The 114,461-nt window shown below is 70.6% G+C and carries 97 protein-coding genes (1 of these 97 running past the window's edge); 41 read left to right on the top strand and 56 right to left on the bottom strand.

Features of this window, described 5'->3' with window-relative positions:
• Positions 1-455: the 5' portion of a DUF1579 domain-containing protein gene (locus tag VGC13_RS05860; RefSeq protein ID WP_331124285.1), read on the bottom strand. 31 nt of this gene lie to the left of the window's left edge; only the first 455 of its 486 coding nucleotides appear in the window; its start codon is at positions 453-455; its stop codon lies beyond the left edge, outside the window.
• Positions 456-717: 262 nt separating this feature from the next.
• On the opposite strand from VGC13_RS05860, the gene VGC13_RS05855 reads away from it, so the two are divergent.
• Positions 718-981, top strand: coding sequence for a hypothetical protein (locus tag VGC13_RS05855; protein WP_331124284.1), 264 nt, complete (start codon positions 718-720; stop codon positions 979-981).
• Between the two features lie 803 nt (positions 982-1,784).
• Here VGC13_RS05855 and VGC13_RS05850 read toward each other — a convergent pair.
• The 3 genes from VGC13_RS05850 to VGC13_RS05840 form a co-directional block, all read right to left on the bottom strand.
• Positions 1,785-2,915: a cellulase family glycosylhydrolase gene (locus tag VGC13_RS05850; RefSeq protein WP_331124283.1), complete on the bottom strand. Its 1,131-nt coding sequence runs from the start codon at positions 2,913-2,915 to the stop codon at positions 1,785-1,787.
• Between the two features lie 74 nt (positions 2,916-2,989).
• On the bottom strand, positions 2,990-3,769 hold the full coding sequence (locus tag VGC13_RS05845) for a hypothetical protein (RefSeq protein WP_331124282.1): 780 nt from the start codon (positions 3,767-3,769) through the stop codon (positions 2,990-2,992).
• On the bottom strand, positions 3,766-5,136 hold the full coding sequence (locus VGC13_RS05840) for an Eco57I restriction-modification methylase domain-containing protein (RefSeq protein ID WP_331124281.1): 1,371 nt from the start codon (positions 5,134-5,136) through the stop codon (positions 3,766-3,768). The genes VGC13_RS05845 and VGC13_RS05840 overlap by 4 nt, the downstream gene beginning before the upstream one ends.
• A gap of 413 nt (positions 5,137-5,549) precedes the next feature.
• On the opposite strand from VGC13_RS05840, the gene VGC13_RS05835 reads away from it, so the two are divergent.
• The gene (locus tag VGC13_RS05835) at positions 5,550-6,416 is read left to right on the top strand and encodes an alpha/beta hydrolase (RefSeq protein ID WP_331124280.1); all 867 of its coding nucleotides are present in this window, start codon (positions 5,550-5,552) and stop codon (positions 6,414-6,416) included.
• A 90-nt stretch (positions 6,417-6,506) separates the two neighbouring features.
• Here the strand turns inward: VGC13_RS05835 and VGC13_RS05830 are convergent, their stop codons facing one another.
• From VGC13_RS05830 to VGC13_RS05810, 5 genes are all read right to left on the bottom strand, one after another.
• Positions 6,507-6,770, bottom strand: a complete 264-nt coding sequence (locus VGC13_RS05830) for a hypothetical protein (RefSeq protein ID WP_331124279.1) — start codon at positions 6,768-6,770, stop codon at positions 6,507-6,509.
• A 93-nt stretch (positions 6,771-6,863) separates the two neighbouring features.
• Positions 6,864-8,138, bottom strand: a complete 1,275-nt coding sequence (locus VGC13_RS05825) for an RNA polymerase sigma factor (RefSeq protein WP_331124278.1) — start codon at positions 8,136-8,138, stop codon at positions 6,864-6,866.
• Positions 8,139-8,163: 25 nt separating this feature from the next.
• A complete protein-coding gene (locus VGC13_RS05820) occupies positions 8,164-8,559 on the bottom strand; it encodes a YciI family protein (protein ID WP_331124277.1) in 396 nt (131 codons plus the stop codon).
• A 98-nt stretch (positions 8,560-8,657) separates the two neighbouring features.
• Positions 8,658-9,173 carry a hypothetical protein gene (locus tag VGC13_RS05815; RefSeq protein WP_331124276.1) on the bottom strand — a complete coding sequence of 172 codons (516 nt, stop codon included), beginning with the start codon at positions 9,171-9,173 and terminating at the stop codon, positions 8,658-8,660.
• A complete protein-coding gene (locus VGC13_RS05810; RefSeq protein WP_331124275.1) occupies positions 9,170-9,613 on the bottom strand; it encodes a hypothetical protein in 444 nt (147 codons plus the stop codon). Before VGC13_RS05810 ends, VGC13_RS05815 begins: the two co-directional genes overlap by 4 nt.
• A 369-nt stretch (positions 9,614-9,982) precedes the next feature.
• On the opposite strand from VGC13_RS05810, the gene VGC13_RS05805 reads away from it, so the two are divergent.
• Complete coding sequence (locus VGC13_RS05805; RefSeq protein WP_331124274.1) at positions 9,983-13,072, top strand: CHAT domain-containing protein; 3,090 nt, start codon at positions 9,983-9,985, stop codon at positions 13,070-13,072.
• Between the two features lie 106 nt (positions 13,073-13,178).
• Here the strand turns inward: VGC13_RS05805 and VGC13_RS05800 are convergent, their stop codons facing one another.
• Positions 13,179-14,177: a hypothetical protein gene (locus VGC13_RS05800; RefSeq protein ID WP_331124273.1), complete on the bottom strand. Its 999-nt coding sequence runs from the start codon at positions 14,175-14,177 to the stop codon at positions 13,179-13,181.
• Between the two features lie 73 nt (positions 14,178-14,250).
• On the bottom strand, positions 14,251-15,036 hold the full coding sequence (locus VGC13_RS05795; protein WP_331124272.1) for a sigma-70 family RNA polymerase sigma factor: 786 nt from the start codon (positions 15,034-15,036) through the stop codon (positions 14,251-14,253).
• A 242-nt stretch (positions 15,037-15,278) separates the two neighbouring features.
• On the opposite strand from VGC13_RS05795, the gene VGC13_RS05790 reads away from it, so the two are divergent.
• From VGC13_RS05790 to VGC13_RS05780, 3 genes are all read left to right on the top strand, one after another.
• Entirely contained in the window at positions 15,279-16,109 is an 831-nt protein-coding gene (locus tag VGC13_RS05790) for a hypothetical protein (RefSeq protein ID WP_331124271.1), read from the top strand.
• Between the two features lie 63 nt (positions 16,110-16,172).
• Positions 16,173-17,120, top strand: a complete 948-nt coding sequence (locus VGC13_RS05785) for a caspase family protein (protein ID WP_331124270.1) — start codon at positions 16,173-16,175, stop codon at positions 17,118-17,120.
• A 34-nt stretch (positions 17,121-17,154) separates the two neighbouring features.
• The gene (locus VGC13_RS05780) at positions 17,155-17,766 is read left to right on the top strand and encodes a hypothetical protein (RefSeq protein ID WP_331124269.1); all 612 of its coding nucleotides are present in this window, start codon (positions 17,155-17,157) and stop codon (positions 17,764-17,766) included.
• A gap of 274 nt (positions 17,767-18,040) precedes the next feature.
• On the opposite strand, the gene VGC13_RS05775 is transcribed toward VGC13_RS05780, so the two are convergent.
• Entirely contained in the window at positions 18,041-18,649 is a 609-nt protein-coding gene (locus VGC13_RS05775; protein ID WP_331124268.1) for a dihydrofolate reductase family protein, read from the bottom strand.
• Between the two features lie 155 nt (positions 18,650-18,804).
• Between VGC13_RS05775 and VGC13_RS05770 the strand changes: the two genes are divergently transcribed.
• On the top strand, positions 18,805-19,347 hold the full coding sequence (locus VGC13_RS05770; RefSeq protein ID WP_331124267.1) for a GNAT family N-acetyltransferase: 543 nt from the start codon (positions 18,805-18,807) through the stop codon (positions 19,345-19,347).
• A 361-nt stretch (positions 19,348-19,708) separates the two neighbouring features.
• Here VGC13_RS05770 and VGC13_RS05765 read toward each other — a convergent pair whose 3' ends face one another.
• A complete protein-coding gene (locus VGC13_RS05765; RefSeq protein ID WP_331124266.1) occupies positions 19,709-21,643 on the bottom strand; it encodes an ABC-F family ATP-binding cassette domain-containing protein in 1,935 nt (644 codons plus the stop codon).
• 465 nt (positions 21,644-22,108) lie between these two features.
• Here VGC13_RS05765 and VGC13_RS05760 point away from each other — a divergent pair, with 465 nt between their 5' ends.
• The 7 genes from VGC13_RS05760 (at position 22,109) to VGC13_RS05730 (ending at position 30,009) form a co-directional block, all read left to right on the top strand.
• Positions 22,109-22,837, top strand: coding sequence for a carboxypeptidase-like regulatory domain-containing protein (locus VGC13_RS05760; protein ID WP_331124265.1), 729 nt, complete (start codon positions 22,109-22,111; stop codon positions 22,835-22,837).
• A gap of 865 nt (positions 22,838-23,702) precedes the next feature.
• Positions 23,703-23,990: a hypothetical protein gene (locus tag VGC13_RS05755; RefSeq protein ID WP_331124264.1), complete on the top strand. Its 288-nt coding sequence runs from the start codon at positions 23,703-23,705 to the stop codon at positions 23,988-23,990.
• A 252-nt stretch (positions 23,991-24,242) separates the two neighbouring features.
• Positions 24,243-25,304 carry a ligase-associated DNA damage response exonuclease gene (locus VGC13_RS05750; RefSeq protein WP_331124263.1) on the top strand — a complete coding sequence of 354 codons (1,062 nt, stop codon included), beginning with the start codon at positions 24,243-24,245 and terminating at the stop codon, positions 25,302-25,304.
• Positions 25,305-26,315: 1,011 nt separating this feature from the next.
• Entirely contained in the window at positions 26,316-26,462 is a 147-nt protein-coding gene (locus VGC13_RS05745; RefSeq protein WP_331124262.1) for a hypothetical protein, read from the top strand.
• A gap of 105 nt (positions 26,463-26,567) precedes the next feature.
• Positions 26,568-28,163 (top strand): ATP-dependent DNA ligase, encoded by a 1,596-nt coding sequence (locus VGC13_RS05740; RefSeq protein ID WP_331124261.1) that lies wholly within the window; start codon positions 26,568-26,570, stop codon positions 28,161-28,163.
• Between the two features lie 154 nt (positions 28,164-28,317).
• Entirely contained in the window at positions 28,318-28,653 is a 336-nt protein-coding gene (locus VGC13_RS05735) for a hypothetical protein (protein WP_331124260.1), read from the top strand.
• A 153-nt stretch (positions 28,654-28,806) separates the two neighbouring features.
• Positions 28,807-30,009: a hypothetical protein gene (locus VGC13_RS05730; RefSeq protein ID WP_331124259.1), complete on the top strand. Its 1,203-nt coding sequence runs from the start codon at positions 28,807-28,809 to the stop codon at positions 30,007-30,009.
• A gap of 147 nt (positions 30,010-30,156) precedes the next feature.
• On the opposite strand, the gene VGC13_RS05725 is transcribed toward VGC13_RS05730, so the two are convergent.
• A complete protein-coding gene (locus tag VGC13_RS05725) occupies positions 30,157-30,363 on the bottom strand; it encodes a hypothetical protein (protein WP_331124258.1) in 207 nt (68 codons plus the stop codon).
• Positions 30,364-30,584: 221 nt separating this feature from the next.
• Positions 30,585-31,577, bottom strand: coding sequence for a ribosome small subunit-dependent GTPase A (gene rsgA, locus VGC13_RS05720; protein ID WP_331124257.1), 993 nt, complete (start codon positions 31,575-31,577; stop codon positions 30,585-30,587).
• An 833-nt stretch (positions 31,578-32,410) separates the two neighbouring features.
• Here rsgA and VGC13_RS05715 point away from each other — a divergent pair.
• Positions 32,411-33,169 carry a class I SAM-dependent methyltransferase gene (locus VGC13_RS05715; RefSeq protein ID WP_331124256.1) on the top strand — a complete coding sequence of 253 codons (759 nt, stop codon included), beginning with the start codon at positions 32,411-32,413 and terminating at the stop codon, positions 33,167-33,169.
• A gap of 52 nt (positions 33,170-33,221) precedes the next feature.
• Here the strand turns inward: VGC13_RS05715 and VGC13_RS05710 are convergent, their stop codons facing one another.
• The 4 genes from VGC13_RS05710 to VGC13_RS05695 all read right to left on the bottom strand — a co-directional run bounded on the left by VGC13_RS05710 (position 33,222) and on the right by VGC13_RS05695 (position 39,999).
• The gene (locus tag VGC13_RS05710) at positions 33,222-34,442 is read right to left on the bottom strand and encodes a CHASE2 domain-containing protein (RefSeq protein ID WP_331124255.1); all 1,221 of its coding nucleotides are present in this window, start codon (positions 34,440-34,442) and stop codon (positions 33,222-33,224) included.
• Positions 34,439-35,308: a hypothetical protein gene (locus VGC13_RS05705; RefSeq protein ID WP_331124254.1), complete on the bottom strand. Its 870-nt coding sequence runs from the start codon at positions 35,306-35,308 to the stop codon at positions 34,439-34,441. Before VGC13_RS05705 ends, VGC13_RS05710 begins: the two co-directional genes overlap by 4 nt.
• A gap of 26 nt (positions 35,309-35,334) precedes the next feature.
• A complete protein-coding gene (locus tag VGC13_RS05700) occupies positions 35,335-38,745 on the bottom strand; it encodes a CHAT domain-containing tetratricopeptide repeat protein (RefSeq protein WP_331124253.1) in 3,411 nt (1,136 codons plus the stop codon).
• A 189-nt stretch (positions 38,746-38,934) separates the two neighbouring features.
• Complete coding sequence (locus VGC13_RS05695) at positions 38,935-39,999, bottom strand: hypothetical protein (RefSeq protein ID WP_331124252.1); 1,065 nt, start codon at positions 39,997-39,999, stop codon at positions 38,935-38,937.
• 142 nt (positions 40,000-40,141) lie between these two features.
• Between VGC13_RS05695 and VGC13_RS05690 the strand changes: the two genes are divergently transcribed.
• The 3 genes from VGC13_RS05690 to VGC13_RS05680 all read left to right on the top strand — a co-directional run bounded on the left by VGC13_RS05690 (position 40,142) and on the right by VGC13_RS05680 (position 43,626).
• Entirely contained in the window at positions 40,142-41,110 is a 969-nt protein-coding gene (locus VGC13_RS05690; RefSeq protein ID WP_331124251.1) for a DUF1028 domain-containing protein, read from the top strand.
• A gap of 121 nt (positions 41,111-41,231) precedes the next feature.
• The gene (locus VGC13_RS05685) at positions 41,232-41,597 is read left to right on the top strand and encodes a YciI family protein (protein WP_331124250.1); all 366 of its coding nucleotides are present in this window, start codon (positions 41,232-41,234) and stop codon (positions 41,595-41,597) included.
• A 274-nt stretch (positions 41,598-41,871) separates the two neighbouring features.
• Positions 41,872-43,626 (top strand): dynamin family protein, encoded by a 1,755-nt coding sequence (locus tag VGC13_RS05680; RefSeq protein ID WP_331124249.1) that lies wholly within the window; start codon positions 41,872-41,874, stop codon positions 43,624-43,626.
• A 365-nt stretch (positions 43,627-43,991) separates the two neighbouring features.
• Here the strand turns inward: VGC13_RS05680 and VGC13_RS05675 are convergent, their stop codons facing one another.
• Entirely contained in the window at positions 43,992-44,498 is a 507-nt protein-coding gene (locus VGC13_RS05675; RefSeq protein WP_331124248.1) for a hypothetical protein, read from the bottom strand.
• 264 nt (positions 44,499-44,762) lie between these two features.
• Here VGC13_RS05675 and VGC13_RS05670 point away from each other — a divergent pair, with 264 nt between their 5' ends.
• A complete protein-coding gene (locus VGC13_RS05670; protein WP_331124247.1) occupies positions 44,763-45,638 on the top strand; it encodes a manganese catalase family protein in 876 nt (291 codons plus the stop codon).
• Between the two features lie 447 nt (positions 45,639-46,085).
• On the opposite strand, the gene VGC13_RS05665 is transcribed toward VGC13_RS05670, so the two are convergent.
• The 8 genes from VGC13_RS05665 to mqnB all read right to left on the bottom strand — a co-directional run bounded on the left by VGC13_RS05665 (position 46,086) and on the right by mqnB (position 54,411).
• On the bottom strand, positions 46,086-46,967 hold the full coding sequence (locus VGC13_RS05665) for a fructosamine kinase family protein (RefSeq protein ID WP_331124246.1): 882 nt from the start codon (positions 46,965-46,967) through the stop codon (positions 46,086-46,088).
• Positions 46,964-47,458: a low molecular weight protein-tyrosine-phosphatase gene (locus VGC13_RS05660; RefSeq protein ID WP_331124245.1), complete on the bottom strand. Its 495-nt coding sequence runs from the start codon at positions 47,456-47,458 to the stop codon at positions 46,964-46,966. Before VGC13_RS05660 ends, VGC13_RS05665 begins: the two co-directional genes overlap by 4 nt.
• A 96-nt stretch (positions 47,459-47,554) precedes the next feature.
• Positions 47,555-48,085, bottom strand: a complete 531-nt coding sequence (locus VGC13_RS05655; protein ID WP_331124244.1) for a DinB family protein — start codon at positions 48,083-48,085, stop codon at positions 47,555-47,557.
• A gap of 419 nt (positions 48,086-48,504) precedes the next feature.
• Positions 48,505-48,981: a DinB family protein gene (locus tag VGC13_RS05650; RefSeq protein WP_331124243.1), complete on the bottom strand. Its 477-nt coding sequence runs from the start codon at positions 48,979-48,981 to the stop codon at positions 48,505-48,507.
• Between the two features lie 319 nt (positions 48,982-49,300).
• On the bottom strand, positions 49,301-50,254 hold the full coding sequence (locus tag VGC13_RS05645) for a DUF4350 domain-containing protein (protein ID WP_331124242.1): 954 nt from the start codon (positions 50,252-50,254) through the stop codon (positions 49,301-49,303).
• A gap of 507 nt (positions 50,255-50,761) precedes the next feature.
• Positions 50,762-51,688, bottom strand: coding sequence for a hypothetical protein (locus VGC13_RS05640; protein WP_331124241.1), 927 nt, complete (start codon positions 51,686-51,688; stop codon positions 50,762-50,764).
• Between the two features lie 491 nt (positions 51,689-52,179).
• Positions 52,180-53,043, bottom strand: coding sequence for a 1,4-dihydroxy-6-naphthoate synthase (locus VGC13_RS05635; protein ID WP_331124240.1), 864 nt, complete (start codon positions 53,041-53,043; stop codon positions 52,180-52,182).
• Positions 53,044-53,667: 624 nt separating this feature from the next.
• Entirely contained in the window at positions 53,668-54,411 is a 744-nt protein-coding gene (gene mqnB, locus VGC13_RS05630; RefSeq protein ID WP_331124239.1) for a futalosine hydrolase, read from the bottom strand.
• A gap of 114 nt (positions 54,412-54,525) precedes the next feature.
• Here mqnB and VGC13_RS05625 point away from each other — a divergent pair, with 114 nt between their 5' ends.
• Positions 54,526-55,221 (top strand): hypothetical protein, encoded by a 696-nt coding sequence (locus VGC13_RS05625; protein WP_331124238.1) that lies wholly within the window; start codon positions 54,526-54,528, stop codon positions 55,219-55,221.
• Between the two features lie 668 nt (positions 55,222-55,889).
• Here the strand turns inward: VGC13_RS05625 and VGC13_RS05620 are convergent.
• Entirely contained in the window at positions 55,890-56,819 is a 930-nt protein-coding gene (locus tag VGC13_RS05620; protein WP_331124237.1) for a lytic transglycosylase domain-containing protein, read from the bottom strand.
• A gap of 217 nt (positions 56,820-57,036) precedes the next feature.
• On the opposite strand from VGC13_RS05620, the gene VGC13_RS05615 reads away from it, so the two are divergent.
• The 5 genes from VGC13_RS05615 (at position 57,037) to VGC13_RS05595 (ending at position 62,474) form a co-directional block, all read left to right on the top strand.
• Complete coding sequence (locus VGC13_RS05615) at positions 57,037-57,561, top strand: hypothetical protein (protein ID WP_331124236.1); 525 nt, start codon at positions 57,037-57,039, stop codon at positions 57,559-57,561.
• Positions 57,562-58,129: 568 nt separating this feature from the next.
• Entirely contained in the window at positions 58,130-59,095 is a 966-nt protein-coding gene (locus VGC13_RS05610; protein WP_331124235.1) for a hypothetical protein, read from the top strand.
• Positions 59,096-59,299: 204 nt separating this feature from the next.
• Complete coding sequence (locus VGC13_RS05605) at positions 59,300-60,136, top strand: hypothetical protein (RefSeq protein ID WP_331124234.1); 837 nt, start codon at positions 59,300-59,302, stop codon at positions 60,134-60,136.
• An 854-nt stretch (positions 60,137-60,990) separates the two neighbouring features.
• Entirely contained in the window at positions 60,991-62,112 is a 1,122-nt protein-coding gene (locus VGC13_RS05600) for an SPFH domain-containing protein (protein ID WP_331124233.1), read from the top strand.
• Between the two features lie 2 nt (positions 62,113-62,114).
• Complete coding sequence (locus VGC13_RS05595) at positions 62,115-62,474, top strand: hypothetical protein (protein WP_331124232.1); 360 nt, start codon at positions 62,115-62,117, stop codon at positions 62,472-62,474.
• A gap of 331 nt (positions 62,475-62,805) precedes the next feature.
• Here VGC13_RS05595 and VGC13_RS05590 read toward each other — a convergent pair whose 3' ends face one another.
• On the bottom strand, positions 62,806-63,078 hold the full coding sequence (locus VGC13_RS05590) for a hypothetical protein (RefSeq protein ID WP_331124231.1): 273 nt from the start codon (positions 63,076-63,078) through the stop codon (positions 62,806-62,808).
• Positions 63,079-63,162: 84 nt separating this feature from the next.
• Between VGC13_RS05590 and VGC13_RS05585 the strand changes: the two genes are divergently transcribed.
• On the top strand, positions 63,163-63,609 hold the full coding sequence (locus tag VGC13_RS05585; RefSeq protein ID WP_331124230.1) for a GNAT family N-acetyltransferase: 447 nt from the start codon (positions 63,163-63,165) through the stop codon (positions 63,607-63,609).
• A 14-nt stretch (positions 63,610-63,623) separates the two neighbouring features.
• Here the strand turns inward: VGC13_RS05585 and VGC13_RS05580 are convergent, their stop codons facing one another.
• From VGC13_RS05580 to VGC13_RS05550, 7 genes are all read right to left on the bottom strand, one after another.
• Positions 63,624-63,809 (bottom strand): hypothetical protein, encoded by a 186-nt coding sequence (locus VGC13_RS05580; protein WP_331124229.1) that lies wholly within the window; start codon positions 63,807-63,809, stop codon positions 63,624-63,626.
• Between the two features lie 265 nt (positions 63,810-64,074).
• Positions 64,075-65,109: an FAD binding domain-containing protein gene (locus VGC13_RS05575; RefSeq protein WP_331124228.1), complete on the bottom strand. Its 1,035-nt coding sequence runs from the start codon at positions 65,107-65,109 to the stop codon at positions 64,075-64,077.
• A gap of 180 nt (positions 65,110-65,289) precedes the next feature.
• Positions 65,290-65,514 (bottom strand): type II toxin-antitoxin system HicA family toxin, encoded by a 225-nt coding sequence (locus VGC13_RS05570; RefSeq protein ID WP_331124227.1) that lies wholly within the window; start codon positions 65,512-65,514, stop codon positions 65,290-65,292.
• Positions 65,507-65,734, bottom strand: coding sequence for a type II toxin-antitoxin system HicB family antitoxin (locus VGC13_RS05565; protein ID WP_349264187.1), 228 nt, complete (start codon positions 65,732-65,734; stop codon positions 65,507-65,509). Before VGC13_RS05565 ends, VGC13_RS05570 begins: the two co-directional genes overlap by 8 nt.
• Positions 65,735-65,924: 190 nt before the next feature.
• Positions 65,925-67,364 carry a PAS domain-containing sensor histidine kinase gene (locus VGC13_RS05560; protein ID WP_331124225.1) on the bottom strand — a complete coding sequence of 480 codons (1,440 nt, stop codon included), beginning with the start codon at positions 67,362-67,364 and terminating at the stop codon, positions 65,925-65,927.
• Between the two features lie 151 nt (positions 67,365-67,515).
• The gene (locus VGC13_RS05555) at positions 67,516-69,084 is read right to left on the bottom strand and encodes a M28 family peptidase (protein ID WP_331124224.1); all 1,569 of its coding nucleotides are present in this window, start codon (positions 69,082-69,084) and stop codon (positions 67,516-67,518) included.
• Entirely contained in the window at positions 69,085-69,891 is an 807-nt protein-coding gene (locus VGC13_RS05550) for an MBL fold metallo-hydrolase (protein ID WP_331124223.1), read from the bottom strand.
• A 674-nt stretch (positions 69,892-70,565) separates the two neighbouring features.
• On the opposite strand from VGC13_RS05550, the gene VGC13_RS05545 reads away from it, so the two are divergent.
• From VGC13_RS05545 to VGC13_RS05535, 3 genes are all read left to right on the top strand, one after another.
• Positions 70,566-72,788: a hypothetical protein gene (locus tag VGC13_RS05545; RefSeq protein ID WP_331124222.1), complete on the top strand. Its 2,223-nt coding sequence runs from the start codon at positions 70,566-70,568 to the stop codon at positions 72,786-72,788.
• 91 nt (positions 72,789-72,879) lie between these two features.
• Positions 72,880-73,287: a cupin domain-containing protein gene (locus tag VGC13_RS05540; protein WP_331124221.1), complete on the top strand. Its 408-nt coding sequence runs from the start codon at positions 72,880-72,882 to the stop codon at positions 73,285-73,287.
• A 297-nt stretch (positions 73,288-73,584) separates the two neighbouring features.
• Positions 73,585-74,688, top strand: a complete 1,104-nt coding sequence (locus VGC13_RS05535) for a hypothetical protein (protein ID WP_331124220.1) — start codon at positions 73,585-73,587, stop codon at positions 74,686-74,688.
• Positions 74,689-74,876: 188 nt separating this feature from the next.
• Here the strand turns inward: VGC13_RS05535 and VGC13_RS05530 are convergent, their stop codons facing one another.
• Positions 74,877-76,520 (bottom strand): IS1634 family transposase, encoded by a 1,644-nt coding sequence (locus VGC13_RS05530; protein WP_331124300.1) that lies wholly within the window; start codon positions 76,518-76,520, stop codon positions 74,877-74,879.
• A gap of 540 nt (positions 76,521-77,060) precedes the next feature.
• Between VGC13_RS05530 and VGC13_RS05525 the strand changes: the two genes are divergently transcribed.
• Positions 77,061-77,948, top strand: coding sequence for a DUF72 domain-containing protein (locus VGC13_RS05525; RefSeq protein WP_331124219.1), 888 nt, complete (start codon positions 77,061-77,063; stop codon positions 77,946-77,948).
• Positions 77,949-78,210: 262 nt separating this feature from the next.
• On the opposite strand, the gene VGC13_RS05520 is transcribed toward VGC13_RS05525, so the two are convergent.
• Positions 78,211-78,774 carry a hypothetical protein gene (locus VGC13_RS05520; protein WP_331124218.1) on the bottom strand — a complete coding sequence of 188 codons (564 nt, stop codon included), beginning with the start codon at positions 78,772-78,774 and terminating at the stop codon, positions 78,211-78,213.
• A 41-nt stretch (positions 78,775-78,815) separates the two neighbouring features.
• Positions 78,816-79,994 (bottom strand): GAF domain-containing sensor histidine kinase, encoded by a 1,179-nt coding sequence (locus tag VGC13_RS05515; RefSeq protein WP_331124217.1) that lies wholly within the window; start codon positions 79,992-79,994, stop codon positions 78,816-78,818.
• 114 nt (positions 79,995-80,108) lie between these two features.
• Between VGC13_RS05515 and VGC13_RS05510 the strand changes: the two genes are divergently transcribed.
• Entirely contained in the window at positions 80,109-81,290 is a 1,182-nt protein-coding gene (locus VGC13_RS05510) for a class I SAM-dependent rRNA methyltransferase (protein ID WP_349264186.1), read from the top strand.
• Between the two features lie 236 nt (positions 81,291-81,526).
• On the opposite strand, the gene VGC13_RS05505 is transcribed toward VGC13_RS05510, so the two are convergent.
• Positions 81,527-82,297 carry a hypothetical protein gene (locus VGC13_RS05505; protein ID WP_331124215.1) on the bottom strand — a complete coding sequence of 257 codons (771 nt, stop codon included), beginning with the start codon at positions 82,295-82,297 and terminating at the stop codon, positions 81,527-81,529.
• 404 nt (positions 82,298-82,701) lie between these two features.
• Positions 82,702-83,256: a hypothetical protein gene (locus tag VGC13_RS05500; RefSeq protein WP_331124214.1), complete on the bottom strand. Its 555-nt coding sequence runs from the start codon at positions 83,254-83,256 to the stop codon at positions 82,702-82,704.
• 426 nt (positions 83,257-83,682) lie between these two features.
• On the opposite strand from VGC13_RS05500, the gene VGC13_RS05495 reads away from it, so the two are divergent.
• The 3 genes from VGC13_RS05495 (at position 83,683) to VGC13_RS05485 (ending at position 86,094) form a co-directional block, all read left to right on the top strand.
• Positions 83,683-84,099 carry a response regulator gene (locus VGC13_RS05495; RefSeq protein WP_331124213.1) on the top strand — a complete coding sequence of 139 codons (417 nt, stop codon included), beginning with the start codon at positions 83,683-83,685 and terminating at the stop codon, positions 84,097-84,099.
• 2 nt (positions 84,100-84,101) lie between these two features.
• Positions 84,102-85,667, top strand: coding sequence for an ATP-binding protein (locus VGC13_RS05490; protein WP_331124212.1), 1,566 nt, complete (start codon positions 84,102-84,104; stop codon positions 85,665-85,667).
• Positions 85,668-85,791: 124 nt separating this feature from the next.
• Entirely contained in the window at positions 85,792-86,094 is a 303-nt protein-coding gene (locus VGC13_RS05485) for a hypothetical protein (RefSeq protein ID WP_331124211.1), read from the top strand.
• Positions 86,095-86,339: 245 nt separating this feature from the next.
• On the opposite strand, the gene VGC13_RS05480 is transcribed toward VGC13_RS05485, so the two are convergent.
• Complete coding sequence (locus VGC13_RS05480; RefSeq protein ID WP_331124210.1) at positions 86,340-87,653, bottom strand: DUF1343 domain-containing protein; 1,314 nt, start codon at positions 87,651-87,653, stop codon at positions 86,340-86,342.
• Between the two features lie 188 nt (positions 87,654-87,841).
• On the opposite strand from VGC13_RS05480, the gene VGC13_RS05475 reads away from it, so the two are divergent.
• Positions 87,842-88,735, top strand: a complete 894-nt coding sequence (locus VGC13_RS05475) for a PIG-L deacetylase family protein (protein ID WP_331124209.1) — start codon at positions 87,842-87,844, stop codon at positions 88,733-88,735.
• Between the two features lie 193 nt (positions 88,736-88,928).
• Here the strand turns inward: VGC13_RS05475 and VGC13_RS05470 are convergent, their stop codons facing one another.
• The 3 genes from VGC13_RS05470 to VGC13_RS05460 form a co-directional block, all read right to left on the bottom strand.
• Entirely contained in the window at positions 88,929-90,401 is a 1,473-nt protein-coding gene (locus VGC13_RS05470; RefSeq protein ID WP_331124208.1) for a sigma 54-interacting transcriptional regulator, read from the bottom strand.
• 87 nt (positions 90,402-90,488) lie between these two features.
• A complete protein-coding gene (locus VGC13_RS05465) occupies positions 90,489-91,499 on the bottom strand; it encodes a WG repeat-containing protein (RefSeq protein WP_331124207.1) in 1,011 nt (336 codons plus the stop codon).
• Positions 91,500-91,567: 68 nt separating this feature from the next.
• Positions 91,568-92,479, bottom strand: coding sequence for an NUDIX hydrolase (locus tag VGC13_RS05460; protein ID WP_331124206.1), 912 nt, complete (start codon positions 92,477-92,479; stop codon positions 91,568-91,570).
• Between the two features lie 208 nt (positions 92,480-92,687).
• On the opposite strand from VGC13_RS05460, the gene VGC13_RS05455 reads away from it, so the two are divergent.
• Complete coding sequence (locus tag VGC13_RS05455) at positions 92,688-92,924, top strand: hypothetical protein (protein WP_331124205.1); 237 nt, start codon at positions 92,688-92,690, stop codon at positions 92,922-92,924.
• Between the two features lie 98 nt (positions 92,925-93,022).
• On the opposite strand, the gene VGC13_RS05450 is transcribed toward VGC13_RS05455, so the two are convergent.
• Together VGC13_RS05450 and VGC13_RS05445 are read right to left on the bottom strand one after the other, a co-directional pair.
• Complete coding sequence (locus VGC13_RS05450; RefSeq protein ID WP_331124204.1) at positions 93,023-93,652, bottom strand: hypothetical protein; 630 nt, start codon at positions 93,650-93,652, stop codon at positions 93,023-93,025.
• Between the two features lie 80 nt (positions 93,653-93,732).
• The gene (locus tag VGC13_RS05445) at positions 93,733-95,226 is read right to left on the bottom strand and encodes an Ig-like domain-containing protein (RefSeq protein WP_331124203.1); all 1,494 of its coding nucleotides are present in this window, start codon (positions 95,224-95,226) and stop codon (positions 93,733-93,735) included.
• 1,088 nt (positions 95,227-96,314) lie between these two features.
• Here VGC13_RS05445 and lon point away from each other — a divergent pair.
• From lon to VGC13_RS05420, 5 genes are all read left to right on the top strand, one after another.
• Positions 96,315-98,900 (top strand): endopeptidase La, encoded by a 2,586-nt coding sequence (gene lon / locus VGC13_RS05440; protein ID WP_331124202.1) that lies wholly within the window; start codon positions 96,315-96,317, stop codon positions 98,898-98,900.
• A gap of 658 nt (positions 98,901-99,558) precedes the next feature.
• The gene (locus VGC13_RS05435) at positions 99,559-100,758 is read left to right on the top strand and encodes a serine hydrolase domain-containing protein (protein WP_331124201.1); all 1,200 of its coding nucleotides are present in this window, start codon (positions 99,559-99,561) and stop codon (positions 100,756-100,758) included.
• A 146-nt stretch (positions 100,759-100,904) separates the two neighbouring features.
• Complete coding sequence (locus VGC13_RS05430; RefSeq protein ID WP_331124200.1) at positions 100,905-101,090, top strand: hypothetical protein; 186 nt, start codon at positions 100,905-100,907, stop codon at positions 101,088-101,090.
• A gap of 1,012 nt (positions 101,091-102,102) precedes the next feature.
• Positions 102,103-103,752: an N-acetylmuramoyl-L-alanine amidase gene (locus tag VGC13_RS05425; RefSeq protein WP_331124199.1), complete on the top strand. Its 1,650-nt coding sequence runs from the start codon at positions 102,103-102,105 to the stop codon at positions 103,750-103,752.
• Entirely contained in the window at positions 103,752-104,732 is a 981-nt protein-coding gene (locus VGC13_RS05420; RefSeq protein WP_331124198.1) for an NAD(P)H-quinone oxidoreductase, read from the top strand. The genes VGC13_RS05425 and VGC13_RS05420 overlap by 1 nt, the downstream gene beginning before the upstream one ends.
• Positions 104,733-104,860: 128 nt before the next feature.
• On the opposite strand, the gene VGC13_RS05415 is transcribed toward VGC13_RS05420, so the two are convergent.
• From VGC13_RS05415 to VGC13_RS05380, 8 genes are all read right to left on the bottom strand, one after another.
• A complete protein-coding gene (locus VGC13_RS05415; RefSeq protein WP_331124197.1) occupies positions 104,861-105,328 on the bottom strand; it encodes a GNAT family N-acetyltransferase in 468 nt (155 codons plus the stop codon).
• Positions 105,329-105,420: 92 nt separating this feature from the next.
• Positions 105,421-106,602: an acetoin utilization protein AcuC gene (locus VGC13_RS05410; RefSeq protein ID WP_331124196.1), complete on the bottom strand. Its 1,182-nt coding sequence runs from the start codon at positions 106,600-106,602 to the stop codon at positions 105,421-105,423.
• The gene (locus tag VGC13_RS05405) at positions 106,599-107,270 is read right to left on the bottom strand and encodes a CBS and ACT domain-containing protein (protein WP_331124195.1); all 672 of its coding nucleotides are present in this window, start codon (positions 107,268-107,270) and stop codon (positions 106,599-106,601) included. Before VGC13_RS05405 ends, VGC13_RS05410 begins: the two co-directional genes overlap by 4 nt.
• 79 nt (positions 107,271-107,349) lie before the next feature.
• Positions 107,350-107,823 carry a DUF3293 domain-containing protein gene (locus tag VGC13_RS05400; protein WP_331124194.1) on the bottom strand — a complete coding sequence of 158 codons (474 nt, stop codon included), beginning with the start codon at positions 107,821-107,823 and terminating at the stop codon, positions 107,350-107,352.
• A gap of 10 nt (positions 107,824-107,833) precedes the next feature.
• Positions 107,834-108,280: a hypothetical protein gene (locus VGC13_RS05395; protein WP_331124193.1), complete on the bottom strand. Its 447-nt coding sequence runs from the start codon at positions 108,278-108,280 to the stop codon at positions 107,834-107,836.
• Positions 108,281-108,794: 514 nt separating this feature from the next.
• Positions 108,795-111,677, bottom strand: coding sequence for an insulinase family protein (locus VGC13_RS05390; protein WP_331124192.1), 2,883 nt, complete (start codon positions 111,675-111,677; stop codon positions 108,795-108,797).
• Between the two features lie 513 nt (positions 111,678-112,190).
• On the bottom strand, positions 112,191-113,585 hold the full coding sequence (locus tag VGC13_RS05385; RefSeq protein WP_331124191.1) for a CHAD domain-containing protein: 1,395 nt from the start codon (positions 113,583-113,585) through the stop codon (positions 112,191-112,193).
• Positions 113,582-114,094: a SixA phosphatase family protein gene (locus VGC13_RS05380; RefSeq protein ID WP_331124190.1), complete on the bottom strand. Its 513-nt coding sequence runs from the start codon at positions 114,092-114,094 to the stop codon at positions 113,582-113,584. The genes VGC13_RS05385 and VGC13_RS05380 overlap by 4 nt, the downstream gene beginning before the upstream one ends.
• Between the last annotated feature and the right edge of the window lie 367 nt (positions 114,095-114,461).

Genomic DNA, 114,461 nt, shown 5'->3' with positions numbered 1-114,461 from the left:
AACTGGCGCCACTGGCCGTCGCCGGCCTGAAAGCGGGAGGTCTGCACGCGGTGGTCGTCGGACAGGAACTCCAGGGTGTCGCGGTACTTCGCCGTCTTTCCCTCTTCGGTGTAGCTGGGCCCCTCGGTGTCCAGCGTCAGCACCCGGCCGGCGGCGTCGAGCCGGCCTTCGTAGATCCACAGGTTCGTCATCATCGAGCCGACGAAGGTGCCCACGAAGCGCTGCCTGCCGGGATCGTAGCCCAGCGTCATGACGGACGTGGCGGAGCCGCCTTCGGGCATGCCGCCGCGCGATTCCATCATCATCCACACGCCCTCCAGCGAGCGCACGCTCTCCGTTCCGGAGTCGGTGACGGGCGGCTGGCCGGGCTCGGCTGCCTGGGCCTCCATCTCCCACGTCCACTCGCCCTCCAGCCGCCCCAGCCAGCGGTGCTGATCGGTCTTCAGGTCTGCCATGGTGCCGTCTCCTCGCGAGGGTGAATGCCGCCCATCTACAGGAAGTAAAATCGCGGCGCTCGGGTTCCCGGCGGATACCGAGTGCTGGAGCAAAGCTGGCTTGAAGCGAGCCTTTTGTGCCCTGTCGAGATAGAGCAGCACATCGGGAACCGCCAATAGGTGCGGCGGGTACCGCCAGGGGAGCGCGCAGAAGTACAACGGGATGCGCACGGCGAGCCCGCCGCGCCATCCGCCTCATCTTACCCTTTGTGGGGACACCGCCATGAAACGGCTTTCGCTCACCGTCGAAGACCTGCAGGTCGAATCGTTCTCGACCGCGTCCGCACCCGCGCCCCGGGGCACCGTGGTCGGGCACCAGGTCAACACCTACAACGGCCCCACCTGCATCAGCACCTGTTTTCAGCGGGTCTGCGGCTGCACCTATGGCGAGGACGACGACCACGGCACCTGCAACTACTCGTGCCACCCCAACACCAACTGCGGCGTGGAGTGCCCCACGGGCCCCACGTATCCGGGCTGCGCCTGACCGCTTGCCGCACCGTACCACCTTCTGCGCCCTCCGCCGCCGCGGCCCTCGTGCCGCGGCGGCGTTCTGCTTGCCCGTCTCCCATCCAAACCACGATGTCATCCTGAGGCCCGGCCGCTCCGGACCGTCCTCTCGCACCGCAGGTTGCAGGGCCGAAGGATCTACTCTCCGCCACCTCGAACGTGGTCGCGGCAGCCCCGCGCCGGACGCGCGGCCACGACGGCGCCGGACAGGGCGTGTGGCGGACGCGCGCGGGCGCCGGCTTGGCGGGCTTTGTCTGACTGCAGTGCCGTCCGCGGCACCCGTGCAGGCTGCCGCGTCCGGCCTCCAGGCGGCCGAGAGCAGATTCCTCGGCCCTGCAACCATCGGGGCACTCCTCGACTGCAGCGTGGCCGGGCCTCGGAATGACAGGCTGTGGCGCGTTCAATCAACAAACCACGGTGTCATCCTGAGGCCCGGCCGCTCCGCACCGTCCTCTCGCACCACGGGTTGCAGGGCCGAAGGATCTGCGGTCGGATCGGTCGTGGCCAGATGCGGCAGCCCGCGCAGGAACTGCGGCCACGATGGCGCCGGACAGGGCGTGTGGCGGACGCGCGCGGGCGCCGGCCTTTACGGGCTTTGTCTGGCTGCAGTGCCGTCTGCGGCTGTGGTGCGGGCTGCCGCGTCCGGCCTCCAGGCGGCCGAGAGTAGATTCCTCGGCCCTGCGACCACCGGGGGCATTCCTCGACTGCGGCGTGGCCGGGCCTCGGAATGACAGACTGTGGCGGGACGGCTATACATCCCACGGCTACGCCGCCACGGGCTTAGCGCCCGGCCGTCAGCGCGCGGATCAGCTCCACCTCCGCCTGCCGGTACGGGGTGCCGTCGGTGCGGAAGATGTCGTGGAACCAGACGGGCGGCTCGGCGGAGTACTCGTTCTCCCACGAATCCCACGGGTAGATGGTCTGCGACTTTCCCGAGACGAAGCCCCAGTTGTACGCGTCCACCCGCTGCTCCTTGAAGTACGGCAGAATGCTTTCGAAGGTGCTGCCCCGCGGCCGCGCCATGTACTCCGTGCAGATGACGGGGCGCCCGTAGCGCTGCAGCGACGACACCAGCCGTTGCATGTTCTGCAGCGGGTCGTAGCTGTGAAAGCTGATGACGTCGGAGTTTTCGAGCATGAAGGTAGTGATGGGCGCGGTCTGGCTGGGGTCCAGCCAGTCGCCCTTCCACGGCGCGGCCGTCAGCGGCTGGCTGGGGTTCATCTCCCGCGCCCAGCCGAACGTCCGCCGCAGCAGCGCGTGCGCCATCTGCCCCTTGTTCGCCGGCTCGAACGCGCCGTACGAGCCGCCGTTCACGTTGTCCGGCTCGTTGAACAGGTCCCACGCGATCACCCGCCGGTCATTGGCGAAGCGCCCCACCACGCCCTTCACGTACGCCTCCATCTCGCCGTGGCGCGTGCTGTCGCGCAGGATCTCCGCCCCCGGCGACTGCACCCAGCCGGAGTTGTGCAGCCCCGGCACCGGCTGCCGCTGCCGCCCCGCGCGCGGAAACGGGTCCCACACGGCGTCGAACAGCACCAGCATGGGGCGGATGCCGTGCCGGTCGGCGATGGCCAGGAACTCGTCCACGCGGTTCAAAAAGCCCTGCGGGTCCTGGCGCCAGGCCAGGTCGTGCAGGAACACGCGCATGGTGTTCATCCCCAGCCCCCGCGCCCACCCCAGCTCCTGGTCGATGCGCCGCGGATCCCACGTTTCCGCCTGCCACATCTCCAGCTGGTTGATGGCGGAGGCGGGCGCGTAGTTGGCCCCCACCAGCCACCCCGTCTCGCGCTCCCACGCCTGCGCCCGCTCGGCGGACCAGCGCCCCGGAAGCTGCTGCGCGCCGCCCGTGGCGACGGTGAAGAAGACCGCGAGCAGGACCAGCACGCCGCGGAGAAATCGTGGCTGCTTCATGGAATCAGGTTTGATGAGGGTACATTGGCGGGGCCGCCGCCCGTGCGACAACAATAGTCGCGGGCTTGTCGAGCCTACATATGCCAGCGCGCAGTATACGCTGAACACATCTGCTTTAGCAGACGGTCATATTCCGCGTCTACGTCGATCCCAACCGAATTCGGCCTCGGCAGCATGGGTGGGTTCACATTGTCTATCGATACAGGTACCAGCAGAACAAAATCGTATCCTTCGATGTGCGTGAGTCCTGGCGGTCGGGTAGGAAGGGACCGTAGCAGCTGAATCGTCCGAATTGGGTCGTTCGAGGTGTTCCTGCTTACGGCCCAGCCAAAGTCCTCCCACAGTTTCGCATCGCCGGAGGATAACCGGGGCAGCACAGATGTTCGGAACTCGCGTTCGCGGTCCCGATAGAACTTGCGCACCTGATCAGGCACGTTGAGCACCTTTTCCGCGAGTCCGACGAGTACGGTCGCAATCAACAGTGCTTCCGGGCGCGCAGCGTGGACCGCGCCGAGTACCTTCTTCAAATCATCGAATCGGTTGGTGCGATTACGGTGAGCGGTGATGACGGATTTGTTTTCGACAGCGATCCTGAGCTTGTGAATGTCAGGGTTTCCGTCAGGATCTGGTTCGCCGATGAATAGATCTACCTTTCGGAGTCTGTCGCCGGGGGCGGATACGTTGTTCCAGACCCGGACCACACCACCGTCTATGTCCTGGCGAAGTGGTGCGCAATACGTGAGCAGGTCATTGATGAGACCCGTGCTGACGGTATCCGAGTGGGTCTCCAGGCGGTGGTTGTGGTACCCGGCCCCGGCGATCTCGGCGATAGCGGTGTCGAAGGGTGTAGTCACGCCGCCCATCTGGTAGTCGTCAAAGGGGAGGCGCCCAATTCGATTGCCAGATCTGCTGGCAGGGGGAGCTGCTTGAGCGTATGGCTTTGCAGGCGGAGAAAGCCGTTCGCTGCACGCTGGCAATGCGCGCGAAGCCAGGTGGCGGCGGCGGGTGAGTTCAAGTAGTCGGCGAGAGCATTGATCTGGGCTGGCTCCTGTGGGACAATGTAATACACGGAGTGCCGTGGTATTACCGCGCCACTCCGATCGGCAACGAAGAACGGCTCGGCACAGATGTCCTTGCAAAGCAGCTTGGGACGAAGGAGATCAGCAAGAGGCGGAGTTTCGTGAAATGCATACCATGGCTTCTTTCGTACGCAGGTCCGTGAAAGAAGCTTCTTACGGCGCCAAGGGCATCCGAGATACTGCCCCAGCGCCTCCAGATCGGATTCTGGAATGAGGTCTCCCTCGCGCGTATAGGGGAGCAGCATAACGTTCTTTCGTAGCGAGATTTCCCCTCCGGAGAGATCGCGGCCCGCGATGGTTGGGTATGCAAAACAGCGTAGGTGCGAATCAAGATCCGCAGCGGGTACCACGAAGACGCCGTCCGCGCCGGTCGCGACACCGCAGCTGATTCGCATGGCGACATCCGACAACGTGTGGCTGGAACCTTGAGTCGCAAACCCCTGAACAGAAGGCAGCCATGACCTTGACCCGCGCAAGGTCGCCAGAGTCGTCTCTCCCTGGCGCGTGATCACTCGAGTCGTCTGCCTGCCCTCCATCCGGGACAGTGTTGTAATTATCGGATAGGTAACGAGTTTTTCAAACGTGGATTCGCTAAGAAAGTGCAATTCTTCAACGCGCATTTCGGAGAGTAGCGACCGCAGTGGTGCCGCACTCTGGACGTAAAGGAACTTCTCGGGCGTAATGAACACCATCCGGCCCAACGGGCCTAGAACGCGAAGAGATTGTTCGAAGAAGAGTGAAGAAAGGTCAAATCGCCCCTGCGCCGTATGAAAGGCGGTCCGGTATTGGCTTCGTTCGGCTTCACTCAACCCCGCAAGCCCGACATACGGTGGGTTCCCGATGATGTAGTCGTACTGGCCCACCATCGATGTGAGGAAATCACGCTCCTGGATTTCGATCGCGGGAACTGCGGCGTATCGCGTGCGAAGGTATGCAGCGTGTCGCGGATCAGATTCCACCGCGGTGATCCGTGGAAGGCTAAGCCCCCGGGCGACACACCAGCGGGTGATTCCATCGATGAACGCGCCGCGACCACTGCCCGGGTCGAGGATCCGCGCTTCTGGAGCAGGCGGTCCATCGGCGAACAGTTTCGCGACCATAAGGTCAACGACCCACGCGGGTGTTGCTACGTATCCCTTCACCGGTCAGCAGTAAGAAGGTGAGTCGCCTGGCTTCCAGGCATCGTCTACACTAGCGAGCCCGTGACGGGATTATCATTCCGCTTGGCCATTTAAGCAAGATTCGCGCGATACGCGTATCGAAGATTGACGTTGCGCGACGGATGTAGCCTTTCGCTCCAGCCGCTGCTTTCAGATGCTTCTGCACCTGCCCAGCAGCAAGCGGCCGCACACCAGCAGGAGAGGTCACGTGATCGGGCGCCCTCCCGCGCCCAATGCGGCGGAATGCCGGAGCCTGGTGCCGCCGCACCCTCCCGCGCGCGGATGCACAACGATGCTTCCGCCCCGCCCGCCGCAGCCGTAAGATGGATTTCAGCGGCGACCCCCATCCCGGGCGTCCCGCGCGTCTTCCATCCTTCTCCCGATCCGCCCCGCGCATGCGCATCCTGACCCTCGCCGCCGCGCTCGTGCTCTGCGCCGCCCGCCTGCCGGCGCAGCAGGTCTCGCCCGCCATCTACACCGATCCGCCGCGCGACACGGCGCACCCGGCGCGGATGCAGGTGCTGCACATTCCGTCCGGGGCGGTGCGGATCAACGGGGTGGCGTACCTGGCGGCGGGCGCGGGGGCGCATCCCACGCTGGTGCTGGCGCACGGGCTGCCGGGGAACGAAAAGAACCTGGACCTGGCCCAGGCGGTGCGGCGCGCGGGGTGGAACGCCGTCACCTTCAACTACCGCGGCTCGTGGGGAAGCCCCGGCGCGTTCCGCTTCGGGCAGAACCTGGAAGACGCGGCGGCGGTGCTGGCGTTCTTGCGCGACACCGCCAACGCGCGGGCGCTGGGCATCGACACGGCGCGGCTGGTGCTGGGGGGCCACAGCATGGGTGGATGGGTGACGGCGCACACCGCGGCGCGCGACCCCGGCCTGCGCGGCGCCATCCTGATCTCCGCCGCCGACATGGGGCTGGCGGGGAGCGGTCCCCGCGAGCGGGCGGTCGCGCTGGCCGCCGGCAACATGGAGTCGCTGGCGGGCGTGACGCCGGAGCAGATGGCGGACGAGCTGGTGGCCAACGCGGCGGGGTGGCGCTTCGACGCCGCGGCGCCGGGGCTGGCGGCCACCCCGCTGCTGGTGCTGACCTCCAACGACGGCCTGGCGCCCCATTCGGAGAGCCTGGTGCGCCTGGTGCGCGCGCGCGGCAATCAGCAGGTGACGGTGGTGCACGCCGATACGGACCACGGCTGGTCCGACCGCCGCATCGCGCTGCAGGACGCGGTGATCGGCTGGCTGCAGTCGCTCGCGCCGTAGCCTCGCCCTCGTCCATCCTGCCGGGGCCGGGGTGGAGGCGGCGGGCTGGACGGTCGGAGCGCCGGTCCCACGGTCCACTCCACCGGATGGTCAGATCAGCCAGACCTCCGTGCCGATGGGAATGTCCGTCTTCCGCAGCTCGGCGCCGACAAGGACCGCGCTTCCGGGGCCGCGGCCTCCGATCTCGATCCCGCGAACCGTCGTCGCGACCTGGGATCCGTCGGGCCGCTTCAACAGGAGACCGTCTCCAACCCGTACGCGGAAATCGGAACCGCGCGGCAGGCCTGGGAGGATGACGCACCCCCGTACGGCGATCTGAACAACGTCCTCGACAACGCAGATCAGCGTTTGCATGCTCGCCGGTTCCATGCGAATGGGTCCACGGGATGGCGCATCCTTCGTCCGGTGACCTGGAACACATCATCGGCGAAGCGCCCTCTCATATCATCAACGGCGCCCGGCGGCGAGGCGCGCGGCCTTGAGGGTCAGGTAGTCGCGCTCGGGGATGCTGGCGGTGCGCTGGGCGGCGGCGCGGTAGTGGGCGATGGCGCGCTCGGCGTCGCCCAGGCGCTCGTGCAGGTGCCCGCGGACGGCGTCCAGGCGGTAGTGACCCGGCAGCCGCGCGTCCAGCGGCTTCAGCAGCTCCAGTCCCGCCTCCGGTCCCTGCACCATCGCGGCGGCGATGGCGCGGTTCAGCGACACCATGGGGTTGTCCGACATCCGCTCCAGCACGCCGTACAGGGCCAGGATCTGCGGCCAGTCGGTGTCTTCGGCGCGCGGGGCCTCGTCGTGCAGGGCGGCGACGGCGGCCTGCAGCTGGTACGCGCCCACCGCGCCCCGCGAGAACGCCTCCGAAACCAGCGCCACGCCCTCGGCGATCAGCCGCGGATCCCACAGCGCGCGGTCCTGCTCGTCCAGCGGAATCAGCTCGTCGTGCGGGCCGGTGCGGGCGGCGCGGCGCGCGTCGGTCAGCAGCATCAGCGCCAGCAGCCCCGCCACCTCGCCATCCTCCGGAAGCAGGTCGTGAAGGGTGCGCGCCAGGCGGATGGCCTCGTTGCTGAGGTCGGTGCGCTGCAGCCGCGGGCCGCTGCTGCTGGCGTATCCCTCGTTGAAGACCAGGTAGAGCACGTGCAGCACGGCCCCCAGCCGCGCCGCGCGCTCCACCCCGTCTGGCATGCGGAAAGGGATCTTCGATGACTTGATGCTGGCCTTGGCGCGGCTGATCCGCTGCGCCATGGTGGCCTCGGGAACCAGGAAGGCGCTGGCGATCTCGGCCGTGGTCAGGCCGCCCACGGCGCGCAGCGTAAGCGCGATGGCGGAGGGCGGCGTGAGCGCCGGATGGCAGCACATGAACAGCAGCATCAGCGTATCGTCGCCCTGAACGCCGACCTCCACGTCCGGCGGCGGCACGAACGCCCAGTCGGCCCACACCTGCGTGGCCACCGCGTCCTCGCGGCGGCGGCGGGCCATCTCGCTGCGCAGGTGGTCGGTCATGCGCCGCAGCGCCACGTGGTACAGCCAGCCGCGCGGGTTCGTGGGGATTCCCTGCGCGGGCCACTGCAGGGCCGCCGCGACCAGCGCCTCCTGCACCGCGTCCTCGGCCGCGTCGAAGTCGCCGTGCCTGCGCGCCACCGCGCCCAGCACCTGCGGAGCAAGCTCGCGCAGCAGGTGCCCGACGGCGGATTCGGTGGACTGCGCCGTCACGGGTCCCGGCAATGGCATCAGGGGTTCACGGCTCCGGGGCGGCTTACGAGTCCTTGGGCGGCCCGCTCATCACCTGGCGCACCTCGATGGGCATGTTCAGCGGCACGCCGCCGGGGCCGGGCGCGGCGGACGCCTTGGCCGCCAGCTGGTACGCGCGCTCCGGCGAGTCTACCTCCACGATCCAGAAGCCGGCCAGGAACTCCTTGGCCTCGGCAAAGGGCCCGTCCGTCACCGGCGCGCCGTCCTTGCCGGCGCGCACCAGCCTGGCCTCGCCCGGCGCGGCCAGCCCCTGCGCGTCCACCCACTCGCCCGCGGTCATCAGCTCCTTGTTGAACTGGTGCATGAACCCGATGTGGGCCTGGAAGTCTTGCGGGGACCACTCGTTGACCTTGTAGTCTCCCGTGCCGCGCGGCGCGTGCATCATCATCATGAACTTCATGGCTCGTTCTCCTGTGCGGGTTGGCGGTCGGCGTTGCGCAGAGCAGCCGCGATCGGCGCTTGCATGGAGTAGTCGGAGCCGCCGGCGGGTTCTCTACATCAACCGGGATCGACCGGGCTCGCGGGCGCCGCCGGTCCCCGGGCGGTTGCATCGGCGGGCGCCGCGAGGAGACCCCGGCACTCTTCCAGGATCTGGACGGCGATGTGCGGGCGCTCGTGCGGAACATCGACCCACTCGTCGAGGGCCGCCACGAACCAGCCGAGATCCGGCGGCCAGGCGCAGGCCGCGCACAACGCGGACAGGGCGACGGCGGCATCGTGCGGCGAGATCGCTCCCGAGAGGGCGCGGGCCGCGGTCGCACGGGCGGCAACGCGGCATGCCACGTCCGGCTCCAGGGCGGGGGCGCCAAGATCGCGGAGCACCCTTGCCAGCACCGGCTCGGCATCGTCGCGCGTGGGCCGGGCGAGCCCCGCCAGTTCCCGGAGCGCCTGCGAGTCGGCCCCACTGATCAGAAGCTCCGCCGCGACCTCCGGCAGGTCCTCGGGATTGAGCTGGCCCGTTTGCCACAACGCCCGCAGCGCCGTCGGGCCCATGTCGATGGTGAACGGCTTCATGGCGCCGCGCGCGCGGGAACCCAGCGGTTGTCGATACGGAACGCGTCCACGCGCGGGCGGACGGCGCCGGGCGCGGGCACGCGCCACCACGCCATCAGGTACACGCCGTTGGCCACCGGGACTTCGCGCACGTCATCGCCCAGGACAGCCCGCACGCGGACCGCGCCTTCAGGAGTCTTGCCCCAGACGGTGGCGGTGCCCAGGCCGTGCTCCGCGTCGGTGCGCGTCCAGCCGGGCGCGGTGCCGCCGGTGCCTTCTACCCAGCCGCCGTCCTGGCGGGCCGCGGTGGCGCCGTACAGGCCGGGTCTGCCGTCCGGCGTGGTATCCACCAGCACGTACGCGTCGTCTCCCTCTCGCGCCGAGGCCAGGACGCGGCAGGGGATGCCCGGAAACCAGTCCAGGATCGCTTCCTCAGGGGTCCGGAAGGTGGGCAGTCGCATAGGGGCGGATGGGAGGCCGGGTGCGGCGGCGGATTGCCGGAACGCGCATCGCCAATCGGGCGAGATTTCGCCGAACGCGCAAGGCGGGGACCGGTGAGGGCGGCTGCGTTCCGCAGACGGCGCAGGGTCCGCCTCCTTACCGTGGCAAGCCCGTACGCGTTGCGCCATCCTGCGTTAAAATGAGGCACAGTGTGCCCCGTATAGCCCGCTGTACTTGTGTTTACGCCCTCGGTAGCCCACACTTCTGGACAACCAGATACTGGCGCAGCCGGCACGCTGCGGTTTACGGCGTGGGCATGATCTGCCCGTCTCCGCGCCCCGCCCGTTGCTTCCCACCTCGTCTCGCGTATCCCCTCGCCGCCGTTCACATTGACTTCCATCCAGCATGGTGCGCCCGGTGGGCGGACGAGGCGCAGTATCGTTCTCGCGATCCTGGCGGCGGTGGTGCTGCTGGGCGCGGTAGTGGCCGGCCTGTCGTGGGCCGGCAGCCGCCGCGGGCTGGTGAGCCAGCTGGCGCGCGCCACCCTGGAGCGCGAGTTCGCGCCGCGCATGTCCATCCCGACCCGCTACCACACCTGCACCGCCCACACGACCAGCCAGGACACCGTGCCGCGCGAGGAGTGCGGCGAGGCCGACGAAGGGCGGCTGGTGCCGCGCAAATTTATCGCGGCGGGCGAAAGCGCCCATCCCGACTCGCTGCACGGCTCGGCGCTCGCGGGCCTGATCTGGTGGGACCGGGAAGATGCGTCCCTCGACGCGGCCATCGAGCACCTGAACACCGCGCTGCGGCTTTCCCCCAACTCCGTTCCCCTGCGGGTGGACCTGTCCGCCGCACACCTGGTGCGGGCGGAGCGCACCCAGAACTCGCGCGACCTGCTCGCGGGCGTCGAGTTCGCGTACCAGGCGTTGTCGCTCGAATCGCGAAATGAGCCCGCCCGCTTCAACGCCGCCTTGGGACTGCAGCTGTTTGGGTTGGATGTGCAGGCCGGGCTGGAGTGGGACGCATTCCTTGCTGTCGATTCGAAATCGCGGTGGGCGAGCGAGGCACGCGAACGGAAAGCGAAGTTGATCGTTCCGACGCCGGTCGCGCCCCCCTCTCTGGGTGCCTCTCCCGCGGAGGTGGATTCGTTCGCGCGGCAGCATCCGCAGCAAGCGCGGGAGCATGGGTTCGATCGCATCCTGGGCGAGTGGGGCACCGCCGTGGAGAAAGGCCACCGCGCCCGTGCCGACTCGCTGTTGAACTTGGCTGAAGGGCTTGGGCGGGGGCTGGAGCGTCGGCCGGGAGGGGATCTTTCGCTGATCGATGCCGTGGGCGCCATCCGCAAGGCGAGCCGGGACGCCGCGGCCACGCTGGTGCTCGCGCGGGCGCATCAGGCGTACGCGGAGGGACAGTTCCATCTGGTTCGCTATGCCGACGGACGCAGGGCAATGGACGCCTTCAGACGAGTGGTCGAGGCGCGCCCGCCATCACCAGTGCTGGTGCAGTGGGCCATGATCTTCAACGCGGGCGCGTTGCTCTACCGCAATAGCAGGGACGAAGCCCGAGTGCGCCTTATGGCTGAAGTGCCGCACGTAGACAGCGTCCGCTACCCCGCTCTGGCGGGTCGTGCGCGGGCTATGTTGGGAACCGCACTGGCACGCCCCGGTGCTTTCAATGACGGACGAGCGATATTGCGGGAGGCGGTGCTATATCTGGAGCGTGCAGGTGAAGACGAGTACGCGATGGCTGCCTTGTCCACGTATGCGGAACTGTCTTACGAACTTGGCGACACGCTCAGCGCGTATGGTACCATGCACCACATGTTACGTACGCATCGTGGATCGTCTCGTCCACACAGGTTCTTCGTGGCGTTGGGGAGGGTCGCCGAGCGGGACGGATTTATGCTCACCGCATGGGCTATCCACAACGAGGATCTCGCTGTCGCCCCGCGTCCGCGCAGACCGTTTGACGTACAGGAAGCATACCAGGCACGTGCGGATGTGCGGTCTGTCGTGGGCGACACCCTCGGCGCCCAAACCGATTTGGCTTCTGCCGCCGCATGGCTCGACCGCATTCCACATGACCATGAGCGGAAGGACTGGCCCGAGGCAATGATCCGGATGGCTCGCCGTGAACCGGTTACGGCTGAGCAGATGGACTCGACGGTGGAGGCCTTTGCGGACAACGTGCCGTTGCGGGTGCCCGCGCTGATTTGGCGCGCGGAGCAGATGCTCGAGGACAGCAACTCGGTAAGCGCCAGCAAGGATCTACAGGAGGTCACGCAGATCGCGCAGGGGCTGACGCGGCAGCAGCGAAACCTGGTGTTTCGCGGGGCCATGATGGAGCAGGCCAGGAGCAGCTTCGACCGGCTCGTGATGCTGTATCTGCGCAGGGGCCAATTGCACGATGCATTGCGCACGCTGGAGGCGGGGCGCATGTCCTTTGCGCCGCGCCGGGAAAGCAGGCTTCGGCCCGATGAGGGCCGGCTGGCCGCACCCCCCGGACAGGTGGCGGTGGAGTACGCGCTCATCGGCGACACGCTCCTCAGCTGGACCATCGGTGACTCCATCCGCCTGTGGGTCCAACCGCTGGACCGCGACACGTTCCAGCTGACGGTGGAGCGGGCGAACGCGGCGCTGGAGTTGTCACGCGCCCCCACGCAGGCGCTGCGGCGTCTGTACGATTGGCTGATCCGGCCCATCCGGCCACACCTGGGTTCGCCGGAAACGCAGTTGGTGATCATGGCGGACGGCGAGGTCGCGGGCGTTCCGTTTCCCGCGCTGATGGATGGGGATCGGTACCTGATCCAGGACTACCCGCTGCGGTTTGCCGCCACGCTGGAGGATGCCGCCCGCGCCGCGCCGCGCCGCACCGGCCCGGTGCTGCTGGTAGGCGATCCCAGGTTCGATACCGGCCAGTACCCCACGCTGGATCCGCTGCCGTGGGCCAGCGAGGAGGTCGCGTCGCTCGCCTCCCGCTACCGCAATGTCGTTCGGCTGCAGGAATCCGCCGCCACCCGTGACGCGTTCGTGGCGCAGATGCAGAGGGCAAGCATGATCCACTACGCGGGACACGCCGTTTTCGACGACGCGCGGCCGGAGCGCTCGTACCTGCTGCTGGCCGGCGACGGCGACAGCGGCCGGCTTACGGCGGACGCCGTCAGCACCATGCGGCTGCGGGGCTCGCCCCTGGTGGTGCTTTCCGCCTGCAGCACGCTGCGGTCGCACACGGGCCGGTCGGGCGGGTTCGCGGGGCTTTCGGGAGCGCTGCTGGCGGCGGGGGGCAGTGGGGTGGTGGGGAGCCTGTGGGAGGTGAGCGACAAGCTCACGCAGCCGCTGATGGAGTCGTTCCACCGCCATCTGGATTCACTCGCGCCCGCCCGCGCATTGCGGAATGCGCAGCTGGACATGCTCCGTTCCACGAATCCGGATGAGGCATCTCCCGCCGCATGGGCCGGGTTCCGCTACACCGGCAGCTGACCATCCTGCCACGCGGAAAAAGGAGAGAGGACGCGGAGGCGTGCAGGCCGCTCCGTGTCCTCTCCTGTGCTACGTGCCGGTTGCCGTGCGATTCGTCGACCGCGCGTCAGTTCGTGAGCTCCCGCAGCAGCGGGGTAAGGTCCTGTTCCAACGAGTCCCACCGCGGAGGGCCGCCGGCGGGGAGGGCTTCACGGACGCTCTTCACTGCCGCGCGTGCAGCGGCGTCGTCGCCGGCCACGCGCTCCGCGCGCCCCAGCATGCCGTCCGTCGCGGGGTCCCGGAAGAACGCCTCGTCACGCGTGTCGCGCCGGCGCGCGGCCAGGCGTGCCGCCTCGATCCACGCGCCCAGTTCTAGCGGCCTGCGCTCCAACTGGGTGGCCAGCAGCCGGTCCGTCGCCTCGTCCACCAGCGCGAGCAGCGAGTCCGTGGGCGCGCCGGGGTTGGCGGCGATGCGCTCCAGGGGAGCGGCGGCGCTCGCGCCGGGATCGGCGCGCCTGCTCAACACCTTTGCCAACTCCCGCGTCCGCGCCGTGTCGCCCGCGCGCGCCGCTACGGAAATGTCCACCAGCATCGCGCCTGCGTACACCGCCAGCGCATCGTCCGTCGTGCTCCCCGCGGGACCGCGTCCGCCCGATTGCGTGGGAGATACCCATCCCTTCGGCAGCGAATCAACCCCCAAAGCAAGCTGCCGCGGCTCGTGCCCCGGCGACCCGCGCCGCGGCAGCGCCAGCGTCGAGATCACCACCACGCCCACGACGGAGGCCGCCAACGCCAGCCACCGGACCGGCAGCCGCGGGCCGCGCGCTGGCGGGCGCAAGGGGATGACGCCTTCCTGCTCACTGAGGGCGGCGATCGCCATGTCCGGGACAGGATTTTCCTGATCGTGTTTGTCGTCCGGAAGAGAAATGACGGGCGTCTCGCCGGTCCGGTCCGCACGGGCGTCTTGGTCTTCCAGCGCCTGGAGCACGGCGGCGGTGTCGGTGAACACCTCGTAGTCGTCGTCGGACGCGGCGAGGCGCGCCAGCATCTCATCGCGCTGGCGCCCGGTCACCTGGCCTTCGATGAGCGCGGAAATGCGCTCGTCGTCTTCTCTGGGCTCCTTCACCGGGACCTTCCTGCCGTGGTCGCACCCCATTCGCAATGGACGGACGCGCACGGAAAAAGTCTCAAAGCGCGCGTCACGGAACCTCCCGCTCGCCAACCACGCCCTGCACGTCTTCGCCCTGCACCCCGTCCTGCTCCAGGTACCCGCGCAGCTTCAGGCGCAGCCGCTCCACCTTGCGGTACAGCGGCTTCTGCTCCAGGTGCAGCGTGCGGGCAACCTCGGCCAGCGTGCGCCCGTCGCCAAAGTGCATCCGCACGATCATCTGATCCTCGGGCTCCAGGTGCTCCAGCGCGCGGCGCAGCGCGCCCATCACCCTGTCCTGAAGGGCCGCGGTCTCGGCGCCCGCCACGCGGTCGTCGGCGCGCTGGGTTGCGTCGGCGGCGTCCACCATCACCTCCGGCGACACCTCCCTGGGGCGCAGCGGCTCGCGCCGGGGAAGCTTTTCCAGCAGGCGAGCCAGCTCCCCGTTGGACAGGGTGGTTTGGCCGCTGGTGCGCAGCTTTTCGCCCGCCTGGTCCAGCCGGTAGCCGTCGCGGTACACCAGCGTCTCCAGCTCGCCCGCCGGCGGGCCCAGCCGCTCCGCCGCGGCCGAGCGGCGCCACCGCCCCCGGCGCTCGCGCCAGTAGTCGTGAAACTGCCGCACCACCACCGTGGCCAGGTACGTCTTCAGGCCGCTCTCCGCGCGGAACTTCCGGATGATGGCATACTCGTCCTCCATCAGCTTCATGCGGATGAACGAGGCGAAGTCTTCGGCCTCGGCGCCCCACACGCCGTACTTGCTGCAGGTCATCGCGGAGACCCTGTCAATCCAGCCGAGATGCTCCAGGAACAGGATCTCGGAGTTCTGCGGGTCGGGCATCCGGAAGCCGGGACAAAGGGGTCACACCGAAAACGGATGAAACATCTTCAAAGTATCCGCTTCGCGCGCGCGTAACAACATGACTCCGTTCAAGATCGCGGGCGGGCGGCGGCACCGGGTGAGAAAACCGGCCCCCGCGCCCGACAGATGGTCCGCACGTCGCACCACGCCGGGCCCGCCACTGCAGGGGCGTGCTCCGGAAACGGCAAGCATCCACATTTCATTACCCACGGGAGCCCATCATGGCGTTCACCCTCCGCATCACCTTCTCGGGACTGTGCCTGTTCGTTCCCGAAGCCGCCAACGGCGGCGCCACCGGCCGCATGCACGTGCTCTTGCCCGGGATGTTCGGGCACCATCACGGCGGGGCGCACCGGCACGTCGCCGCCCTCGGGTATGACACGGGATCGCTGGTCCAGGGCGGGCCCGCACTCGGGGTGACCGCGCTGGCCAAGCTGACCGGCCACGCGCTTACGTTCGGGGGCGGAGACACCGCCGCCCTGGAGCTGTGCGGCCACATCCCCGACCTCAAGGAGATCACCGGCCGCCCCGTGGACCCCGATCACCTGGGCGCCGACGTCGGAAAGAAGCTCACCTCGCGGGTCACCATGGCGGCCGGGGGGATCACCCGCGTGGCGCCGGGGGTGTGCTGGGAGTGGAAGCCCGGCGAGTTCCGGCCCATCGCCCACCGGGTGGAGTGGGAGATTCCGGAGATGGAGGGAGACCGGCTTTCGGTGGTGGCCACGCCGCTGGACGGGGGTGGGGCTTCCAAGGCGCTGGGAACGCTGTTTCCCACCAACGGGCGGCTGGACCTGGACGTGTACCACGAAACCGCCGAGAACCTGCCGCCGGACCCGCTCCCCGCCGCGCACCAGCCCGGGCTGATGCTGGGCGAGCACCCCCCGCACTTTGCCGCCTTCTACGGCCTGTTCGGCGGGCCCGTGCCCATGGTGATCCCGCGCTACTGGGGCAAGCTGGCCGACTGCCCGCCCATCACCAACGGCTGCGCGGAGCTGCCGCCCGACATGGGCCTTACCGCCTTCGCCTGCCTGGTCGGCGGCGTGAGCCTCTGATTCCGTCCCCGCCCCGGCGCCACGCGCCGGGGCGAACGTTCCCCCACAGCCTGGAGCCTGTCCATGCCTCGTGCCGTCTCCATCCACATCGGGGTCAACCAGCCCAGTGAGCGCTCTCCCGGCCGAGAGCTCGGGCAGAGCGAGACGACCGCCTGGAGAATGGCGGGGCTCGCCGGCCAGGCCGGATACCATTCCATCCAGGTGTTGCGCGGCCCGGCGGCCACCCGAAACGCGGTGAACGGCGCCCTGGCCGGCGCCGCGGGAATTCTGGAGGCCGGCGACACCCTGCTCGTCACGTTCTCCGGCCACGGCGACCACGCGCCGAACCTGGCCGGGGAGGAGCGCAACGACGAAGACGAGTTCTGGTGCCTGTTCGACGGCCGCCTGCTGGACGACCAGCTTGCCGGCTACTGGCGGCTGTTCCAGCCCGGCGTGCGCATCGTGGTGGTTTCGGAAAGCTGCCACAGCGGCGGAATGGAGCGCACGGGGGGAAAACCGCATGCCTGGGCAAGCCATGGCGCCGCGGCCTGGGCGCCCCCGCCCGACGCGGGACGCCGGCGCATGCGCGACGGGGGTGCCAGCTGGCGCGGCCCCGAGCCGGTGGATGCGGCCGTCTCCAGCGCTACCGCGTCCTGCATCGCCCAGCCGCCGCGTGACCGGTACGAGATCCGGGCGAGCGTGCTCATGCTCACCGCCTCGCACGAGGACCAGAAGGCGCAGGACGGGCTGTTCACCAGGCACCTGCTCGCCGTGTGGAGCGACGGCGGCTTCGATGGCAGCTACTGCGGCCTGTATCACGATGTGCGTCAGCGGGTGATGAACGAAAAGTCCGACCAGGAGCCGCAGATCCTGATCCTGGGCGCCGCCGATCCCAGCTTTGCGCTGGAGCCCGCGTTCCGCGTGGAGGAGGATCGCTCGCCGCTCGCAGCCAAGCTGTATCGGGATGGGGAGCAGACTGCGCCCCGCGTAGAGCACGATCGCGAGCCGCACTCCACCGTACGCTACCGCTGAGCCAGTCGGCCACACGGAAAGAAGAAGCCGCTCGATGCGCAACGGGATCACGGTGCTGTTCCTCCACGCGGATCCCTCCCGGACGTCGGCCCGGAGGGAGCTGGAGGACGAGATGCGCGCCATCGGGCACGCCATCCACCCGGATGCGCGGAATGCGGTGGCGCTCGTCGCGGACTTCGCCGCGCGGGCGCGCGACCTTCGCTCCGCGCTTCTGCGGCACCAGCCCCAGGTCGTGCACTTTGCCGGGTACGGCGAAAGCCCGTTCGTCATCTCGCTGGACGACGAGCGCGGCCAGCCCCAGGCGCCGGGCAGGGAGGCGCTGCGCGAGCTGTTCGGCGTCGCCCGGAATTCCGTGCGGGTGGTGGTGCTGAATGGGCGCGACCCGCTCCCCGCCGTCGAGGCGCTCAGCGAGGTGGTGGACTACGCCGTGGGGATGGACAGCCCGGCCGGCGCCGGGCCGGCCCTCGTCTTCGCGGGAGCCTTCTACACCGCGCTGGCCCGGGGCCGCACCGTGCTCACCGCGTTCGAGCGCGGCCTGGGGCAGCTGGAGATGGCGGGAATCCCCCACGCCGAGACGCCCGTGCGGCGCATTCGCCGCGGCGTGAACCTGGACGCCACCCTCCTGCCGCCGCCGGACTCCCTCTGAACCAGAAGAACGAAAGAACGCGGAGGAGCAGGAACCCTGTCGTGCGGGCTCCCGTCTCATCCTCTCATGCCAGATCCTGATAAAGAAAAGAATGATCGTACAGAGGAACAGAGTCAGACAGAGAGCGAGCTGAATCCTGGTTCCCCTGTCTGACTCTGTTCCTCTGTACCCATCAAGGTGTTGTTCCTGGATTCGGTATCACGCGCTTGCGGCAGGAACTCGGAAACCCGGACACACTCTCAAGAAGTCGGGATGATGATCATCCGCCCGTGCTTCACGCCCCCTGCGCCTCGCCGGCCGGGACGTAGGTGACGATGATGGCGCCCGTGGCCGTTACCTGGCTGTCGGCCAGGCGCAGCGTGTGGAGGGCGCCGTCGTCGCGGAACAGGCGCTTGCCGCCGCCCACGACCACCGGGTCGATGATCAGCCGCAGCTCGTCCACCAGGCCGTGCTCCAGCAGCGTCTGCGCCAGCTTCATGCTGCCGATCACCAGCAGGTCGCCGCCCTCTTCCGCTTTCAGGGCCGCGACGGCCCCGGCGGCGTCGCCGCGCAGCAGCGTGGAGTTCTGCCACGCCAGCGGCTCGGCGAGCGTGGTGGACGCCACGTACTTGGGCCGCGTGTTCAGCGGCTGCGCGAGCACCTGCTCCTCGGCCGACGCGTTGGGCCAGTGCGCGGCGAAGTTCTCGTACGTGCGGCGCCCGAACAGGTACGCGCTCGCCCCCGCGACGGTCTCCGCCACCCGCCGCTGAAAGGCCGGGTCGCCCGCGTGGCGCAGGTGCCATCCGCCGTGCCGAAAGCCGCCGTCCGCGTCTTCGCCGGGGCTGATGGGGGCCTGCACCACGCCGTCCAGCGTCATCCACTCGCTCACGATCACCTTGCGCATCTTCTCCGTCTCCTCGTTCAGATGGGCCACCGCATCCGCGCCGGCGTCGGCCGGCGCCTGCAGGGAGTAGTCGGAGCGGGCGGCGCGATTTCTACGTCCCCACGCGGAGCCGTCTCGAGGTGGCGAGCGGCGGAGCGCCGCTGTAGCATACGCGCATGTCAAACGCCATCGCGACCATCGCCCCCGTTCTCGAAACCGAGCGGCTCGTCCTGCGCGGCCACACGCGGGCGGACTTCGAAGAGTGCGCCGCCCTCTGGGGCGACGCGCAGGTCACGCGGCACATCGGCGGGCGGCCGTTCACAAAAGAAGAGGTGTGGGCGCGGGTGCTGCGCTATGCCGGGCTGTGGGCGCTGGTGGGATACGGCTACTGGGCCGTGCGCGAGCGGGCGTCCGGGCGCTTCGTGGGCGACGTGGGCCTGGCCGACTTCCACCGCGAGGTTACCCCGTCGCTGGAGGGGATGCCGGAGGCTGGGTGGGTGCTGGCCCCGTGGGCGCACGGCCGCGGCTTTGCCACCGAGGCCGTCCGCGCGGTGCTGGCGTGGGGCGATGCGCACCTCGCCGCGCCGCGCACCGTGTGCCTGATCGCCCCCGGGAACGCCGCCTCCCTCCGCGTCGCCGAAAAGTGCGGCTTCCGCGAGCGAGCGAGCGGCACCTACAAGGGCGAGGACACCCTCATCCTCCATCGTCCCCGCCCCTGAAACGGATGGGCCTCACACAGCGTCAGCAGAGTCAACAGAGGTCAGTCTCTGTTAACTCTGCTGACTCTGTGTGAGGCCTTGTCTTTTCTGCCTCAGAGGGTGTTGCTAAACCTCAAATCCATAATGAAGCGGTGACTTCCTGAGGGAGCGCACCACGCGTAACCAGAAGTCACACAACAGATTGCGCGCGACCGAAGGACCTCGTCCCGGTGGCGCAGGGGCCAGATCTGGGCACGAAACCAGCCCCGTCGTTCTGCTGGCGAGATCCTTCGGTCGGCGCCAGACTCCATCATGCGAGCAGAGCCTGGAGCGGCGCCTCCCTCAGGAAGTCAATCGCGGTGAGCGGCCTGGCGATACCGCCTCAGGCCGACTCCGCCACCGCCTCCAGCTCCGCCCAGCGCGCGTACAGCGCCTCCACCGCCTCGCCGGCCTCGCGGAACTCCGCCGTCACCCGCGCCACCTCGTCCTGCGGCTGCGCGTAGAGCGCCGGGTCCGCCAGGCGCGCCTCCAGCGCCTCCTTGCGCGCCTCGGCCTGCATGATGGCCGCCTCCATCCCCGCCAGCTCCTTCTGTTCCTTCCAGCTCAGCTTGCGTCCCCCGCCGTCCTTCTTCGCCGTGCTGGCGGCGGACGAGGCGCCGGACGGCTTGCGGTCGCGCGCCTCCGAGGCCGCGGCGGCGGCGTCCGCCTCCTTCTGCTCTTTCAGGCGGCGATAGAGATCGTAGTTGCCGGCGTGGCGGTGCAGCACGCCGTTCCCCTCGAAGACGATCAGCCCCGTGGCCACTTTGTCCAGAAAGAAGCGGTCGTGCGTCACCATCAGCACGCACCCGTTCCACTCCGCCAGCACCGACTCCAGCACCTGCAGCGTGATCAGGTCCAGGTCGTTGGTGGGCTCGTCCAGAATCAGCAGGTTGGCGTCCTGAAGGAACAGGCGCGCCAGCAGCAGCCGGTTGCGCTCGCCGCCGCTCAGCGACCGCACCACCTGGCGCTGCTTCTCGGGCGGAAACAGGAAGGTCTCCAGGTAGCTGCGCAGGTGCGTCCGCTCGCCGCCCACCATCACCCAGTCGCTCTCCGCCGCGGCCTGAAAGATGGTGTGCTCGGGGTTCAGGTCCTCGCGGTTCTGGTCGAAGTAGGCGATGCGCGTGTTCTTGCCCGTCTCCACCTCGCCCGCGTCGGGCGCCTCCTGCCCCAGGATCACCCGCAGCAGCGTGGTCTTGCCCGCCCCGTTGGGCCCGATGATGCCAATGCGCTCGCCCGCCTGCAGCATGGTGCTGAAGTCGCGGATGAGGGTCCGCTCGCCAAAGCGCTTGGCCACGTGGTGCAGGTTCAGCACGGTGCGTCCCAGCCGCGGCGCGTCGGCCGCGGTGATCTCCACCGCCGTGCGGTTGGGAAGGCGCTTTTCCTGCTGCTCCTTCTCCAGCCCGCCCAGCCGCCCGATCCGCGCCTTCTGCTTCCCCGTGCGCGCGGAAGGCTGCCGGCGCACCCACGCCAGCTCCTGCGCGATCAGCTTCTGGCGCTTGGCCCCTTCCACCGACGCGCGCTCCAGCCGCTCGGCCTTGGCCTCCAAGTACTCCGTGTACCCGCCGGCGTAGGGCACGAGTTCGCCGCTGGAGACCTCCAGCATGCGCGTGACCACGCGGTCCAAAAAGTAGCGGTCGTGGGTGATGAGCATCACCGCGCCGGGATACGACTGCAGGTGCTCCTCGAGCCACGCCACCGTGTCGGCGTCCAGGTGGTTGGTGGGCTCGTCCAGAAGCAGCAGCTCAGGCTCCTGCAGCAGCACGCGCGCCATCGCCACCCGCTTCTTCTCACCGCCCGAAAGCCCCTGCACCGGCCGCTCCCAGTGGTCCACCCCCAGCCGGGTGAGGATGGATTCCATCCGGTGCTCGTAGTCCCACCCGCCCAGCGCGTCGATGCGCGCGGCCGCCCGCTCCTGCCGCGCCAGCAGCCGGTCCGTCTCGCCCTCGCCCGCCGCCAGCTTCTCCGCCACGTCGTGGTACTCGCCGATGGCCTCCAGCAGCTCGGGCTTGCCCCCGGCCACGGCGCTCAGGATGGTGGCGCCGGGGTCGAACTCCGGCTCCTGGGCCAGGTATCCCACGCGGATGTTGCGCTGGAAGGCCAGCGTGCCCCCCTCGTGCCCCTCGAGCCCGGCCACGATGCGGAACAGGGTGGACTTGCCGGAGCCGTTGACGCCGATGAAGCCCGTCTTTTCCCCTTCGTCCACGGCGAACGACACCCCGTCGAAGACGACGCGGGTGCCGTAGCTCTTCTTCAGGTCCTGCACGTTCAGAACGTTCATCAATCCGATCCGCTTGTGATTCTTCCATTTGCGCGCGCAACGATAACCGGCGCGCGCCCCGGGCGGCAACCCGCCCCTTCAAGGAGCGGGAGCATCCGTAGCCCGCCGCGGGCTCCTCGTCCGTCCACCTGCTTGTCGTACCCCGGTTCCGGGAGATGTGTATGCGACGGATCGGCTCTGTGCTGCTTCCCCTGGTGCACGATGACCAGCGCGGCGACGAGCCCGGCCGCAACGTGGCCACCCGGCAGGTCACCGTCACGCGGGGCTGGTTCCGCCTCCGCGCCCGGGGACACCCGCGTCCCCGAGCGCGGACAGTCGCACGTGCCCTTCCGGCGCGGGCGGATGCGCGTAAATGAAGATCGCATCGCGCGATGCGGTGCGGCGTCCACAAAGGCGCCACAATTGCCCCCCATGGACGTCCGCAGCCACGTTTCACCGTGCGGACCCTCCAGCCCCGCCCCATCCATGCGCCCGCTTCGCCTTCTTGCCGCCCCCCTCCTCCTCGCGCTCGCCGCCGCCGTTCCCGCGCACGCCCAGGTGCTGCACGGCCGCGTGGCCGATGCCGCGGACGGCAGCCCCGTCGCCGCCGCGCAGATCCTGGCGCTGGACGGCGCGGGCGCCACGGCGGCCAGCGGGGTGAGCGGGGCGGATGGCCGCTACGAGCTGGCGCTTCCCTCCGCCGGCGCCTTTCGCCTGCAGGTGAGCCGCATCGGCTTTCGCACCGGCATCTCGCCGACGGTGCAGGTAGGCGAGGGGGAGCGGATGGAGGTGGACCTGAGCCTGCGGCCGGAGGTGGTGCAGTTGGAGGCGGTGCAGGCGCAGTCGCGGGTCACGCCCAACTTCCACGATCGGCGCGCGCGGGGATTCTACGAGCGGATGGACCGCGGGCGCGGAAAGTACTACACCCCCGAGCAGATCTTTCGCCTGAACCGCTCTCGCACCTCGGACCTGATCACCACGTACGCGGGGATCAGCATGTACAACCGCCGGGTGTGGATGGGCGGCGACCGCCGCGGGTGCAGCCCCTTCATCTACATCGACGGCCACCGCGCGCCACCGCTCCCCCTGGATGACCTGATTGCCCCCTCCGCCATCTGGGGAATCGAGATCTACCGGCACGCGTGGGAGATCCCCAACGAGCTTCCCCGCGACGGCAACTGTGGCGTGGTGATGATCTGGACCCACACGTCCTGAGCCTGAGAGGGTGATGCTGAACCTGGCCCCGTGATCGACTCCCTGAGCCTGAAACGGTGTTGCTAAACCTTGCCCGTGAGTGACTTCCTGAGAGGGTGTTGCCAAACCTCGCCCTGCGATTGACTTCCTGAGGGAGGCGCTGCTACGCAGCCTGCGGGTACGATGGACTTTGGCGCCGACCGAAGGATCTCGCCGGCAGAACCGAGGGGCCGGCTGCCGCGCCCGGAGGACAGTCCTTCGCGAAGGCGGACGAGATCCTTCGGTCGCGCGCAGGCGGTTGTGTGGCTTCTGGTTACACGTGGTGCGCTCCCTCAGGAAGTCATCGCTTCTTTGTGAATTTGGGGTTTGGCAACACCCTCTCAGGAAGTCATGGCTTCTTTGTGAGTTTGGGGGTTTGGCAACACCCTCTGAGAGAGGCGCGGCGCGGAACTGTCCACTACGCCACACCCGGCGCGCCGACCGAAGGACCTCGCTGGCACAACCGAGGGGCTGGTCCCGCGGCATGGAGCCGGCCCCGCTTCGCCGGAGGGTAGGTCCTTCGGTCGCGCGCAGGCGGTTGTGTGGAATCGGGTTACACGTGGTGCGCTCCCTCAGGAAGTCATCGCTTCTTTGTGAGTTTGGGGTTAGCAACCCCCTCTGAGGCCAGATACTGCACTCCCATACGGCGACGCCCGTCATCATCCCGCTATTCCCTATTCCCTGTTCCCTATTCCCTTCCTGCTGTCCCCTGTCCCCTGTCCCCTCCATGGAACCAACCCGCCGCCGCAGCGTACCGGGCAGGGCACGCGGCACGGGCAATGCGCTGGCAGGCATACGCCCGCGCCGCTTCACTTTCCGGTACGACCTCGCAGTCCTGTGGTACCCAATGCTGTTCACGTGGCTGGCGTTCTTCTTTCTGGCGTTCATCGGCAAGCTGCTGCTGGCGGCGGCCATGTGCTACCTGATCTTTCCCGCCGAGCGCACCTGTGACGGCTGCGACGCCGACACGCTTCCCGTGCGCATGGGCACCGGGGGGCGGTGGATGTCGAAGCTGATGCTGGGCACCCTGCAGAAGCGCTGGTGCCCCCGCTGCGGCTGGGAGGGGATCACCCGCACCGGCCGGATGGCGGATGCGCACGCGCCGGTGCCGGGCATCGAGTCCGCCGCGCGCTGATCCCGGCGGACGGACGATGGACGGGGGCGGCGGATCCAACACCGGGTCCGCCGCCCCCGTCGCTTTTCGCCAAAGATTTCTCACCCAGAGGCCGCAGAGACCCCAGAGGGATGGGTTCCTCTGTGGCCTCTGCGCCCTCTGGGTGATCCAATCTTTTGCGGATTCGTGTCACGGCGCCGAAGCCGGCGGCACGAACCCTGAACGCTGCAGCACGGACCGTCGCCATCGCTCGCCCCCCATCCCGATCGCCAGATGCTGCTGCGCACCACGGACCGCGGGCTGTACTGCGAGGCGGGGGACTTCTACATCGACCCGTGGCAGCCGGTGGACCGCGCCGTCATCACACACGCGCACGGCGACCACGCGCGCTGGGGGAGCCGCACGTACCTGGGCTCGGTGGAAGGCGCGCGGGTGATGCGCACCCGGCTGGGGGCGGACGCGCGCATCCGCTCGGTGGAGTTCGGGGAGGCGGTGGAGGTGAACGGCGTGCGCGTGTCGCTGCACCCGGCGGGGCACATCCTGGGAAGCGCGCAGGTGCGGGTGGAGCACCGCGGCGAGGTGTGGGTGGTCTCGGGCGATTACAAGACCAAGGCGGACCCCACCTGCACCCCGTTCCACCCCGTGCGCTGCCACACCTTCGTCACCGAGTCCACCTTTGGCCTTCCCATCTACCGCTGGCGGCCGGACCGCGAGGTGTTCGACGGCATCAACGCCTGGTGGCGGCGCAACGCGGCAGAAGGGCGCGCGTCGATGCTGTTTGGTTACGCGCTAGGCAAGGCGCAGCGGCTGCTGGCGGGGATCGACGCCTCCATCGGCCCCGTCTACACGCACGGCGCGGTGGAGCGGCTTACGGCGGACTACCGCGAGACGGGCGTTGCCCTGCCGCCCACGCACAACCCCATGCAGGCGCCGCGCGGGCACGACTGGGGGGGCGCGATGGTTGTCGCGCCGCCCTCCGCGCACGGGACGCCCTGGATGCGGCGCTTCGGCAACGCGTCCACGGCGTTCGCCAGCGGGTGGATGCGGGTGCGCGGCCACCGCCGGCGCCGCTCCGTGGACCGCGGCTTCGTGCTGAGCGACCACGTGGACTGGCCCTCGCTGCTCTCGGCCATCGACGCCACGGGCGCGGAGTGCGTGTGGGTGACGCACGGCTACCGCGAGCCCGTGGTGCGCTGGCTGCGCGAGCACGGCCTGCAGGCCCAGTCCGTCGCCAGCCGCTGGGAGGGGGAGAGCGACGAAGGAGACGTCGTCGTCGCGGAGGAGGGCACGCCGGCGGAAGCTTCGGACAGCACCGAATCCGCCACAGACGTTTGAAAGTAGACGCACTTGACATCTGACGAATGGTGGCCTAGCATTCAGGAGCATTCACGCGCGCCAGGCGAGGAGGAACGCATGCGCTCACCAACCAAGCGGCTCCGGATGCCGGCTATCCAGGCGATCGGCCTTCGAAGGCAGGTCCGCCCCAGGCCCTCGCCCGACCTCCGTGTGTTCCGCGAGATGAGCAAGATCTCTCGCAGGATTACCGGGGAAGAGATCGACGAGCTGATCAGGCCCGTATAACGGCGGCGCCACCTGGAGGATGAAAGGCCGGACCGAAACGTCCGGCCTTTCGCCGTTTTGCAGTCTGTCGGTGTTGGGCGATCACCTTTCGAAACGGGGAGGAAGTCAAGCATGCGTGCAGATCGATTCCGGCGTCCAGAGGGGCATCCTTCGTCCGACGGGTACCGTCCCGGGCACGTGATCTGGTTCGTGCCTGGAGGCACGTGGCTGAACGCGGACAAGACGCGGCCGTTCGCACTGGCGACCTCGTGTATACCCGGTGGGCGGGGGACGCTCGTGTATGGCAGCACTCAATCCGCGGAGTTGAAGTCGGGAGCAGTTTGCATCGAGGTCGCCCCGCGGCAGAGCGGCGTGAACCGCAACGGACTGTGGAGGTCCACATATTTCTATCCAGGGGTGCTGGTCCGGACTGCTCATGCGGCGCTGCCTGGATCGGCAGGCCAGTTGGGCAAATCTCTGGATGAGCTTCGGAGGGCGCTTCGGGTTGCGCTCGGCATTGGGCAGGGCTCATGCGCGAGTTCGACTGCTCCTGTTCGATCGCGCCGCGGGCGAATCGTGGAACTGAATCCTGGCCTTGCCGAGGATCTGCGCACGAAGTTCGGCGTTCTGCTTACGGAGCACGGATATTCCCGGGCGAAACACTACCACGTTCTCCTGCCCATCCATTCAGGCGAAGACAAGCAAACGGATGACCGTGTTCTGCAGATCCGGTCAAAGCCGTGGATTGCCGTGTTCTCTCCATCGGCTCATGTCGCCCTCGTTCCGGTGAGCACAACCCAATCCGTCTGGTACACCGACGATATCGCGCGGGAGACGGAGTACGTGCTGGACGACGAGTCGCTGCGCCAGATCGATGCGCGGCTGTGCGAGTACTTCTCGCTTCCGCCGCTCGACGCGGAGCGGCCGCGGTAGAAAATATCTGGGGATGGCCGATTATCTGCTGTTATGCGTCCGCACACGACCTCCCGGACGCTGGCTGTCCCCTGTAACCTGTCCTCTGTACCCTGTCCCCTCTCCGTGAAGCGCTTCGCAGAGCTGTACGCAGAGCTGGACGAGACCACGAAGACCGGCGAGAAGGTGGATGCGCTGGCCGCGTACTTCTCGGCCGCGCCGCCGGAGGACGCGGCGTGGGCGGTGCACTTTCTGAGCGGCCGGCGGCCCAAGCGGCTGATCGCGGCGCGCAAGCTGGCGGCGTGGGCCATGGAGGCGGCCGACGTCCCCGAGTGGCTGTTCGACGAGTGCTACGACTCCGTGGGCGACCTGGCCGAGACCATCTCGCTGCTGCTCCCGGACTCCGGCGCCAGCAGCGACCTGCCCCTGCGGCACTGGGTGGAGGAGCGCCTGCTTCCCCTGCGCGGCGAGGACGAGGCCGCGCAGCGGGGGGAGGTGCAGCGCGCGTGGTCGGAGCTGGACGGCCCGCAGGCGTACGTGTGGAACAAGCTGATCACCGGCAGCTTTCGAGTGGGCGTGTCGCAGAGCCTGGTGGTGCGCGCCCTGTCGCGCGTCTCGGGCGTGGACGAGTCGGCGGTGGCGCACCGGCTGATGGGCGCGTGGGACCCCACGCCGCGGTTCTACCTGCGCCTGCTGGCCGCCGACACCAGCGACGCGGACCTCAGCCGGCCCTATCCCTTCTTCCTGGCGTACGCGCTGGAAGGCGAGCTGGAGTCGCTGGGCGACGCGCGCGAGTGGCAGGCGGAGTGGAAGTGGGACGGCATCCGCTCGCAGGTCATCCGCCGCCGCGGCGCCACCTTCATCTGGTCGCGCGGCGAGGAGCTGATCACCGAGCGCTTTCCGGAGCTGGCGCACGCGGCCGCGCTGCTGCCGGACGGCACCGTGCTGGACGGCGAGATCATGCCCTGGCGCGACGGGCCCCTGCCGTTCGCCCAGCTGCAGCGGCGCATCGGGCGCAAGACCCTGGGGCCCAAGATCCTGGCCGAGGTGCCCGTGGCGCTGCTCGCGTACGACCTGCTGGAAACGGACGGGGTGGACGTGCGCGAGCAGCCGTTCGCGTGGCGCCGTGCGCGGCTGGAGGAACTGGTGCGCGCCACGCCCTCCGCGGGGCGCATTCTCCTCTCCCCCGCCGTGCACGCGGAGGACTGGGACGGCGTGCTGCAGGCCCACCGCGACGCCCGCGCCCGCGCCGCTGAGGGATTGATGCTCAAGCGGCTGGACGCGCCCTACGGGGTGGGGCGGCGCAAGGGCGGGTGGTGGAAGTGGAAGGTGGAGCCGTTCACGCTGGACGCGGTGCTGATCTACGCCCAGCGCGGGCACGGCCGGCGCGCGTCGCTGTACACCGACTACACCTTCGGCGTGTGGAAGGACGGCGAGCTGGTGCCCTTCGCCAAGGCGTACAGCGGGCTGACGGACGCCGAGATCCGCAAGGTGGATGCGTTCGTCCGCCGCAACACGCTGCAGCGCTTTGGGCCGGTGCGCACGGTAAAGCCGGAGCTGGTGTTCGAATTGGCGTTCGAGGGCATCCAGCGCTCGCCGCGCCACAAGAGCGGGGTGGCGGTGCGCTTTCCCCGCATGCTGCGCTGGCGCACGGACAAGAAGCCCGAGGACGCCGATTCGCTGGAGACGATCGTGGGAATGCTGGAGGCGGAGGGACGGTAGCGCGGCGGGTTATTGACCATTTGGTCGAAATGAGATTTGCGGGGTACAGAGGTGCGGATCGGTGCTCCGCGCGCCCTTTCACCGCGCAGCGCACTCCGCGCTGCCAAGGCAGATGCGGAGGCGCCGTCTTGCGCCTCCAACTCAGGAGGCGCCCATGACGCCGAACGAAACGCACGACGAAAAGATGACCCGCATCAGCGCAGAGCTCAGCAAGGCGCTGCGCCGGCAGGCCATGGGCACGTGGCGGCGGGTCCGGACCCGCAATCGCGGCGAAGTGGCGCGGCACGCGTGGCAGTTCCGTCCCACGGAAGAGGGCACCTCGCGCTTTCTGCGGATTACGCACGAGGCCATGGACCAGGGCGACGACCCGGTTCCGCAGCTGCTGAGCAACCTGAGCGCCGGCCGCTGGCTGGCCCGCCTGGACGACGGCCCGGAGACCTCGCTGGTGCTGGGCGCCGACGGCCGCCTGGAGCGGTTCTCCCGCAAGTAGCCTTCGTCCGTCCGCGGTCCAGGCCCCGTCCGGCGCATTTGCGCCGGACGGGGCTCTTTGCATCCACCCGATGTCCGTTCCCAGACCTTGCAGACCCCCATCCACTGAAATACCGTAGGAGCCTCCGCATCGCCCCTTCTTTCCCGCACGCCCATGAAAACCATCCGCCTGCTCCCCGCCATGCTGCTGATTGCGCTTGCCGCGTGCGGCGGCGGCGACGGGGCCGATGCAGCCGCGACCGTCCGCGACAGCGCGGGGATCCGGATCGTGGAGAACCGCGGCGGGCGCTGGGAAGAGGGCAAGGGATGGGGGCTCTCCGCCGAGCCGGCGCTGCAGATTGGCGTGGCGGAGGGCGATCCGCTCTACCAGATGGACCGCGTGCGCGCGGCGCTGCGGATGGGCGACGGGCGCATCGTGGTGGCCAACGGGGGCGGCCACCAGGTTCGCTGGTACGACGCCGGCGGGCGGCACGTGGCCAGCGCCGGCCGGCAGGGCGCCGGGCCGGGGGAGTTCCAAGCCCTCTTTGCGCTGCGGCGTCTGCCGGGCGACACAGTGCTGGCGTACGACCTCCAGGCGTTCCGTCTCTCCTGGTTCGATGGGGGCGGCCGGTTCGTGCGCGCGGCGCCGCTGGCGCCGGTGGGGGTGGTGCCGCCGCGCTTCGTGGACCGGTTCGCGGACGGATCGCTGCTCCTCTCCGTTTCGCAGCGCAGCTTTGCCGCCGAGCCCACCACCGGCATCAGCCGCGACACGCTGCTGTGGCTGCGCGCGGATCCGCGGGGCGTGCCGGTGGATTCGCTTCCGCCGACACCGGCCGGCGAGGCGTTCTTCGACGTGCAGAGGTCGGGCGGACGGGTGCAGTCGTTCTCCATCCTCACCCTGCCGTTCATGCGCGACGTGCATTCCGCCGCGGCGGGCGACCGCTACTGGCAGGGGACGACGGACACGTACCAGATCGTGCTGCGGCGCGCGGACGGCACCCCGGAGCGCATCGTGCGGCGGGCGGTGGAGCCGGTGCCCGTGCGCGGCGCGTACCTCGACAGCCTGCGCCGCGTGCGCACCGCGGAGTACGGCGCCGAGTCCGGCAGGGAGCTGGACCGCATCGACGTCCCCGAGCGGCTGCCCGCCTTCGAGCGGCTGCTGGTGGATGACGGCGGAAACCTGTGGGTGCAGCGCACGGCGTGGCCCGGCGCCGTGCAGACGGAGTGGGACGTGTTCGATGCGGAGGGAGCGATGCTGGGCACGGTGCGCATGCCCGCCGGGTTCCGCGCCACCCACGTCGGCGCCGACTTCGTCCTGGGCGTGTGGACGGACGAGGACGACGTGGAGTACGTGCGGATGTACGGACTGGCGAAGTAGGGTGGCCCTCCGCGGCTGCGCACCGCCGGATCCTGGAGAACAATCGGTCTCTTGCCACACGGAGGGCACGAAGGACACGGAGGATCAGATCTCCAGGCCTCCGTGCCCTCCGTGTGAGGCAGGCAGATTCTGCCTACGTCAAAGTGTTCAGCCGATGGCGCATTCGCACTCACCACCCAGGCACGCCCCGGTCGGCGCCCCGGCCGCGATGCAGGCCGCCTTGCACCTGGACGTAATGCAGGCCTGCACGCTCGCCTCGGCGGGCGTGGCAAAGGCTTCACTCACACCGAAGCCGAACGCCGCCACCAGCGCGATTCCGAACACCCGCCGGCCGATCTTGCCAATCTGAAGCATGGGATTCCCCTGGTGAGTGGAATGGGCATGGCCGGAGAAGCTCACAAATCGGCGACATCACGGCCTTGGTGAAATTAGGCTCGTTATGTGAGTGATTGCAAGTGGGGACCAGCGCCCTCCCGTTCGCCGGAACCGCGGATGGCGGAGTCTGCTGAGGACGCGTCCCGCATCTTTCGTCGCCTCTGCAGACCCCGCGCAACACGAGCCGTGCGGGCCCGTTCTCAGGCTCCGCGCCTGCCCTTGTAGTACGCGCGCTGGGCGCGGTGGATGGTCCTGACCCGCGCGCGTTCAGCCGCGGCCGCGGCTTCGTCCTGGCGCAGCTCCAGCCAGTCCAGCTCACGCCGCAGCCGCCGCCAGCTTTCCAGCCGATCGGAATCCAGGGCGCCGGATTCCGCCGCCGCGCGGACGGCGCACCCGGGCTCCGCGCCGTGCGCGCAGTCGCCGAAGCGGCAGCGCGCAGCCAGCGCCTCCACGTCGGCAAAGGCGGTTTCCAGCCCCGCGTCCGCCGTCCACAGCTGCAGTTCGCGCATTCCCGGTGTGTCGATGAGCAGCGCCCCGCTCGCCAGCCGCACCAGCTGGCGGTGCGTGGTGGTGTGGCGCCCCTTGCCGTCCTCCCGCACCGCGCCGGTCCGCAGCGCCTCCGCGCCCAGCAGCAGGTTGGTGAGCGTGGACTTGCCGGCGCCGGACGAGCCCAGGAGCACCGCCGTCCGCCCCGGCTTCAGCCACCGCGCGAGATCATCCACCCCCATCCCCGTCACGGCGGATACGGCGGCCACGTCCACCCCCGGCGCCACCGCGCGGACGCCGCGGAGGGCCGCATCCACGTCATCCGCCAGGTCCGCCTTGGTGAGCACCACCACGGGGACGGCCCCGCTCTCCCACGCCAGCGCCAGGTAGCGCTCGATGCGGCGCGCGTTCACGTCGCCGGGGAGCGCGGCGGCGATCAGGGCGGTGTCGACGTTGGCCGCCAGCACCTGCGCCTCCGTCGTATCGCCCGCGGCCTTGCGGCGAAACAGGCCGCGGCGCGGGAGGACGGCGTGGATGGCCGCCGTGCCGCGTCCCTCATCCACCGCCACCCAGTCGCCGGTGGCGGGCAGTTCTTCGCGGGAGCGGGCCTGGTGGCGCAGGCGGCCGGCGAGCACGGCGGCGCGCTCCCCATCCGCCCCCCACACCACGTAGCGGTCGCGGTGCTCGGCCACCACGCGCGCGGGCACGGCCCCCTGCGCGCGCAACGCACTGAAATCACGCGCATACGCCGCATCCCAGCCAAGTTGGGAGAGGTGCGCGAAAACGCCGTCGAGGGACGGCGAAACGTCGTTTGTCACTGGAGTGGATCTCCTGGTCCGCGGGCGCGGCGGATGGACGACCGCGCGGCCCGCATGGGCACGATTCAGCCGCCGGCGGTGTCCGGACGGCGTGGGTGACCACGCCAGGACCGCGGCCGCGATGCCCTGAGGAGGGGGATGACCAGGATGTGCCGGGCGGTGTGCCCGGGTGCAGCGGCTCCGTTCTCCTCAGCGCGCGCGGTGCGCGGCCTGGCGGATTTCGGAGATGGCGGCGGTACGCAGAGGCGCCTCGAACAGGGAGTGCGAACGTGCGAGAGTGCCAACGTGCGTGCTCTCGACCCGGAAAGTGTAGCGCGGATGTGGCGGGGGATCAAGGTTGCCTGATGCGGCGCGGCGGGTAGCTTTGAGATGACGGATCGGAATCCGCAAAAGAATGGGCCTCACACGGAGTCAACGGAGTCAGCGGAGTTTTCTCGTGCCGTTTCCTCTGCGCGCACTGTCCGAAACGCTGATCCGTGGTGAGCGGAGGCATGGCGCGCACGTCGACGAGGCACGAGCCGGCGTGGGATGTCGGGAACGGGAAGCAGATGGAATGCGGCAAGGGGCCATCCGCGTTTTTTAGGGGAGGATGCGGATCTCCCGATGATCTCTGCGGCGCACGAGAGCAAGTCGTCCACACCACCTGATGCGCGATCTTTGGAACCATCCGCTACACCACCGCCGCGGACCCATTCCAGTTTTCCGATCACCAAACCGTGACTATGCCTGAGGATTTTTACGATGCGCTCGCGCCCTTCTACCACTTGGTCTATCCGGACTGGGAGGCGAGCATGGCGCGGCAGGCGGCGGCGCTGGACGCGGTGATCCGCGCGGAACTGGGGGAGGGCGAGGGGCGGACGGTGCTGGACGTGGCGTGCGGCATCGGCACGCAGGCGCTGGGGATGGCGGCGCGGGGGTACGGGGTTTCGGCGTCGGACCTTTCCGCGGGCGCGGTGCGGCGGCTGCGCGACGAGGCGGAGCGGCGCGGGCTGGCGGTCGACGCGCGGGTGGCGGACATGCGCGATGCGTGGAATGCCCACGGCCGCACCTTCGACGTGGTGCTGTGCGCCGACAACTCGCTGCCGCACCTGCTGACGCATGACGACGTCCTCACGGCGCTGCGCGGCTTCTTCCGCTGCACGACGCCGGGCGGCGTGTGCCTGGTCTCCATCCGCGACTACGACGCGACGGACTGGCGCACCGCGGGCATCCACCCCCACGGCGTGCACCAGCGGGACGGCGCGCGCTGGGTGCTGTTCCAGGTGTGGGAGCCGCGCCCGCCGCTGTACGACACGACGATGTACGTGATGGAGGACCGGCCCGGCGCCGAGATCCGCACGCGGGCCATGCGCACCACCTACTACGCGCTCCCCGTCGCGCGGCTGGTGGAACTGATGCGCGCGGCGGGGTTCACGCAGGTGCGGCGGATGGACGGCGCCTTCTTTCAGCCGCTGGTCGTGGGACGCAGACCGGCGGAGTAGCGGACGAGGCTTCCCCGGCGGGATGCTTCGCTGCTCTCGTCCAGCGCGGGCATCAGCGATCGCCGGCTGCGTCCGGCCGGGGCACCGACGTCTCAGCCACCGCGGAGGGAGCAGGCGCGGATCGGCGCGGACGGCGCGCTGCCGGAACGGTGGCGGGCAGCGTGGCGGTGAGCAGCGCATCTCGGTAGCCCTTGGCGACATCGTAAAGCTGCTGCACCAGGAGCAGAACCAGGATCGGGACGAAGTACATCCAGAACCAGGGCGAGCCGAACGCCGCAAGGCTGCACAGAACCGACCCTACCGGCACGGCGGCGACCCCGGCCCACGCGGCTCGCTCCAGCGGCAGCAGGTGAAAGAGCAGCACCAGCCCCACCGCCGCCGCAAACTGCAGCACCCCCACCCACAGGGGATGCGGAGGAACGGTTCCGCCGCCCCGCAGCTCGCTGTCCACGACCTGCGCCCACACCTCTACGCCGGCCATCAGCCCCAGCGGCGTGTTGTGCCAGTCGCGGGTGGCGGAGTGAGCCGCCCCGAGCAGCACCACCTTGTCCCTGAGCACCCCCCGGTCGCCCAGATAGTCCGGAGACGCCTGGCTCGCCAGCACCCAGGACGCGGTCAGCGGCTGCACGGGAAGGGGGCGGTACGTGATCAGCCGCTCCCGGTCCTCGGGGAGCCGCTTGCCGGCCGCCCGCAGCAGCGCCGTAGCGAACGACGGCTGCTTTCCGTCCGCCGTGCGCAGCGACTGCCGGTAGCGTCGCAGCGTGCCGTCCCCGTCGGGCGAAAGCAGCGCCATCCCCGTCTGCGGCGCGGCGCCTGCCCTTCCGCGCGCCGGGCCCGGCCGCAGGTCCTCTGGCGCGCACGCCGCGACCGGCTCGCCCCGCGAGCCGATACACCGGGCATTGCGGGCCCACACCACCGGCACGCCCGCCACCCTGTTCGGCACGGCTGCGTATGCGGCGGCCCCGCTCTCCAGGTCCACCCCGATTACCGCGGGACGGCCGTGGGCAATCCCTTCCACCACACGCAGCACGTTTGCCGGATCCAGCGGCGTCACCCCGCCAAAGATGGTGTCGTGGTCCGCGTCATCGATGCGTACCACGACGACGTCGGACCGGGCGGGAACGCCCCGCAGCCGCGCCTGAAAGTCCAGCGCGGCCCACTCCGCCTCTTCGTTGCGGTCCAGCAGCACGGAAAGGCCCAGTGTCAGCAGGAGGACGGGAACGGCGCGCAGCAGCCGGCGCCGTACCGGGCCGCGGGCGGGGCGGGCGCTCACCGCGGCGCCTCCGCCGGCGGGACGGCGCCGGCCAGCCAGGCCAGGTACGCCCGGAGGAACACGCGCGCGTCGTGCGCCGCGTCCATCCCCGTCCACGTGCTCACCATCTCCCGCGCCCGCGCGAATTCCTCACGGATGCGGGCGTACTCCTGCGGCGGCGGGACCAGCACCCACGACTCGCCGCCCCCCCCGTCGTGGGACTCGAGGCGCAGCACGTACAGCCCCGGCGAGGGGGCGGAAACGGTCAGCGGCTGCCCCGGTGCCCACTCCCGCGGCGGGGGCGGACCGAACACTGATGACGTTCCGTGGGTGACCATCCAGTTGGTGTCGGTCCCCGGCAGCGTCCATCGCTCCAGCGCCACCTGGTACAGGCCCGCGTCCATCTCCTCCAGCGCCTCGCTTACGTCGATCTCCGCGTCGCCGGGTGCGGCCACCACGTCCTCCGGGCCGGCGCCTTCCGCGCGGCTGATGAGCGAGACGAAGGCCTCCGGGTCACGCCTCACCAGTCCCAGCACGGCCTCCACCATCCGCTCCGTGCGTTCCAGCAGCCCGGCGCGCACCCGCAGCGTATGGCGGCGGTCGCAGTCGCCGGGAACGGCGCAGTTGAGCGCCAGACGGCTGCCGTCGCGCAGCACCAGGGTGAGGTAGGCACCGGCGGAGGAGCGCGGCGCCGCCCACACCTCCTCGCCCTGCGCCACCACCCGCCCGGCAGAAACCGGCTGGTCGGGACGCGCGCTGGTGAACCAGGTGCCCCGCACGGTGGCGACGTAGCCGGCGGCTTCCTGCGCGCGCGCCGCGGGCGGCGCGGCCAGCGCCAGCACCAGCGCGGCGGCGTGCCAGGGGGCGCGCAGGCATTGCGGGCTCATCATTCCCTTCCTCCCGTTCACGTGGATCATCGCGGAGCGTCCGGCAGCGGCCGCCAGTCCCCGGCGGGAACGAAGGCGGCCCAGTAGTACGGGTGGCTGCGGCCTCCCTCGGCCAGCATCCCCAACTGGACCTGGCGCAGCGCCTCGGCACGCCCCCGGCCGTCGCGCAGGCCCTCGTAGTACTGCACCATCACGTCGCGAGTGGCACGGTCGTCCACCCGCCACAGCGTCATGACCTGGCTTTCGGCACCCGCCAGCAGCAGCGCGCGGCGCAGGCCGTACACGCCGTCGTTGCTGCGCACGTCGCCCAGCCCTGTCTCGCACGCGCTCAGCACCACCAGGCGCGTACCGCGCAGGTCCAGCCCGGCGGCTTCCATCGCCGTGAGCACGCCGTCCTCGCCGTCGCCGGTGCCGCCCGCGTTGGCGCCCGCGAACGCCAGCCCGGCGCGGAGCAGCGCGGGGGTAACATCGGCGCCCGCACCGGCGTCCGGGACGAACCAGCCGTGCGTGGCCACGTGCAGCAGCGCCGGCCCGTCCGCCGCCTTGAGCGCGGCTTCACTGGCGTCCGCACCCGTGAGCACCCGCGCGCCGGGGAGCACCGTGGCGAGCAGGGCGGCCTCGTCGCGCGCGGCATCCAGCGGCCGCCAGCGTCTGCCGCCGCCCGGCGCCTGCCCGTACGCGGGTGCCGCCACGATCAGCGGGGCGCCGCCCGGCGCCGTGCCGCCGTCCAGCCGCAGCAGGTCGCGCCCGCTGGTGAGGTAGCCTACGACGACGTCCTGCAGCAGGTAGCGGCCGTCCTCGCCCACCAGCGCGCCGAACGGCACCAGGTTCAGCGCCCCGTCCGGGGCCACCAGCAGGGTGGTGGCGCCATCCAGCAGCGGCCGCAGGGGTGCCAGCACCCGCGCGTCCAGCTCACGCGCCCGCTCCCGGGCGTCGGGGCGCCGCGGGTTCGCCAGCGCCTGGCGCAGGCGCAGCACGGCCGAGTCCACCCCGGCGACCGGCCCAAGATCCACTGCCCGCGGCGCGCCCGCCGGATGCAGCACGTACGCGGCGTAGCGCGGGGACGAGCCCAGTGTGGCGCGGCTGGAGTCGTGGCTCAGGCCGCTCGGCTCGTAAACGACGATCTCCACCAGGGCGGCACCCGCGGGGACGCGTGCCTGCACCGCATCCAGCGTCACCGGCCGCAGCCGCATTCCCAGCGCCGCCGTGCGCGCGCCGATCTCGCGCTCCAGCTGCGCGGCACGGTCCGCCAGCCCCGCCACGCGCGCACGGTACACGCCTGGGGCCTCGTTCCCCGGCCCGGCGGTCACCCACCGGGCCCAGCGGCCGCGCACGGCGGCCAACTCGTCGAACAGCGCCCGCTCGTTCGGCCCCATTTGCTCGCGCAGGGCGCCCAGCGACTCGGCCGTCGCATCCAGCGCGCGCCCCTTTCGCCGCAGCACGGCCGTCAGTGCCGCGCGGGCGGCGGCGGGATCGCCGGCCATCGCGCCCAGGTGCAGGCTCACCAGGCGGCTGGCCGCGTTCCCCGTGCCTGCGACCAGCCCCTGCTTCTGCGCCTCCGACCCGAAGGTGAGCACGTACGCCAGGTGGCGCTCCAGCAGGTCGTCGGCGCGAGTGTAGCTGGCCAGTGCCGAATCCAGCCGTCCCATACTCTGCTGCGCCATCGCCAGCACCCCCACCGTACGGGCGTACGCGGGCGATTCGCTCCCCAGGGCCGCCGCCTGCACCGCCAGCGCACGCTGAAGCAGGGGAGCGGCGCGGGCCGGCCGCTGGCTTCCCAGGTACGTGACGGCCAGGTTGCGCAGGGGAACCGCCATGTCCGGGTGATCGGCCCCCCAGGCCTGTTCAAAGAGCGCGAGGGCCTCTTCCTGTATGGCGCTTCCGCGCTCGAAGTCGCCGGCCCGCACCAGCGCGGTCCCGTAGCTGGCGCGCACCGCCGCCCGGTCGGCCGGTGCCGCGGAGCCCGCGTCCACGATGCGGATCGCGCGCGTCAACAGCGAGTCCGCCTGCGCGTGCCGGCCCATCGCCGTCTGCCCCGCGGCCAGGTTCATCAGCGCCGACGCCACGTCGGGATGGCCGGGACCCAGGGTGCTCTCCTGAATGGCGAGTGCCCGGCGCAGCAGGGGCTCGGCCGCCGCTTCGTCGTTCATGGTGCCGTAGAGCACCGCCAGGTTGTTCAGCGCGGCGGCTACGGCGGGCGACTCCGGCCCATACTGCCGTTCATACGTCTGCAGCACGCGGCGGCGCAGCGCCGCCGCCTGGGGCAGGTCGCCGCGCTCCTGCAGCACGGTTGCCAGGGCCGACGCCACGCCGGCAACCTCCGGGTGATCCGCCCCCCGACGCGGCTCCAGGACGGCGAGGGCGCGCCGCAGCAGCTCTTCCGCGGACCCCAGCCAGCCCCGCTCATGTTTCACCATGGCCAGATTGGCCCGCTCCACCGCCAGCCCCGCGTCGTCCTCCCCCACCAGCGGCAGCAGGATCTCCACCGCGAGGGTGCGTAGAGAGTCCGCCGCCTCCAGGTTGCCCTGCAGCCGGCGCAGCCCGCCAATCATGCCCAGCACCTGTGCCGCCTGGCTGCTCCGGTCGCCCATCCGCTGCCGGTAGATCTCCAGCGCGCGGGCGTACAGCGAGTCTGCGCCGGCGTAGTTCGCGTCCTCCTCGTACGCTCCCCCCAGGCTCAGCGCGGCCGAGGCCAGACGCGGATGTCCGGGGGGCGTCACGCGCTGCCGGATGGTGAACGACTCTCGCAGCAGGGCCATTCCTTCCGCGGGCCGGCCCCGGCGCCGGAGCAGGATGCCCAGGTTGGTCGTCAGCCAGGCCAGCTCCTCTTCCCGCTCGCCGGGGTGGGCGCGGTAGGCGGCCAGGGCCTGCCGCAGCAGGGGCTCGGCCGGCTCCATCTCGCCGCGCCACAGGTGCAGCAGGGCCTGGCGGTGCAGCGTAAGGGCTGCGTCGGGATGGTCCGGCCCCAGCCGCGCCTCCTGGATGGACCGCGCGCGGCGCAGCAGCGCGGACGCGGAGTCGTACTCCTCCACGGCCGCCCGGAACTGGCCCGAGGTGCTCAGCGCCTCCGCCAGCGCGGGATCGTCCGCCGGCAGTGTGCGCTCGCGGATCGCCACCGCGCGAGCGGCGGCAGAGTCGGCGGCGGGGTAGCGGGCCAGCTGGTACAGGATGTCGGCATGGACGAGCAGGGCGGCGGCGACCCATGGGCCGTCCTGGCCCCATGCCTGCTCCAGCGCCGCGATGGCGGGCCGCACGGCGGAGTCGGCGCGAAGGTACTCGCCGGAGTCGCGCAGGGCGGACGCGCGCAGCATCTCGGCGGGAAATCCGGGATCGGCGGAACGCTGTGCGACGGCACGGACGGGCGCAGCCAGCGGGAGGGCGAGGAGGAGCGCGAGCAGGGCGGCGCGCGACGGGCCGTGCGAAAAGGGGGCACGCATGGAGGCACCTCACGTCACATGAACGATGGCCGGCGTGCGGGGATGCCGTCGTGAAGCCACGAGGCGCGCGGATGTGCCGGCCGCATTCCAATGTACCGGGGCCGGGGCAGGAATCAAGAATGCCGGGATGGCGCGCGGACCGGTCCGGATGCCGCCCGCGAGCCGCCAGTGGCGATGACGGCCGGTGGGCTACTCCGTCTCGTCCGGCGGAATGCCCAGCACCAGGACGCGCTCGCCGGCGGTGGCGGCGTCCAGGCCCCAGCGATAGCCGCCGGCGCGCTGCAGGTCGCGCACGCGGTACAGCACCTGGACGTGCGCCACGTCCTCCGGCGTGGGCGCGCGGGCGCGCAGCTGCGGGCAGCGCTGCAGGTCCGCCGTCACCGAGCGCCACTGGCAGGTGTGGCCAAAGCCCAGCGAGTGCATCATCTCGTGCCCCACCAGCTCCGGCCCGTACTCGGTGTGCAGCTCGGCGCGGCGGCGCAGGCTTACGGCGGCGTACTCCACCAGCCCGGGCCGCCCCAGCACCATGGTAAGCCCCGCCACGGGAAGGGTGGGGTCGATCACCACCAGCACCACGTCGTCCGTGCCGTTCTCGTCCGTCTCGCGCGACAGTGTCTCGGTGTAGCGCACCGGGCGGAACAGGTCCGTGCCGAACGCGTCCTCGATCCCCTCGATCGCCCGCCAGAACGCGGCGGAGTCCGGTGCCGCGCCGGCGGGGATGGAGTGCTCGCGGTCGAATCCCACGCGCAGCGGAAAGCGCGACAGCGGCCACCCCTGGTAGCGCACCGGCTCCTGCCCCCGCGGCCGCACGCGCACCCAGAACACGCTGCAGCGCGGGCACACCGGCGTCCGCGCGCGGTGCGGGCTGATCTCCACCCCCTGCCCCGCGTAGCGCCCCGCCGCGATGGTCCAGGTCCGCGGCACCAGCACGAAACCCTGCTCCGCCTGCGTCTCGCGCCGGTGGATGCGGGCCAGGGCGGGGTGATACGCACGCCGGTCCCGGTCCGCCGCGTCCACCACCATCTCCAGCGAGTCCGCCAGGTCCCGCGGCACCGGGATGGCGAACCGCCCCGCCGAGTCCACCTCCACCGAATCCACCCGCACGGTCGTGTCTCCCGGCGCGCGCCAGCGGACGAACGCGCGCAGGCTGTCCGTCCGCCCCCCGTCCGCCGCGACGATTCGCCCGCGCAGCACGTCCGCCTCCTGCGCGTCCGCGTTCGCGGCGGCGAGCATCAGCGCGAGCACGGACATCATCGTCCCAACGAAACGGGGGGCTCTGGACATTCGTGGATCAGGGGGCAGATTGCGGTGGTGCGAACGGCCGCCGCCAGCGCATCACGCGTACCGGCGGGCGTGCAGCCATGAATCCGCGTTTCCCCATCCACCGAGCACACGCATGCGCAGCCGCATCCTCGTCCCGCTGATCCTTTTCCTGGCCGCCGCGCCGGCCCTGGCCCAGTCCGCGCCGCCGCTCTCCACGTTCAGCATCGTGGCGTGCGACCCGGAGACGGGGTTCTGGGGCGTGGCGGTGCAGTCGCGCGTGGTGGGGGCGGGCTCCATCGTGCCGGCGGCGGAGGCGGACGCGGGGGCCATCGCCACGCAAGCGGCGGCCAACGTGAGCTTCAAGCGGCGCGGGCTGGAGCTTCTGCGCGCAGGCCGCTCGGCGGAGGAGGTGCACGACGAGTTCGTCCGCGGCGATCCGGGGATCGCGGACCGGCAGTTCGCCATCGCCGACCGCGCCTGCCGCGTCGCCGCGTTCACGGGCGACAGCACCAGCGCGTGGGCGGGGCACCGCACGGGCGCGGGGTTCAGCGTGCAGGGCAACATCCTCACCGGCCCGGAGGTGGTGGAGGCGATGGCCCGCGCGTACCAGGAGGCCGTGGCGGCGCGGCGGCCGTTCGGCGAGCGGATGCTGGCGGCGCTCAAGGCGGGGCAGGCGGCGGGCGGCGACCGGCGCGGACGGCAGGGCGCGGGAATGCTGATCGTAAAGCGCGGCGCCGGCTACGGCGGGGGTGACGACGTTTATGCCGACCTGCACGTGGAAGACCACGTGGAGCCCATCCTGGAGCTGGAGCGGGTGTACGGCGTGTGGATGTCGCTCTTTCACCCCGAGGACCACTTTCTCCCCAACGGCTCGCAGGCCATCGCCGCGCCGGCGGGGCCGCACGTCTGCCTGCTGCGCAACCTGCTGGCGCGCGCCGGCCACGGCACCGCGACGGAAGCGGAGTACTGCGCGTTCGACGAAGAGGTGATCACGCCGCTCAAGGCCTTTCAGCGCGCCAACAACCTTCCCGTGCGCGCCGCGCTCACGCCCGAGACGGCGGCGCGCCTGCGGGAGGCGGCGGGTGCGAGCCCGGCTCCGTGAGTCGGCGGATCGATCCCGACCTACAAAAGATGGCCTCACACGGAGTCAACGGAGTTAACGGAGTTGGTTCGTGGAGACTCCGTTGGCTCTCCGCATCTTTCACCCGTACGCCGCCGGCCCTATGCGTTACCTCTGTCTGATCTATTGGGACGAGCAGAAGCTCGCCGACCTTCCCGCCGCGGAGCTGAACGCGCTGAACGCGGCGCACCTGGACTTCAACGACGAACTCCGCCGCAGCGGCCACTACGTCGAGGCCGAGGCGCTGGTGCCCTCGCGCGAGTCCGCCTGTCTGCGCGTGCGGGGCGGCAGGCCGATGGTCACCGATGGCCCGTTCGCCGAGGCCAAGGAGATGGTCGCCGGCTTCTACCTGCTGGAGGTGCGGGATCGAGACGAAGCGCTGCAGATCGCCGCCCGCATCCCCAGCGCGGCGTACGCCACGGTCGAGGTGCGCGAGGTGCGCGGATTGGTGGTGGAGGGACGGAGCTGAACTGAACATCAGTCCAGGTCCAGCAGCGCCGCGCTTTTAAAGGATTCTTTCAAAGCCCGAATCGCTTTTAAGATTTCGGGGCCAGAACTTTCAAAGCTCCTGCGTTGGCCCACACAAGATGCCATCGGGACCGGCACGAGCGAACTCCGTTAACTCCGTTGACTCCGTGTGAGGCCATCGTTTGTTGAAGCGGCCCCACGTTTGCGAAAGGTTCACGGGGTTCCGGCCGGGTGGCCGGCCAGCGCAGGCGGACAGGGACCGGGGGACGTGGATGGTGATCGGCAAGCTGTTGCGGCGCAACCGCATCCTGGGCGATCGCGAGGCCGAGCTGCGCGCCCGCGAGCGCGAGCTGCTGGACCGCCTGGGCACGGCGTTCGCCCGCTTTGGCGCGGACGTGGACGCCGACGACATCAAGCACTTCAACCAGGCCCGCGAGCAGCTGAACGGCCTGTTCCTGCTGGTGATCGCCGGCGAGTTCAACAGCGGCAAGAGCAGCTTCATCAACGCGCTGCTGGGCGAGCGGGTGCTGCCGGAGGGCGTTACGCCCACCACCGACCGCATCAACGTGCTCAAGTGGGGCGAGACGGTCAGCGACGAGCTGGTGGAGGCGTACCTGCTGGAGCGCACCCACCCGTCGCCGGTGCTGCGCGACATCAGCATCGTCGACACGCCGGGGACCAACGCCGTGCTGCGCGAGCACGAGGAGCTGACCCGCGACTACGTGCCCCGCAGCGACCTGGTGCTCTTCGTCACCTCCGCCGACCGGCCGTTCACCGAGAGCGAGCGCGGCTTCCTGGAGCAGATCCGCGCCTGGGGCAAGAAGATCGTCTTCATCGTCAACAAGATCGACATCCTGGGCGGCGAGGACGACCGCACCACCGTGCTCAAGTTCGTCCGCGAGAACGGCGCGGCGCTGCTGGGCGAAGAGCCGCTGGTGTTCCCGGTGAGCGCGCGCGACGCCATGCAGGCCCGCGCCGCCAACGACGAGGCCATGTGGGCGCGCAGCGGCTTTCGCGAGGTCGAGGAGTTCCTGCTGACCACGCTGGACCAGCAGGAGCGCATCAGGCTCAAGCTGCTGAACCCGCTGAACGTGGGCCTCAAGCTGGCCGCCAAGTACAAGGACACGGCGTTCGAGCGGCTGAAGCTGCTGGCCGAGGACGTGTCGACGCTGCAGAACATCGACCAGCAGCTGGCGGCGTTCCACGGCGAGATGCTCAAGGACTTCGGCCCGCGGCAGGGGCGGCTGGACGCGCTGCTGAACGAGATGGAGGTGCGCGGCCTGAACTTCTTCGACGAGACCATCCGCTTCGGAAAGATCCGCGAGCTGATGAACACCGAGGGGGTGCGGCGCGACTTCGAGCGCGTGGTGGTGGGCGACACGCCCAGGCTGATCGACGAAGAGGTGGGGCGGGTGATCGACTGGATCGTGGAGCGCAACCTGAAGCTGTGGCAGGACATCACCGCCTACATCGAGCGCCGCCAGATCAACCGCCACCGCGACGGGATGATCGGCGAGGTGGGGCGCGGCTTCAACTACAACCGCCAGGCGCTGCTCGATTCCATCGGCCGGGCGGCGGGCGAGGCGGTGGGCGGCTTCAACCGCGAGGCCGAGGCGCGCAAGCTGGCCGACGAGGTGCGCGGCGCGTCGGGCGTGACCATGCTGGCCGGCGCGGGCGTGGGGCTGGGCGTGCTGATGACCGCCATGCTCACCGGCGCCGCCGCCGACATCACCGGCATCACCATGGCGGCCACGCTGGCGGCCACGGGCCTCTACGTGATCCCCGCGCGGCGCCGTTCGGCCAAGGCCGAGTTCCAGAAGAAGATCGAAGAGGTGCGCGCGCGGCTCAGCGAGGCGCTCACCCGGCAGGTGCACGGCGCCGTGCAGGACTCGCAGGAAAAGGTGAACGAGTCCATCGCCCCGTACCGCCGCTTCGTGCAGGTGCAGCAGCAGGAGCTGAACGAGGCACGCGGGGAGCTGGTGGTGGCGGAGGATGCGCTGCTGCGGCTGCGGACGGAGATCGGCGGGTGAAGGGGTGAAGGGGTGAACGGGTGAACGGGTGAACGGGGCGGCTCCGAGGGCGGGGGCCGCCTTCGTGTTTTCGGAGGATGCGCGGAGTGGGATGCGCGGGGGTGATGAGCGGGTGAACCCGCTGCTGGGAAAGCGAGAAGCCCCGTCTCGGCGCCGCTCACGCGTCGACGAACGTGGCTTCGGGCTTCCTGCACCACGACGAGCTGTCATCCCGAGGCCCGGCCGCGCAGGTCCCATCCTCTCGCGCCGCGGGTGGCAGGGCCGGGGGATCTGCTCCCGGACGGCTGGAGCGTCGTCGCGGCAGCCCCGCACTGCACTGCGGGCTACGACGTCGGCCGACAAAGCGCCCCGGCCGCGCGAGCCGTCTACGGCTGCGGGGCGCCGAAGGAGCCGGTGGTGCGCTGAAAGACGTAGGTGCGCGCGGCGAGCGAGCGCTCCGGCGGCGGAAGCTCGGTGAGCAGCAGGCGGGTGCCTTCCACCCGCAAGCGGTGGCCCTGGTTCCACTCCGGCATGTAGTCCAGCTGGCTGGATCCGCGGTCGTGCTCCCACGCCATCCCGCCCATGGTGCGCAGCGCCAGCCGGTCGCCCTCCACGCCCCAGTCGCCGCTGCGGGAGTACCAGGCCACCATCCCGTCCTGCGACCTGCCCTCCGGCCCGAACGCGACGGTGGTCCACACGTACCGCCCGTCGTCGGTCAGCTCCAGCCGGTCCTCCACGCGCATGGCGGTCTGGCCGCTGCCCTGCTCCAGCACCGCCAGCCAGTTGCCGGTCAGCGAGTCCGGCGTGGTGGGCCCGTCGTCGCACCCGGCCAGCAGGACGGCGAGCGCGGCGAAGGCGACGCGAAGGAGCGTGGGGATGCGAAGAGGCTTCATGGGGGCCGGATGGGAACGGGGTGCCGCGCGGCGGATCTGCACGATGAACGTGTACCTGCGCGGGATCGCCGGCGTTCCATCCGGCCGCTCCGCCCGCGCTGTTCCGCGGCGAACCGGGTGGTGGAACCAACGTGTCACAAGGGATGAACGGTGATTCGAAGGTGGTATCGGATGTGCGACGGGAACGCGGCTCGTTTTTGAGCCCGGGCAGCGTTGGCCGCGGGAGCCGGTGCCCGGGCGACACCACGAAGGAGAGGCGCGGAGATGTTCATTCACGACAAGCGGCTGCAGTACCACGCCAAGCCCGACCGTCCCGATCCCCTGTTCGCCAAGAAGCTGCAGGAGCCCCTGGGCGGCCAGTGGGGCGAGATCAGCGTCTTCATGACGTACCTGTTCCAGGGATGGAACTGCCGCGGGCCGCGCAAGTACCGCGACATGCTGCTGGACATCGGCACCGAGGAGATTGGCCACGTGGAGATGCTGGCCACCATGATCGCCCGGCTGCTCGAGGGCGCGCCGCTCAAGGCGCAGGAAGACGCGGCCAAGATCCCCATCGTGGGCGCGGTGATGGGCGGCGACGACACGCGCGACCTGATCGCGGCGGCCATGAACCCGCAGCACCTCATCGTCAGCGGCGGCGGCGCGCTTCCCGCCGACAGCGTGGGCTTTCCGTGGACGTCGCGCTACACCATCGCCAGCGGCAACCTGCTGGCGGACTTTCGCTTCAACGTGACGGCCGAGTCGCAGGGGCGCCTGCAGGTGGCGCGGCTGTACGCGCAGACCGACGACCACGGCGTGCGCGACATGCTGAAGTTCCTGCTGGCGCGCGACACCATGCACCAGAACCAGTGGATCGCCGCCATCGCCGAGCTTGAGCGCGACGGGCTGGAGACCACGCCCGCGCCCAGCAGCTTTCCGCTGGACGAGGAGATGCGTTCGGTGGCGTACCAGTTCTGGAACAACTCGGTGGGCACCGAGAGCGCCGAAGGCCCCTGGGCCAGCGGCCCCACGCCTGACGGGAAGGGCTCGTTCGAGTACGTGGAGAACCCCGTTCCCATGTCCGAAGAGCCGGAGCTGGGGCCGGGCGACCCGCGCCTGCACGGCACCCCGCCCATGCCCGTTCCCCCCGTCTCCGGCTGACGCCCGGCGATGCACGAAGCCCCACCACGGCTGCCGGGGTGGGGCTTTTTCATGCGCCCTCCGTTGATGGCGGAGTCACGCCCGATCCAGCGCCGAGCCCCTCACGATCCAGCCCTTCACCCCCATCTGTCATTCCGAGGGGAGCGCACGCACCGCACCTCATCGGGTCACAGAACCCGGTGCGCGACCGAGAAATCTACTCTCCGTCTCCTCGTGACCTGTCGAGACGCCCCGAACTGGCCCTGTCTGGCCGTTTCGCGGCCGCGGCGATGGCGCGAGCTGCCGCGTCCGGCCTCGTGCCGGCCGACGGTAGATTCCTCGGCCCCGCAACCTGCGCCGCGCTCGTCCGGCGGCAGGGTGGCCGGGCCTCGGAATGACGGCGCGGTTTTATTCAGCAGGTGCGTGGAGCAGCAGTTCACATGGGATATGCGGATTTCAGCATCACCATCACGCGTCCGCCAGCGCCTCGCGCAGCACGCCGGCGGTCTGCGCGACGTATCCGCCGCCGAACAGGTTCACGTGCACCAGCAGGTACCACAGCTGGTACACGGCGCGCCGCGCGGGATAGCCCGGCCGCAGCGGCCACGCCTCCGCGTACGCCGCATGGAAGTCCGCGCCAAAGCCGCCGAACAGCTCCGTCATCGCCAGGTCCGCCTCGCGGTGGCCGCGGTACACGGCGGGGTCGATGAGCGCCGGCCCCGCCGCCGCCGCCATCACGTTGCCGCCCCACAGGTCCCCGTGCAGCAGCGATGGCCCGTCCGCCTCCGCCTGTGCCAGCAGCTCCGGCAGGCGGTCGAAAAGGCGGTCCCAGTCCGCCGCGCGCCCGGGCATCCGCCCCGCCCGCCGCGCCATCTCCCGCTGGGGCTGCAGGCGGCGCGTCCGCCAGAACTCCGCCCACGTCTTCGCCTGCCCGTTTGCCTGCGGCAGCGGGCCGATGAAGTTGTCCTCCATCCACCCCCATCCGTCGTCCCGCCCCGCGCGGTGCAGCGCCGCCAGCCCGCGCCCCAGCCGCGCGCCGAAGTCCGCCGGGCGCCGGGCGGGCTCCACCCACTCCATCGCCAGCCACGCGGGCGCATCGCCCTCCGCCTCCGCCCACGCGATCGGGCGCGGGACGGCCAGCCCCTCCGCCGCCGTGCGCAGCGCCTGAAGCCCGCGCGCCTCCGCGGCGAACATGCCGGCGGGCGCGTCGGGGTTGTGCTTGACGAACACCGGCCCGTCCGCCAGCTCCACCCGCATCCCGTGGTTGATGCACCCGCCCGGCACCGGCGCCGCGCCGCGGACGGGACCCAGGCGCGCCTCGACTACCCGGCGCAGCGCGTCGGGGATCACGCCGCCAGCCCGTGCTCGCGCACCACGTGCTCCAGGAACGCGGCGGATGCGCGCTCCACGATGTCGTGCACGTCCTCGAAGCCGCGGGGGCCGCCGTAGTACGGGTCCGGCACGTCACCGTCGCCCGGCGCGGGGTCCCACTCGCGCAGGCGGTGCACGCGCGCGCCGCCGCCGGACGCGCGCAGCAGGCCGCGCAGCGCCGCCTCGTTCTCGGCGTCCATGGCGATCACGTAGTGGAAGCGCGACAGGTCCGCCGCGGTGACCGAGCGGCTCGTTCCCGTGAGCTCGATCCCGCGCCGCAGCGCCGTTTCGCTGGAGCGGCGGTCGGGCGGGCTGCCGCGGTGGTAGCCGCTGGTGCCGGCGGAGTCGATCTCGAAGCGCGCGTCCAGCCCGCGCTCGCGCACCTGGTGGCGGAACACCGCCTCGGCCAGGGGCGATCGGCAGATGTTGCCCAGGCAGACGAACAGGACGCGGATGGGGTCGGCGGTCATGTGCATTCGGTGGATGAACGGCGATCGGCCCCGGCGAGCTCCCCGCCGGGGCCGATGAAGATGCGCGTTCGCGCGCCGCGTGCAACCCGCGGAGGGTCAGCCGAAGCTGGGCTGCTCGTCGGCGCTGGGGCCGTAGATGGCCGGCAGCGGCACGTCCAGCATGCGCAGGTACACGCCCAGCTGCGCCCGGTGGTGGATCATGTGGCTGATGCCCATGGCCCGGATTACCGCCACCCGGGGCATGCTCTGCAGCACCTGATCGCCCCGCCGCAGCTGCCAGGGCACCTTGAGCGCCGCATCGTCGGCCGCGTCGAGCGCCTGCCGCATGTTGGCCACGCGGTCGTCGAACGCGTCCAGGATCTCGCGGGCGCTGGCCGGCGGCGCATTGCGCCCGGCGCTGGCGATGTCGAAGAAGTCCGCCTCGAGCACGCGCGACACCCAGAACGGGATGGTGGCCACGTGCAGGGCCAGCCCGCCCAGCGGCATCGACTTTTCGTGCGGCTTCCAGTCCAGGTGCGCGTCCGGCACGCGCTCCAGCAGCTTGCGGGTCAGGCCCAGTTCGTGGTTCAGGTCGCCCAGCGCAAGCTGCTTGAGCGAAGGCTTCGTGGTGGTTTCGGTGCTGGACATGGCGTCTTGGTGCGGTTGATGGTTGGGGGCCCACAACGTGTGCGCAACATACGCGGCCGATGAACGCGTGGGGAGGGTGCTGCCGCGCTGGCGGGAGAGATGCGTGCCGCCCGCCTCCAGGAGCGAATGATGCTCTTTGCGATTCTAATCCCGGCAACGTGCCGTCCGCCCGCTGGAGCGAATGAATTCGCCGCTGGAAAATCGCGAAGCCCGCCTTCGCGGACTGTAGCCGCGGCTTTCGCTGCGCGTCTACGGTCACTGCTGTGTGCGATGAAATGCGGGCCGTCGGGCGCAAGCGGGTGAAGCCCCGCCGGGCGAGCTCCGCGAGCCTGGGCGGGGCTTGTGGCAGTTCCAGCCGCGGGCTTCAGCCCGTGGCGGTGGCGGCGGTGGCCGGCGAGGGTCCGGTCCCCGGATCCCGTTTACATCCTGTCCCAGTCCCAGATGGCGTACGCGTCCGCCTGCGGCAGCCGGTGTCCGCAGAGCTTCAGGGTGAGCAGGATGTTGCCGCGGTGGTGGCTTTCGTGGCTGATCAGGTAGGCCAGCGACGTCATCAACCCCTTCTTGAAGCCGCGCTTCTTCGTCTCGCCCGCGGCGGCGAGGCGAACAAACTGCTCCACCGCGTCGCCGGACTGCTGAAACGCGGTGATCAGCTCCTCGCGCGGGACCACGTCCTCGCCGCCGTACTTCGGGAGGCCGATGGAGAGCGGCTTGTGCCAGTTCTCCAGCTTGTACGCGCGGATGGTGTGCACGTGCGCGAACTGCTTCCACACGCGCCCGCCGCCGCGCGGCCCCGCCGAGCACGCCAATCCCTCGTCGCTGATGCGCTGCAGCAGGAACAGGTTGATGCGGTTGTGCGTGCGCCACGCCTCCACAAGCTCGTCGATCAGCTCGCTCATTCGGGTGCGGAGATCAGAGGGTCGTCGTCAGAATTTGCTCAAAATTCAGTTTGGCCGCGTTGACTTCCTGAGGGAGCGCATCACGTCCAATCAGAAGTCACACTACGGATTGCGCGCGACCGAAGGACCTCGTTTCGGTGGCGCAGGGGCCAGATCAGCGCACGGGACCAGCCCCGTCGTTCTGCTGGCGAGGTCCTTCGGCCGGCGCGAAGGTGCAGTGTACAAGTGAGTTGCGGGGCGGCGCCTCCCTCAGGAAGTCAAGCGATTGCGTCAGGAACCCGAAACTTGAACACCCTCTCAGACGTCGCTCGACCAGACGTCAGTCGTCCAGCACGCCCGTAAGCCAGTGCACTACGTTCAGCAGGAACTGCACGTTCTGCGGCGCGCGGGGATCGTTCATCCCCATGGGCGCGCGCTGCGGGCCGGCGCGCTGGGCGCTGAACATGGCCGCCTCGCCAAAGACGGCCACGCGCCCCCGTCCGTGGCGCAGCGCCGCGCCCTGCAGCAGCCCCTCCGCGCCCAGCCGCGGCGTGAGCGGCGAGAACTGCCACGCCACCTGCGGAAGCAGCAGCACCGTGCCGCGTCCCAGCGTGAACAGCGGGTCCGCGTCGCGCGCGGTCACCCGGAACGCCTGCCCCGTAAAGCTGAACACGCTGTCCACCCGCTCTGCCGCGGTCCGGCCACGCGTCACCGGGTGGTCCGCCAGCGAGCCGTCTGCCCGGGCAAAGCGCATGGTGGAGCCCTGCTCGGTGGAATCGACCGCAAACCCGTTGCCGAACACCACGCCGAACGACGCCGCCAGCTCTGCCGCCGCGCCGGGAAAGGGCATGTGGTCCGCGATCAGCAGCAGCGATCCGCCGGCGCGCACCCACGCCTCCACCGCCGCGATCTCGTCCGCCGTGAACGCGGAGGGCGTCGGCAGCACCCAGTCCTGCTCGTTACGAGGGTTCAGCGCGTTCGCGATCACCAGCACGCGCGCGTCCGCCAGCCCCTGCGTCGTGAACGACTCGCGCAGCCCGCGCACCACGTATCCGTCGCGGCGCAGCAGCCGGGTGAACGCGTAGTATCGCCCGTCGGTGGTGTGAAAGTTGGTGTGCGCCTCGTCCACCAGCACCAGCGGTCCCGCGCCCTCCGCGAACGCCGGCCGCGCGATGGCCGGCGCGAACGCGGAGTCCGCCACCTGCTGGGCGTCGGCCTGCACCGGCGCCATCGCCAGCGTCGCAAGCAGCGTCAGCAATCCCGCGAAACCGCGCCGCATTCGTTTGATCCGCATGATCCGCCTCCGGAGGGAGTCTGGGGGAGAACGTCGAGGAGAGAGAGTAGTCGGACGGTGAGAGGGCGGTGAACGTTGCAATCGGCTCCACCGCTGAAAGCGTCACTGGCCGCACACCCCATCTGTCATTCCGAGGGAGCGCCGCACGAAACCTTCCGCAACCCCATCCCCGGTGCGCGACCGAGGAATCCGCTTTCCGTTTCCTCGTAGGCTGCCGCGATGCTCCGGACCGGCCCTGTCCGGCGGTTTCGTTGCCGCACGTGTGGCGCGGGCTGCCGCGTCCGGCCTCACGCGGGCCGACAGCAGATTCCCCGGCCCTGCAACCTCGCCCGCATTCGTCCGATGGCAGCGTGGCCGGGCCTCGGAATGACATACCCTGCCTCATTCAGCAGGGTACGCGGAGCCGCTGATCCTGGAAAGGTGGATGCCGCGCATCCGCACGGCCAGAGGGATGGGCCGGAGGCGATGGAGCGTGGGATGAGGGCGCGGCGGATGGGACGGGTTGCGTCAGTCGCCGGGAATGGGCGCGGCGAGCAGCTTGGGGGCGGGAGCCATCAGGGTGCGCGGATTGGCGTAGGCGCGCTCCTGCAGCTCGGGGATGGTGGCGCCGGCCACCAGGAACTTGCCGGAACCTTCCACCAGCCGCCGCCGCAGCAGCTCCGCCTGCTCCGGCGAAAGCTGCCCCTGCTGCGCCCGCTCGCGCACCCGGTCCAGCAGGGGCAGACTTTCCGCCGCCATGCGGTACCGCTGCGCCGCCGGCAGCTCGCGGTAGAACACCACCCGGTCCCACAGCGACAGCACCAGCGCGCGCACGGCGGCGATCACCGGCGCCGCGCCCATCAGCTCGAAGGTCTTGTCGCTCCCCGAGTCGCAGGCGATCACCGACAGGCCGCCCGGCTCCGCGCCCTCCAGCACCGCGCAGACGCCGTACAGCACGTCCAGGCTGTCCAGCAGCGTGGCCAGGCGCGTGGGGGTGGAAAATCGGCGGGGAGATTCGATGACCTGCACCGTCAGCACGTCCACGCCCGATGCGCCGCCCTCGCCGCGGCGGGCGGCGTCCACGCTGGGGATGCCGGCCTGCGCCAGCAGCCCGCTGATGCGCGGCAGGTACTGCGTGCCAAAGCGCACCCGCTCGGCGTACGCGAACGCCTCCTGCGCGCGGTTCTCCGCGGCGATCAGCAGCGACCAGGTGTCGGCGTGCTCCAGCGGCGCAAGGCCCAGCTGCTCGGCCAGCAGGCGCGCGGGGCGGGTGAAGCGGTTGGCCAGCAGGCCGTAGTCGCGCAGGGCAGAGAGCAGCCGCGTCAGCAGCTCGCCGGGCACGGGCTCGCGGCGGTAGCCCAGCCGCGCCACCTCAACCAGCGGGAGCTCCAGCCCGCTCTCGTCCAGCGCGCGGCTCACCTGCTCCACGCCGCTGATCAGGTCCGCCTTGCGCATCGCCTCACGGGGTCAGGGAATCGGGCGGCGCAAGCTACGGCGCGCGGCTCCGGAGCGGCAAGCCGGACCGACCAACAGACAGGCCTCACACAGAGTCAGCAGAGTCAACAGAGTTCGCTCGTGCCGCTGCCTCTGCTGATTTCCGATCGGCTTTCACATCCATCGAGACCTCCGAATCCCTGCGCTCGCGCCCGTATGTCATTTCGAAGGAGGCGCCACACCCTACCATCGGCTCGCCCGAAATCCTGCGCGCCGACTGAGAAATCTACTGTCTGCTGCTGGTGTCCCGCCGCACCGCTCCGGCACTGGCCCTGTCCGCCCGTGTCGTAGCCGCGAAGCAGGCACGGGCTACCGCGTCTGCGCTCCAGCAATCCGACAGTAGATTCCTCGGCCCTGCAACCTCTGGTGTGAAAGCAGGCTACGGCGTGGCCGGGCCTCGGAATGACAGCGCTGGTAGATCTGCCTGGATGCGCAGCGTCGGAAACACGCTCTCACACGGTGGCGGGGTGCAGGAAGGGCGCGGGATGGTCCGCGGGGATGATGCCGGCCCGCGCCGCGCGCTCGAACAGCTCGCGGATAGCGCGCTCGCCCTGGTCCCCCACGTCCACCGAGAACGGATTGACGTACAGGTCGATGTGCTGCCTGGCGACGGCGTCGTCCATCTCCTGCGCGTGGGCACGCACGTACTCGCGCGAGGCGTCCGGGTGCTCAAAGGCGTGCTCCACCGAGCGGCGGATGGCGTCGTCCACGGCGCGGATGGTCTCTTCGCCCAGCGCGCGGCGGGCCATGATGCCGCCCAGCGGAATGGGCAGCCCCGTCGTCTGCTCCCACCACTCGCCCAGATCCACCACGCGGGTGAGCCCGTGCTGGGGATAGGTGAAGCGCGATTCGTGGATGATGAGCCCCGCGTCCACCTCGCCGCGCGCCACGGCGGGCATGATGTCGCTGTACACCAGCTCGATCCCCGGCGCGGCGTCCGGCGCGTACAGGCGCAGCAGCAGGTTGGCCGTGGTGTTGCGCCCGGGGATGGCGATGCGCTTTCCCGCCAGCGCTTCGCGCGAGAACGGCTCGCGCGCCACGATCAGCGGCCCGCACCCGCGCCCCAGGGCGCCGCCGCTACGCAGCAGCACGTAGTCCGCCAGCAGCCCCGGCGCGGCGCCGTACGAAATCTTGGTGACGTCCAGCTCCGCGCGCGCCGCCAGCCGGTTCAGCGTCTCCACGTCCTCCAGCCTCTCCGTGAAGCGCAGCCCCTCCGCGTGCTCGATGCCGTGCACCAGCGCGTGAAAGATGAACGTGTCGTTGGGGCACGGTGAATAGCCGAGCGTCAGCTCCGTCGTATCGTCAGACCGATGCATGTCGATGTGTTTCCTCTGCTTGCGGGGCGGAAGGGCGGGCGCCCCCTCCGGCTCGCTTAGGCTCGCCACCTCCCCCAAAACTGCTGGGGGAGGTTGGGGTTGCCGCCGGGCTCGTGGCTCGACGACGGATATGGAACTGGCGCCCGACAGGCCCCCTTTCCCCCGGCCCCTCTCCCCCGCCGCGCGGGAGAAAGGGGAGAATTCGATCCTGCTCCGGACGAATCGATCTGCGTCCGCGGGCGCCCCCTCCGGCTCGCTTAGGCTCGCCACCTCCCCCAAAACTGCTGGGGGAGGTTGGGTGCCGGGCTCGTGGCTCGACGACGGGCATCGAACTGGCGCCCGACAGGCCCCCTCTCCCCCGGCCCCTCTCCCCCGCTGCGCGGGAGAAAGGGGAGAATTCGATCCCACTCCGGCAGGCTTTGTCGGCCGTTTCACCAGCCCACCACGTGGCAGGCACTCGCCCCTGCCTCCCAGTCGCCAGTCCGCGAAGGCGGCCTTCGTGTGGTTGTTGCAGCGAATTCATTCGCCATTGCCGCAGGAGGCTCGCGATCCGCCTGATACACCACAACGCGCGCGCCGACCGGAAATCTGCCGCCCGTCTGGCCTGGCCCCGGTCGATGCGCCTCAATCCCAGGCCCGCGCGACGATCCGCACGGCGTCCTGCGCGGTTTCGGCGGCGTCGCGGATGCGCCAGCGGGTCATGTCGCGGTCCTCGACCAGGTTGCTGACGGCGCGAAGCTCCAGCAGCGGCACCTGGTAGATGGCGGCCACGTGGGCCAGCGCGGCGCCTTCCATCCCCTCGCACAGGGCGCCGCGGACGCGCTCCGCCATTGCCTGGCCCAGCGTGGTGGTGCCGGAGCAGCAGGAGACGGTGACGAACGGGCCGGTCCGCACGTCCACGCCCGCACCCGCCAGTGCGGCGCGGGCCTGCTCCACCCGCGCCGCATCCAGCGCGAACGTATTGAAGACCGGCGCCTCGCCGTCGCGCCAGAGCGGGATGCCGATTCCCTCCGTGTCCATCCAGCCGGACGGCGTCTGCACGCCCTCGTCGCCGTAGATGGCGGCGGTGGCGAGGGCCACGGAGCCGAGGGACAGGCCGGAGCCGGGATACGCCCCCGCGATGCCGAAGCCGATCACGCCGCGCACCGGCTGCGTCTCCAGCAGGGCGGTGAGCGCGTGGGCGGCGTTGGTCTTGCCCATTCCGCCGGCCAGCAGCACCACCGCCGCGCCGTCCAGCCGCCCCGTCCACGCCGGCTTGCGGCCGATCCGCACCTCGCGCACGTCCGCCAGCGCCGCCCGCAGCCGCTCGCATTCGAACGGCACCGAGCAGACCAGGGCCAGCGGGGCGTCGGGGCGGTCGATGGGCATCGGCACGAGGGCACGGGGTTGCGCGCGGCGCGGGACGGGGCGGAATTTACGTGCGGTGCCGGTCCCGGGAAACCGGCCGCGCGCCCGGACTTCTCCCGTCCACCGATTTTGCCGATGCGTCGCACCGCCATCCTGACTTTCTCCCTGCTGCTGGCCGCGTGCGGCGGCCCCCGGCGTCCCGCGCCCATCGCGCCGCCGCTGCCGCCGCCCGTCCTTTCCGCCGAGCCGCTGCCGCCCCCGCCGCCGCAGATCGCCGTGGGGGGAAGCGTGTGGACACGCGACGCCGGCATGCAGCTGCGGACGGACCAGGGTGGCGTGCCGCTGCCCTACCTGTTCATGCGGATGGAGGTGCTGCAGCTGGACACCACCGACATCCTGGTGCGCTGCGTACACTGCCCGGGCACGCCGCAGGGGTGGGTGGCGCGCACGGGCGTGGTGCACGTCGTCCGCCCGCCGCAGGAGGCGCGCCGGCTGGACCTGGCAGAGTTCGTCCTGGCGGTGCGCGACGCGGCCGCGCGGCAGGACGTGCAGACGCTGCGGCGGGCGATGTCCGGTGACTTCGTGCACTCGCTGGGCCCGCTGGAGATGGGGTTGCTGGAGACGTTCGCCGCCTGGGAGCGCGAGCAGTACCGCACGCTGGACCGCCTGCCGTTCATCCTGGACCGCGGCGTGGCCACGGTCCCCGGCACCCCCGTCTGGGCCGCGCCGCCGGAATGGGCCGCCTCGCTGCAGTACCGCGACCTGCGCGCCGGCTTTCGCCGCGGCACGGACGGGTGGGAGTGGATTTTCCTGGTGCGGGATGGGGTGTAGGACGAAGTGCGTGAGTGCGGGAGTGCGAGAGTGCGAGAGTGGCGGGCCCTCACCCGGCGACCCTGAGAGGGTGTTTGCTAAACCTCAAATCCATAACGAAGCGGTGACTTCCTGAGGGAGCGCATCACGTGTAACCAGAAGTCACACAACAGATTGCGCGCGACCGAAGGACCTCGTCTCAGCGGCGCAGGGGCCAGATCAAGGCACGAACCAGCCCCTTCGTTCTGCTGGCGAGGTCCTTTGGTCGGCGCCAAGGTGCAGTGTACAAGCGAGTTACAGCGCGGCGCCTCCCTCAGGAAGTCAATCACGCTGGGAGGTTTGGCAACACCCTCTGAGCCTGAGAGCGCGCTACCCTCTCCCGGAAACGGCGCGGGAGAGGGGACAAGGGCACGGGTTTCTTGCGTGAGGGATGCGCGCCCGCAGGGCCGAGAACACGGCGCGCATGCACGAGCACGGCGGGAACGTGGAGATGATGGTGAGCGCCGGGGGCTCGGCGCCGTTGGCAACAGTCGTATCGTTGCCTACGGCGCGCGCAGCCCGGCCCGGAGCGCAGCGGAGGGACACGCCCAACACGCGGTTCGTCTTTTCTTCCGACGATGTACACAACGAAGCCGGCCCTCCCGGAGAACTCTCCAGGAGGGCCGGCTCGTCCGCTTACGCGGTGACCGTCAGTGCCCCCCCGGCCTGGCGTTGGGGGTGGCGTCGCGCAGGACCATGTCGGGGTACCCGTTGTCGGGGTCGCCGCCGCGCTTCAGCACCCGGTCCACCGTGCCCGGCCCGCGGTTGTACGCCAGCAGCGCCAGCTCGGTGTCGCCGTCGTACTTCTGCATCAGGTCGTTCAGGTACTTGAACCCGATGCGAAGGTTGGTCTTGGCGTCGCGCAGGTCGCGCACCGTGACGTCCTTCTGAATCCAGCGCGCCGTCGCCGGCATCAGCTGCGTGAGGCCGATGGCGCCCACGTGGCTGGTCGCGCTGGTCTTGAACGCGCTCTCGGTGCGCACCAGCCCGAACGCCACGTCCGGGTCGATGTCCTCTTCCAGCGCGATCTGGTAGATGTTCTCCGCCAGGTCGCGGGGAATGGTGTACTCCTTGTAGCGCTCGATGTTGCGCTTGATCACGGCCTCCTTCTGGGAGTCGTTCTCCTGCGCCACCGCCATGTTGGCGTCGCGCCACGCCTGCCCCACCGCGTTCTCGGTGATCTGCCCCGCGTTCAGCGGGTTGATCTCGGGAAGCACGCTGATCTGGCGCTCGTGCGCCGGGTCGTTGCGCATCTGGTTGCCGCGCGCAATCGCCAGCGGCGTCGCGGCGCCCACCACCGCAAGGCCCATCACGCCGTGGCGCACGGGGCTGCGGCGCATGCGGTCCATGGCGCTGGGCTTGCGCTTGTTCAGGCGCACGCCGCCGTCCACGCGGCGGTCGCTCTCGCGGCCGTGGATTTCGCGGTCCCCCGCGCCGTCGAAGGCGCGGCGGTAGCGCGCGGGCGGCTCGGCCCCCTCGGCGGCCGCGGGAAAGCGCCGCCGGGTGCGTCCCACCGGATGTTGCGGCGCATCGCTGATGCGCTCCCAGGGGGGCGGCAGACGTTTCCTGAAGCTCGGCATGGCGGCGTTCCTCCTGCTGGTTCCCGCACAGACGGCGCTTTTTTCCGCGCCCGTTGAGGCTTGAGAGTGGGTGCAAGTCCAATGCCATCAGGCACATATGTTTGGGTAATCCGGTGCGCTTGCCCGGCGGGTGGAACCTTCTGCATCCTTACGGCATAGCAAATCCGCAGTGCCGCGCCCCCCGGCCCGCTCCACCGGCCCCGCAGCGAGAAGGACCATGAGATCTCCCGGCCGCTTTCTGCTCTTCGTTCTGCTGGTCATCATCGGCGTAAAGCTGTCGGAGCAGGCGTACGCGCTGGTGGCGTTTCGCGACGAGCGCGCGCAGGCCCGCGACCTTCGCGCGCGGCTGGGCCAGACCGGCGTGGACCTGGTGTTCGCCCGCACCCGCGAAGACAGCCTGCGCACCGCCATCAAGGCCCAGGACGTGGAGCTTGAGCGCGACCTGCAGATCGTGCGGCGCTTTCACCGCGAGGCGCGGCAGGGGATGACGCCGAGGCGGCACGCCGAGTACAGCGCGCAGCTGGCCCGCTACAACGCCCAGGTGGTGGCCCGCAACGAGGTGCTGCGCCGCTTCGAGGCCCTGCACCACCGCCACCAGGCCGCCGCCACCCGCTACAACCTGCTGGCCGACAGCCTGCACGCCCTGGCCGTGAAGATGGGCCAGCCGTACTACCAGGTGCCGACGGCGCTCGAGGCGGCGGAGGAGCACCGGCAGCGCGAGGCGGCGGCGGATGGGCCGTGAGGGTGAACGGGTGAACGGGTGAAGGGGTGAAGGGGTGAAGGGGTGAACGGGTGAATGGGGGATGATTCGCGAGGGCGGATCGTCCCTTCTGTCGTTCTGGCGGTCGATGTTCCGTCCGGCGGAGTCGCGCGCCGCCGCCCCAGGCGAATGAATTCGCGGCTGGAGAACGCGATGTCCGCCTTCGCGGACGAATCCGCGGTGCAGTTGAAGTTGAAGCCCCGTCCGGCGAGCGCAAGCGAGCCGGACGGGGCTTGTCGCTTTCCCAGCAGCGGGTTTACCCGCTCATCCCGCGCGTGGCGCCCGGGGCCTGCCGGTGCGTGCCGGCGGCCCCAGGCGAATGAATTCGCGGCTGGGAAAACGCGATGTCCGCCTTCGCGGACGGGTACGTCGTGCTCTTCCAGGCCGGTGAAGCCCCGCGCAGTTTGCGGGGCTTTCCGCAGTCGTTGCGGCGAGTTTACTCGCTCCGTGACGTGCTTCCGGAGCCGTTGGGAACGCTCCTTGAATCGCCTGCGCGGTGATGCCAGCGAAAACGGCGAAGAAGACGACGACCGAACGTCCGTGGAGGCGGGTGGGGACGCCCGAAACGGGGTTCGAGTACCTGCGCGGCGACGGCAAGCCGCTGCGCAGCGCACCCGCGCTCGCCCGCATCAAGAAGCTGGCGGTTCCGCCCGCGTGGACGGAGGTGCGCATAAGCCCCGACCCCGCGGCCAAGGTGCAGGCGTACGGAATCGACGCGGCGGGGCGCAAGCAGTACCGCTACCACCCTGACTACGTGGCCAGGGGCGCGCGGAAGAAGTACCGCAAGCTGCTGGAGTACGCCCGCGCCATCCCCCGCCTTCGCGAAGCCACCGAACAGCACCTGGGCCAGCCCGGCGTAGGGCGCGAGCGCGTGCTGGCCACGGTGGTGCGGCTCATCATGCGCGGCTTCTTCCGCATCGGAAGCGAGCAGTACGCGGTCAGCAACAAGACGTTCGGCATCGCCACGCTGCAGAAGAAGCACCTGAAGATCGAGGGCGACAACCTGGTCTTTCGCTACGTCGGCAAGAAGTCCATCCACCAGCGCTCCGTGGTGGCCGACACGCCGCTGGTCGAGGTGCTGCGCGAGATCCTGAAGCTTCCCGGCAAGCGCCTGTTCCAGTTCGTGGGCGAGGACGGCAAGGTGCACCCGGTGACGGCCGCGGACGTCAACGGCTACATCAAGCAGATCGTGGGGCAGCGCTACACCAGCAAGGACATCCGCACCTGGGGCGGCACGGTGCGCATGGCCACCATCCTTTCGGACCTGGGGCCGCCAAAGAGCGAGCGCGACGCCGCCAAGAACCTGGTCCTGGCGTGCAAGCTGGTCTCCACCGAGCTGGGCAACACGCCGTCCGTCTGCCGCAGCGCGTACGTGCATCCCTCGGTGATGGAGCGGTACGTGGAGGGCAAGACCATCGAGCCGCTGATGCGCGACACCCCCCGCGACGACGAGCGCCCCGGCCGCTACTATCCCGAGGAAGCCGCCCTGATGCGCTTTTTGGAGAAGTGGGGCTGATCCGGATCGCTCCAATCGACTTCCGTCTGGCAGATTCTGGCCCTTCCCCGCGTTCCTGCTCCAACCTCCCGGCCCCGGCCGGCATCGGACCTCCACCGAGTCGCGGTCCTCTCCCTTACCTTCCGCTCACCATGCTGAACAGGCTCGCCCCTTCCCTGGCTGGCCGCGGCGCTGCTCGCGTCCATCTCCGCGGCGCATGCGCAGGTGTCCACGCCGCATGCGGATTTCACCCGGAGTTCGCTGCGCGCCGCCGACTCCGCCGCCTCCGCCTCCGTACAGGCGGCGGGGCTGGTGGATGGACTCGCGCCTTATCTGGCCGATTCCGTGGACGTGGTGATTCCCGGCTCAAGGCTCCTGCGCGGACGGGATCTGGCACGCCACGCGCTGGCGGGCGCCGCGTGGGCCGGGGCGCGCATGGCCTGGATGCCCATCCGCGTGGACCTGTCGTCCAACGGGCGCAGCGGGTACACGTACGGGGGCGGGACGATGACGCTGGCGGACGGCACCTCCACGCCGGCGCGGTACATCGCCTTCTGGCGCGTGCGGGACGAGCAGTGGAAGATCGACGCCTTCCACTTCAACACCAGTCCGCAGCCCGTCACGCCGCCTCCCGCGGGCTTCTTTCCCCCGGATGCGCCGCTGGGCCCCGCGACGGGCGTGGACGTGGCCGCGGCGCTGGAGGCCATCATGCAGGCGGACCGCGACTTTGCGGCGCTGGCGGCGGCGCGCGATCCCGGCGTGGCGTTCGCCACATGGGCCGCGCCCGACGGCAGCCTGCTGGGCGGCGCCTACGGCCCCGAGGCCATCGGCGCCGTGTTTGCCGGCGGCGGCACGCTGGAGTGGGGCCCCGTCGCCGGCGGAATGGCCGACAGCGGCGACCTGGGATACACGGTGGGCACGGCGGTGCAGCGCGGGGCCAACGGGGGCGTAGGCTACTCCAAGTACCTGACCATCTGGCGCCGCCAGCCCAACGGCGAATGGCGGTGGGTGGTGGATGGCGGCAATCCGCGCCCCGCCGACGCGCCCACGCCGGCTCGGTAATAAATCGAGGACACCCCTCGGGCAGGATCGGAGAGATTCGAAAAGCATCGCGCTGGCGTCCGCCGGTGCCCCCCACCCCGGCCCTCCCCCGCAAACCGCGCGGGGGAGGGTGACGCACTCGACAAGATATCCGGAGCGCGATCGAATTCTCCTCTCCCATGGGGTTTATGGGGGAGAGGCCGGAGAGGGGCCCCCCGTCGGACGCAGTCCAGTCTCCGTCGTCGAGCCCCGACCCGTCGGCCACTCCAACTCCCCCAGCAGTTTTGGGGAGGTGGCGAGCCTAAGGGCTTGTAAGAAAGTAACTGAGTCGTTTAGGCTTAGTGAACAGAGTGAATCCGCCACGATCAGGCGGACAGGCGCTCCACTTATTCTTTTACGAGCCCTAAGCGAGCCGGAGGGGGCGCCCGCCCCTCGCACCGAACCTGGTCGCAGTGCGATCGAATTCTCCCCTCTCCGTGAGGAACGAACGAGGAGGGGCCGGGGAGGGGCTCCCCGTCGGGCGCAGTCCAGTCTCCGTCGTCGAGCCCTCGACCCGTCCGTCACCCCAACCTCCCCCAGCAGTTTTGGGGGAGGTGGCGAGCCTAAGCGAGCCGGAGGGGGCGCCCGCCCCTCGCACCGAACCTGGTCGCAGTGCGATCGAATTCTCCCCTCTCCGTGAGGAACGAACGGGGAGGGGCCGGGGGAGGGGCACCCCCGCGGGCGCAGTCCAGTGCTTGTCGCCGAGCCCTGATCGGCCGAAACACATCCCGCGGAATCCACGTACGAGCGCGCCGCGGGTTGCGTGGGGAACGCCCACGCATGAAGTTGCAGCCACCCGCATCACCCGACCTGCCCGGCAAACACGGAGCACGCGAATGGCCCTCTGGGACTTCATCAAGACCGAGCTGATCGACATCATCGAGTGGCTGGACGCCACCGGCGATACGATGGTGTACCGCTTCGAGCGGCACGAGAACGAGATCAAGAACGGTGCGCAGCTCATCGTGCGGCCGGGGCAGGCCGCCGTGTTCGTGGACCAGGGCCGGATCGCCGACGTATTCGGCCCCGGCCGCTACGAGCTCCGGACCGAGAACCTGCCCGTCCTGAGCACTCTGCGCGGGTGGAAGTACGGCTTCGACAGCCCGTTCAAGGCCGAGGTCTACTTCGTGAGCACAAAGGTGTTCACCGACCTCAAGTGGGGCACCAAGAACCCTATCATGCTGCGCGACCCCGAGTTCGGGCCGGTGCGGCTGCGGGCGTTCGGCACGTACGCCATCAAGGTGGGCGAGCCGGGCAAGTTCATCGCCCAGATCGTGGGCACCAACGGGGTGTTCACCACCGACGGCATCAGCGACCAGATCCGCAACTTCATCGTCAGCCGCTTTACCGAGGCGCTGGGCGAAGGCAAGATCCCGGCGCTGGACCTGGCCGCCAACTTCAGCGAGCTGGGCGCGGCGGTCAAAACCGTCATCGGGCCGGAGGTGGGCGCGTACGGGCTCGAGGTGGCCAGCTTCCTGGTCGAGAACATCTCCCTGCCGGAAGAGGTCGAAAAGGCGCTCGACAAGCGCACCAGCATGGGGGTGATCGGCAACCTGAACGCGTACACGCAGTTCCAGGCCGCCAACGCGCTCGAGGCCGCGGCCGACAACCCGGGCGGCGCCGCCGCCAGCGGGATGGGGCTGGGGATGGGCTTCGGGATGGCGCAGCAGATGGCGAACGCGTTCGGGCAGAACGCGGCGGCCGGCGCGGCGCCGGCGGGCGGTCCGCCGCCGCTGCCGGGCGCGGCGGCGCAGTTCTACGTGGCGCTGGGCGGGGCGCAGGCGGGGCCGTTCGGCATGGACGCGCTGCGCGGGCACGCGTCGGGCGGGCAGCTTACGCGCGAGACGCTGGTGTGGAGGCAGGGGATGGCCGCCTGGACGCCCGCGGGCGAAGTGGCCGACCTGCAGCCGCTGTTCGCCGCCGCCCCGCCGCCCCTGCCGCCCCTGCCGCCCTCGTGAAGATGTCGGCCAAGAACCAGCGGCTGCTGTGGGCGGTGCTGCTGGGCGTCCTGTTCTTTCTGGGCGACTCGGTGCTGCCGGACCTGATTGGCCGCGGGTGGACGCTGATCGTGTTCGCGGCGGTTCCGTTCGTGGCCGGCCTGCCCTTCGTGGGGCGGGCCGGCCGCACGCCGTCGCTGCGGTGGGGCATCGTGGCGGCGGTGATCTGGTACGCCATCCTGTTCTGGGACGTGTCGCGGGTGCCCAACCCGCCGCTTCCCGCGCTCATCCCCCTCACCGCCATCGCCCTGGCGACGTGGGCGTCCATCAGCATGCAGGCCCACGCCGCCTGGAAGCGCGGCGCGTCGGGACCATCGGTGTGATCCGGTTCGAAGAAGCGGTAGTGCGTCATGGGAGGACGGTGCGAATCCTCACCCGATTGACTTCCTGAGGGAGGCGCCGCTCCGTCCTCTGCCCGTACGATGCACCCTGGCGCCGACCGAAGGACCTCGCTGGCAGAACTGAGGGGCTGGATCTCGCCGAGGAGCCGGCCCCTTGCAGGCCGAGAGCAGGTCCTTCGGTCGCGCGCAGGCGGTGGCGTGACTTCCGGTTGCACGTGGTGCGCTCCCTCAGGAAGTCAGGGCTCCTTTGCGAAGGCGTGACGGAAACGGTTCGGGCCGGGATCGCTCCCGGCCCGAATCGTCCGTTCCGGCGTCAGAGGCGCGGAAACTTCTCCTTGTCCAGCGTCTCCGCGTCCCGGCTGCCGGGGCGCGCCTCCTGCGACTGCTCCTGCGCCAGCTGGTCGGGCTTGCCCTCGCGCTTCAGGTCCAGCCGCTCCTGGTGCGACATGTTTCCCTTGGCCTCGGTGCGCTGCTGGCTGCCGCCGGTGCTGGCGCCGATCTCGCTGGCGCTCTTCCCCTCTTCGCGAGCGTCGCGGGCCGCCTGCCGCTTCTGCTCCTCGTTGCCTTCCATCTTCTTGCCGCTCATCGTCCTCCTCCAGATGGCTGAAGCCGTTGTCGTGGGCGATGATACGTGGGCAAGCATCGTACCCCCGCACCTCCTCTGCCGTCGATGAGCGATACGCCACCGTCCGTCCTCGTCCGCCCGCCGGCCGACACCGACGCCCCGTCCATCGCCCGGCTGATGGACGAGCTGGGCTACGCCGCCACGCCCGAGCAGACGCGCGCGCGCCTGGCCCGCGTGGCGGGGGACGAGGCCTACGCCGCCTGCGTGGCCGAGGTGGAGGGCGAGGTGGCGGGGTTCCTGGGGCTGCAGCGCGGGTGGGCGTACGAGCACGACCGGCCGTTCGCGCGCATCATCACGCTGGTGGTGGATGCGCGGGTGCGGCGCCGGGGGGTGGGCGCGCGGCTGGTGGAGTTCGCGAAAGGGTGGGCGCGGGAGCGCGGCGCGTACGTGCTGATGCTGAACACCAACGTGCGCCGCGAAGAGGCCCACCGCTTCTACGAATCGATGGGCTTCAGCCGGACGGGGTACCGCTACGCGCGGGCGCTGGACTGACGCCCGCGCACGGGTCAGGGAGCCCAGGCCAGGAACGCCAGCCCGCCCGAGACGAAGAGGATGAGGCCCAGTACGCGCACGCTTGCGGCGCCGGCCTGGGGGTCTTCCGCCTGGCGCCAGACGGCGCGGCTGATGTGCTCGTCCGCCAGGATGCAGGCCAGACCGAGGGCGACGGCGAGAAGACCGAAAAGGGCGGCCATGGTACTGCTCCGGTGAGAATGACCCGCGGGGAAGGAAGGCCCTGCATCCGCCAGCGGGAGCAGCGGACGCGTGTAATATGCGGCCCGCTTACCGGGAAGCAAGAGTTTCCGTCCGTCCGGTTCCGGCAGCTTTTTCGAATAGCCCGGTAATGCCGGATCAGGCAAAAAGATCGGCCTCACGCAGAGGCGTAGAGGCGCAGAGGCGCAGAGAGAAAACTCACCGCGCCTCTGCGTCTCCGTGTGAGGCCGTTGTCGTGGATGCCGATCAGGCGGCCAGGGGGCGGGCGGGCGTCATCTCATGCAGGGCGCGGCGCACGTAGACGGGCACCATGGCGCGGCGCCACTCCGGGTCCACGATCAGGTTCTCCAGCGGGTGGCACTGCTTGAACGCCTGCTGCGCCACCGCCTCCGCCGCCTCGTCCAGCCGGTGCCCCACGGCGACCTTGTCCAGCCCCGTCACCACGCGTGGCCGCGACCCCAGCGCGGAGACGACGAGCGAGATGCGCCGCACCGTGTGGTCCGGCGCCAGCTCCGCCGCGGCGGCGATGGAAAGCAGGGGAAAGTCGATGGAGTTGCGCTGGCGCACCTTGACGTACGCGGTGCGCACGGCGGGATTGGGAAGGGGGATGCGGACGCGCGCCACCAGCTCGTCGCGGCCGCGGATGGTGTTCCACTTGCCGTCCGCCACGAAGAACTCGTCCACGCCCACCGTGCGCGTTCCCTCTACCGACACCAGGTCCATGGAGGCGCCCAGCGTGATCAGCGCGGGCACCGTGTCGGCCGAGTGGGCGGCCACGCACTTCTTGCCCGTGCGGGTGACGTGGCAGACGTCGCCGTCCTTCTTGAGGCAGAAGCCCAGCGCCTGCCGCCAGAACAGGCTCTGGTTGTAGTAGGTGCAGCGCGTGTCCAGGCACAGGTTGCCGCCGATGGTGCCCTGGTTGCGGATCTGCGGCCCCGCCACCTTCCCCGCCGCCTCGGCCAGCGAAGGCATGGTCCGCCGCACCACCGGGTCGCGCGACACCTGCGTAAGCGTGGTGCACGCGCCGATCACCACCTGCGCCGCCGCGGGCGAGCCGTCCTCGACCGGGTTGCCCTCCGCGTCCGCCAGCCAGACGCCGTGCAGCTCGCGCACGCCCTTGAGCGCGACGAGGTGGCGCGGCGTGAACAGGCGGTGCTTCATGTTCGGCATCAGGTCCGTCCCGCCCGCGATGGGCATGGCGTCCGGGTGCTCGCGCAAAAAGGCGACGGCCTCGTTCAGCGTGCCGGGGCGGTGGTACGCGTACTCGTGAAGGCGGAGCATTCAACCAGCCTGCGGGTGAGTAAACAGGATCAGGTGCCCAGGGTCAAGGACCTGGTACCTGGTGCCCAGGATCAAGTGCTCGGCCGGTACTCGGCAAGCGACGTTCGGCGAACCGCACAAGATACGAAGCCGCCCCGCGTGTATCCAGAGCGGGGCGTCGAAAGCGCGACCGAGGGTGGATCAGGATTCTTCGAACAGCACCCGCGGAAGACTGGATTGGCGGATGATCGCGGCGAGGGTGCCGGTGCGCAGTTCCCGGTGCAGTGGTACCGGGACACTCAAGGTGCTCTCCATCTCGCGCTTCTGCATCACCACGTGGCTGCCACGCTGACGGACCGCCTGAAACCCGTGGGCCGCAAGGATGGCACAAACATCCGCCCCGCTGAGGACGCGAAGCTTACCCAACCGCGACCTCGATCCGCGTCACGTAAACTTCCCCCGAGAGGCGCGCGTCGATCTCGCTTTCGTCAGCGGCCTCAAAGAAGAGCTCCAGCGCCTCGACCAGATTGCTCCGGGCCTCTTCGATGGTGTCGCCCTGACTGGCAACGTCGAGCTCTGGGCAGAGGCTGACGTAGCCATCCCCCTCGCGCTCGATTACCGCGGTTAGCTGCACTCGCCGCTTCATAAGCCTTCTGAGCAGAAGGAAACCGGGACGAATTCATTCCAACAAGAATAATCCCACTGATCATTCCGGGAAACCGCGGTCCACGGGATGAGAGATCGCGGCGGTGCGACAGGGCGCTGGCCGCCGGGTCCGCGCAGGCGGACTTTGCGATGTTCCAGCGGCGAATTCATTCCCTTGCCGCCCTTGCCCCCTACATCGGCAGCCGCAGCACGAACTCGGCGCCGGTGCCGGGGGCGGGGCGCACCACGATGTCGCCGTCCAGCCGCCGCGCCAGCTGTCGGGCGATCGTCAGCCCCAGCCCGGTGCCGCGGTTCAGCGAATCGGACCGCGCCTCCTCGCCCAGCTGCTCGAAGGGGTGAAAGATGCGCTCGCGCTCGTCCTCGGGCACGCCGGGGCCGGAGTCGCGCACGGCGAGCTCCATCCATCCATCCCCCCGCGCCACCTCCGCCCGGACGCTGACCGTGCCCCGCGCGGTGAACTTGATAGCGTTGCCCACCAGCGACGTCACGATCTGCCGCAGCCGCTCCGGGTCCGTCTGCACCGGCGGCAGCGTGCCGGGCGTCTCCATCACGAAGTCCAGCCGCTTGGCCTCGGCCTGCTGCCGCAGGTGCTGCAGCACGCCGGGAAGGAACTCGGCCAGCGCCACGGGCGAGCGAAATACGGGAAGCCGGTCGATCTCCACCGTGGTCAGCAGCAGCACGTCGTCCACCAGCCGCGCCAGGTGCTCGGCGCACACGCTGGCGCGCTCGCTGGCCCGCGCGGCGGTGGCGGGGACCTCGCCGTACGTCTGCGTGGCCAGCAGGTGCGTGTAGCCCACGATGGCGTTCAGCGGGGTGCGCAGCTCGTGGCTCACGGCGGCAAAGAAGCGGCTCTTGGCGCGGCTGGCCTCCTCGGCCTCGGCCGCCAGGCGCGCCAGCTCCACCTCCTTGGCCAGCCGGTCCGTCACGTCCTCGAACAGCAGCGACACGCCGCCGTCCGGCAGCGGGTGGATGGCGACGTCGAAGCAGTGGTCGCGAAACACCGCGCCCTGCGGATACAGCGCCTGCAGCGCGCGGGGCTCGCGGTCGTGCATGGTGGCGCGGATGGCCTCGCCCAGGTACGCGGGCTCGGCGGGAAGGATGTCCCACAGGCCGGTGCCCACCGCGCGGTCGCGGCGCAGCAGCACCAGCACCTCCGCCGCGCGGTTCACGTACACGATGCGCCACTCGCGGTCCACCGCGATGAACCCGTCGCGGATGGACTCCAGCAGCTGCTCGTACTGGTCGGCCAGCCGCTGCTCGCCCGTGCTGTCGCGAAAGTGCAGCGCGACGCCGCCGTCCTCCATCGGAGACGCGTGCACGGCCAGGTGGCGCGCGAACAGCTCGCGGTCGCTCAGCACCGTAAGCTCCAGCACCACGCCCTGCTCGGCGACGCGCGCCAGCCGCTCGCGCAGGCGCGGGTCGGCGGCGCCGGGGACCACGTCCCACAGGCCGCGCCCCAGCGCCTCCGCCCGCGCTACGCCAAACAGGCGCTCCGCGGCGGCGTTCCAGTAGGTGATGCGGTAGCCGGCGTCCGCGATGCAGAACCCGTCGGCGAGCGCCTCCAGGGCCGCATGGCGGGGCAGCTCCACCATTGCAGACACGACGGACACAAGCTGGCTCCAGAGAATCGCCCGAACGCCGGGCGGGAAAGGGGCCGGGGCGCCGCACGGTGCGTGCCGCGTTCGTTCCCTCCGTCAGACCCGCCGCGGCGAGCCGGGTTCCGTCCGCGCCCAAACGGATGGATTCGCGCGCCGGACCCGCCTATCTGCGCGTGAATCCCGCGCCCGGATTCCACTGGGGGAGCGCGTCCCCCCAGGCCACGGAGAGCGCGGTGCGCAGCATCGTCCGGCCCTGCTGCAGCGCGCCGGCGTAGTCCCACCCCTCGCGGTAATTATCTGACGGCTGATGGTAGTGGTTGGTGACGAAGTCCTCGTACCACCGCTGCCCCCATCCCTCCGGCCGCCCCTCGAAGGTCAGCCCGTGGTCCAGCGCCAGCGCGGGCACGCCGGCGCGGGCCAGGGGAAAGTGGTCCTGGCGGTAGAAGATGCCCTGCTCCGGGTGCGGGTCGGGGCGCGTCTCCATCCCCTCCGCCGCCGCCGCCGCGCGAACCACGTCGCCCAGCGTGGAGCGGTCGGCGCCGATGGGGGTGATGTCCGTCGTCCGTCCCTGCAGGTTGGCGCCGTCCACGTTCAGCGCGGCGGCCGTCGTGGCCAGCGGAAAGAGCGGGTTGCGCGCGTACCACTCCGAGCCGATGAGCCCCGACTCCTCCGCCGTCGTCGTCACGAACAGCAGCGGGCGCGGCGGGCGAACGGGCATGGACGCCGCCGCTTCGGCGATCGCCAGCAGCAGGCTGACGCCGCTGGCGTTGTCGTACGCGCCGGGATGGATCCGCCGCTCGCCGTCCGCGCCCTCGCGCACGCCCAGGTGGTCGTAGTGGGAGGTCAGGACCACGGGCTCCGCCGCGCGCGCCGGGTCGGCGCCGGGAAGCAGGCCCACCACGTTGGCGGTGCGCACCGGCTCCACCTCGCTGCGCACGGAGGCCCGCACGCGCACCCCCGTCGTCAGTGGGCGGAATCCGCGGCTGTCGCTGTCGCGGATGAGCGCGTCGTAGTCGTGCCCGGCGCGGGCCAGCAGGTCGCGCGCGGTGGCCTGCGAGATCCACCCGCGCACCTGCAGCGGAAACTCGGGCGCGCCAGCCAGGCCGTACTGCGTGCCGGTGTTGCTGGTGCGGACGACGTTCCATCCGTAGCCGGCGCTCTCGTCGGTGTGGATGAGCAGCGCCCCGGCGGCCCCGCGGCGCGACGCCTCCTCGAACTTGTACGTCCAGCGGCCGTAGTACGTCAGCGCCCGCCCGCCGAAGAAGTCCGGCGTATCCGCCGTCCCCGGATCGTTCACGCGGACCAGCAGCACCTTGCCGCGCACGTCCACGTCCTTGAAGTCGTCCCATCCGCCCTGCTCCGGCGCGGTGATGCCGTAGCCGGCAAAGACCAGCTCCGCATCCACCTCCACCCGCTCCTCGGGAACGCCGGCCTCCAGCACGTACTCTTCCTCGTACCTGGGCTCCGCCGGCCCCTGCGGCGTGGCGAACGCCAGCGTGGGGTGCGGCGTGAGCCCCACCATCGGCACGTCCTGCAGGTACGCGCCGCCGACAGGATCGAGCCCGATGCGCTGGAACTGGGCGCGGATGTACTCCATGGCCAGCGTGCCGCCGCGGGTGCCGGGCGCGCGCCCCTCCAGCAGCTCGTGCGAAAGAAAGCGCAGGTGCGCGTCGATGGCGTGCGGCTGGATGCGGCCGAGCGCCTGCTGCAGTGCCTGGGGGTCGATGGACATTCAGCGTTCCGTCAGGTGATGGCGATCGCCGGCGGCGCGCGCGCGGCCGGTGGCGGCCAGGTGCGCCAGGATGGCGCGCAGCGAGCCCTCGGCGGCGCCGCGCAGGCCGGGGTGCAGCTCCGGGCCGTAGATGCGGTCGATGAGCTCGCCCGGCGCGGCGTCGCCCTGCCGCAATGCGCGCACCACCTGGTCGATGCGGCTGGCGCGGTGGGCGCGGTAGCGGCGGATGGCCTCCATCCCGTCCGCGATCGGCGGGCCGTGGGCGGGGTGGATGATGGACGGCCGCAGCGCCTCCAGCCGGTCCAGCGAGGCCAGGTACTGCGTCAGGTCGCCCTCCGGCGGCGCGACCAGCGTGGTGTCGCCGCCGCCCATGAACATGTCGCCCGCCAGCAGGGCGCGCTCGTGCTCCGCGGGGGCCTCCGTCCACAGAAAGCAGACGTGCTCCGGCGCGTGCCCCGGCGTGGCGGCGGCGGTCAGCACCCCCGCGTCCGTCTCGACGCGCGCGCCGTCCTCGATCCACCGTGTCACGATCTCCGTCTTCGGGCCAAGCCCGCCCGCCGCCATCCACACCGGTGCCCCCGTGCGCGCGGCGAGCGGCCGGGTGGCGGCGGCGTGGTCGGAGTGCGCGTGGGTCAGCAGGATCGCCACCGGCGGGCGCCCGTCCAGCGCGGCGGCGATGGCGTCCAGGTGCGCGGCGTCCGCCGGGCCCGGGTCCACCACCACCGGCCGCTCGCGCCCCACGACGTACGTGCGCGTCCCATCCAGCGTCATCGGCGATGGATTGGGCGCGAGAATGGTCTGCAGCATCGGTGGATCGGTCCGGGTCGGGATGGCGGTATCCAGGGCGCATGAAGGATGCACGGCTGCGTCACGGGACGGCAATGGCGCGGAGCTTGTTGCCGTTGGGTGGGAGGCTCGACGAACAGCCTCGAACTGGCGCCCGCCCGGGCCCCCTCTCCCCCGGCCCCTCTCCCCCGCAAAGCGGGAGAAAGGGGAGAATTCGATCCCGTTTCGGACGGCTTCGTGCGAGGGGCACGCCCCCTCCGGGCTCGCATTACTCGCCCACCTCCCCCAAAACTGCTGGGGGAGGTTGGTGCTGCCGATGGTCGCGGAGGCTCGACGATCGCGATCGTGCTGGTGCCCCTTCCCCGGCCCCGCCACTGCGGATCTGATTTCGGTGATCGCCGGGTTGCGGACGCGCAGGTGCTTGGAATGCCCTATGTAGCCGGACCGCCGAGTCCGCGAAGGCGGACTTTGCGATTTCCCAGCGGCGAATTCATTCGCTCCCGCGGGCGGACGGCACGTTACCGAATCAGAATTGCAACGGGCATCATTCGCTCCAGGGGGCGGATGGCACATCGCATCGCGTCTCTGCGTGAGGCGTCCTTTTCTTCCAGCAATCGTAAGCTGGCGCGCCGCTTGCCGCTGCGAAGAGTGGGCGCGGACGTCGCGCCCGACCGCATCCATCCGGAACCGACTGCATGAGGCTGCTCGCACCCGTCTGCGCGCTGGTCCTGGCGGCGGGCGCCGTTGCGCCCGCGCACGCCCAGCGCGACACCCTGCGCATCGGCGCGCCGCGCGACACCGCCCGCGTGCCCGCCCCGGCGCCCGTCCCCACGGACACGCTCACGCCGCTCGAGGCCGGCAGCATCTTCGATACGCCCCAGACGCGGGCGCTGGTCACGCGCGTCATGCAGTCGGGAAGCACCATTCCCGCCGGGCTGGAAGACTACCGCGCCACCATGGGCGCCACCATCTACCTTTCGCTGCAGGCCGACACCGCGCAGGGCGGCGAGCTGCCCGTCACCGTGGACGAGTTCGCGGGCGAGGTGCGCTGGGACCGCGCCGGCGACGTGCAGCAGACCGTGCAGGGGCACCGCGTGCGCATGCTGGCGCCCGCGCCGTACACCATCGGCTCGCTGGTGGCCGCGCCTTGGGTGGTGCCGCACCTGTACGGCAACACCATCACCGCGTTTTCGCTCAGCGCCACGCCCAACGCCCGCGCCCGCATCCTGCGCGCCGTGCACCCGTTCTCGTTCCGCGGCGTGGACTTCTACGAGTACCGCGCCGGCGGCCCCGTCCGCGTCTCCACCGCCGAGGGGGTGGTGACGCTGGTGCCCATCACCGTGCGCCCGCGCGCCGGAAAGCTGGAAGAGGCCGCGGCGGTGGACACGCGGCTGGTGGCGGGGACCTTCTGGACCGACGTGGACCGCGCCGCCATTGCCCGGGCGCGCTTCGGCTTCGTGGAGCGCGGCGGCCGCTTCGTGGTGACGGAGACGGGGATGTTCTTCGAGCTGGAGGGCGCGCTGGTGGGCGGGCGCTACTGGCTGCCCCACCGCCAGCGGCGCGAAATGCAGGTGGCGTCGCCGCTGCTGGGGGGCGCCGTGGCCGTCCGCGCCGTCACCACCCTCTCCGGCTTCGAGCTGAACACGGGATGGGCCCCGCCGCAGCCGGGCGTGCGCCTGGTGTGGCAGCTGGAAGACGCGGACGATGCATTCGCGCGCCTGCCCCCCGCGGGCGACCAGCCGGCGCCCGACATCGGCGACTTCGCGGACCTGGTGGCCGTCGTCCGCCCGCCGGAGCGCACGGGCGGCGTGCGGGCGTCGCTGCGCTACGACCGCGGCGAGCACCTGTTCCGCTTCAACCGCGTGGAGGGCGCCTTCGTCGGAGTCGGCATCCGCGTGGAGCCGGCCAACCCGGAGCAGCGCGACTGGGACGTCTACACGCACCTGGGCTGGGCCTTCGCCGAAGCGACCCCGCGCGGCGAGCTGGCCTTTCGCTGGCACCCCGGCGCGCCCAACGCCGCCGGGCCGCGGTGGGGCGCCACCGTGGGCGCGTACCGCCGGCTGCGCGACATGACCTCGTTTCGCCCCCCGCTGCAGTGGGAGCTGGGGTACGCCGCCGGCGCCGCGCTGGGCGGCTACGACGTGCGCGACTACTACGACGCCGCCGGCGCCGAGGCGTTCGCCGTCCGCCGCGGCGGCAGCTGGACGGCGCGCATCGGCGGGCGCTTCGAGGGGCACGACTCCGTCACCCGCAACACGACGACGTACCTGTTCGGCACCGCGCAGGACTTTCCCGACGTGGCACCGGCGGAGCCCGGGACGCACGCGGCGGTGGAGGGAACCCTGCGCTACGCCCGCGGCACCGGCGCCTTTGGCGTGGGGGGCGGGGTGATCGGGCAGCTTTCGGCGGAGCAGGGCTTTGGCGACTTTGGCGTGACGCGCGCCACGGCGCTGCTTTCCACGCGCTTTCCCTCGCGCTACGTCACGGTGATCGCGCGCGGCGACGCGGGAACGGTGATCGGCGGGGCGCCGCCGCAGTTTCTTTACCGCTTTGGCGGCATCGAGGGGCTGCGGGGGTACGGGCGCAACGAGTTCGGCGGCAGCACGGCCGTGCTGGGCCGCGCGCGGCTGCTGCTGCACCTGCCGCCGTACGGCCAGGAGCCGCTCTTTCGCGCGGGCCTCTTCCTCTTTCCCCCGCTGCGCCCCGCGCTGGCGCTTTCGGGCGATGCGGGATGGGCGTCGGTGAGCGGCGACTCGCGCGCGTCGCTGCAGCGGCTGGGCGCGGCCGAGACGGACGGCGTGCGCTCGTCGTACGGCGTGGGGCTGAGCCTGTTCGAGGACGCCGTGTCCGTGGAGTACGTGTGGCCGGGCGACGGGGGCCAGGGGCGGTGGTACACCGGCTTCGTGGCCTACTTCTGACGCGCCGCCCCTTGCCACGCGCGCCCCGGACTGAGACGATGTACGTCGGCGCGCTGAAAGACGAATCCCAATCAACCGACCGGAGCCGGACATGTCCTCCATCAACCGACCCCTCGCGGGACCCGTGCTGGCCTTTGACCTGGGCGAGCAGATCGCGGCGCTCCGCGCGGAAGAGCCGTACCGCCGCAGCGGCCGCGCCGGGCGCACGCTGGCCAAGAGCGGCCGCTTTCGCCTGGTGCTCACCGCCATGTCCGAGGGCAACGAGATCGGCACGCACCAGGCCGACAGCCCCATGACGCTGCAGGTGGTGCAGGGCGCGCTCACCTTTCGCAGCAGCGGCGAGGAGTACACGCTGACGGCCGGCCAGGTGCTGTTCTTTGGCCCCGGCGAGGCGCACGACATCCGCGCCACCGAAGCCAGCGCGCTGCTGCTGACCGTCTCCGCCACCGGCGACGACTACCGCCCCGAGGAGCTGGCGAACGCGCAGGCGAGTGCGTGAGTGTGGCAGTGCGTGAGTGTGGCAGTGCGTGAGTGCGTGAGTGCGTGAGTGCGTGAGTGCGTGAGTGCGTGAGTGCGTGAGTGCGTGAGTGCGGAAGTTCGTGAGGGATGGATGGATGGGCAGCCCGGGCCGGCCGGTCCGGGCTGTTCCGTTCAGGGGGGATGATGACGAGGGGCGGCGTCCGCGCGTCAAGCACGGACATTGCCGCATCCGTCCTGATGACCGGCCGCGGGCGCACCTGCCCGCGGCATCGTACGACGCGCCTGCCGCTTTCCAGCCCCCGATCCGCGTGATCCCATGATCCACCGTCCTCTTTTCCGCGCCTGTGCCGCCGCGCTCGCCCTGGCGGCGATCGGCGCGTGCAAGCGGTCGCCGACGGACCCCAGCCGGCCGGGGACCTTCCTGGTGACCTTCCTGGGCGTGCCGGCGGGGGCGGAGAGCTTTTCGCCGCGGGCGGTGGCGGCCGGGCGCGTGGTGGGCGTGGCGGCGGGCGGGGGAACGCCGCGGGCGGTGCAGTGGGCCGGCGGGGCGTTCACGCCCGTGGGGCCGGCGGCGCCCGCGGGGTGCCACAGCGAGCCGGTGGCGGCGCGCGGCAGCTTTACGGTCGGCCAGATCACCTGCACCGCGTCCGGGGACCCGGCGGGCCAACCCGTGGACGCGTACGGGTGGATCGCGGGGCAGAACCCGGCGCCGCGCCTGTTCGCGGAGCCCTACACCTTCGTGGGGGTGAACAGGGACGGCGCCGTGGCGGGGACGCTGAACCCCGGTGCGCAGTTTCCGCAGGGCGCGCGGCGCGCCTTCCTTCGCACCGCGGGCGGGGCGGTGGCGGTGCTGGTGCCGCCGGGCGCCACCGGCAGCGAAGGCGTGGGCATTACCGACGCGGGCGAGGTGGTGGTGAACGCCTACTACAGCTGCCTGGCGGATTCATCCGAGGACTGCGACCTGAGCCGCGTCCTGGCGTGGAACGGCGCCGCGTGGACGGAGATCCGCGTTCCGGCGCGCGCGGAGCGGGCCGTGGCGGTAGCCGTAAGCCCCGAGGGCGAGGTGGCGGGGTACGCGTTCGGCGAGGCGGACCAGGTGTTCCTGTACGAGCTGGACGGCAACGACCTGGACGTGCTGCCGGTGATCCCCGGCACCCGCGTGCTGCTGTCCGGCGCCAACGTCCGCGGCCAGGTGGTGGGCACCGGCGTCCGCACCGAGGTCACCGGCCGCGCCCCCAGCTACGGCATCGTCTGGGGCGACAACCGGCAGTACGACCTCAGCGAGCGCGTCACCGGCAACGTGGACGTGCGCGTGACCGCCGCCCTGGCCACCGACGACGAGGGCCGCATCGCCGGAACGGGCGTCAACCAGGAGAACGGCCAGGAAGGCGCCATCCTCCTGGTCCCCACCAGCCTCTGATCCAGCAGAATGCCTCTGCGTCCCCGGGTACCAGACCCGAGAAACACCTGTCATTCTGAGGCTGAGCAGGCATTCGACAGCGGCAGCTTACACGAGTTTTGTAACCTGTTGCCGTACATACAAATACGACAGAGCCGCTCCGGATGCGTGTACAACACGCCCGGAGCGGATCCGAGTTGCCTAACAGCTTATGCTGGTGTGACTTGGAGCGTTTTTGGAGGGAGCGGGACCCTGCAACAATTCAATAAATCGCGCTCCGCGCTGGTCAGCGACTTCGTCTGCAGGACTGAAGCGCGGCCGGTGGTGAGCTCGCTGAGCGTAATTCTTTCCACCTGCTCGCGGATCGCTTCCCATCCGATCCTTGCCCGGCTCTCGGCCACGCGGACCAGCAGGTAGGCGAGGACGCAGACATGCACGTGAGAGGTGATGCGCTCAGGCGTGCGGTGCTGGACCGGCTCCAAGTCCAGAATGCTCTTCATGGAGCGGAAGGCGCGCTCCGCTCTCCACAGGTCGCGGTAGCCGAGGACAAGCTCTTCCGACGGCAGGTCGAGCTCGTTGGTCATCAGCACGTACTTGCCATCGTGACGCGCCGCGGCCGCGACCCTGGCCGGGTCGATCCGGAGCTTCCCGTCCGCGTCCTGCACCAGGTAGCGGGCGTAGCCGGGCGTGGAGAGCAGAGAATGCTTGTCACGTGTCTCGTCGGCGCCCTTGCCCTTCTTCTGCTTCGCAAGCTTTGCCTTGAGCCGTTCGAGGACGGTGGCGCGTGTGCGGGCGTCGTGCTCCGCCCGCGCCTCGCTGCGGCAGAGCAGGTAGCGCAGGGTGCGGCCTCCGTCCGTGATCCGCGTTTCCTTCACGCCCAGGCCCTCGCAGACCGGGCTGTAGCGTCCGCGCAGGGAGAGCATGTGCGCCTCCAGGGCAGGATCGTTCCGGATCGGACAGCCGAGGAGATACCCCAGGCGGCGGGACTCGAGGAAGTCCAGGTTTGCCTGGCTGACCATTCCCCGGTCGCCCACGAAGAGGAAGCGCCGGGGCCGCAGGCCCAGGAGATCGCGCGTGACCTCCTCCACCGTGGTCACGTCGATCCGGTTGCCGGGGTAGATCCAGTGGCGCACCGGGATGCCATCGCGATTGATGGCGAGCCCGACGACGATCTGCGGCAGATCGGGACGCTTCTTCTTCGAATGGCCGTGGCGCCGGAGCTCGCCCTCCGGGTCTGCCTCGTCGAGGTAGAAGCTGACGCTGGTGGTGTCGTAGAAGAGGACCGACACGTCGGCGCTCAGCAGGTCGGTCACCTGGAAGTACAGGTGCTCCTGCAGCTCGGGCATGGCGCCGTGGAGGAAGTCCATGGCCCGATACAGGTGCTGCACGTCCAGCTCGGCGCCTCCGCCCTCCAGGCCGGGAATCCAGGCGCTGGCGCCTGCCCAGCGGGAGCAGGCCAGCTTCGAGGCCGGGGCGAGGGCGCGGTGTGCGACCAGAGCAAAGATCGCCCGCTCCACCGGCTGGGCGAAGGAACGCGCTTCGAGCGCATGGGAGAAGAACTCGTCCAGGCGCAGCTCCCGCCAGAGCGAATCGAGCAGATGCGTGCCGCCGAAGGTCCAGGTGCGGGTCACCTCCAGCCCCGAGGCGGCAGGGGACGCGGCGGGATCGAGGTAGCGGCTGAGCTGCTCGACGAGGCGGCGGATCTGCTCGATGTCGAGCTGGTCCGTGCGCCCGAACGAGTGGAGGATGCGTGTCTGAACGCGGCCCTGTGCGTCCCTCTCGCCCTCGACGAGCTGGAGGTAGCGGGTATCAGGGCCGCGCTTGCGGGTTGAGACGACTTCGCGAAGGTACATGTGCAACAGGATAGGAGTACACCTGCTGCCCAGTCAAGGTAACCATGAAATCCATGTACAACAATATTTCCGCGGATACAACGTCTTTCACCTGAAAAGCCCAGCAGTGGCGCCAATCCACCCCGACGCATGTACGCGTGACTGTCGAACGCCTGCTGAGAGGGTGTTGCCAAAGCCCCAAAAAAGAAGCGCTGACTTCCTGAGGGAGCGCACCACGTGTAACCTGATTCCACACAACCGCCTGCGCGCGACCGAAGGACCTGCTCTCCGACGAGGTGGGGCCGGCTTCATCCCGCGGGACCAGCCCCGTCGTTCTGCCTGCGAGGTCCTTCGGTCGGCGCCAAGGTACAGTGTACAAGCGGGTTACGGGGCGGCGCCTCCCTCAGGAAGTCATTTACGCTGGGAGGTTTGGCAACACCCTCCGAGGAAGCGCCCACCCAGGTGACAAGATCGATCCACGCCCTGCCACCACACGGGAGCGGATGATGCAGATCGTCCCACCGACTACCGCACTCACGCACTGACGCACTCACGCACTCCATGCCGGGCGGCCGCACCTACGTCGGGATCTCGGGATGGACCTACGCCGGGTGGCGGGGCGTCTTCTATCCCGAAGGCCTGGCGCGCAAGCGCGAGCTGGAGTACGTGGGCTCGCGGATGGACACGGTAGAGATCAACGGCTCCTTCTACTCCCTGCAGCGCCCCACCAGCTACCGCGCCTGGTACGAGCAGACGCCGCCGGACTTCCTTTTCGCGGTGAAGGGAAGCCGGTTCATCACGCACATGCTCAAGCTGAAGAACGCCGAGACGGCGCTGGCCAACTTCTTTGCGTCGGGAGTGCTGCGGCTGGCGGACAAGCTGGGGCCCATCCTGTGGCAGTTTCCCGAGCGGATGCAGTTCAACGAGGAGAAGTTCGCCCACTTCCTCGGCATCCTTCCCAAAACGCACGACGAGGCGGCGCGGGTGGCGCTGGGGCACGACGACCGCCTGCTGGGCCGCGCGTGGACCGACGCCGAGCACCAGGGCCCCCTCCGCCACGCCTTCGAGATCCGCCACCCCGGCTTTCTCTCCGCCGAGTTCATCGGGCTGCTGCGCGCCCACAACGCCGCGCTGGTCTTTGCCGACACCGCCGGCCGCTGGCCGTACGCCGAGGACCTGACGGCGGACTTTGCGTACGTGCGGCTGCACGGCGCCGAGCAGCTGTACGCCAGCGGCTACACCGACCCGCAGCTGGACTGGTGGGCCGCGCGCATCCGCGAGTGGCGCCGCGGCGGCGCGCCCAGGGACGCCACGTGCGCGCTCGACCCCGCGCCCAGGCGCCGCGCCGGCCGCGACGTGTACGTGTACTTCGACAACGACGCCAAGGTGCACGCCCCCTTCGACGCCATCCGCCTCGCCGAGCGCCTGGCAGATCCTGAAAACGGATGATCGTACAGAGGAACAGAGTCAGACAGAGAAGGCGAGCTGACCTATCATCCTGGTCCTCTGTCTGACCCTGTTCCTCTGTACCCCAAAAGGTGTTGTTCTCCGAATCGAAAAAGCCAACGGAGTCAACGGAAAACCTCCGCTGACTCCGTTGACTTTGTGTGGTTTCCCTACGAGTAGCGGCATCCGGCCCGCCGTTGCCGGCTATTCCCTATTCCCTGTTCCCTATTCCCTGCCAGGCCCTTCTCGTCCGAAAAAGGCCGGATCAATTCGCCACGTTCAGCGGCACGTCGAAGCTCCCCACGGCCTGGATGGTGGGCGGCTCGTCCTCGGGGCCGCGGCGCAGCATGGTCAGGTTGAACGTGCCCACCGCGCGGTCCTCCGTGAGCGACGTCACCGTCACCGTGCCGAACGAGCGGGCGTAGCTGGTCTCGCTGGCGCCGCTGAACCGGTCGGTCCCCACGCTGAAGATGGCGGTGAAGGGGCACTCCTCCGTCTCGCGGGTGCAGGTCACCGAGCCCGTCTGCACGCCCAGCCACTCGATGATCACCCCGTCGATCTTCTGGTCCGCGCGCCGCTGCTGCCCGAACACCCCCAGGATCTGGGTGCCCTGCACGCTCTGCAGCTCGCCGACGGCCCAGGCGCCCGCGTTGGGGTTGCGGCGGTTCAGCCGGCCGCTGCCCACGAACTCGCCGGTGCGGTCGCCGGTGTAGGTGAAGCGCGCCTCGCCCTCGGGCGCCAGGTCCGGCTGGAACGGGTCGTCTTCGCCGCAGCCGCCGAGCGCCACCGCAAAGGCCAGCGCCAGGGCGGCGCGTCTGGTCTTGAACATGGGAGTCCTTGGGTCCAAAGGGTGTTTGTTGAAACGGATGCTCAGCCGGCCTGCGCCGGAAGCACCAGGGTAAAGGCCGCGCCGGTGCCGGGAACGTTGCGGGCCACCAGGTCGCCGCCCATGGCGCGCGCCAGCCGGCGGCTGATGGCCAGCCCCAGCCCGCTTCCCGGCTCGCGCTTGCTCTTGTTGCCGGCCGCGATCTGAAGGAACTCCTCGAACACGGCCTCTTCGCTGCCGGGCGGAACCCCCGGGCCGGTGTCGCGTACCTCCAGCCAGGTGCGTCCGTTCCCGCTTCCCGCCACCACGGCCACCTCGCCGCGCTCCGTGAACTTTACCGCGTTCGACAGCAGGTTCACCAGGATCTGCCGCACCCGCGGCGAGTCCACGCGCAGCACGTCTTCGCCGTGGTCGTCGATGTCCATCCGCAGCTCCAGCTTCTTGCTGCGCGCCTGCGGCTCCACCGCCACCAGCGCCTCGTCCACCAGGTCGCCCAGGCGCACCTCCTCGCGGTGAAACTCCATCCGCCCCGCGTCCAGCTTGGCCAGGTCCAAAATGTCGTTCACCAGCTGCGACAGGTGGCCGCTCACCTGGCTGATGCGCTCGATCATCTCGAGCTGCTGGCCGTTCAGGTCGCCCACGATGCCGTCGGCCAGCAGCTCGCTGTACCCCACGATGGCGGTGATGGGGGTGCGCAGGTCGTGGCTCATGGCGCTGAAAAAGCGCTCGCGCCGGAACGACGCCTCGGTAAGCTCGGCGTAGGTGCGCAGGTTGGCCAGCGTCGCCGCCGCCTGCGACCCCAGCAGCTCCGCCAGGCGCCGCGTGTCCGCGTCCTGCCCCCCGCCGCCGCGCCAGCCGGCCACCAGCGTGCCCAGCGTCTCGCCGCGGTGCCGCAGGGGAATGCGCAGCCCCGCGCCCCCGCCGGGAAGCTCCACCGCCTGCACCTCGTCGCCGTCCCGCTCGGCGAGCGCCGCCAGGCCGGCGGTGTCGCCCCCGTCCGCCGCCCACGCGCGCGGCTCGCCGATGAGCTCGCAGCGCAGCGCCACCACGTCCGCCTCCAGCACCTGCGCGGCGCGGGGGTGCAGCACCGCCCACAGCGCGTCCGGCTCCACCACCCCCGCCGTGTCCGCCGCCAGGGCGCAGAGCGCCTCCAGCCGCTGCACCAGCGCGCCGTCCTGCGCCGCCGGCGCGGAGGGGAGGGACGAAGCTTCGGAAACGGGCATGGACGGGCCTTTGCGAGCCAGGGACGGCGCCACGGGGCGCGGCGGCGTGCGCGGGCGGGGACCGGCGGCTATCTTGCGGCCCGTGACTGAACCACCGCAACCCGACGCCGCGCCATGAGCCTTCCGCCGCTCCGCTTGAAGAAGAACGAAGACCGCAGGCTGCGTGCCGGGCACCTGTGGGTGTTCAGCAACGAGGTGGACGTGTCCGCCACGCCGCTGACCGCCTTCGAGCCCGGCGCCATGGCCGAGGTGCAGGACGCGCGTGGCGCGCCCCTGGGCACCGCGTACGTGAACCCGCGCTCCCTGATCGCCGCGCGGCTGGTGAGCCGCCAGCGCCACCGCAAACTGGACGGCGACCTGCTGCGCCGCCGCATCGCCCGCGCCCTGTCCCTGCGCGACGCCCTGTTCGACCGCCCCTTCTACCGCCTGGTCTACGGCGAGGGCGACGGGCTGCCCGGGCTCATCGTCGACCGCTTCGGCTCCGTCCTCGTCGCCCAGCTGACCACCGCCGGGATGGAGCGGGTGGTGGCCGACGTGCTCGAGGCGCTGCGGGAGACGGTGAGTCCCACCGGCATCCTGCTGCGCAACGACACCTCGGGCCGCGCGCTGGAGGGGCTCGAAAGCTACGTGCAGCCCCACGGCGACGTTCCCGACGTGCTGGAGGTGGAGGAGAACGGCGTCCGCTTTCACGCCCCCATCACCGGGCAGAAGACGGGCTGGTTCTACGACCACCGGATGAACCGGGCGCGCATGGCGGCGTACGTGCGTGGCCGGCGCGTGCTGGACGTCTTCAGCTACGTGGGCGGCTGGGGCGTGCAGGCCGCCGCCGCCGGGGCCTCGCAGGTGACGTGCGTCGACACCTCGGCTCCCGCGCTGGAGTTCGTCACCCGCAGCGCAGCGCTGAACGGCGTGGGCGACCGCGTTCTGACGCACCGCGCCGACGCCTTCGACGGGATGATGCGGCTGAACGCCGACGGCGAGCGCTACGGCGTGGTGGTGCTGGACCCGCCCGCGTTCATCAAGCGCAAAAAGGACCAGAAGGCGGGCGAGGAGGCGTACCGGCGCGCCGCCCAGCTGGCCATGGAGCTGCTGGAGCCCGACGGCATCCTGGTGAGCGCCTCGTGCTCGTACCACATGCCGCGCGAGGGGCTGCAGGACGCCATGCTGCGCGCCAGCCGCCGCCTGGGGCGCGAGCTGCAGGTGCTGGAAGAGGGCCACCAGGGCCCCGACCACCCCGTGCACCCCGCCATCCCCGAGACCGCCTACCTCAAGTCGTTCATCGCCCGCGTGGCCTGACGCGCGGCTGCCCGCGTAAGAGAACGAACGAGCGAAGCCGCTTCGCACGAACCCGGGCGGAGCCAGCGGAGGAGCAGGGAAAAGCGGGGGTACAGAGGGACAGACAAAAGCCAGAGGAACAGAGGATGATGGGTTGTCCTCTGCTCCTCTGGCTGTTCTCTGCCCCTCTGTACCCTCGCCGTTGCTTTACCGGAGCTGGGATGAGCGATGGGGCCGGTCTTTGGCTACAACCCCGCTCAGCGCGTGATCCCGATGCTCACGCCGATGTGAAAGGTGAGCAGGTCGGTGTCGCTGCGGACGGGGAACAGGGTGACGGTGCCGTCGTCGTTGTCCTGGATGTCGCCCTCGCGCAGGTACTCGGTTTCGCCGTTGTTGTGGTAGCGCAGCCCCAGGTCGATGGACACCGGCTGCGGCCCGCGGCGAACCGGGATGTACACCCCCACACCGCCGCCGTACGAAAAGCTCCAGTCGTCGAAGTTGGTGGTGGTGAACTCGTTCTCGTCGTAGTAGTCGTCGTAGTCGTACGTGTTCGACACGCTGCTGGTGGTGGCCATGTAGCTGTAGCCCGCGTAGCCGTTGGCGTACGGCCGCAGCGTTCCGTCGGGCGCGCCGATCTGCGGGCCCACGCCGATCCAGGCGATGCTGTTGGAGGTGGTGAGATCCACCAGGATGCGGCCGCCCAGCGTGGGGCTCAGCGGCACCGTCTGCCGCTCGTGGCCGTAGATGATGAAGCCGCCGTCCACGCGCAGCGCCAGCCAGCCATTGGGGTCCAGCGAGTGCATGTAGTGCAGGGTGCCGCCCAGCCCGCCCTCCACGTAGTCGCTGAACTCGCCCTGCGTCTCGGCGATGGTAAAGCTGCCGCCCGCAAAGCCGCCGGTGGGGCGCTTTTCATGGTACTCGCGGCGGTCGTAGTCGCAGTCGTCGTAGTACTCGCAGTCGTCGTCCTGCGCGGCCAGCGCGGCGGGCGCCGCCATCAGCGCGGCCAGAAGGGCGTATCGGAATCGCATCGTTCACCTCGGGATGAGGAGTGGGGATCGGTCGATTTTCGGTGGCCGGCGATGCTCCAGCCGGCGGCCATGCGGAGAGCAATGCCGGTGCCCCGAATCCGCAGAAATCCAAGCGAATGCGGCGCATCGACTTACGCGCGGAGCCCGGATTCCGCTCCGCCGAGGGCGACCACTCGGGAGGACACCGCCGATGTCGAAAGTGCGCACTGCACCATGATCCTGAAAAAGAATCATCGTACAGAGGAACAGAGTCAGACAGAGAACGCAAGCCGAAACATCATCCGGGTTCCTCTGTCTGACCCTGTTCCTCTGTACGATAAAGGTTGTTTTCCCGGATTCGGGACACGAAAAAGCCCGCCCCGGAAACGGGAGCGGGCTTTCGCGATCATCCTCTCGTACCGTGGCTAGAGGCCCAGCATGCGCTCCACCCGGGCTTCGAGCGACGGCTTGGTGGCGCCGGAGAGGGCGCTCTCGAGCAGGTCCGCCAGCTCCTCCGAAAAGTCGGCCGGGTGGCGGCGCTTGATGCGCACCAGCGGCGCAAAGGCCAGCATCACCGTGCGCGGACGCTCGTCGTCGTCCTCGTCCGCTTCGTCGCCGCGCCACGACTCGCCGGTGGGGCCGGTCTGCCAGGGCTCCGGCTCGTGCTCGGCCTCTTCGGCCTCGGCGGCCATGCCGGGGGGCAGCGCCTCGATGGGGATGGTGAGCCCCACCATGGCCTGGATCTCCTGCGCCGGGTCCTCGGGCTCCTCGGCCATCAGCCCCAGCTTTACGGGGCCGCGGATGACCTGGTGCAGGATGACGATGGTCTCGGGCGGCAGAAACGCCCGGAACGACGGGCTCTCGTTGCCGTCCGCGAAAAAGGCGACCGGGATCAGTGCGGCGTCGTCGGCGAGCAGTCCCTCGGGCTCCACCTCGCGCATCTCCAGGTCGACCGGCTCGTCCCGAAGGTAAACGTGCATCGTTGCTTCCGAAGCTCCCTAGCTCGCCGTGCCGGCCGTGTCCGGTTCGGTGCGGTGAAATGTGTGTCGCAGGTTTCGGTTGTACCCTTCACCGGCGGTTGGTTCCCCGCAGCGGCGCTCCGGATCGGCTCCCTGTTACGGCGGCGCGAACGGGGGCCGGCGTGCCGGCCCGCGAGATCCGCGCCTGTCCCGTGCGGAGCGGCGCGGATGCGGCGGCCCGGGGAGGGAGGCGGCGGGGCGCGGAGGCGGGTCCGGGATTTGCGCCGGGGGGCCCCACCCGTATCCCGGGCGCAATCCAGCGGTTACGGCGTCCACGCCCCTTTTGCGCGCGGGCGGCGTGGCCGTCCGGACGAAGGCGGAGGAAGGCGGGGCGCACCCTCCGGCTTCGCAGACGCTCCGGGAAGCCCGTGCCCAGGCGGCGCCACGATGAGCGAGCAGATGCTGAACATCCTCCTGGTGGAGGACGACGAGGTGGACGTGATGAACGTCCAGCGCGCGTTCAAGAAGAACAACATCCGCAACCCGCTGTGGGTGGCGGGGAACGGCGTGGAGGCGCTGGGGGCGCTGCGCGGGGGCGAGATTCCCCTGGACCGCCGCTTGGTGCTGCTGGACCTGAACATGCCGCGGATGAACGGCATCGAGTTCCTGCGCGAGCTGCGCGCGGACGAAAAGCTGCGCCACACGCCGGTGGTGGTGCTCACCACCAGTGGCGACGAGCGCGACCGGGTGGACGCGTACAACCTGAACGTGGCCGGCTACATCCTCAAGCCCGTCACCTTCGCCAACTTCGTGGAGGCGATGGCGACGCTCAACAAGTACTGGACGCTGGTCGAGTATCCCTGAACGTGGCCCTTCCCGAGCGCTACCGCATCCTGGTCGTGGACGACGACGAGGTGGACCGCATGGCGGTTCGCCGCGCCCTGCGCGCCGCCGGGGTGCCTTCGGAGTGCGACGAGGCGGGGGACGCGCCCTCGGCGCTGGCGGCCATGCGGGCGGGCGGGTACCACTGCGTGTTCCTGGACTACCAGCTTCCCGGCGGCGACGGGCTGTCGGTGCTGCGCACGGCGCGGGCCGAGGGGCTCACGGTGCCCATCATCATGCTGACCGGCCGCGGCGACCAGGAAACGGCGGTGGAGCTGATGAAGGCCGGCGCGTCGGACTTCGTGGCCAAGGGCACCTTTACGCCGGAGCGGCTGGCGCAGGGGCTTCGCCACGCGGTGCGCGTGCACGCGGCCGAGCAGCAGGCGCGCGAGGCCGAGGCGGCGCTGCGCGAGAGCGAGGAGCGCTTCCGGGTGCTGCACGAGACCTCGCCCGACGGGTTCATGATCCTGCGGGCCGTGTGGGGGGCCGACGGCGAGGTGCAGGACTTCGAGTGGGTGTACGTCAACCCCGCCGCCGAGCGAATCCTGCAGCTGCCGGCGGCGCAGCTGCGCGGGCGGCGGCTTCTGGAGGTGCTTCCCGGCACCCGCGAGCTGGGGCTCTTCGACGCCTACGTGGAGGTGGTGCGGTCGCGCGCCCCCATGCAGCGCGAGGTGGCCATCGAGGGCGAGGACGGGCGCGCGGCGTGGTTCCGCATCTCGGCCGCGCCGCTGGGCGACGGGTTCGCGGTGGCGTTCAGCGACGTGAGCGCGCGCCGGCGGGCCGAGGAGGAGCGCGAGGCGGCCATCGCGTCGCGCAGCCGCTTCTACGCGGCCATGAGCCACGAGCTGCGCACCCCCATCAACGCCATCCTGGGCTACAACGACCTCATCCTTTCCGGCGTGTACGGCGCCATGCTGCCGCCGCAGGAAAAGGGGCTGGAGCGCGCCCAGCGGGCCGCGCGCCACCTGCTTGACCTGGTGAACGACGTGCTGGACCTGTCCAAGCTGGAGGCCGGCAAGCTGGAGGTGGAGGCCGAGGCGGTCTCCGTGCCCGAGCTGGTGCGCGACCTGTTCGCCACGGTGCGGCCGCTGGCCGAGGACAAGGGCAGCGCGCTGCGGATGGTGGAGGAGGCCGACCCGCGGCCGGTGCTCACCGACCCGCGGCGGGTGCGGCAGATCGTGCTGAACCTGCTGAGCAACGCCATCAAGTTCGGCGAGTCGCGGCCGGTGGAGGTGCGGGTGCGCGGGCTGGAGGACGGCGGGGTGCAGGTGGAGGTGGCGGACCAGGGGCAGGGGGTGGCGGGGGAGCACCTGGACCGCATCTTCGAGGAGTTCGTGCAGCTGCCCAACGCCAACGCGGGCGGCACCGGCCTGGGGCTCCCCATCTCGCGCCGGCTGGCGGAGCTGCTGGGCGGGCGGCTGGAGGCGGAGTCGCGCCCCGGCCAGGGAAGCACCTTTCGTCTTACCCTGCCCCGCCTGTTCCCCGGCGATCCCGCCGCCGCGGCCCAGGCGCAGGCCGATCCGCCGCTCTCCGCCGCCGCGCCGGCCTGACCCGGCGTCCGCCCGCGCGTTCCGCGGCGCGGGTAATGCGCCAAAGGTTCGTCGCGTTCTGTACGATCCCCTGCGCGCGGTTCTTGCGCCCCCGTCCCGGTGACTTCAGCGGAGGATGGGCGCCATGCCGACGGAGGAGAGCCGGGCCGGGTACGAGCAGCGGCGGATCGACCACGAGGTGCGGCTGTCCCGGGCGCGCGAGGTCGTGGAGGGGTACGTGGGCGGCCGGGCGTCGCGGGAGGAGCGCCGGTCCAGCGCGGCCGAGAACCGGTGGTTCCGCGAGCAGGTCGCCGCCATGCTGGCGGGGGCGGCCCGCGAAGAGGAGCTGGCGGGGCTCGGCCTGTCGGACGCCATGGTCCGCGAGGCGCGGCTGGGGGACTCGGTGGCGGAGGCGTGGGCGCGATACCACGAGCAGTTCCGCCGCTGATCCGGATCCGCGAACACGACCGGAAAAGCGAAGGGGTACAGAGGGGCAGAGAACAGCCAGAGGAACAGAGGACGATCGATCCTCCTCTGTTCCTCCGGCTTTTGTCTGCTCCTCTGTACCCCTCGATGTTTTCGTATCTGGATCAGGCACTGGAGCCTGCAGGCGGAGGAAACGGCACGAGAAGACTCCGCTGACTCCGTTGACTCCGTGTGAGGCCTGCGTTTACAGGACCCTGACCGGGCACCCTACTCCGCCGGATACAGCCGGTACTTCGCCACGCGCTCCTTCCAGGCGGCGTTCTCCGTTTCCCAGCGGCGAAAGATCTCGCGCGGGTCGTCGCCGCGGCGCACGGCGTCGGGCGCCCAGCGGCTGCCCAGCATCTGCAGCATGGGGCCCATCCCCAGGCTGCGCGGGTGCATCTTCTGGATCTCGGAGAGGAAGACGAGCGCGGTGAGCACCGGCTGGTACACGTCGCGGTCGGTAATGCGCAGGCGCACGGCGCGGCAGCGCTGGTTGCGGAACTGCATCCACTCCGTGCCGCGCGGGGTGAACTCCGCCAGCTCGAACCGCACCCCCGGCAGGCCGTAGCCCCGCACGCGCCGCAGCAGCTCAGCGTTGTCGAGGTACGGCGCGCCCACGTAGCCGAACGGCGTGGGCGTCCCCCGGCCGATGGAGAGGTTCGTCGTCTCCAGCATCACCAGCCCGCTGAACGCCAGCGCCGCGTCGAGCGTGCGGATGTTGGGCGACGGGTTGATCCACCGCAGCCCGGTTTCGTCGAACCACTCGTTTCCCCGCCACCCCTCGGCGGGGACCACGGTGAGCCGCGTGCCCAGCCGGTACTCGCCGTTCACGTAGCGCGCCAGCTCGCCCGCGGTAAAGCCGTGGCGCAGGGGGACGGGAAAGTGGCCGGTGATCAGCGGGCCGCGGCTGCGCATCTCGAACTGCATCAGCGGCCCCTCCACCCGCGCCGTCACGGGGTTGGGCCGGTCCAGGACGATGAAGGGGATGCCGGCGCGCGCCGCCTCCTCCATCGCCATGGTCATGGTCCACACGTAGGTGTACGCCCGGGCGCCGATGTCCTGCATGTCGAACAGCAGCACGTCGACGTTGCGCAGCATGGCGGGCGTGGGGCGCTCGGTGGCGCCGTACAGCGAGTAAATGGTGACGCCCGTGCGCGGGTCGCGCTGCGTGGCGATGCGCTCGCCGCCGTCCACGGTGCCGCGGATGCCGTGCTCGGGGCCAAAGAGCGCCACCAGCCGCACGTCGGGGTGCTCGTGCAGCAGGTCGATGGCGCTGCGGCCCTCGCGGGTGACGGCGGTGTGGTTGGTGATAAGCCCCACGCGCCTGCCGCGCACCAGGTGCAGCGAGTCGCGCAGCAGCACCTCGAGCCCCGGGACCACGGGCCCGCCGCGCACCCGCGGCGGCGCGGATGCGTGGGCCGCGGGAAGAAGCGACGGCGCCGCGAGCGGGGCGGGGGCGCGGCCGGCGAAGGCCCAGCCGGCGGCCAGGATCGCCGCCACGCCCGCGGCCGCGGCGCGGATGGAAACGGATGCAGACATGGGCTGCCGGTTCACTGCAAGGGTTCAGGACGGCGGAAAGACTCCGCCGTGAAGACTGTGCGTTTGTCGCTGTCTGCTTCGACACTCCGCAAACTGCTACTACATATGGCGTCAGAGCGGTGTGATTCCTGCAACGGCACGTCCCGCGCCATGATTGTGTGGTGCGCAAGTCGTTACAGGAATCGTAGATGCCTTTTACCGTCCCGCGAGTTGCCTGCGAGTATGTGATCCCCGCGCCGCGCATGGTGGACCCGCGCGTGCTGCGGCTCACCCGCTGCTTTACCCTTCCCGCCGGGGAGGGCGACCCGCCGCGCACGCTGATTTTGGCGGCGCACCCGGACGACGAGACCATCGGGGTGGGCGGGATGTTCCCGCGGCTGGACGGCGCGCTCACCATTCTGCACGTGACCGACGGGGCGCCGCGCTACCGCCGCCAGTGGGGGCGCCAGGAGTTCCGCGACTGGGACGAGTACGCGGGCCAGCGGCTGCGCGAGGTGCACTGCGCGCTGGCGGTGGCCGGGGTGGACGCGTCCGTGTGCCGGCGGATGGAGGTGATGGACAGCGAGGTGTCGCTGAACATGGTGCCGGTGACGCGCCGGCTGATGGAGATTTTCGACGAGCTGCGCCCGGAGGTGGTGATCACCCACCCCTACGAGGGCGGACACACCGACCACGACGCCACCGCCTTTGCCGCCCGCGCCGCGTGCACCCTGCTGGCGCGCGAGGGGAGCACGGCTCCGGCGCTGATGGAGTTCACCTCGTACCACAACGAGGGCGGCGACAAGGTGGTGAACCGCTTTCTTCCCTTCGACGGCGCGCCGGTGACGGACGTGCCGCTGTCGGCGGAGGAAAAGGACATGAAGCGGCGGATGTACGACTGCTTCTACACCCAGGGCGGCGTGCTGCGCGACATGCCCGTGCGAATCGAGCGCTTTCGCCCCGCGCCGGTCTACGACTTTCGCCAGGCGCCCCATCCGGGCCGCCTGCGCTACGAGCGCTATCCGCTGGGCATTCGCGGCAAGCACTGGCGCCAGCTGGCGGCCGACGCGGCGGAGCACCTGGAGCTGGACCGCGCCTGGTAGCGCTTTCGGATTCGGGAAAACAACACTTTTGGGGTACAGAGGAACAGAGTCAGACAGAGGAGCCCGGATGACGTTTCATCTCGCTTCCTCTGTCTGACTCTGTTCCTCTGTACGATCATTCTTTTTCAGGATCCCGTATACCGGACTTGCCTCACGCGGAGACGCGCGTGGGGCCCCGTCGTCGTGCCGTCCGTCAGGTGAACATGTCGTCGCCGAACGAGAAGCCGCCGCCCTTGCCGCCCTTCTTGGGACGCTCGGGCTTCGCGCGCTGGTAGGCGCCGCTCTCCGCCCGGCTGATCTTGCGGTGCGCGGCAAGGCCCTCCAGCAGCAGCTCCGCCACGGCCACGCTCATCCCCGCGTCGTCCGCGTCGTACATCCCCGCCTGTTCCAGCGCCTCCACCAGCCCCGGAACGCCGCGCAGCCCCTGCAGGCACGCCTCCGCCGAGGCGCCGTCGGAAATCTGCAGCACGCCGCCGCGGTCGAAGTGCTCGACCACGGTGTCGAGCATGTCGACCTCCCAGGTGCGGTCGAACACCTCGCGGGCGGCGGCGGCGATCAGGTCGCGGGCGATGGCCTCGGCGCCCTGCAGCTCGCCCTCGTACTCCAGCTCCATCTTGCCGGTGATGGAGGGGAGCGCCGCGTACACGTCGGCCACGCGGGGGAGGATGCGCGGCTCGCCGGCCACGATGGCGCGCCGCTCGGCGTTGCTGACGGCCGTTTCCATGACGCTGATGGGCATGCGCTGCGACACGCCGCTGCGCCGGTCGATGCGCTTGTCGTCGCGCGCCAGGAACGCCACGCGCTCCACCAGCTCGGCGACGAAGGGCGGCACCACCAGGGGGATGGATTCCCCGTCGCGCCGCGTGAGCGCCTCCTGCGCGGTGATCTGCATCCCCTCTTCGGGGGTGCGCGGGTAGTGCGTAAGGATCTCGCTGCCGATGCGGTCCTTGAGCGGGGTGATGATCTTGCCGCGCGCCGTGTAGTCCTCGGGGTTGGCGCTGAAGACCAGCATGACGTCCAGCGGCAGGCGGACGGGAAATCCCTTGATCTGGATGTCGCCTTCCTGCAGGATGTTGAACAGCCCCACCTGCACCTTGCCCGACAGGTCCGGCAGCTCGTTGAGGGCAAAGATCCCGCGGTTGGCGCGCGGCAGCAGGCCGAAGTTGATGGTAAGCTCGTCGCTGAGCAGGTGGCCGCCCCGCGCCGCGCGGATCGGGTCCATGTCGCCGATCAGGTCCGCCACCGTCACGTCGGGGGTGGCCAGCTTCTCCACGTAGCGCCGGTCGCGCCCCACCCACTCGATCGGCGCGTCGTCGCCGTGCTCCTCGACCAGCTGCCGGCCGTGCTTGCTGATGGGCGCGAACGGGTCGTCGTTCACCTCGCTGCCGGCCAGGACGGGGATGGCTTCGTCCAGCAGCCCGGCCAGTTGGCGCAGGATGCGGCTCTTGGCCTGGCCGCGCAGCCCCAGCAGGATGAAGTTGTGGCGGGCCAGCACGGCGTTGGCCAGCGCGGGGACCACCGAGTCCTCGTAGCCCACGATGCCGGGAAACACCGTCTCGCCGCTCTTGAGCCGGGCGATCAGGTTCTCGCGGATCTCCGTCTTTACGGAGCGCGGGCGGTATCCGGAGGCGCGCAGGGCGCCGAGCGTCGTGGGGCGCTGGGTCATGGGTACGGCGTCTTCTGTTTCTCAGGATGTGGTGCGTCGCGGCGGAATTGGGCTCCCAACGGGCCGCAAGAAGCGTGACGGCGGGCGTCAGTCGTCGAACCAGCGGGCCACGTAGCGCCCCGTGCGGTCGATGTAGCCCACGGGGCGGCTGCCGAGCTCGGGGTGGCGCTGCGATACCCGCGCCAGACCGCCCTCGAAGGGGCCGGCCCAGTAGTCCCACGCGGGGGGAATGGCGATCTGCCCGCGCGTGTCGATGTAGCCGAACTTTCCCTCCAGCTCCACCGAGGCCAGCCCCTCGCTGAAGTGGACGGGGTCGCGCGCGCCGGGGACCGTGAACACCACCCGGCCGGTGCGGTCGATCCACGCGTAGTCGCCCTGGCCCTCACGCACGGGGGCCAGCCCGTCGCCGAACTCCCAGCACTCGTCGTAGCGGATGGGAACGGCCATGCGCCCCGCGTGGTCCACGTACCCGCACTTGCCGTCCAGGTACACGGCGGCCATGCCGTCGCGGTACCACGACACCCGGTCGTAGGCCGGAGTCACCACCCACCCTCCCCGCGTGTCGATGAACCCCCAGCGGCCGATGATCGCCACGCCGGCCCGCCCCTCCTTGAACTCGTCTGCGTCGTCGAAGCGCGCGGGGATCACCGTGTCGAGCCGCGCGTCCAGGTAGCCGATGCGCGCGCCCATGCGCAGGGGGAGCATCCCCTCCGAAAAGCGGAAGGTGTAGTCGCGCTTCTCCAGGGGAAACACCAGCCGGCCCGTGCGGTCGATGAGGCCCGACAGGGTGTCGCGCAGCACTGACGCGTAGCCCGAGCGGAACTGGCCGGCCGCGGTCCACCGCGGCTCCATCACCACGTTGCCGCGCAGGTCCGCGTACCCCTGAAGGTCTCCGCGCCCCACCACCACCAGCCCTTCGGACGGGTCCCCCACCACTTCGAACCGGGGCTCGATCACTAGGTTGCCGGCGCGGTCCATCAGCCCCATCGTCGGCCAGGATCCGTAGGGAAAGAGCTCAGGGGTCGAGGGCTGGCCGGCGGCGGGTGCGGCGCAGGCGAGGGCGGCGGCGAGGAGCAGGGGGCGTGCGGGGAGGCGCATGGGGACGGAGCGGGTGAAGGGGTGAAGGGGTGAACGGGTGAGTGCGCTTCGGCGGGGCGCGACGGCGTCTACTCGCTCGTTTCGCCGGGGACGATGATGGCGACGCCGTCCTCGCGCACGCGCATCACGGGAAGGATGACGGGCACCGGCGCGTCCGCCAGCGCGGCGAAGATCTCGTCCACCGAGCCGTACCCCGCCAGCCGCCGCAGGGTGTGCACCGTGGGGGGCAGCATCTTCAGCGAGCCGCTTTCGAAGAAGTGCACGGCGCCGCGGGCGGTGAGCCACACGCTCTCCGTCATCTCCGCCTCGTGCGGCGTGCAGACGGCGTCGGCCTTTACGCGCGCGAGAAAGAAGCGCGTGTCGTAGCGGCGCGGCTCCGGCTCGGGGGTAATCCAGTGCGCCAGGTACAGCAGGGCGTCGCCCATGATGCGCAGCCGGCGGGTGATGATCACCTGGCGCATGTCCACCACCTCCGCCAGCAGCGCCCGCCGCGCCACGTCCAGCGTCTCGAGCCCGCCCGGGTTGGTGGCGTCGTCGGCCACGCGGGCCAGCAGGATGCCGGTTTCCTCGAACCCCTCGCGCACCGCGGCGTTGACGAACGCCACGGCCTCGGCGGGATCGGTCACGCCCAGGCGGTCGGCCCACTGCATGGGCGTGGGGCCGTCCATCCGCTCCACCAGCGCAAGGTCGCGGTCTCCGTCGTCCACCACGCCGCCGGGAAACACCCACGCGCCCGCCGCGAACCCGCTGCGCTTGTGGCGCCGCAGCAGCAGCACCTCGGGCCCGTCGGCCGAGTCGCGCACCATCAGCACCGTAGCCGCCGGCCGCGTGGGGGCGGGCTCGAAGCCGCCGGTCCGCACCCGCTCCGCGAACCCCGCCGGCAGCGCGTCGGCGGGAATGGTGAACACGTTGGGATCGTCCGTGGCCCGGCGGGCGGCGGAGGCGGCGGAGGGGCGCTCGGGCGGCGTCGAGTTCGACACGGATGCTGGCTCGGGTCTGTACAAAGGATGCACACCGAAGGTACGCGGTGCACGCGGGGCGGCGAAAGCCCCGGCGCCCCCGCAAGGACCGGTGCAAACGCCGTGCTGGACTTGCCCTCCTTTCACGGCGTATTCTGCTTCAGGCCGCATTCGCGGCTCGCGCGGGGCGCCTCATGGCCCCGCCGCCCCTTCTTCCCGGAGGCCTTGCATGAAGAAGCTGAAGCTGGATCCCGACGCGCTGGCCGTGGAAAGCTTCGATGCGGAATCGGGGGCGGAGCGCCCGCGGGGCACGGTACGGGCGCGTAGCGAGGAGACCGACTTTCTCTGCGGCACCAACTTTCACAGCTGCGGATGGAGCGAGATCGACTGCCACACGCAGGAGTGCCGGACCGACTGGGTGACCTGCGGCGGCAACGGCTCCTGCTGCCCCGCCGTCTGCTGGTAGCCGGCGGAGCGGTCGGCGGATGGACGGCCGGCCCGGCTTCGCGTGGCGCGGAGCCGGGCCGGCCGTTTGGGTCGGGTGGATGGATGCCACGCGTGCGGCTACGGGTTCAGCCGCATCCCGAGCTGGAACATCCAGTCGTTCTGGTCCTGGCCGCGCCCGCCGGTGGCGCGGATGGGCAGGTTGCGCGCGTCGAAGCGGCTGGGCAGCCACCGCGCTTCGGCCGTGAACGACACCGGGCCGGGCCGTCCGGTGGTGAAGCCCAGGCCCACGTCGCCGGTAAGGTCCGTTACCCGGTCCCGCTGCTCCGCCAGGTCGAAGGTATAGCTCTTGACGCCGGCACCCAGGCGCAGCGTGGGGCGCACCGGCACCCCCCGCAGCGTGGGCGAGAGCACCACCCCCGCCGTGGGGATGAGCAGGGTGGCGCGGGTGGAGGTGCCGTTGACCGGCTGGCTTTCCATCGCGCCGCTCAGGTACAGGCGGGGCGTGGTGTACGTGAGGCCGCCGTACAGCTGAACCCAGGGCGTGCGCCGGGGTGCCACCCCCAGCTCCAGCCCCACGGCGGGGGCCGATTCCAGCTCCACGTCGGGGTTGCGCCCGTCCGCCACCGAGACCACCGGCAGCATGGGCTGGAACGCCCCCAGCGACGGGGTGACGCGCACGGCCGCCTGCGCCGGCAGCACGCCCGGCGCACCGAGCAGCAGGGCGATCAGGGCAGAGATTCGTTTCATGAGATGATGGGTCGGGTTCGAGTGGTCGGGGCTCCGGCGCGCGGGGCAGGGCCGCCGCGCGCCGGGATCCTTCGCGCGGGTCAGTTGAACGTCACCTGCACGCTCCTGTGCTGGCCGTCCGGAGCGGTGGCGCGCAGCGTAGCCGTGAAGCCGGGATAGCTGTAGAAGCAGGTGTACTCGACTCCCGAGACGTCGCGGGTTCCCTGGGCACCGCCGCAGCTCCACCCGCCCCAGGTGCCCGTCAGAGAGAAGGTGAAGTCCTCGACGCGCACGTTGCCATACTGATCCACGCCGCTGGTGCCCACGGTCACGTAGGAGTACGCCGGCGCGGTGATGGCCGCCGCGTCGAGCGGCGTAAAGCCGGCTCCGCTGTTGCGGTACAGTACCATCTGCACCAGCGACGCTCCGTTGATGAACACGTTTTCCGTGCGTCCGGCCGCCACCCCGTTGGGCAGCAACGCGCGGAACGAGATCGAGTGGGTTTGCCCCCAGGGCTGCAGATCCGTGGGGATCTGCCACTGCACCGTGGCGGTGCCGTCTTCGCCCGTGGTGACGGTGCTGGAGGACAGGGTGCCGACCGTCGTCTCGAAATGCACCCGCTGGTTCGCGATCGGCTGGCTGGCCTGGTCCAGCATCTTTACCGTGTAGCTGACGGTAGCCCCCGCGACGAGCTGCTCGCTGCCGGGCCGCGCGGAGAAGAAGGCAATCTGCCCCGAGTTGGTTACGCGCACGAGAAACGTGTCCGTGTGGCCTCCGGAGGCGACCGTGATGGTCGTCTCGCCCGCGAAGAGCGGCTCGACCTCGATGCGGCACGCACCCACCGACCGCGCCACGGCCACGGTCCGATCGGACGACCGCAGGGTGAGCGTCGGGCAAACCGCCTGGCCCAGCCCGTTGAACGCGCGCACGGACACGGCCTGCACCCCGGCGCGGCGGTCCGCCATCAGCGAGTCCGCCATCACCTCCAGGCTCCGCAGCTCGCCGCGGGGGTCCAGGGCCACCGTCACCTTGACGGACGCCGTGCTCGCGCCGGACGACACCGCCGTCACCGTAGCCATCCCCGGCCCCACGGCGCGCACCGTCCCGTCCACGTCCACCGTGGCCACGGACGCATTGCTGGTCCTGAACACCACCGCCGCGCCCTGCACCACCTGCCCGCCGGCGTTCAGCACCCGCGCCGCCATGGGCACCGCTTCGCCCACCACCAGGCCGACGCTGTCGTTCGCCACGGCCACGCGCAGCACCTGCGCGGTCACCGTCACCTTTACGGCGGCCTTGCCGGCGCCCGACGTGGCCGTCACGTTCGCCGTCCCCGGCGCCATCGCGCGCACCATGCCGTCCGTTCCCACCGTGGCGACCGACGCGTTGTCGGTGCTGTAGACCACCGCCTGCCCCTGCATCACCCGTCCGTCCTGGTCCACCACCTGTGCCGCGATCGGCGCCGCATCGCCCACCGCCAGCGCCATGGTGCCCGCGGCCACCGTCACGCCGGCCGGCTCCGGCAGCGAGACCGGCGACTCGTCGCAGGCCATCGCACCCAGCAGCAGCCCGAGCGCAAATCTCCTGATGTGCATGTGTGTCTCCCCATGAAATTACGTGAACGGATCGGTGCGAGTCGAATGCATCGCATCCAGGGCCGCTCTCCCGCAGGCATCTGGATGCGAACCCGCGCATCCACCTGAATGCCCCAAGTGAGCGTGACGAAACGCTAACCGGACCGGGCGAATACCGCAACAAATCAGGTTTTCACTTTCGCAAATCATCCTGTATCAATGGTTTGCGTGCAGAGCTTGCGAAAAACAGCAGCGGGCGTTACGGCGAAAAACCCGGGGAGGTATTGTCCCGCTTGGGACGTGCTTGTCTCAAATTGGCGCACTAAGCGCGGCCTTCTGGCCGGGTCCGCAGCCCACGCTGCCTGGAGCGTTCCCGCACCGCCAGGGATCTACAGCGAGGTCTTTGTGCTTGTGAGTGTGTTCAAATTCCCGAATTCCTGGTGGGTGTGCCAAACCCCCAAACTCACAAAGAAGCGAATGACTTCCTGAGGGAGCGCACCACGTGCAACCCGATTTCACACAACCACCTGCGCGCGACCGAAGGACCTCGTTTCGGTGGCGCAGGGGCCAGATCAGGGCACGGGACCAGCCCCGTCGTTCTGCTGGCGAGGTCCTTCGGTCGGCGCCAAGGTGCCTTCGTACCTGCAGATAGAGGCGCGGCGCCTCCCTCAGGAAGTCAAGCGGCCGGGTCGTAAAAACACACTCCAGGAGGGCGGCAGTGCCCGCCTTCTGCCTGGGCACCGTTCTGCTCTCCCCTCTCCGCGCGCAGTTTGCGCGGGAGGGGGTCCGAGTCGAAAGCGTCCGCTGCCACGACGAAGCGGGCGGAACGGGCGGTCCGGGTGTATCATGCATCGGCTGCATCATCCCTGCTGGACGAAGCTTGTGCCATGGCGGCAGTAGAGCGCCGAAGCGGCACGCCCACGCGCGACCTACGGCCGGAATGGCAGATACCCCTCGGGAGTACGTTAACTCCAGATGAGAAGCGGAGTTAGCGTGCAACGGAATGGTGGAACGGGGGTATGGAGGCGCGGCAGGGAAGATGCGAAGAAGGGTTGGCAGCAGGCGGCGGGCACACAGCCGGCCGCAACCGATTGAAGAAGCGAGACACGATGAGCGAAAAGACGATGCTGCCGGTGCTCCCGCTGCGGGAGACGGTCATCTTTCCCGGGACCGCCGTGCCGATCTCGGCCGGGCGCCCGGGTACGCTGCAGGCCGTGGAGTCCGCGCTGGCGGGCGACCGGCGCATGCTGGCGATCGCGCAGAGGGAGAACCGGGACGAGGTAGAGCCCGACAACCTGTACACGGTGGGCACCATCGTGCGCATCGCCCAGGTGCAGAAGGGCGGCGGCGGCGTTCAGCTGCTGATTCACGGCGAGTCGCGCGCGCTGGCGCTGCAGTACGTGAACACCCCGGGCAAGGGCCTTACCGCCCACGTCCGCGAGATGTCGGAGCTGGCCCCGGTGAACCCCGAGGACCCGGCGTTCCTGGCGCTGTACCGCGAGCTGCGCGACCGCGCCGCCGAGCTGGGGCGCCGCCGCGGCATCCCGGCCGAGATGCTGCAGCAGATCATGGAGGGCGTCACCGACCCGGGCCCGTTCGCGGACCTGGTGGCGTTCTACGTCGAGATGGGCTCCGAGGCCAAGCAGAAGCTGCTGGAAAGCCTTTCGGTGGAGGAGCGGCTGCGCTCGCTGCTGCTGATCGTGCAGCGCCAGCTGGCGCTGATGGAGGCGCAGGAAGAGATCCAGCAGCAGGTGCAGGAAGAGCTGGGCGAGCGCCAGCGCGAGATGCTGCTGCGCGAGCAGATGAAGGCCATTCAGCGCGAGCTGGGCGAAGAGGACGAGGGCGCCGAGCTGGAGGAGCTGCGCCAGAAGCTGGACGCGCTGGAGCTCCCCGAGAGCGCCCGTGAAGAGGCCGACCGCGAGCTGGGGCGCCTGGAGCGCACCAACCCGCAGAGCGCCGAGTACCAGGTCATCCGCACCTACCTGGAGTGGATGGCGGACCTGCCGTGGAACGTGCGCACGGAAGACTCGCTGAACCTGGCCAGCGCCGAGGAGATCCTGCACGAGGACCACTACGGCCTCGAGGACGTGAAGGACCGCGTGCTGGAGTTCCTGGCCGTCCGCCAGCTGGCCGCGCGCCGCGCCGAGGCCGAGGTCAAGGAGGACGCGGCCATCGAGGCCGACGCGCTGGAGGACACCGAGGCGGAGCGCACGCCCGAGGTGCTTGAGAAGGAGATCGCCGAGGCCAAGGCCAAGGCGACGGCCAAGGGGCCCATCCTTCTGTTCGCCGGGCCTCCGGGGGTGGGCAAGACCAGCATCGCCAAGTCCATCGCCCGCGCGCTGGGCCGCAAGTACGTGCGCATTGCCCTGGGCGGCGTGCGCGACGAGGCCGACGTCCGCGGCCACCGGCGCACGTACGTGGGCGCCATGCCCGGACGCATCGTGCAGGCGCTCAAGCAGGCCAAGGCCCGCAACCCGGTGATCCTGCTGGACGAGGTGGACAAGCTGGGCGTCAGCTACCAGGGCGATCCGTCCAGCGCCCTGCTGGAGGTGCTCGACCCGGCGCAGAACCACGAGTTCACCGACCACTACCTGGGCGTGCCGTTCGACCTGAGCGAGGTGCTGTTCATCGCCACGGCCAACTACACGCAGAACATCCCGGCGCCGCTGTACGACCGCATGGAGGCGGTGGAGTTCCGCGGCTACACCGAGATGGAGAAGAAGAACATCGCCCAGACCTACCTGCTGCCCCGCCAGACGGAGCAGGCCGGGCTGCACGAGGGCGAGCTGGAGGTGACGGAGCCGGCGCTGGTGAGCGTGATCAGCGAGTACACCCGCGAGGCGGGGGTGCGGCAGCTGGAGCGCGAGCTGGGCAAGGTGGCCCGCAAGGCCGCCCGCCGCATCGCCACCGGCGGCACCGACCACGTGACGGTGGAGCTGGACACGGTGAAGGACTTCCTGGGCCGCACGCGGGTGCACCCGGAGCGGGCCGGCGCCGAGGACCTGCTGGGCGTGGCCACGGGGATGTACTACACGCCGATGGGCGGCGACATCATGTTCATCGAGGTGTCGGCGCAGCAGCGGGCGCCGGTGGCCGCCGCGGCGGGCGAGCCGGAGCAGGCCCAGCCGGGCTTCGGCAACCTGGTGCTGACGGGGCAGCTGGGCGACGTGATGAAGGAGTCGGCCCGGGCGGCGCTGACGTACGCACGCGCCAACGCCACGCGCTACGGCATCGACCCGCGCAAGGCGTGGGGGTCGGAGCTGCACATCCACGTGCCGGCGGGCGCCATTCCCAAGGACGGCCCCAGCGCGGGAGTGGCCATGACCACGGCGCTGGTCAGCGCGCTCAGCGGCACGCCGGTGCGCAACGACGTGGCCATGACGGGCGAGGTCACGCTGACCGGCCGCGTGCTGCCGATCGGCGGGGTGAAGGAGAAGCTGCTGGGCGCGCACCGCGCCGGCATCCGCGCCATCATCCTGCCCAAGGAGAACGAGGCGGACCTGGACGACCTGCCGGCCGACATCCTGGAGCAGATGGAGGTGCACCCGGTGGAGTCCATCGACCAGGCGCTCTCCATCGCCCTGCGGGGCGCGTCGATGAGCGAGGGGCGGCTTCGCTTTCCCGAGCTGCCGCTTACGCCGGGCGCCGGCGCGCGCGGCGTGGAGGGCGAGGCGAGGCTGCACGTTTCTCGCTGAACTGCAGGGAATAGGGAACAGGGAATAGGGAATAGCCTGCAACTGCTCCCGTGACGGACGGCCCCCGGAGGATCATCCTCCGGGGGCCGTTTTCGTGCGCGCGGGAGCGCGTGAACTCGCCGCCTCGCCGGAAACCCCGCAAACCACGTGGGCCTCCACCGCACACCGCCGCCTCCGTGCGGCGCACACCCGTCGGCGAAGGCCGACATCGCGTTTTCCCAGCCGCGAATTCATTCGCCCCGGCCGGTCACGCGGGGCCATCCGCCCGCGCGGACTCGCCGCGCCGGCCGCAGGATCTACTTTCCGCCCCGCTGGTCCCATCGTGCGCGGCCCGCCTCGATTCCACGGCTGGCGCAGGCGGATTTCGCGCCTGGTCCACGTGTGGCGGCGCCCCGCGAAAACGAACGTATCTTATTTATTTGCATCGCGTTATCTGTAGTTTTTCTCAATGACGTCGCACATTGATCCGGCGCCTATGACGGTGGTGCATGGTGATGTTGCAATCCGCATGGGGACTGTGCAATCTGCATCCGGGGCCGTGTTCACATGACACGCCTAAGTCGAGTTTCTTGACAAGGGTACGCGGCTTCCATTACTCTGCTATTCCCACTCCGAATTCGTTTCGTTGTTCTCAATCACGGCAACGCAGGTCGTACTCATGCACTTGCCCGTCATGCTGGGTCTCGCGGCGATTCTCAACGCCGCGCCCACGGACCCCACCGACCCCCCCGGGGCCGCGCGGCGCCTGCCGGAGCACGCGCTGTCGTCGGCGGCCGAGGCCGGCCTGAGCTCCACCGCCCTCACGCGCGCCGAAGAGGCGGTGTGGGACGAGATCAACCGCGGCTCGTTTCCCGGCGCTTCGCTGGCCGTGGGCCGATGGGGACACGTGGTGCTGGAGCAGGGGATGGGGCGCGTGGGCGCGGGCGGCGCGGAGGTGGACCCCGACCGCACCGTCTACGACCTGGCCTCGCTCAGCAAGGTGGTGGGCACCACCACGGCGGTGATGCTGCTGGTGGAGGACGGCAGGATGTCGCTGGACGACCCGGTGCAGGCGTACCTGCCCGAGTTCACGGGCTACAACAAGGACCGCGTCACCATCCGCCACCTGCTCGCGCACACCAGCGGCCTTCCCGCCGGCAGCGACGCCAGCGGCTCGACGCCCGAAGAGTCGCTGCTGCGGCTGATGCGCGTGCCGCTGGAGAGCTCGCCGGGAATGCGGGTGGAGTACTCGGACGTGGGCTTCATCATCCTGTTCGCCGCGGCCGAGCGGGCCGCGGGCGAGCCGCTGTACCGCCTGCTGGACCGCCGCGTCTTCGAGCCGCTGGGCATGCTGTCGACCACGTACGTGATGGGCGAGGGGTGTCTGCGCTGCGCCGGCACCTCGCGCACCCGCGGCGACGCGTACCGTGGCAAGGTGCACGACCCCATCTCGCGGCGGCTGGGCGGCCTCTCGGGCAATGCGGGGCTGTTCTCCACGGCGCACGACCTGGCGCGCTTCGCGCGGATGATGGCCAACGGGGGGCAGCTGGACGGAGTGCAGATCTTCCGCTCGTCCACGGTGCGGACGTTCACGCAGCGGCAGCCGGGAAGCGGCACGCGGGCGCTGGGATGGGACACGCCGGGCGCGCCGGGGACGGGCGCCTCGGGGACGCGGGTGTCGGACCGGTCGTTCGGGCACACGGGGTTCACGGGCACTTCCATCTGGATCGACCCGGAGCGCGGCACCTGGGTGGTGCTCCTGGCCAACCGCACCTACGAAGAAGGCCCCAACCGCATGCAGGCGCTTCGCCGCACGCTGCACGACCGCGTGGCCGACGCGGTGCGCGGCGACGGGGGGTACGCGGCGGGCTCGCAGTAGCGGGGTCGCACGGGAGGATGTCTGTGACACCGCGTCCGGGGTTCGGGCGCGGTGTTTGCTTTGAGGTTGGACAAACTCCGCTACATCAGCCGAACGGGCTGGTGCAGGCCGCCGGTGCAACCGCGTTTTCGGGGAGGTTTACCCCCATGTCCACCGATCAGGAAGCCGTCCGCGAGCTGCTGGGACCGCTGGCCGACCTGCCCTCGCCGCCCTCGCCCGACGACCGCGACGACGCGGGCGAGGCCACCGGGGGCATCATCCCCGGCACCGGCCGCCGCTCCGAAGACCATCAGCCGCTGCCGCCCGCGCAGAACAGCGAGTCCGGGCAGTAGCCGCTTCGTTCCGGCGCGACGCGCACCCTCCGTCTCCCTGCGAGGCGGAGGGTGTTTTGCCTGGGGCTGGCTCCGGAACGGAATGGGCTCCCAGAGGCCACACAGGCCTCAGAGGGAGAGTGTGGGCGTGTCCTTCCGAGGCTTGCCGCCCGCACTCGCCCTCCACACCGATCTGTCATTCCGAGGCCCGCCCACACCACACCGTCTGCTCGCGCTGTTGGTCGCAGGGCCGAGGAATCTGCTCTCGGGTGCCTGGAGGCCGGACGCGGCAGCCCCGCACCACGGCTGCGGATGGCACGTCCGCCCGACGAGGCCCGGTTCGGTCGTATCCCCCGGAGCCTTTTGTCCGGCCGTGTCGTGGCCGCGCGTTCGGTGCGGGGCTGCCGCGAACACGTTCGAGCCGGCCGAGAGTAGATCCTTCGGCCCTGCAACCCGCGGTGCGAGGGGATGGGCAGACGTGGCCGGGCCTCAGGATGACAACTCTTCTGAGGTTGTCCCCATGCCCCGCCCTCCGCACCGATTCTGTCATTCCGAGGCCCGCCCACACCACACCGTCTGCTCGCGCTGTGGTCGCAGGGCCGAGGAATCTGCTCTCCGATTTCTGGAGGCCGGACGCGGCAGCCCGCACCACGGCCGCGGACGGCACTTCGTCCGACGAGGCCCGGTTCGGTGGCATCACCCGGAGCCTTTTGTCCAGCCGCGTCGTGGCCGCGCGTTCGGCGCGGGGCTGCCGCGAACACGTTCGAGCCGGCCGAGAGTAGATCCTTCGGCCCTGCAACCCGCGGCGCGAGGGGATGGGGGCAGACGTGGCCGGGCCTCAGGATGACAGGTTTCGGGGTGGTGGCGGAGGGGACGGACCGCACTCTGGCGGGGCGGGTGACTGCGTGGACGGGCGGATTTCATCCGCTGAAAACGGAGTTGCCCGCAGCTTGCATGGGGAAGGGGCGAGAGCTGGCGACGCGGGGGAGCGCAGGCTTCCCCGCTTTTCTCACCCGTCCCTGAAAGTCCTGTGATGGATCGCACGATCGCATCCCTTGCGCTGCTGACGCTGGCCGCCGCCTGCGGCCCCAGCGGACCTTCCACCGGCCCCGCACCCGTGGACACCCTCCGCATCGGCACGGGGGCCGGCGCGGGCACGGGGCGCATCGAGCGCCTGGTGTACCAGCCGGTGAGCCCCGCGCTGCCGGCCATCCCGGCGGTCAACGGCGCGCTGGCCATCCGCGTCACGCACCCCACGCAGGGGCAGGCGCGCCCGCGCGTGGACTCCACCTTCATCTACGGCACCGTGGGCACGGGGCAGGCGGCGCTGGAGATCAACGGCACGGCCGTCCCCGTGGCGCCCAACGGCGCCTTCATCGCCTACCTGCCCATGCCCCAGGACGGCACCTGGCGGCTGCGCGCGCAGCGGGGCGCCGAAGAGGTCACGCAGTCCGTCTCGTACGCCACGCCGTCCACGGGCACGGGAAGCACCGGCGGCAACGCCCCGTCCACCAACGCCGTCTACGCCACGCCGCGCCTGGGCACCGTCACCGGCGGGGCGGACACGCTGGCGACCGGCTCCGACGCCATCTACGCGCGCCCCACCCCCACCGGCACCTACCGCTGGTTCTTTCCCCGCGGCGCGCGGCTGGCCGTGGCCGAGCGGCGCGGCGACCAGTACCGGGTGCGGCTGGGCGGGGAGACGGACGCCTGGATCGACGCCTCCGCCCTGACGCTGGCCGACACCACCTCCGCCGCGCCGCAGCCGGGGCCGGTGAACGCCGGCATCGCCGCCTCGGCGGACGGGCTCAACGTGCGCATCCGCGCCGGCGGCCGGCCCTTCCTGGTCGAGACCTCGGAGACCGGCGCCGCCATCACCGTGTACGGCGCCAACGGCGGTACGCTGACGCCCGCGACGCGGTTCGGCGGCTGGTTCCGCGCGGCCGAGCAGACGGCCGTGGCGGGGGGAACGCAGATCGCGCTCACGCTGGCCGGCGGGGCCTGGGGATACAAGGCGTGGTACGAGGCCAACGGCGACCTGACCGTCCGCGTCCGCCGCCCGCCGACTATCGATCCCGCCAACCCGCTGCGGGGGCGGCGCATCGTCATCGACCCCGGCCACCCGCCCGCGGGCGCCACGGGGCCCACGGGGCTGTACGAGGGCGACGCCAACCTGGCCATCTCGCTGCCGCTGGCGGCAAAGCTGCGCGCCGCCGGGGCCGAGGTCATCCTGACCCGCACCGGCCGCGAGGGGCTGGTCAGCAGCACCAACAGCGGTGAGGAGCTGCGCGCGCGCGTGGCGCTGGCCGTCAGCCGCGACGCGGAGATGCTGATCTCGGTGCACAACAACGCATTCGGCGAGGGCGCCAACCCGTTCCGCGCCCAAGGCACCAGCGTCTATTACTTCCACCCGTTCGCCGCCGCGCTGGCGCGGGAGCTGGACCGGGAGATCGTCGCCGTGACGCGCATTCCGGACATCGGCGCGCGGCAGCAGAACCTGGCGCTGGCGCGGCCCACCTGGTTTCCCGCCACGCTCACCGAGTCGCTGTTCATGCCCATCCCCGAGCAGGAGGCCGCGCTGCGCGACCCGGCGTTCGTGGAGCGGCTGGCGGACGCGCACGTGCGGGGGATCGAGGCGTTCCTGCGCGCGCGGGCGGCGGCGCAGGCGGGGGGCGGCCGCTGATGCGCGCCGTCGTCATCGGCAAGCCGGGGGGGCCGGAGGTGCTGTCGCTGGAAGACCGCCCGGTGCCGCAGCCCGGCCCGGGCGAGATCCGCGTACGCGTGCACGCCAGCGCCCTGAACCGCGCGGACCTGCTGCAGCGCCGCGGCAGCTATCCCGCGCCCCCCGGCGCGCCGGCCGACATCCCCGGCCTGGAGTACGCGGGCGAGGTGGACGCGGTGGGCGAGGGCGCCGGCCTGTGGGCGGTGGGGAACCGGGTGATGGGGATCGTGGGCGGCGGCGGGCACGCGGAGTACGTGGTCGTGCACGAGCGCGAGGGCATCCGCATTCCCCAGAACCTGAGCTGGGAAGAGGCGGCGGCCATCCCCGAGGTGTTTTTGACCGCTTACGACGCGCTCTTTCGCCAGCTGGACCTTACCATGGGCGAGCGGCTGCTGATCCTGGCCGTGGGAAGCGGCGTGGGAACCGCGGCGCTGCAGCTGGCCAGCGCGGCGGGCGCCACGGTGATCGGCACGTCGCGCACGGCCGGCAAGCTGAAGCGGGCGCAGGAGATGGGGCTGGAGATCGCGATCGACACCGGCAAGGAGGACCTGGCCGAGGCGGTGAACCAGGCCACCTACGGCAGCGGCGTGCACGCGGTGCTGGACCTGGTGGGCGGCAAGCTGCTGGAGGCGTCGCTGCGGGTGGTGGCGCTGCGGGGGCGCGTGGTCGTCGTCGGCACGACGGGGGGCGCAAACGTGCAGGTGGACCTGGGACTGCTGCTGCGCCGCCGCATTCACCTGTTCGGCACCGTGCTGCGCAGCCGGCCGCTGGAAGAAAAGATCGCGCTGGCCCGCGAGTTCTCCAACGCGGTGCTGCCGCTGATCTCGTCGGCCCGCATCAGGCCCGTGGTCGACTCGGTCTTTCCCATGGCCGACATCCGCAAGGCGCACGAGCGGATGGAGGAGAACGCCAGCTTCGGCAAGATCGTGCTGACGTGGTAAGGATCGAAAGATCAACTGCGCAAGGGTACAGAGGAGCAGAGAAAAGCCAGAGGAGCAGAGGAAATGCGGTCCTCTGTTCCTCTGGCTTTTGTCTGTTCCTCTGTACCCCAACCTGCTGTTGCGAAGCCTTACGACGCCTCTGCAGCCCCGGGTGCGAGCTCGAGCTCCATCTCGAACTCGGGCGAGTACATGGTGGCGGGGCGAAAGCGGTAGCCGGCCTTCTGGTAGCTGCGCACCGCCGCGCGGTTGTGCGGCTCGACCGACAGCCACAGGCGGTCCAGGTCAAGCGTGCGCGCCAGCTCGGCCGACAGGCGGTTGACCTGCGTGCCCATCCCGCGGCCGCGCACGCTCTCGTCCAAAAAGATGGCGTACTCGCGCACCCCCTGCTTCCCCGTGGGCATCAGCATGGCGTGGCCCACCAGCTTTCCCTCCACCTCCACGATCAGGTGGTCGCCGCCGGCCAGCACGCCCTCGAGCCAGCGCGCCACGCGCTGCGGGCCCTCGGGCGGCAGCCCCTGCGCGGCGCGCTTGGGCTGAAAGGCGTCGTAGAACGCATCCAGCAGCGGGCGGTCTTCCGCCCTGTACGGTCGTACCATGAACACACGTCCCTCCCTGTCCCGGAGGGTTGCGGGTAGCGCCAGGCCCCGGATGGGCATGGCGGGCGGCGCGGGCGGCTCGACCGTCATCGTCAGAACCCCAGTCCCCAGCCACGGATGAGCGGCAGCGCCTGCCGCCGCAGCGATTCCAGCGTGCGCCGGTTGGTCGCCTCGATCTCTTCGCGGCGCGGCACCGGCTTGTGGTCCTCCTCGGCGTCGCGGACGTACGGCGGCAGCATCACCGGCGCCTCGCCCTGCCAGCGGTTCAGCCAGGCGTGGGGGATGTGGTTGGGCACCTGCTGCCCGCTCAGCACGCCCCACACCAGCGTCCACGCGCGCGGCACCACCTCCCAGATGGCGTATCCGCCCCCGCCCGTGGCGATGACGCGTCCCCCGCACACCGCGTCCGCCGCCTCGCAGACGATCCGCGTGGTTTCCTCGAACAGCCGGGTCGACGCGCGCAGGTGGGTCAGCGGGTCCAGCGAGTGGCCGTCGCAGCCGGACTGCAGGACGACGACGTCGGGGCGGTACGCCTCCATCACCTCGGGGATCAGCCTGCGGTGGATGTCGAGCCACGAGTCGTCCTCGGTGAACGCCTCCAGCGGCACGTTCAGCGAGTAGCCGTAGCCGTCGCCCTCGCCCAGCTCGTCCACGAACCCCGTCCCGGGGAACAGGTATCGCCCGGACTCGTGCAGCGAGAGCGTCATCACGTCGGGATCCTCGTAGAAGATCCCCTGCACGCCGTCGCCGTGGTGGGCGTCGTAGTCGATGTACAGCACCTTGCCGCCGTGCTCGCGCCGGATCCACGCGATGGCCGCCGCCAGGTCGCTGTACACGCAGAAGCCGCTGGCCCGGTCGCGGTGCGCGTGGTGCAGCCCGCCGCAGATGCTGAACGCGCGCTTCACCTCGCCGCCCATCACCAGCTCCGCCGCGCGGATGGTGGCGCCGGCGACCAGCGACGTGATCTCGTGCATCCCCGGAAAGATGGGGGTGTCGTCCGTCCCCAGGCCGTAGCGCATGGCGCCGGCGCGGTCGGCGCCCCCGCTGAAGCGCCGCACCGCGTCCAGGTACTCGCGGCTGTGCACCGCCAGCAGCTCGGCGTCGGTGGCCACGCGCGGCGCCACCACCCGCGCCTGCGTTCCGTCGATCAAGCCCAGCGCCTCGATCAGCGAGACGGCCAGCTCCAGCCGGCGGGGGTTGAAGGGGTGGTCGGGGCGGAACTTGTAGCCGGTGACGGCCGGGTCCCAGACCAGCGCGCTGGATACCCGGCTCACGCGGCGCCCCCGGCGCGCAGGTCCGTCTCGAGCGAGGGCCACCCCACCTCGAACCCCGCCGCCTCCAGCGCGCCGATGGTCTCGCGCGGGTCGATGGTGTTCACGTGGACGATGGCCACCCGCGCCTCTCCCGGCGTTCCCGGCGGCACCATCAGCGAGCAGACGTTCACGCCCCGCTCCTCGCCGATCACGCGCATGGCCCTGGCCAGCTCGCCCGCCCGGTCCGCCAGGGCGATCTCCAGCCGGGAGCTGGCGTTGGCGGGGCCCAGGATCTCGACGAACGCGTCCAGCACGTCGCTCTCGGAAAGGATGCCCAGCACGGCGCCGTGCGCGTCGACCACCGGCAGCGCGCCGATGCGGCGGCGGCGCATGAGCTTGGCCGCGTCCTCGACCGTGTCCAGCGGGCCGATGGTGGCCACCTCGGCGCGCATCACCGCGCTGACGGGGGTGCGCTCCAGGAACGCCATCCGCTCGTCGTCGGGGACGGTGAGGGGCGAGGGAAGGGCCGTCCGCACGTCGCGGTCCGACACCATCCCCACCAGCTCCCCCTCGTCCACCACCGGAAGGTGGCGGATGCGGCGCTCGCGGGTAAGCCGCAGGGCGTCCGCGAGGGAATGGCGGGGCGAAACCACGACGGGGTCGTGGGTCATCCGCTTCTTGACCAGCATGTCTGTCTTGGGATGCTTCGGGCGCGGGCGCGGCGGGCCGCCCGCTGGGGACGGCGCGCCCGCGGTTACACGGAACGGATCAGAGCTCGATCTTCTGCCCGGGAAGGCGGTCCGCGAAGCGGGCGCGGGTGCACACCAGCGACACGGCGCCGGTGGCGTCGACCCAGACCACCGCGTTCTGGCCAAAGACCAGCCCCAGCTCCACCAGCAGCGGCCGCACGTCGCCCAGCAGCAGAAAGCCGGGCTCCTCCCACTCGTCGGCGCCGGGCGCCGTTCCGCGGGCCATGGTGCGGCGAAAGGGCACCCCCAGCGAGCGGACGTGGCGAAGCAGCTCCTGGTCCGCCGCGCGGTTCTCGTCGGGGGTGCGGGCGATGGAGGCCGGGTTGTACGCCGTGACGATGCCCGACGGGCGCAGCTGCGTGTCGGCGGGCTCGCCCAGGCGCACGTCGGCCGTGCCCGCCGCCAGGTCCACGGTCCAGACCGTGGCGCGGTAGGCGTCCAGCAGCTCGGCGTCGTTGACGAGCGTGGCTTCGGTTGCGGTAGACGGGACCAAGGCGTGCTTTTCAGTAACGGTTTTCGCGCGCGAGCGCGCCGGATGCGTCGTAGACGCGGAGAACGTTGGCGCTGCCGTCGTAGTCGGCGTCGATCAGCTGGTAGGCCAGGGCGCCGCCGCGGTACACCTCGACCATGTCGGCGCGGCCGTCGCCGTTGCGGTCGCTCCAGGCGGCCACGGGGCGCGAGCCGCCCATGAAGCGCACCATGCGCGGGCGGGCGGCGCCCATGTCGCGGGGCATGCCCTCGCCCACGGCGCGAATGCCGTCCAGCCCCTCGTCGGCGCCGCGGAACCAGGCGCCCAGCGAGCCGCGCCAGCCGCCGCCGAGCTGCGACGAGGCGGGCATCTGGGGCATTTCACGAGACGGCGGCGACCAGTCCTGCTGCGCGCGCAGCTTCACCGCCGTGAGGACCGCGAGGGCCACTACCGCGGCGGCCAGTCCGTACGAGCGTCGCATGAGCAACCTCTTGATCGGGGTTCCTGAACGATACATGCCTACCCAGCCCCTGCGCCAGTGTTCCGTTTTGGCGTGTACGTAGCGGGTGGCTGGACGGGTGCGCCGGCGGGCGTCCGGGATGCCGGAATCGGATGGAAAGGACCGTGGGATTTGGGGCGTGTCCCTTCGCTGCGCTCCAGCCGCGGAGGCCCGGCGCACCCCCCTGTACACCGCGGCGCGGATTTGGGTGCACGGGCGGGTTCCCGTCCCCCGGCTCCTTCCGGCCGGGGATCGCGGCTCAACGAATTGAATCGAGCTGGCGCCCGCGGGGTGCCCCTCCCCCGGCCCCTCCCCGTTCGTTCCTCACGGAGAGGGGAGAATTCGAGCGCGTTGCGGCAGGGTGAGGGCTGCGTCGGCGGGCGACCCCTCCGCTCGCCCGGGCCCGGCATCCCCCCAGGACTGCGTCCGCTTGCGGGAGGGTGCGAGCCTCGGCGAGCGGGGGAGGGTCTCTCCGCGGGCGCAGTCCGGTGCGTCCTTACGGGCTCGGCGGGCTCGCCGGTCCCCCCGCCGGCGCGGCGCCGGCCTCCGGCACCAGCGACACCTGCACGCGGCGCGACGGGTCCAGGTACAGGCGCGCGGCGGCCTGGATGCGCGCGGACGAGAGCTCGGGGCCCACGGGGTTCTCGGTGATCAGGCGCACGTCCCAGCCGTGGCGGTCGTACTCCATCAGCCGCCCCATCCACCACCCGTTCTCGCGCAGCGCCGTCTCGCGCGAGCGGCGAAACGCCTCGCGCACCTTGTCGACCACGTCGCGCGGCACCCCCGCGGCGCGCACGGTGTCGATCTCGGCCATCACCACCCGCACCAGCTCGTCCACCCGCTCCGGCGCCGAGCCGAAGTCGATGCTGAACTGGTAGCGCGGATACGGGTCGCGCGCCACGCCGCCCGACACGCCCACGGTGTAGGTGCCGCCCAGCTCCTCGCGCAGCTTCTCGCGCAGGCGAATCTCCAGCGCCTCGCCCAGGGCGCTCATGTCGGCCGAGGCCTGGCGCGAGAACTGGGCGGGGCCGGTAAAGACCAGCACCGTGCGCGCCTTGGGCTCCACGCCGCGCCGCACGGTCTGCCGCACCACGCCGGCGGGCGGGCGGATGCCGACGTCGCGAAAGGTCTCTCTCGCGCCGGTGCCGGGAAGGCTGGCCAGGTACGTCTGCACCAGCGGCCGCAGCGAATCCGGGGTGAAGCGGCCCACGAAGTAGAAGGTGAAGTCGCCCGCGTCGGCGAAGCGCTGGCGGTAGATGGCCAGCGAGCGGTCCACGTCCAGCGAGTCGAACGTGGCGGTGGTGAACGGGCGCGTGCGCGGGTGCCGCTGGGTAAGGATGGCCGTCAGCGTGTCGCCAAAGGCGGACTCGGGCGTGACGTCGCGGTTGCGCAGCGACTCGCGGCCACGCTGCAGGTACGCCTCCCACGCCGTCGTGTCGCGCCGCGGCTGGGTAAAGTACAGGTGGACGAGCTGGAACAGCGTCTCCACGTCGCGGGGCGCCGCGTAGCCGCTCATCCCCTCCGAGAGGTCGCCCAGGCTGGGGCCCACGGAGGCGGCCTTCCCCGACAGCCGCTTCTGCAGGTCGGTGAGCGACAGGCCGCCCACGCCGCCCAGCTGCACCGCCGCCGCCGCCGTGCGCCCGTACAGGTACGCGCTGTCGGCCAGCAGCGAGAGGCCGCCGGGGCTGGTGGCGGCGAACAGGATCTCGTCGTCCTTGAAGTCGGTGGGCTTGAGCACCACCCGCGCGCCGTTACTGAGCGTCCAGCGCACCACGCCCACCTCGGTGGTGGAGTCTTCCTCCACGATGCGCCCCGGCGCCGGCACGCGGGCCAGCAGCGGCGCGTCGGAGACGGTCTCGGTCCACGCGGCCAGCTCCGAGCGCGCGACGGAGTCGGCGACGAAGGCCAGCCGCGCCTCGCGGGGGCGCTCCAGGCCGGCGCGCTCGGGCCCGCTCACCAGCACCACGCGGTCGCGCAGGGCGGCGTAGCGGCGGGCGGCGGCGTTCACCTCGTCCAGCGTGACGGTGGGGATGACGGCGCGGTTGACGGCGTACTCGTCCTCCAGCGTCCGCAGCGGGCCGGCGCGAAGGAAGTGGTCGGCGTACTGCCCCGCGAAGGCACCGGAGCTGGTCTTCGCGCGCTCGGCGTAGATCTGCTCCCACATCCGCAGGAGCTCCGCCTTTTCGCGCTCCAGCTCGGCGGCGGTAAAGCCGTGGCGCGCCGCGCGCTCCAGCTCCGCCACCAGCGCGCCCAGCCCCCGCTCCGCCCCGCCTTCCGCCACCGCCGCGTTCAGCACCAGCGTCTCCACCGGGCGCAGCGAGCCGCCCTGGTACGATCCCACGTCGATGAAGGGCGCGTCGGGCTTCAGCGTGATGTCCTGCAGCCGGTCGCCCAGCAGCCCCGAGAACATGCCGTCCACGATGGCGCGGCGCAGCTGTTCCGGCGTGGTGTCGGGGTGCGCGGGCATCATCCAGTTGATGGACACCTCCGCCCGCGGCACCTCGGGGTCCACCGTCACCATGTAGCGCGTGCTGTCGGGGAAGGGCACCGCCGTCTCCGGCCGCTCCGTCCGGGGCGCGGCCGGGATGCCGCCGAACTCCTGGCGGATGCGCTCCTCCATCTGGCGCGGGTCGAACGCGCCCACGGCCACCACCGCCATCAGCTCCGGCCGGTACCAGCGCGCGTAGAAGCGGCGCAGCGTCTCGGGCGCAAAGGTGCGCAGCGTCTCCAGGTCGCCGATGGGAAGGCGCTCGGCGTAGCGCGAGCCGGCGAACAGGAAGGGGAACTGGCGGTCGCTGATGCGCGCGCCGGCGCCCCGCGAGCGGCGCCACTCCTCGATCACCACCCCGCGCTCCTTTTCGATCTCCTCCGCGTCCAGGCTGATGCCGTCGGCCCAGTCGCGCAGGATCTGCAGCCCCGTCTCTACCACGCCCGCACTGTCGGTGGGCAGCTGCAGCATGTAGACGGTCTCGTCGAAGCTGGTGTAGGCGTTGATGTCGGGGCCAAAGCGCATGCCCACGCGCTCCAGGTAGTCGACGATCTGGTGCTTTTCGAAGCGGCGCGTGCCGTTGAAGGCCATGTGCTCCAGGAAGTGCGCCAGCCCGCGCTGGTCGTCGTCTTCCAGCACGGAGCCGGTGTTCACCACCAGGCGCAGCTCGGCGCGGTCGCGCGGCTCGTCGTTGCGGCGCACGTAGTAGGCAAGCCCGTTGGGCAGCACGCCGCGGATGACGGTGGTGTCGCCCGCCGGCACCGGGAACGCGGCGTCGGCCGGCGCCACGACGGCGGACGGCGGCGGGCTGGCGGGCGGCGCGGCCGCGGGATCGGCGGAGGCGCACGCGGCGAGCGCGGCGGCAAGCGGAACGGCGCGCAAGATACGCATCGACAACGGATTCGGAGGATGTGGATTCGCGGATGACGAACGCCGCGCGGTGCTACCTCCGCGCCCGGCGCGGGTTCCGTACCAGAGGATGCGGAGGAAAAGATCGAGGACGCGGATAAAGGTCCACGTCCTCTCTCTGTTCCTTCGCGCGCCGAGAGAGCAATCCCTGATACCAGACCCTGGAAAAGAATGATCGTACAGAGGAACAGAGTCAGACAGAGAAAGCGAGCTGAAACATCATCTTGGCTCCTCTGTCTGACTCTGTTCCTCTGTACCCATAAAGGTGTTGTTTTTCCGGATCCGGTATGAGCGACAGGGCCAGACCTGGGTTTCGATCCAGCCCATTCGTGCTGCCGGCCAGATCCTGAAGTCAATCTGAGGTCCTCGCGTCGGTGAAAAGCATCACGCGGAGGCGCGGAGGAAAAGGATGAGGACGCGGATGAAGGCTTTCTCCGCGTCCTCGATCTTTTCTCCGCGACTGCCGCGTGAGACTGCTTAACCGGAGCCGGATGATCAGCTTGCCAGGTTGACGTTCACGTACTCATCCTCGCCCGTGACGTCGCGGTCGATGGCGTCGCGCAGCCAGTCGGGGATCTGCACGTCATGGTCTTCCGACGGAAGCTCGATCTCGGCGAGGACCAGGCGGCGGCCGCGGAAGCGGTCGATCTCCCACGTAAGGCCGCCGTCCGGCACCTTGAAGCGCAGCTTGCGGATGCGCCGGCCCTTCGTCAGCGGCCAGAGGCGGCGGAAGGTGGATTCGTCCGCCTCTTCCTCCACCTCGGTGCGGGCGAGGCCGGAGCCCAGCTTGACGGTGCGGTAGTAGCGCGCCGGCTCGCCCGCGCGGCGCACGCGGCGCACGCGCTCCTGCAGCCGCTCGCCGGGAAGGTAGCCCTGCGCAATCTCCGTCCGCACGGCGCCCTCGGGCAACGCGGGCATGCGCCGCAGCAGGTACTTGCGTTCGATCTCGCGGTCCGCGCCGCCGCCCCGCATCTGCGCCGCCACCGCGTCCACCCGCTCGAACAGCTCCGCCGCGCGCCCCCCCAGGAACGCCTCCGACGCCTCCGCGAACAGCCGCTCCGTCTCCGCCTTTGCCGCCGCGGCCAGCGCGTCCAGGCCGGGAAGCGGATCGGGATCGGGGCGCGGATCCATCGCCTCCGCCTCCGCGCGCTCCGACGCGATCAGCTGGCCAGCCACGTGGGCGTCGTGCATCTCGCCCAGCGTGTCCTGCATCCGCTTGATGCGCTTGACGGCCCAGGCGGCGTCCGGCAGCTCGTCCGCGAACGGCTCCAGCAGGTACCGCAGCCGCTTGGCGCTGATGCGGCCCTCGTGCAGCTGCTCCTGCTGCTCGACGGAGCCGGATGCATCCAGCCTCTGCCGCAGCTCTTCCGCGTGCGCGGTCACCAGGTCCGCGGCGACGGCGCCCATCTGCGGCGCTTCGCGCGGGTCGGCGGCGGAGACGTGCGCCTGGTACGTGGACAGGCGCCGCGCCAGCCGCTTGCGCTCGCGGCCAAAGTCGTGCGCCACCTCCTTGCGAAGGTCACGGTCCAGCTTTTCCTGCCGCGTGCGCAGCCGCTCCAGCAGCCAGTCCAGCCCCGCCCGCTCCGCGTCGGACAGATCGTCGCGGCGCGCCTCCATCCAGCCGATCATCACCTCGCCGTCACGGCTGGCACCGGTGGCGGCCGCCAGCGCCTTGAGCCGCCGCCGGTCCTTGCCGCCGATGGACTCTTCCAGCTGCGCCGCGTACGCGCGGACGGTGCTGCGCAGGCGGCGCAGGCCCACGCGAAAGTCGTGCAGCGCCTCGGTGTCGCCCGCGTCGTCCAGGCGCACGCGGCCGGCCTGCGCCTCGTCCAGAAAGCGCAGGGCCAGGTGGCGTGCGGCGCGGTGGGCGCCCAGCTGCAGCAGGCTCATTCGCCTTCCGCCAGCCAGCGCAGCTGCCGCGGGGCGATCGCCCACACCAGCACCGCGTTCCCTCCGGACGGGGGATCGTCGAACTCCAGGAGCACGGCGCCCCCCTTCTTGAGCTCCACGAACGAGTCGTTGCGCCCCGTCAGCAGCCACCCCACCAGAAAGCCCAGGTGCGGCTCGTGCCCCACCACCGCCACGGTGTCGCCCAGCTGGTGCGAGCGCAGCCACCCCAGCAGCTCGTCGGGCCGCCGCTCGGGCGAAAGCTCTTCCAGGGTGATGACCTCCATCCCCCCATAGGCCTTGGATACGATCTCGGCCGTCTGCGCGGCGCGCACCAGCCGCGAGCTGGCCAGCACCGTCAGCCTGGGCATGATGCGCCGCAGCCCGCGGACGGCGGTGCGCATCCGCTTGCGGCCTTCGTCCGTCAGCGGGCGCTGGGTGTCAGGCTGCCCGCTGGCCGCGAACGAGTCGCGGTCCTCGGCCACGCCGTGGCGAATCACCAGCAGCTTCATCGCGATCTCCTCATCGTCGTCATCCTCTCACGTCCCCGTTACAAACAGAGGCAGACCTCGGGCCGCGGGGGTTGGCGGGGTGCCCCTCCCCCGGCCCCTCCCCGTTCGTTCCTCACGGAGAGGGGAGAATTCGGGCGTGGCTTCGGAGGGGTTCGGCGCGTGCGGCGGGCGCCCCCACCGGCTCGCCCAGGCTCGCCACCTCCCCCAAAACTGCTGGGGGAGGTTGGGGTGGCCGAAAGGCGGAGGCTCGGCGAATTGCATCGAACTGCGTCCGCGGGGTGCCCCTCCCCCGGCCCCTCCCCGTTCGTTCCTCACGGAGAGGGGAGAATTCGATCCCGCTCCGGGCAACCTGTCGAGCGCGTCACCC

It is taken from the genome of Longimicrobium sp., assembly GCF_036399255.1.
Taxonomy (GTDB): domain Bacteria; phylum Gemmatimonadota; class Gemmatimonadetes; order Longimicrobiales; family Longimicrobiaceae; genus Longimicrobium.
Note: the sequence above shows the minus strand (reverse complement) of the source record. Positions and strands in the feature narration are given on the sequence as shown.

Coding starts and splice junctions, on each gene's coding strand:
- VGC13_RS05765 (WP_331124266.1), bottom strand. CDS start 21,643: ATGAACGTTCTGAACGTGCAGGACCTGAAGAAGAGCTACGGCACCCGC.
- VGC13_RS05795 (WP_331124272.1), bottom strand. CDS start 15,036: ATGCCCGACCCGCAGAACTCCGAGATCCTGTTCCTGGAGCATCTCGGC.
- VGC13_RS05535 (WP_331124220.1), top strand. CDS start 73,585: ATGATCCACCGTCCTCTTTTCCGCGCCTGTGCCGCCGCGCTCGCCCTG.
- VGC13_RS05825 (WP_331124278.1), bottom strand. CDS start 8,138: ATGCCATTGCCGGGACCCGTGACGGCGCAGTCCACCGAATCCGCCGTC.
- VGC13_RS05640 (WP_331124241.1), bottom strand. CDS start 51,688: ATGCGCAAGGCGGACCTGATCAGCGGCGTGGAGCAGGTGAGCCGCGCG.
- VGC13_RS05850 (WP_331124283.1), bottom strand. CDS start 2,915: ATGAAGCAGCCACGATTTCTCCGCGGCGTGCTGGTCCTGCTCGCGGTC.
- VGC13_RS05425 (WP_331124199.1), top strand. CDS start 102,103: ATGGATCGCACGATCGCATCCCTTGCGCTGCTGACGCTGGCCGCCGCC.
- VGC13_RS05520 (WP_331124218.1), bottom strand. CDS start 78,774: ATGTTCAAGACCAGACGCGCCGCCCTGGCGCTGGCCTTTGCGGTGGCG.
- VGC13_RS05815 (WP_331124276.1), bottom strand. CDS start 9,173: ATGAAGCCGTTCACCATCGACATGGGCCCGACGGCGCTGCGGGCGTTG.
- VGC13_RS05695 (WP_331124252.1), bottom strand. CDS start 39,999: ATGATGTCCGTGCTCGCGCTGATGCTCGCCGCCGCGAACGCGGACGCG.
- VGC13_RS05470 (WP_331124208.1), bottom strand. CDS start 90,401: ATGACCCAGCGCCCCACGACGCTCGGCGCCCTGCGCGCCTCCGGATAC.
- VGC13_RS05755 (WP_331124264.1), top strand. CDS start 23,703: ATGCTGTTCACGTGGCTGGCGTTCTTCTTTCTGGCGTTCATCGGCAAG.
- VGC13_RS05820 (WP_331124277.1), bottom strand. CDS start 8,559: ATGAAGTTCATGATGATGATGCACGCGCCGCGCGGCACGGGAGACTAC.
- VGC13_RS05580 (WP_331124229.1), bottom strand. CDS start 63,809: ATGGCCGCCCTTTTCGGTCTTCTCGCCGTCGCCCTCGGTCTGGCCTGC.
- VGC13_RS05500 (WP_331124214.1), bottom strand. CDS start 83,256: ATGCACGTTTACCTTCGGGACGAGCCGGTCGACCTGGAGATGCGCGAG.
- VGC13_RS05455 (WP_331124205.1), top strand. CDS start 92,688: ATGAAGAAGCTGAAGCTGGATCCCGACGCGCTGGCCGTGGAAAGCTTC.
- mqnB (WP_331124239.1), bottom strand. CDS start 54,411: ATGCCCATCGACCGCCCCGACGCCCCGCTGGCCCTGGTCTGCTCGGTG.
- VGC13_RS05385 (WP_331124191.1), bottom strand. CDS start 113,585: ATGAGCCTGCTGCAGCTGGGCGCCCACCGCGCCGCACGCCACCTGGCC.
- VGC13_RS05420 (WP_331124198.1), top strand. CDS start 103,752: ATGCGCGCCGTCGTCATCGGCAAGCCGGGGGGGCCGGAGGTGCTGTCG.
- VGC13_RS05685 (WP_331124250.1), top strand. CDS start 41,232: ATGCGTTACCTCTGTCTGATCTATTGGGACGAGCAGAAGCTCGCCGAC.
- VGC13_RS05525 (WP_331124219.1), top strand. CDS start 77,061: ATGCCGGGCGGCCGCACCTACGTCGGGATCTCGGGATGGACCTACGCC.
- VGC13_RS05785 (WP_331124270.1), top strand. CDS start 16,173: ATGCCTCGTGCCGTCTCCATCCACATCGGGGTCAACCAGCCCAGTGAG.
- VGC13_RS05715 (WP_331124256.1), top strand. CDS start 32,411: ATGCCTGAGGATTTTTACGATGCGCTCGCGCCCTTCTACCACTTGGTC.
- VGC13_RS05505 (WP_331124215.1), bottom strand. CDS start 82,297: ATGCGATTCCGATACGCCCTTCTGGCCGCGCTGATGGCGGCGCCCGCC.
- VGC13_RS05390 (WP_331124192.1), bottom strand. CDS start 111,677: ATGCGTATCTTGCGCGCCGTTCCGCTTGCCGCCGCGCTCGCCGCGTGC.
- VGC13_RS05690 (WP_331124251.1), top strand. CDS start 40,142: ATGCGCAGCCGCATCCTCGTCCCGCTGATCCTTTTCCTGGCCGCCGCG.
- VGC13_RS05380 (WP_331124190.1), bottom strand. CDS start 114,094: ATGAAGCTGCTGGTGATTCGCCACGGCGTGGCCGAGGACCGCGACTCG.
- VGC13_RS05480 (WP_331124210.1), bottom strand. CDS start 87,653: ATGTCTGCATCCGTTTCCATCCGCGCCGCGGCCGCGGGCGTGGCGGCG.
- VGC13_RS05545 (WP_331124222.1), top strand. CDS start 70,566: ATGAGGCTGCTCGCACCCGTCTGCGCGCTGGTCCTGGCGGCGGGCGCC.
- VGC13_RS05775 (WP_331124268.1), bottom strand. CDS start 18,649: ATGCGCAAGGTGATCGTGAGCGAGTGGATGACGCTGGACGGCGTGGTG.
- VGC13_RS05660 (WP_331124245.1), bottom strand. CDS start 47,458: ATGACCGCCGACCCCATCCGCGTCCTGTTCGTCTGCCTGGGCAACATC.
- VGC13_RS05450 (WP_331124204.1), bottom strand. CDS start 93,652: ATGAAACGAATCTCTGCCCTGATCGCCCTGCTGCTCGGTGCGCCGGGC.
- VGC13_RS05530 (WP_331124300.1), bottom strand. CDS start 76,520: ATGTACCTTCGCGAAGTCGTCTCAACCCGCAAGCGCGGCCCTGATACC.
- VGC13_RS05730 (WP_331124259.1), top strand. CDS start 28,807: ATGAAAACCATCCGCCTGCTCCCCGCCATGCTGCTGATTGCGCTTGCC.
- VGC13_RS05670 (WP_331124247.1), top strand. CDS start 44,763: ATGTTCATTCACGACAAGCGGCTGCAGTACCACGCCAAGCCCGACCGT.
- VGC13_RS05515 (WP_331124217.1), bottom strand. CDS start 79,994: ATGCCCGTTTCCGAAGCTTCGTCCCTCCCCTCCGCGCCGGCGGCGCAG.
- VGC13_RS05540 (WP_331124221.1), top strand. CDS start 72,880: ATGTCCTCCATCAACCGACCCCTCGCGGGACCCGTGCTGGCCTTTGAC.
- VGC13_RS05750 (WP_331124263.1), top strand. CDS start 24,243: ATGCTGCTGCGCACCACGGACCGCGGGCTGTACTGCGAGGCGGGGGAC.
- VGC13_RS05855 (WP_331124284.1), top strand. CDS start 718: ATGAAACGGCTTTCGCTCACCGTCGAAGACCTGCAGGTCGAATCGTTC.
- VGC13_RS05395 (WP_331124193.1), bottom strand. CDS start 108,280: ATGCGACGCTCGTACGGACTGGCCGCCGCGGTAGTGGCCCTCGCGGTC.
- VGC13_RS05415 (WP_331124197.1), bottom strand. CDS start 105,328: ATGGTACGACCGTACAGGGCGGAAGACCGCCCGCTGCTGGATGCGTTC.
- VGC13_RS05585 (WP_331124230.1), top strand. CDS start 63,163: ATGAGCGATACGCCACCGTCCGTCCTCGTCCGCCCGCCGGCCGACACC.
- VGC13_RS05835 (WP_331124280.1), top strand. CDS start 5,550: ATGCGCATCCTGACCCTCGCCGCCGCGCTCGTGCTCTGCGCCGCCCGC.
- VGC13_RS05700 (WP_331124253.1), bottom strand. CDS start 38,745: ATGCGTGCCCCCTTTTCGCACGGCCCGTCGCGCGCCGCCCTGCTCGCG.
- VGC13_RS05475 (WP_331124209.1), top strand. CDS start 87,842: ATGCCTTTTACCGTCCCGCGAGTTGCCTGCGAGTATGTGATCCCCGCG.
- VGC13_RS05565 (WP_349264187.1), bottom strand. CDS start 65,734: ATGAAGCGGCGAGTGCAGCTAACCGCGGTAATCGAGCGCGAGGGGGAT.
- VGC13_RS05435 (WP_331124201.1), top strand. CDS start 99,559: ATGCACTTGCCCGTCATGCTGGGTCTCGCGGCGATTCTCAACGCCGCG.
- VGC13_RS05760 (WP_331124265.1), top strand. CDS start 22,109: ATGCGCCCGCTTCGCCTTCTTGCCGCCCCCCTCCTCCTCGCGCTCGCC.
- VGC13_RS05590 (WP_331124231.1), bottom strand. CDS start 63,078: ATGAGCGGCAAGAAGATGGAAGGCAACGAGGAGCAGAAGCGGCAGGCG.
- VGC13_RS05615 (WP_331124236.1), top strand. CDS start 57,037: ATGAGATCTCCCGGCCGCTTTCTGCTCTTCGTTCTGCTGGTCATCATC.
- VGC13_RS05620 (WP_331124237.1), bottom strand. CDS start 56,819: ATGCCGAGCTTCAGGAAACGTCTGCCGCCCCCCTGGGAGCGCATCAGC.
- VGC13_RS05780 (WP_331124269.1), top strand. CDS start 17,155: ATGCGCAACGGGATCACGGTGCTGTTCCTCCACGCGGATCCCTCCCGG.
- VGC13_RS05830 (WP_331124279.1), bottom strand. CDS start 6,770: ATGCAAACGCTGATCTGCGTTGTCGAGGACGTTGTTCAGATCGCCGTA.
- VGC13_RS05405 (WP_331124195.1), bottom strand. CDS start 107,270: ATGCTGGTCAAGAAGCGGATGACCCACGACCCCGTCGTGGTTTCGCCC.
- VGC13_RS05725 (WP_331124258.1), bottom strand. CDS start 30,363: ATGCTTCAGATTGGCAAGATCGGCCGGCGGGTGTTCGGAATCGCGCTG.
- VGC13_RS05465 (WP_331124207.1), bottom strand. CDS start 91,499: ATGCGCCTCCCCGCACGCCCCCTGCTCCTCGCCGCCGCCCTCGCCTGC.
- VGC13_RS05810 (WP_331124275.1), bottom strand. CDS start 9,613: ATGCGACTGCCCACCTTCCGGACCCCTGAGGAAGCGATCCTGGACTGG.
- VGC13_RS05550 (WP_331124223.1), bottom strand. CDS start 69,891: ATGCTGCAGACCATTCTCGCGCCCAATCCATCGCCGATGACGCTGGAT.
- VGC13_RS05625 (WP_331124238.1), top strand. CDS start 54,526: ATGCGTCGCACCGCCATCCTGACTTTCTCCCTGCTGCTGGCCGCGTGC.
- VGC13_RS05445 (WP_331124203.1), bottom strand. CDS start 95,226: ATGCACATCAGGAGATTTGCGCTCGGGCTGCTGCTGGGTGCGATGGCC.
- VGC13_RS05430 (WP_331124200.1), top strand. CDS start 100,905: ATGTCCACCGATCAGGAAGCCGTCCGCGAGCTGCTGGGACCGCTGGCC.
- VGC13_RS05705 (WP_331124254.1), bottom strand. CDS start 35,308: ATGAGCCCGCAATGCCTGCGCGCCCCCTGGCACGCCGCCGCGCTGGTG.
- VGC13_RS05645 (WP_331124242.1), bottom strand. CDS start 50,254: ATGCGGATCAAACGAATGCGGCGCGGTTTCGCGGGATTGCTGACGCTG.
- VGC13_RS05635 (WP_331124240.1), bottom strand. CDS start 53,043: ATGCATCGGTCTGACGATACGACGGAGCTGACGCTCGGCTATTCACCG.
- VGC13_RS05555 (WP_331124224.1), bottom strand. CDS start 69,084: ATGTCCATCGACCCCCAGGCACTGCAGCAGGCGCTCGGCCGCATCCAG.
- VGC13_RS05595 (WP_331124232.1), top strand. CDS start 62,115: ATGTCGGCCAAGAACCAGCGGCTGCTGTGGGCGGTGCTGCTGGGCGTC.
- VGC13_RS05575 (WP_331124228.1), bottom strand. CDS start 65,109: ATGCTCCGCCTTCACGAGTACGCGTACCACCGCCCCGGCACGCTGAAC.
- VGC13_RS05770 (WP_331124267.1), top strand. CDS start 18,805: ATGTCAAACGCCATCGCGACCATCGCCCCCGTTCTCGAAACCGAGCGG.
- VGC13_RS05510 (WP_349264186.1), top strand. CDS start 80,109: ATGAGCCTTCCGCCGCTCCGCTTGAAGAAGAACGAAGACCGCAGGCTG.
- lon (WP_331124202.1), top strand. CDS start 96,315: ATGAGCGAAAAGACGATGCTGCCGGTGCTCCCGCTGCGGGAGACGGTC.
- VGC13_RS05600 (WP_331124233.1), top strand. CDS start 60,991: ATGGCCCTCTGGGACTTCATCAAGACCGAGCTGATCGACATCATCGAG.
- VGC13_RS05655 (WP_331124244.1), bottom strand. CDS start 48,085: ATGTCCAGCACCGAAACCACCACGAAGCCTTCGCTCAAGCAGCTTGCG.
- VGC13_RS05790 (WP_331124271.1), top strand. CDS start 15,279: ATGGCGTTCACCCTCCGCATCACCTTCTCGGGACTGTGCCTGTTCGTT.
- VGC13_RS05485 (WP_331124211.1), top strand. CDS start 85,792: ATGCCGACGGAGGAGAGCCGGGCCGGGTACGAGCAGCGGCGGATCGAC.
- VGC13_RS05650 (WP_331124243.1), bottom strand. CDS start 48,981: ATGAGCGAGCTGATCGACGAGCTTGTGGAGGCGTGGCGCACGCACAAC.
- VGC13_RS05735 (WP_331124260.1), top strand. CDS start 28,318: ATGACGCCGAACGAAACGCACGACGAAAAGATGACCCGCATCAGCGCA.
- VGC13_RS05495 (WP_331124213.1), top strand. CDS start 83,683: ATGAGCGAGCAGATGCTGAACATCCTCCTGGTGGAGGACGACGAGGTG.
- VGC13_RS05675 (WP_331124248.1), bottom strand. CDS start 44,498: ATGAAGCCTCTTCGCATCCCCACGCTCCTTCGCGTCGCCTTCGCCGCG.